The sequence below is a fragment of the Streptomyces sp. NBC_00523 genome, from assembly GCF_036346615.1.
In the GTDB taxonomy this organism is placed as follows: Bacteria; Actinomycetota; Actinomycetes; order Streptomycetales; family Streptomycetaceae; genus Streptomyces.
This window is the reverse complement of record NZ_CP107836.1, coordinates 3,132,286-3,244,670: the sequence shown is the minus strand read 5'-3', so window position 1 is coordinate 3,244,670 and position 112,385 is coordinate 3,132,286. Positions and strand designations below refer to the sequence as shown.

General features: G+C 71.0%; 106 protein-coding genes, 3 rRNA genes and 1 pseudogene (2 of these 110 only partly in view). 66 read left to right on the top strand and 44 right to left on the bottom strand.

Translation table 11 applies throughout. The features are described from left to right. From OHS17_RS14605 to OHS17_RS14550, 12 genes are all read left to right on the top strand, one after another. A protein-coding gene (locus tag OHS17_RS14605) for a GlxA family transcriptional regulator (RefSeq protein WP_330312538.1) crosses the window boundary here: on the top strand, window positions 1-443 show its 3' portion. The gene continues 580 nt to the left of window position 1, outside the view; the window shows 443 of its 1,023 coding nt (coding positions 581-1,023); its start codon lies off the left edge, out of view; the stop codon is at window positions 441-443. 641 nt (window positions 444-1,084) lie between these two features. Beyond that, window positions 1,085-2,610, top strand: a 16S ribosomal RNA gene (locus tag OHS17_RS14600). 301 nt (window positions 2,611-2,911) lie between these two features. After that, window positions 2,912-6,037 (top strand): 23S ribosomal RNA (locus OHS17_RS14595). Window positions 6,038-6,114: 77 nt separating this feature from the next. Beyond that, window positions 6,115-6,231: ribosomal RNA gene (rrf, locus tag OHS17_RS14590) — 5S ribosomal RNA — on the top strand. Together the 16S, 23S and 5S rRNA genes form the textbook arrangement of a ribosomal RNA operon. A gap of 71 nt (window positions 6,232-6,302) precedes the next feature. Then, on the top strand, window positions 6,303-6,947 hold the full coding sequence (locus OHS17_RS14585) for an HAD family hydrolase (RefSeq protein ID WP_018104380.1): 645 nt from the start codon (window positions 6,303-6,305) through the stop codon (window positions 6,945-6,947). 42 nt (window positions 6,948-6,989) lie between these two features. Beyond that, entirely contained in the window at window positions 6,990-8,189 is a 1,200-nt protein-coding gene (locus tag OHS17_RS14580; RefSeq protein WP_330312537.1) for an MFS transporter, read from the top strand. Further along, window positions 8,158-9,330: an acetoin utilization protein AcuC gene (locus OHS17_RS14575; protein ID WP_026171686.1), complete on the top strand. Its 1,173-nt coding sequence runs from the start codon at window positions 8,158-8,160 to the stop codon at window positions 9,328-9,330. The genes OHS17_RS14580 and OHS17_RS14575 overlap by 32 nt, the downstream gene beginning before the upstream one ends. A gap of 151 nt (window positions 9,331-9,481) precedes the next feature. Continuing rightward, window positions 9,482-10,297, top strand: coding sequence for a phosphatase (locus OHS17_RS14570; protein WP_330312536.1), 816 nt, complete (start codon window positions 9,482-9,484; stop codon window positions 10,295-10,297). Between the two features lie 127 nt (window positions 10,298-10,424). Next, window positions 10,425-10,637 (top strand): helix-turn-helix domain-containing protein, encoded by a 213-nt coding sequence (locus OHS17_RS14565; RefSeq protein ID WP_018104376.1) that lies wholly within the window; start codon window positions 10,425-10,427, stop codon window positions 10,635-10,637. 109 nt (window positions 10,638-10,746) lie between these two features. Then, window positions 10,747-10,845: a 30S ribosomal protein bS22 gene (locus OHS17_RS14560; protein WP_003948845.1), complete on the top strand. Its 99-nt coding sequence runs from the start codon at window positions 10,747-10,749 to the stop codon at window positions 10,843-10,845. 135 nt (window positions 10,846-10,980) lie between these two features. Next, window positions 10,981-12,072 carry an NAD-dependent epimerase/dehydratase family protein gene (locus tag OHS17_RS14555; RefSeq protein WP_330312535.1) on the top strand — a complete coding sequence of 364 codons (1,092 nt, stop codon included), beginning with the start codon at window positions 10,981-10,983 and terminating at the stop codon, window positions 12,070-12,072. Window positions 12,073-12,087: 15 nt separating this feature from the next. Then, window positions 12,088-13,113 carry a lysophospholipid acyltransferase family protein gene (locus OHS17_RS14550; protein ID WP_330312534.1) on the top strand — a complete coding sequence of 342 codons (1,026 nt, stop codon included), beginning with the start codon at window positions 12,088-12,090 and terminating at the stop codon, window positions 13,111-13,113. Between the two features lie 36 nt (window positions 13,114-13,149). Here the strand turns inward: OHS17_RS14550 and OHS17_RS14545 are convergent, their stop codons facing one another. From OHS17_RS14545 to OHS17_RS14535, 3 genes are all read right to left on the bottom strand, one after another. After that, complete coding sequence (locus tag OHS17_RS14545) at window positions 13,150-14,349, bottom strand: DUF5667 domain-containing protein (RefSeq protein WP_330312533.1); 1,200 nt, start codon at window positions 14,347-14,349, stop codon at window positions 13,150-13,152. A 225-nt stretch (window positions 14,350-14,574) separates the two neighbouring features. Beyond that, window positions 14,575-15,354, bottom strand: a complete 780-nt coding sequence (locus OHS17_RS14540) for an ECF subfamily RNA polymerase sigma factor, BldN family (RefSeq protein ID WP_026171685.1) — start codon at window positions 15,352-15,354, stop codon at window positions 14,575-14,577. 307 nt (window positions 15,355-15,661) lie between these two features. Continuing rightward, window positions 15,662-16,603, bottom strand: coding sequence for an HAD family hydrolase (locus OHS17_RS14535; RefSeq protein WP_330312532.1), 942 nt, complete (start codon window positions 16,601-16,603; stop codon window positions 15,662-15,664). A gap of 106 nt (window positions 16,604-16,709) precedes the next feature. On the opposite strand from OHS17_RS14535, the gene OHS17_RS14530 reads away from it, so the two are divergent. The 6 genes from OHS17_RS14530 (at window position 16,710) to hemB (ending at window position 23,157) form a co-directional block, all read left to right on the top strand. Next, a complete protein-coding gene (locus tag OHS17_RS14530) occupies window positions 16,710-16,985 on the top strand; it encodes a glutaredoxin family protein (RefSeq protein ID WP_073865037.1) in 276 nt (91 codons plus the stop codon). Window positions 16,986-17,257: 272 nt separating this feature from the next. Further along, window positions 17,258-18,025, top strand: a complete 768-nt coding sequence (locus OHS17_RS14525) for a redox-sensing transcriptional repressor Rex (RefSeq protein ID WP_330312531.1) — start codon at window positions 17,258-17,260, stop codon at window positions 18,023-18,025. Continuing rightward, entirely contained in the window at window positions 18,022-19,416 is a 1,395-nt protein-coding gene (locus OHS17_RS14520; RefSeq protein WP_330312530.1) for a glutamyl-tRNA reductase, read from the top strand. Before OHS17_RS14525 ends, OHS17_RS14520 begins: the two co-directional genes overlap by 4 nt. Then, window positions 19,413-20,375: a hydroxymethylbilane synthase gene (gene hemC / locus OHS17_RS14515; RefSeq protein ID WP_330312529.1), complete on the top strand. Its 963-nt coding sequence runs from the start codon at window positions 19,413-19,415 to the stop codon at window positions 20,373-20,375. The genes OHS17_RS14520 and hemC overlap by 4 nt, the downstream gene beginning before the upstream one ends. Continuing rightward, window positions 20,372-22,039 carry a uroporphyrinogen-III synthase gene (locus tag OHS17_RS14510; protein ID WP_161207719.1) on the top strand — a complete coding sequence of 556 codons (1,668 nt, stop codon included), beginning with the start codon at window positions 20,372-20,374 and terminating at the stop codon, window positions 22,037-22,039. Before hemC ends, OHS17_RS14510 begins: the two co-directional genes overlap by 4 nt. 122 nt (window positions 22,040-22,161) lie before the next feature. Then, on the top strand, window positions 22,162-23,157 hold the full coding sequence (gene hemB, locus OHS17_RS14505; protein ID WP_330312528.1) for a porphobilinogen synthase: 996 nt from the start codon (window positions 22,162-22,164) through the stop codon (window positions 23,155-23,157). Between the two features lie 11 nt (window positions 23,158-23,168). Here the strand turns inward: hemB and OHS17_RS14500 are convergent, their stop codons facing one another. Together OHS17_RS14500 and OHS17_RS14490 are read right to left on the bottom strand one after the other, a co-directional pair. Next, window positions 23,169-23,528 (bottom strand): DUF983 domain-containing protein, encoded by a 360-nt coding sequence (locus tag OHS17_RS14500; RefSeq protein ID WP_330312527.1) that lies wholly within the window; start codon window positions 23,526-23,528, stop codon window positions 23,169-23,171. Window positions 23,529-23,715: 187 nt separating this feature from the next. Continuing rightward, complete coding sequence (locus tag OHS17_RS14490) at window positions 23,716-24,432, bottom strand: DUF4232 domain-containing protein (RefSeq protein ID WP_330312526.1); 717 nt, start codon at window positions 24,430-24,432, stop codon at window positions 23,716-23,718. Between the two features lie 314 nt (window positions 24,433-24,746). On the opposite strand from OHS17_RS14490, the gene OHS17_RS14485 reads away from it, so the two are divergent. Further along, window positions 24,747-26,084, top strand: coding sequence for a helix-turn-helix domain-containing protein (locus tag OHS17_RS14485; protein ID WP_330312525.1), 1,338 nt, complete (start codon window positions 24,747-24,749; stop codon window positions 26,082-26,084). A 44-nt stretch (window positions 26,085-26,128) separates the two neighbouring features. Here OHS17_RS14485 and OHS17_RS14480 read toward each other — a convergent pair whose 3' ends face one another. The 3 genes from OHS17_RS14480 to OHS17_RS14470 form a co-directional block, all read right to left on the bottom strand. Next, a complete protein-coding gene (locus OHS17_RS14480; RefSeq protein ID WP_330312524.1) occupies window positions 26,129-27,388 on the bottom strand; it encodes a choice-of-anchor A family protein in 1,260 nt (419 codons plus the stop codon). Window positions 27,389-27,507: 119 nt separating this feature from the next. After that, window positions 27,508-27,747: a DUF397 domain-containing protein gene (locus tag OHS17_RS14475; protein WP_330312523.1), complete on the bottom strand. Its 240-nt coding sequence runs from the start codon at window positions 27,745-27,747 to the stop codon at window positions 27,508-27,510. Then, entirely contained in the window at window positions 27,744-28,529 is a 786-nt protein-coding gene (locus OHS17_RS14470) for a helix-turn-helix domain-containing protein (protein WP_330315258.1), read from the bottom strand. The genes OHS17_RS14475 and OHS17_RS14470 overlap by 4 nt, the downstream gene beginning before the upstream one ends. Window positions 28,530-28,728: 199 nt before the next feature. Here OHS17_RS14470 and OHS17_RS14465 point away from each other — a divergent pair, with 199 nt between their 5' ends. Further along, the gene (locus OHS17_RS14465) at window positions 28,729-29,949 is read left to right on the top strand and encodes a phospholipase D-like domain-containing protein (RefSeq protein WP_330312522.1); all 1,221 of its coding nucleotides are present in this window, start codon (window positions 28,729-28,731) and stop codon (window positions 29,947-29,949) included. 1 nt (window position 29,950) lies between these two features. On the opposite strand, the gene OHS17_RS14460 is transcribed toward OHS17_RS14465, so the two are convergent. Next, window positions 29,951-30,322: an ATP-binding protein gene (locus OHS17_RS14460; protein WP_330312521.1), complete on the bottom strand. Its 372-nt coding sequence runs from the start codon at window positions 30,320-30,322 to the stop codon at window positions 29,951-29,953. Between the two features lie 243 nt (window positions 30,323-30,565). On the opposite strand from OHS17_RS14460, the gene OHS17_RS14455 reads away from it, so the two are divergent. Further along, a complete protein-coding gene (locus OHS17_RS14455; protein ID WP_073865028.1) occupies window positions 30,566-30,991 on the top strand; it encodes a hypothetical protein in 426 nt (141 codons plus the stop codon). Between the two features lie 59 nt (window positions 30,992-31,050). Here the strand turns inward: OHS17_RS14455 and argS are convergent, their stop codons facing one another. Continuing rightward, complete coding sequence (gene argS, locus OHS17_RS14450) at window positions 31,051-32,820, bottom strand: arginine--tRNA ligase (protein ID WP_330312520.1); 1,770 nt, start codon at window positions 32,818-32,820, stop codon at window positions 31,051-31,053. Window positions 32,821-32,953: 133 nt separating this feature from the next. Between argS and lysS the strand changes: the two genes are divergently transcribed. Then, window positions 32,954-34,714 (top strand): lysine--tRNA ligase, encoded by a 1,761-nt coding sequence (gene lysS, locus OHS17_RS14445; RefSeq protein WP_330315257.1) that lies wholly within the window; start codon window positions 32,954-32,956, stop codon window positions 34,712-34,714. A 66-nt stretch (window positions 34,715-34,780) separates the two neighbouring features. On the opposite strand, the gene OHS17_RS14440 is transcribed toward lysS, so the two are convergent. The 3 genes from OHS17_RS14440 to OHS17_RS14430 all read right to left on the bottom strand — a co-directional run bounded on the left by OHS17_RS14440 (window position 34,781) and on the right by OHS17_RS14430 (window position 38,017). Further along, the gene (locus tag OHS17_RS14440) at window positions 34,781-36,088 is read right to left on the bottom strand and encodes a DUF2637 domain-containing protein (protein ID WP_330315256.1); all 1,308 of its coding nucleotides are present in this window, start codon (window positions 36,086-36,088) and stop codon (window positions 34,781-34,783) included. 138 nt (window positions 36,089-36,226) lie between these two features. Beyond that, a complete protein-coding gene (locus OHS17_RS14435) occupies window positions 36,227-37,042 on the bottom strand; it encodes a DUF3558 domain-containing protein (protein ID WP_330312519.1) in 816 nt (271 codons plus the stop codon). A 144-nt stretch (window positions 37,043-37,186) separates the two neighbouring features. After that, entirely contained in the window at window positions 37,187-38,017 is an 831-nt protein-coding gene (locus OHS17_RS14430) for a DUF3558 domain-containing protein (RefSeq protein WP_330312518.1), read from the bottom strand. 171 nt (window positions 38,018-38,188) lie between these two features. Between OHS17_RS14430 and OHS17_RS14425 the strand changes: the two genes are divergently transcribed. Continuing rightward, complete coding sequence (locus tag OHS17_RS14425; protein ID WP_330312517.1) at window positions 38,189-39,382, top strand: RtcB family protein; 1,194 nt, start codon at window positions 38,189-38,191, stop codon at window positions 39,380-39,382. Between the two features lie 33 nt (window positions 39,383-39,415). Here OHS17_RS14425 and OHS17_RS14420 read toward each other — a convergent pair whose 3' ends face one another. Together OHS17_RS14420 and OHS17_RS14415 are read right to left on the bottom strand one after the other, a co-directional pair. Next, window positions 39,416-40,174 (bottom strand): SDR family NAD(P)-dependent oxidoreductase, encoded by a 759-nt coding sequence (locus OHS17_RS14420; RefSeq protein WP_330312516.1) that lies wholly within the window; start codon window positions 40,172-40,174, stop codon window positions 39,416-39,418. A 69-nt stretch (window positions 40,175-40,243) separates the two neighbouring features. Continuing rightward, on the bottom strand, window positions 40,244-40,579 hold the full coding sequence (locus OHS17_RS14415; protein ID WP_164630738.1) for a YnfA family protein: 336 nt from the start codon (window positions 40,577-40,579) through the stop codon (window positions 40,244-40,246). 90 nt (window positions 40,580-40,669) lie between these two features. Between OHS17_RS14415 and OHS17_RS14410 the strand changes: the two genes are divergently transcribed. Together OHS17_RS14410 and OHS17_RS14405 are read left to right on the top strand one after the other, a co-directional pair. Further along, a complete protein-coding gene (locus OHS17_RS14410; RefSeq protein WP_330312515.1) occupies window positions 40,670-41,179 on the top strand; it encodes a hypothetical protein in 510 nt (169 codons plus the stop codon). A gap of 31 nt (window positions 41,180-41,210) precedes the next feature. Beyond that, window positions 41,211-41,693 carry a MarR family winged helix-turn-helix transcriptional regulator gene (locus OHS17_RS14405; protein WP_018104346.1) on the top strand — a complete coding sequence of 161 codons (483 nt, stop codon included), beginning with the start codon at window positions 41,211-41,213 and terminating at the stop codon, window positions 41,691-41,693. Between the two features lie 12 nt (window positions 41,694-41,705). On the opposite strand, the gene OHS17_RS14400 is transcribed toward OHS17_RS14405, so the two are convergent. The 6 genes from OHS17_RS14400 to OHS17_RS14375 all read right to left on the bottom strand — a co-directional run bounded on the left by OHS17_RS14400 (window position 41,706) and on the right by OHS17_RS14375 (window position 45,561). After that, entirely contained in the window at window positions 41,706-42,440 is a 735-nt protein-coding gene (locus OHS17_RS14400; protein WP_164630736.1) for a Mut7-C RNAse domain-containing protein, read from the bottom strand. 62 nt (window positions 42,441-42,502) lie between these two features. Next, on the bottom strand, window positions 42,503-43,342 hold the full coding sequence (locus OHS17_RS14395; protein WP_330312514.1) for an NAD(P)H-binding protein: 840 nt from the start codon (window positions 43,340-43,342) through the stop codon (window positions 42,503-42,505). Window positions 43,343-43,448: 106 nt separating this feature from the next. Continuing rightward, entirely contained in the window at window positions 43,449-43,988 is a 540-nt protein-coding gene (locus tag OHS17_RS14390) for a GNAT family N-acetyltransferase (RefSeq protein ID WP_330312513.1), read from the bottom strand. A 37-nt stretch (window positions 43,989-44,025) separates the two neighbouring features. Further along, window positions 44,026-44,865 (bottom strand): AraC family transcriptional regulator, encoded by an 840-nt coding sequence (locus tag OHS17_RS14385; protein WP_330312512.1) that lies wholly within the window; start codon window positions 44,863-44,865, stop codon window positions 44,026-44,028. Window positions 44,866-44,876: 11 nt separating this feature from the next. Then, on the bottom strand, window positions 44,877-45,035 hold the full coding sequence (locus tag OHS17_RS14380; protein WP_330312511.1) for a hypothetical protein: 159 nt from the start codon (window positions 45,033-45,035) through the stop codon (window positions 44,877-44,879). A gap of 151 nt (window positions 45,036-45,186) precedes the next feature. Then, window positions 45,187-45,561: a MerR family transcriptional regulator gene (locus tag OHS17_RS14375; protein ID WP_330312510.1), complete on the bottom strand. Its 375-nt coding sequence runs from the start codon at window positions 45,559-45,561 to the stop codon at window positions 45,187-45,189. 68 nt (window positions 45,562-45,629) lie between these two features. Between OHS17_RS14375 and OHS17_RS14370 the strand changes: the two genes are divergently transcribed. After that, window positions 45,630-46,841 carry an MFS transporter gene (locus OHS17_RS14370; protein WP_330312509.1) on the top strand — a complete coding sequence of 404 codons (1,212 nt, stop codon included), beginning with the start codon at window positions 45,630-45,632 and terminating at the stop codon, window positions 46,839-46,841. A gap of 15 nt (window positions 46,842-46,856) precedes the next feature. Here the strand turns inward: OHS17_RS14370 and OHS17_RS14365 are convergent, their stop codons facing one another. Both OHS17_RS14365 and OHS17_RS14360 read right to left on the bottom strand, forming a co-directional pair. After that, complete coding sequence (locus tag OHS17_RS14365; RefSeq protein ID WP_330312508.1) at window positions 46,857-48,287, bottom strand: threonine/serine ThrE exporter family protein; 1,431 nt, start codon at window positions 48,285-48,287, stop codon at window positions 46,857-46,859. Between the two features lie 62 nt (window positions 48,288-48,349). Next, the gene (locus OHS17_RS14360; RefSeq protein ID WP_330312507.1) at window positions 48,350-49,216 is read right to left on the bottom strand and encodes a LysR family transcriptional regulator; all 867 of its coding nucleotides are present in this window, start codon (window positions 49,214-49,216) and stop codon (window positions 48,350-48,352) included. A gap of 118 nt (window positions 49,217-49,334) precedes the next feature. On the opposite strand from OHS17_RS14360, the gene OHS17_RS14355 reads away from it, so the two are divergent. Next, window positions 49,335-49,934 (top strand): short chain dehydrogenase, encoded by a 600-nt coding sequence (locus tag OHS17_RS14355; protein ID WP_330312506.1) that lies wholly within the window; start codon window positions 49,335-49,337, stop codon window positions 49,932-49,934. Between the two features lie 19 nt (window positions 49,935-49,953). Here OHS17_RS14355 and OHS17_RS14350 read toward each other — a convergent pair whose 3' ends face one another. The 4 genes from OHS17_RS14350 to OHS17_RS14335 form a co-directional block, all read right to left on the bottom strand. Beyond that, window positions 49,954-50,610 (bottom strand): hypothetical protein, encoded by a 657-nt coding sequence (locus tag OHS17_RS14350; protein ID WP_330312505.1) that lies wholly within the window; start codon window positions 50,608-50,610, stop codon window positions 49,954-49,956. Next, window positions 50,610-50,945: a hypothetical protein gene (locus tag OHS17_RS14345; RefSeq protein ID WP_330312504.1), complete on the bottom strand. Its 336-nt coding sequence runs from the start codon at window positions 50,943-50,945 to the stop codon at window positions 50,610-50,612. The genes OHS17_RS14350 and OHS17_RS14345 overlap by 1 nt, the downstream gene beginning before the upstream one ends. After that, on the bottom strand, window positions 50,942-56,068 hold the full coding sequence (locus OHS17_RS14340; protein ID WP_330312503.1) for an HD domain-containing protein: 5,127 nt from the start codon (window positions 56,066-56,068) through the stop codon (window positions 50,942-50,944). Before OHS17_RS14340 ends, OHS17_RS14345 begins: the two co-directional genes overlap by 4 nt. A 92-nt stretch (window positions 56,069-56,160) precedes the next feature. Continuing rightward, window positions 56,161-56,757 (bottom strand): hypothetical protein, encoded by a 597-nt coding sequence (locus OHS17_RS14335; RefSeq protein WP_330312502.1) that lies wholly within the window; start codon window positions 56,755-56,757, stop codon window positions 56,161-56,163. A gap of 130 nt (window positions 56,758-56,887) precedes the next feature. On the opposite strand from OHS17_RS14335, the gene hemL reads away from it, so the two are divergent. From hemL to OHS17_RS14295, 8 genes are all read left to right on the top strand, one after another. Next, window positions 56,888-58,204, top strand: coding sequence for a glutamate-1-semialdehyde 2,1-aminomutase (gene hemL / locus OHS17_RS14330; protein ID WP_330315255.1), 1,317 nt, complete (start codon window positions 56,888-56,890; stop codon window positions 58,202-58,204). Further along, window positions 58,201-58,890: a histidine phosphatase family protein gene (locus tag OHS17_RS14325; RefSeq protein ID WP_161211123.1), complete on the top strand. Its 690-nt coding sequence runs from the start codon at window positions 58,201-58,203 to the stop codon at window positions 58,888-58,890. Before hemL ends, OHS17_RS14325 begins: the two co-directional genes overlap by 4 nt. Window positions 58,891-59,111: 221 nt before the next feature. Then, on the top strand, window positions 59,112-60,380 hold the full coding sequence (locus OHS17_RS14320; protein ID WP_330312501.1) for a hypothetical protein: 1,269 nt from the start codon (window positions 59,112-59,114) through the stop codon (window positions 60,378-60,380). A gap of 67 nt (window positions 60,381-60,447) precedes the next feature. Further along, on the top strand, window positions 60,448-61,056 hold the full coding sequence (locus OHS17_RS14315; protein ID WP_330312500.1) for a TlpA family protein disulfide reductase: 609 nt from the start codon (window positions 60,448-60,450) through the stop codon (window positions 61,054-61,056). A gap of 25 nt (window positions 61,057-61,081) precedes the next feature. Further along, window positions 61,082-61,822: a cytochrome c biogenesis CcdA family protein gene (locus OHS17_RS14310; protein WP_383167891.1), complete on the top strand. Its 741-nt coding sequence runs from the start codon at window positions 61,082-61,084 to the stop codon at window positions 61,820-61,822. Between the two features lie 6 nt (window positions 61,823-61,828). Continuing rightward, window positions 61,829-63,550 (top strand): cytochrome c biogenesis protein ResB, encoded by a 1,722-nt coding sequence (resB, locus tag OHS17_RS14305; protein ID WP_330312498.1) that lies wholly within the window; start codon window positions 61,829-61,831, stop codon window positions 63,548-63,550. Further along, on the top strand, window positions 63,547-64,629 hold the full coding sequence (ccsB, locus tag OHS17_RS14300; RefSeq protein ID WP_330312497.1) for a c-type cytochrome biogenesis protein CcsB: 1,083 nt from the start codon (window positions 63,547-63,549) through the stop codon (window positions 64,627-64,629). The genes resB and ccsB overlap by 4 nt, the downstream gene beginning before the upstream one ends. A gap of 80 nt (window positions 64,630-64,709) precedes the next feature. Next, window positions 64,710-65,612: a phosphotransferase gene (locus OHS17_RS14295; RefSeq protein ID WP_330312496.1), complete on the top strand. Its 903-nt coding sequence runs from the start codon at window positions 64,710-64,712 to the stop codon at window positions 65,610-65,612. Here OHS17_RS14295 and OHS17_RS14290 read toward each other — a convergent pair. Next, on the bottom strand, window positions 65,609-65,995 hold the full coding sequence (locus tag OHS17_RS14290) for a PLD nuclease N-terminal domain-containing protein (protein WP_018104328.1): 387 nt from the start codon (window positions 65,993-65,995) through the stop codon (window positions 65,609-65,611). The genes OHS17_RS14295 and OHS17_RS14290 overlap by 4 nt on opposite strands. An 89-nt stretch (window positions 65,996-66,084) precedes the next feature. Here OHS17_RS14290 and OHS17_RS14285 point away from each other — a divergent pair, with 89 nt between their 5' ends. Together OHS17_RS14285 and mqnP are read left to right on the top strand one after the other, a co-directional pair. Next, complete coding sequence (locus tag OHS17_RS14285; RefSeq protein WP_330312495.1) at window positions 66,085-67,542, top strand: menaquinone biosynthesis decarboxylase; 1,458 nt, start codon at window positions 66,085-66,087, stop codon at window positions 67,540-67,542. Continuing rightward, window positions 67,536-68,456, top strand: a complete 921-nt coding sequence (mqnP, locus tag OHS17_RS14280; RefSeq protein ID WP_330315254.1) for a menaquinone biosynthesis prenyltransferase MqnP — start codon at window positions 67,536-67,538, stop codon at window positions 68,454-68,456. Before OHS17_RS14285 ends, mqnP begins: the two co-directional genes overlap by 7 nt. Here mqnP and OHS17_RS14275 read toward each other — a convergent pair. Next, window positions 68,446-69,039: a rhomboid family intramembrane serine protease gene (locus OHS17_RS14275; RefSeq protein ID WP_330312494.1), complete on the bottom strand. Its 594-nt coding sequence runs from the start codon at window positions 69,037-69,039 to the stop codon at window positions 68,446-68,448. The genes mqnP and OHS17_RS14275 overlap by 11 nt on opposite strands. A gap of 102 nt (window positions 69,040-69,141) precedes the next feature. Between OHS17_RS14275 and OHS17_RS14270 the strand changes: the two genes are divergently transcribed. Beyond that, a complete protein-coding gene (locus tag OHS17_RS14270) occupies window positions 69,142-69,807 on the top strand; it encodes a UbiX family flavin prenyltransferase (protein WP_330312493.1) in 666 nt (221 codons plus the stop codon). A gap of 11 nt (window positions 69,808-69,818) precedes the next feature. Here the strand turns inward: OHS17_RS14270 and OHS17_RS14265 are convergent, their stop codons facing one another. Further along, complete coding sequence (locus tag OHS17_RS14265; protein WP_018104323.1) at window positions 69,819-69,956, bottom strand: hypothetical protein; 138 nt, start codon at window positions 69,954-69,956, stop codon at window positions 69,819-69,821. Between the two features lie 132 nt (window positions 69,957-70,088). Between OHS17_RS14265 and OHS17_RS14260 the strand changes: the two genes are divergently transcribed. The 6 genes from OHS17_RS14260 (at window position 70,089) to OHS17_RS14235 (ending at window position 75,324) form a co-directional block, all read left to right on the top strand. Then, window positions 70,089-70,544, top strand: a complete 456-nt coding sequence (locus OHS17_RS14260; protein ID WP_018104322.1) for an Lrp/AsnC family transcriptional regulator — start codon at window positions 70,089-70,091, stop codon at window positions 70,542-70,544. Between the two features lie 46 nt (window positions 70,545-70,590). Then, a complete protein-coding gene (gene mqnE, locus OHS17_RS14255; RefSeq protein ID WP_073968724.1) occupies window positions 70,591-71,754 on the top strand; it encodes an aminofutalosine synthase MqnE in 1,164 nt (387 codons plus the stop codon). A 123-nt stretch (window positions 71,755-71,877) separates the two neighbouring features. Further along, window positions 71,878-72,402: a GNAT family N-acetyltransferase gene (locus tag OHS17_RS14250; protein ID WP_330312492.1), complete on the top strand. Its 525-nt coding sequence runs from the start codon at window positions 71,878-71,880 to the stop codon at window positions 72,400-72,402. A 132-nt stretch (window positions 72,403-72,534) separates the two neighbouring features. Continuing rightward, window positions 72,535-72,789, top strand: coding sequence for a DUF4229 domain-containing protein (locus tag OHS17_RS14245; RefSeq protein ID WP_018104319.1), 255 nt, complete (start codon window positions 72,535-72,537; stop codon window positions 72,787-72,789). Between the two features lie 408 nt (window positions 72,790-73,197). Further along, a complete protein-coding gene (locus OHS17_RS14240) occupies window positions 73,198-74,544 on the top strand; it encodes a dicarboxylate/amino acid:cation symporter (RefSeq protein ID WP_330312491.1) in 1,347 nt (448 codons plus the stop codon). 159 nt (window positions 74,545-74,703) lie between these two features. After that, window positions 74,704-75,324, top strand: a complete 621-nt coding sequence (locus OHS17_RS14235; protein ID WP_330315253.1) for a TetR/AcrR family transcriptional regulator — start codon at window positions 74,704-74,706, stop codon at window positions 75,322-75,324. Here OHS17_RS14235 and OHS17_RS14230 read toward each other — a convergent pair. Together OHS17_RS14230 and OHS17_RS14225 are read right to left on the bottom strand one after the other, a co-directional pair. Beyond that, entirely contained in the window at window positions 75,314-76,126 is an 813-nt protein-coding gene (locus OHS17_RS14230; protein ID WP_330312490.1) for a MaoC family dehydratase, read from the bottom strand. The two genes, OHS17_RS14235 and OHS17_RS14230, sit on opposite strands and share 11 nt — an antisense overlap. A gap of 4 nt (window positions 76,127-76,130) precedes the next feature. Then, complete coding sequence (locus OHS17_RS14225) at window positions 76,131-77,450, bottom strand: 3-oxoacyl-ACP reductase (protein WP_330312489.1); 1,320 nt, start codon at window positions 77,448-77,450, stop codon at window positions 76,131-76,133. A gap of 76 nt (window positions 77,451-77,526) precedes the next feature. On the opposite strand from OHS17_RS14225, the gene OHS17_RS14220 reads away from it, so the two are divergent. Both OHS17_RS14220 and OHS17_RS14215 read left to right on the top strand, forming a co-directional pair. Continuing rightward, on the top strand, window positions 77,527-78,804 hold the full coding sequence (locus OHS17_RS14220; RefSeq protein ID WP_330312488.1) for an acetyl-CoA C-acetyltransferase: 1,278 nt from the start codon (window positions 77,527-77,529) through the stop codon (window positions 78,802-78,804). A 90-nt stretch (window positions 78,805-78,894) separates the two neighbouring features. Further along, window positions 78,895-80,808, top strand: coding sequence for an AMP-dependent synthetase/ligase (locus tag OHS17_RS14215; RefSeq protein WP_330312487.1), 1,914 nt, complete (start codon window positions 78,895-78,897; stop codon window positions 80,806-80,808). Window positions 80,809-80,815: 7 nt separating this feature from the next. On the opposite strand, the gene OHS17_RS14210 is transcribed toward OHS17_RS14215, so the two are convergent. After that, entirely contained in the window at window positions 80,816-81,538 is a 723-nt protein-coding gene (locus tag OHS17_RS14210; protein ID WP_330312486.1) for a helix-turn-helix domain-containing protein, read from the bottom strand. A 262-nt stretch (window positions 81,539-81,800) separates the two neighbouring features. On the opposite strand from OHS17_RS14210, the gene OHS17_RS14205 reads away from it, so the two are divergent. The 5 genes from OHS17_RS14205 (at window position 81,801) to OHS17_RS14185 (ending at window position 86,655) form a co-directional block, all read left to right on the top strand. Next, window positions 81,801-82,469 (top strand): DUF4097 family beta strand repeat-containing protein, encoded by a 669-nt coding sequence (locus tag OHS17_RS14205; protein ID WP_330312485.1) that lies wholly within the window; start codon window positions 81,801-81,803, stop codon window positions 82,467-82,469. A 41-nt stretch (window positions 82,470-82,510) separates the two neighbouring features. Next, window positions 82,511-83,503: an ATP-binding cassette domain-containing protein gene (locus OHS17_RS14200; RefSeq protein WP_330312484.1), complete on the top strand. Its 993-nt coding sequence runs from the start codon at window positions 82,511-82,513 to the stop codon at window positions 83,501-83,503. Then, a complete protein-coding gene (locus tag OHS17_RS14195) occupies window positions 83,500-84,276 on the top strand; it encodes an ABC transporter permease (protein ID WP_330312483.1) in 777 nt (258 codons plus the stop codon). The genes OHS17_RS14200 and OHS17_RS14195 overlap by 4 nt, the downstream gene beginning before the upstream one ends. A 198-nt stretch (window positions 84,277-84,474) precedes the next feature. Continuing rightward, window positions 84,475-85,707, top strand: coding sequence for an MFS transporter (locus OHS17_RS14190; protein ID WP_330312482.1), 1,233 nt, complete (start codon window positions 84,475-84,477; stop codon window positions 85,705-85,707). A 117-nt stretch (window positions 85,708-85,824) separates the two neighbouring features. Next, window positions 85,825-86,655, top strand: coding sequence for a hypothetical protein (locus OHS17_RS14185; RefSeq protein ID WP_330312481.1), 831 nt, complete (start codon window positions 85,825-85,827; stop codon window positions 86,653-86,655). A gap of 3 nt (window positions 86,656-86,658) precedes the next feature. On the opposite strand, the gene OHS17_RS14180 is transcribed toward OHS17_RS14185, so the two are convergent. Continuing rightward, entirely contained in the window at window positions 86,659-87,390 is a 732-nt protein-coding gene (locus OHS17_RS14180; protein WP_330312480.1) for a siderophore-interacting protein, read from the bottom strand. 141 nt (window positions 87,391-87,531) lie between these two features. On the opposite strand from OHS17_RS14180, the gene OHS17_RS14175 reads away from it, so the two are divergent. Then, entirely contained in the window at window positions 87,532-88,362 is an 831-nt protein-coding gene (locus tag OHS17_RS14175; protein WP_330312479.1) for an LLM class F420-dependent oxidoreductase, read from the top strand. A 44-nt stretch (window positions 88,363-88,406) separates the two neighbouring features. Next, entirely contained in the window at window positions 88,407-89,003 is a 597-nt protein-coding gene (locus OHS17_RS14170; RefSeq protein ID WP_330312478.1) for a hypothetical protein, read from the top strand. A 321-nt stretch (window positions 89,004-89,324) separates the two neighbouring features. Here the strand turns inward: OHS17_RS14170 and OHS17_RS14165 are convergent. Further along, window positions 89,325-89,900: pseudogene (locus OHS17_RS14165) on the bottom strand (class I SAM-dependent methyltransferase); the annotation flags it as partial. A gap of 120 nt (window positions 89,901-90,020) precedes the next feature. Here OHS17_RS14165 and OHS17_RS14160 point away from each other — a divergent pair. From OHS17_RS14160 to OHS17_RS14150, 3 genes are all read left to right on the top strand, one after another. Then, complete coding sequence (locus tag OHS17_RS14160) at window positions 90,021-90,476, top strand: hypothetical protein (RefSeq protein ID WP_330312477.1); 456 nt, start codon at window positions 90,021-90,023, stop codon at window positions 90,474-90,476. A 74-nt stretch (window positions 90,477-90,550) separates the two neighbouring features. Then, the gene (locus tag OHS17_RS14155) at window positions 90,551-90,673 is read left to right on the top strand and encodes a hypothetical protein (protein ID WP_330312476.1); all 123 of its coding nucleotides are present in this window, start codon (window positions 90,551-90,553) and stop codon (window positions 90,671-90,673) included. A gap of 77 nt (window positions 90,674-90,750) precedes the next feature. After that, complete coding sequence (locus OHS17_RS14150; RefSeq protein WP_330312475.1) at window positions 90,751-91,401, top strand: DUF4333 domain-containing protein; 651 nt, start codon at window positions 90,751-90,753, stop codon at window positions 91,399-91,401. Window positions 91,402-91,441: 40 nt separating this feature from the next. On the opposite strand, the gene OHS17_RS14145 is transcribed toward OHS17_RS14150, so the two are convergent. The 3 genes from OHS17_RS14145 to OHS17_RS14135 form a co-directional block, all read right to left on the bottom strand. Next, on the bottom strand, window positions 91,442-91,588 hold the full coding sequence (locus OHS17_RS14145; protein ID WP_330312474.1) for a prevent-host-death family protein: 147 nt from the start codon (window positions 91,586-91,588) through the stop codon (window positions 91,442-91,444). 70 nt (window positions 91,589-91,658) lie between these two features. Further along, the gene (locus tag OHS17_RS14140) at window positions 91,659-92,126 is read right to left on the bottom strand and encodes a Scr1 family TA system antitoxin-like transcriptional regulator (RefSeq protein ID WP_330312473.1); all 468 of its coding nucleotides are present in this window, start codon (window positions 92,124-92,126) and stop codon (window positions 91,659-91,661) included. Then, on the bottom strand, window positions 92,078-92,194 hold the full coding sequence (locus tag OHS17_RS14135; RefSeq protein WP_330315252.1) for a hypothetical protein: 117 nt from the start codon (window positions 92,192-92,194) through the stop codon (window positions 92,078-92,080). The genes OHS17_RS14140 and OHS17_RS14135 overlap by 49 nt, the downstream gene beginning before the upstream one ends. 247 nt (window positions 92,195-92,441) lie before the next feature. Here OHS17_RS14135 and OHS17_RS14130 point away from each other — a divergent pair, with 247 nt between their 5' ends. Continuing rightward, window positions 92,442-92,864, top strand: coding sequence for an ATP-binding protein (locus tag OHS17_RS14130; RefSeq protein WP_330312472.1), 423 nt, complete (start codon window positions 92,442-92,444; stop codon window positions 92,862-92,864). A gap of 5 nt (window positions 92,865-92,869) precedes the next feature. On the opposite strand, the gene OHS17_RS14125 is transcribed toward OHS17_RS14130, so the two are convergent. The 3 genes from OHS17_RS14125 to helR form a co-directional block, all read right to left on the bottom strand. Further along, window positions 92,870-94,633, bottom strand: coding sequence for a serine/threonine-protein kinase (locus OHS17_RS14125; protein WP_330312471.1), 1,764 nt, complete (start codon window positions 94,631-94,633; stop codon window positions 92,870-92,872). A 112-nt stretch (window positions 94,634-94,745) separates the two neighbouring features. Then, a complete protein-coding gene (locus tag OHS17_RS14120; RefSeq protein ID WP_330312470.1) occupies window positions 94,746-96,170 on the bottom strand; it encodes an ATP-binding protein in 1,425 nt (474 codons plus the stop codon). Between the two features lie 123 nt (window positions 96,171-96,293). Then, window positions 96,294-98,468: an RNA polymerase recycling motor ATPase HelR gene (helR, locus tag OHS17_RS14115; RefSeq protein WP_330312469.1), complete on the bottom strand. Its 2,175-nt coding sequence runs from the start codon at window positions 98,466-98,468 to the stop codon at window positions 96,294-96,296. A 263-nt stretch (window positions 98,469-98,731) separates the two neighbouring features. Here helR and OHS17_RS14110 point away from each other — a divergent pair, with 263 nt between their 5' ends. Together OHS17_RS14110 and OHS17_RS14105 are read left to right on the top strand one after the other, a co-directional pair. Continuing rightward, window positions 98,732-100,132, top strand: a complete 1,401-nt coding sequence (locus OHS17_RS14110; protein ID WP_330312468.1) for a serine/threonine-protein kinase — start codon at window positions 98,732-98,734, stop codon at window positions 100,130-100,132. A gap of 36 nt (window positions 100,133-100,168) precedes the next feature. Then, on the top strand, window positions 100,169-102,748 hold the full coding sequence (locus OHS17_RS14105; RefSeq protein ID WP_330312467.1) for a bifunctional FO biosynthesis protein CofGH: 2,580 nt from the start codon (window positions 100,169-100,171) through the stop codon (window positions 102,746-102,748). Between the two features lie 21 nt (window positions 102,749-102,769). Here OHS17_RS14105 and OHS17_RS14100 read toward each other — a convergent pair whose 3' ends face one another. Both OHS17_RS14100 and eccE read right to left on the bottom strand, forming a co-directional pair. Next, window positions 102,770-103,534 (bottom strand): hypothetical protein, encoded by a 765-nt coding sequence (locus OHS17_RS14100; RefSeq protein ID WP_330312466.1) that lies wholly within the window; start codon window positions 103,532-103,534, stop codon window positions 102,770-102,772. Continuing rightward, complete coding sequence (gene eccE / locus OHS17_RS14095; RefSeq protein WP_330312465.1) at window positions 103,531-104,712, bottom strand: type VII secretion protein EccE; 1,182 nt, start codon at window positions 104,710-104,712, stop codon at window positions 103,531-103,533. The genes OHS17_RS14100 and eccE overlap by 4 nt, the downstream gene beginning before the upstream one ends. A 203-nt stretch (window positions 104,713-104,915) precedes the next feature. On the opposite strand from eccE, the gene eccB reads away from it, so the two are divergent. The 7 genes from eccB to mycP (OHS17_RS14060) all read left to right on the top strand — a co-directional run bounded on the left by eccB (window position 104,916) and on the right by mycP (OHS17_RS14060) (window position 111,965). Further along, window positions 104,916-106,466: a type VII secretion protein EccB gene (gene eccB / locus OHS17_RS14090; protein ID WP_330312464.1), complete on the top strand. Its 1,551-nt coding sequence runs from the start codon at window positions 104,916-104,918 to the stop codon at window positions 106,464-106,466. 190 nt (window positions 106,467-106,656) lie between these two features. Then, complete coding sequence (gene mycP / locus OHS17_RS14085; RefSeq protein WP_330312463.1) at window positions 106,657-107,790, top strand: type VII secretion-associated serine protease mycosin; 1,134 nt, start codon at window positions 106,657-106,659, stop codon at window positions 107,788-107,790. Between the two features lie 156 nt (window positions 107,791-107,946). Then, a complete protein-coding gene (locus tag OHS17_RS14080) occupies window positions 107,947-108,303 on the top strand; it encodes a WXG100 family type VII secretion target (protein WP_330312462.1) in 357 nt (118 codons plus the stop codon). A gap of 51 nt (window positions 108,304-108,354) precedes the next feature. Continuing rightward, window positions 108,355-108,636 carry a WXG100 family type VII secretion target gene (locus tag OHS17_RS14075; RefSeq protein ID WP_330312461.1) on the top strand — a complete coding sequence of 94 codons (282 nt, stop codon included), beginning with the start codon at window positions 108,355-108,357 and terminating at the stop codon, window positions 108,634-108,636. Between the two features lie 85 nt (window positions 108,637-108,721). Further along, a complete protein-coding gene (locus OHS17_RS14070; protein ID WP_330312460.1) occupies window positions 108,722-109,186 on the top strand; it encodes a hypothetical protein in 465 nt (154 codons plus the stop codon). 32 nt (window positions 109,187-109,218) lie between these two features. After that, window positions 109,219-110,661 carry a WXG100 family type VII secretion target gene (locus OHS17_RS14065; RefSeq protein WP_330312459.1) on the top strand — a complete coding sequence of 481 codons (1,443 nt, stop codon included), beginning with the start codon at window positions 109,219-109,221 and terminating at the stop codon, window positions 110,659-110,661. A 17-nt stretch (window positions 110,662-110,678) separates the two neighbouring features. Continuing rightward, window positions 110,679-111,965: a type VII secretion-associated serine protease mycosin gene (gene mycP / locus OHS17_RS14060; RefSeq protein WP_330312458.1), complete on the top strand. Its 1,287-nt coding sequence runs from the start codon at window positions 110,679-110,681 to the stop codon at window positions 111,963-111,965. On the opposite strand, the gene eccCa is transcribed toward mycP (OHS17_RS14060), so the two are convergent. After that, window positions 111,962-112,385, bottom strand: the 3' end of a protein-coding gene (eccCa, locus tag OHS17_RS14055; protein ID WP_330312457.1) for a type VII secretion protein EccCa. The gene runs 3,542 nt beyond the window's last position; 424 of the gene's 3,966 nt are visible here — the last part of the coding sequence; its start codon lies beyond the right edge, outside the window — the gene reads right to left on this strand; the stop codon is at window positions 111,962-111,964. The two genes, mycP (OHS17_RS14060) and eccCa, sit on opposite strands and share 4 nt — an antisense overlap.

Below are 112,385 nucleotides of genomic sequence, written 5' to 3'. Positions count from 1 at the left end.
GTTCGATGGTGACCGCGCCCTTCCGTACCGGCACCCAGGCGCAGTTCATCGAGCACCCCACCCCGCAGACCGACCGCGACGCCGACACCCTCGCCGCCGTACGCGCCCACGCCCTGGCCCGTCTGGACCAGCCGCACACCGTCGCGGAGCTGGCCGCGCTGGCCGGCATGTCCCCGCGCTCCTTCGCCCGCCACTTCCAGGCGACGACCGGCACGACCCCGGTGCGCTGGCTGATCACCCAGCGCGTCGCCGCAGCTCAGAAGCTGCTGGAGCGCACGGACCTGGCCCTGCCCGAGATCGCCCGGCGCACGGGCTTCGGCAGCGAGGTCACCATGCGCCAGCACTTCGCGACCCACCTCGCCACCAGCCCGCGCGACTACCGCCTCGCCTTCCGCCGCAGTGCGCCGAGGCCGGAGGTTGACACGGCCTCCCGACATCCGTAGTGTGCTCCGAGTTGTCCGACGTGAGCGCCGACCCCGGTCGGTCCCCGGACAACCATTCCGCAAGAAACACAACGAGCGCGCGACAGCTGTCGCATGTCTCGGCGTGCGCTTATGCGAAATGAGGAATCCGCGTTCGAAAGAGCGCGACCCCGATTGGCGTCGGGGCCCAGGATTCCGCTAATGTCTCACTCGTCGGAACGGCCCAACGGCCGGGAAGACAAGCCCCGCTGACTGGGAATCAGGCCCGAAAGGATCTGATAGAGTCGGACTCGCCGGAAAGGGAAACGCGAAAGCGAAGAACTGGAAAGCGGAAATCGCTTGACCCGCTTCGACCGGGAATCGGACACGAAAGAGTCTGATAGAGTCGGAAACGCAAGACCGAAGGGAAGCGCCCGGAGGAAAGCCCGCAGGGGTGAGTACAAAGGAAGCGTCCGTTCCTTGAGAACTCAACAGCGTGCCAAAAGTCAACGCCAGATATGTTGATACCCCGGCCTGCTTCGGCAGGTTGGTGGTTCCTTTGAAAGTCCTGCCGAGTCATTGACTGGGTAGGCAAAACACAGCGAGGACGCAGTGGACGACGGGTCATATTCCGACCCTGTTCGTTCCGCTCTCGTGATGTGTCTCCCGATTACGGGAAAACATTCACGGAGAGTTTGATCCTGGCTCAGGACGAACGCTGGCGGCGTGCTTAACACATGCAAGTCGAACGATGAAGCCCTTCGGGGTGGATTAGTGGCGAACGGGTGAGTAACACGTGGGCAATCTGCCCTTCACTCTGGGACAAGCCCTGGAAACGGGGTCTAATACCGGATAATACTTTCTCCCTCCTGGGAGAAGGTTGAAAGCTCCGGCGGTGAAGGATGAGCCCGCGGCCTATCAGCTAGTTGGTGGGGTAATGGCCTACCAAGGCGACGACGGGTAGCCGGCCTGAGAGGGCGACCGGCCACACTGGGACTGAGACACGGCCCAGACTCCTACGGGAGGCAGCAGTGGGGAATATTGCACAATGGGCGAAAGCCTGATGCAGCGACGCCGCGTGAGGGATGACGGCCTTCGGGTTGTAAACCTCTTTCAGCAGGGAAGAAGCGAAAGTGACGGTACCTGCAGAAGAAGCGCCGGCTAACTACGTGCCAGCAGCCGCGGTAATACGTAGGGCGCAAGCGTTGTCCGGAATTATTGGGCGTAAAGAGCTCGTAGGCGGCTTGTCACGTCGGTTGTGAAAGCCCGGGGCTTAACCCCGGGTCTGCAGTCGATACGGGCAGGCTAGAGTGTGGTAGGGGAGATCGGAATTCCTGGTGTAGCGGTGAAATGCGCAGATATCAGGAGGAACACCGGTGGCGAAGGCGGATCTCTGGGCCATTACTGACGCTGAGGAGCGAAAGCGTGGGGAGCGAACAGGATTAGATACCCTGGTAGTCCACGCCGTAAACGTTGGGAACTAGGTGTTGGCGACATTCCACGTCGTCGGTGCCGCAGCTAACGCATTAAGTTCCCCGCCTGGGGAGTACGGCCGCAAGGCTAAAACTCAAAGGAATTGACGGGGGCCCGCACAAGCAGCGGAGCATGTGGCTTAATTCGACGCAACGCGAAGAACCTTACCAAGGCTTGACATACACCGGAAAGCATCAGAGATGGTGCCCCCCTTGTGGTCGGTGTACAGGTGGTGCATGGCTGTCGTCAGCTCGTGTCGTGAGATGTTGGGTTAAGTCCCGCAACGAGCGCAACCCTTGTTCTGTGTTGCCAGCATGCCCTTCGGGGTGATGGGGACTCACAGGAGACTGCCGGGGTCAACTCGGAGGAAGGTGGGGACGACGTCAAGTCATCATGCCCCTTATGTCTTGGGCTGCACACGTGCTACAATGGCCGGTACAATGAGCTGCGATGCCGCGAGGCGGAGCGAATCTCAAAAAGCCGGTCTCAGTTCGGATTGGGGTCTGCAACTCGACCCCATGAAGTCGGAGTTGCTAGTAATCGCAGATCAGCATTGCTGCGGTGAATACGTTCCCGGGCCTTGTACACACCGCCCGTCACGTCACGAAAGTCGGTAACACCCGAAGCCGGTGGCCCAACCCCTTGTGGGAGGGAGCTGTCGAAGGTGGGACTGGCGATTGGGACGAAGTCGTAACAAGGTAGCCGTACCGGAAGGTGCGGCTGGATCACCTCCTTTCTAAGGAGCACTTCTTACCAAGCCTTGCTTGGTCAGAGGCCAGAACACCGGCGAATGTCCGGTGCTGGTAGCTCATGGGTGGAACGTTGACTACTCGGCACGGCACATGGGTTTTCACTAGTACTGCTTCGGCGTGGAACGTGAAAGCGAATGGGTCGGGTCGGGCACGCTGTTGGGTATCTGAAGGTACGGCCGTGATGGTCGTCCTTCGGTTGCCGGCCCCAGTGAACTCGCCCGTGAGGGTGGGGTGGTGGGTGGCTGGTCGTTGTTTGAGAACTGCACAGTGGACGCGAGCATCTGTGGCCAAGTTTTTAAGGGCGCACGGTGGATGCCTTGGCACCAGGAACCGATGAAGGACGTGGGAGGCCACGATAGGCCCCGGGGAGCTGTCAACCGAGCTTTGATCCGGGGGTGTCCGAATGGGGAAACCCGGCAGTCGTCATGGGCTGTCACCCGCTGCTGAACACATAGGCAGTGTGGAGGGAACGAGGGGAAGTGAAACATCTCAGTACCCTCAGGAAGAGAAAACAACCGTGATTCCGGGAGTAGTGGCGAGCGAAACTGGATGAGGCCAAACCGTATGCGTGTGATACCCGGCAGGGGTTGCGCATGCGGGGTTGTGGGATCTCTCTTTCATAGTCTGCCGGCTGTGAGACGAGTCAGAAACCGTTGGTGTAGGCGAAGGACATGCGAAAGGTCCGGCGTAGAGGGTAAGACCCCCGTAGCTGAAACATCAACGGCTCGTTTGAGAGACACCCAAGTAGCACGGGGCCCGAGAAATCCCGTGTGAATCTGGCGGGACCACCCGTTAAGCCTAAATATTCCCTGGTGACCGATAGCGGATAGTACCGTGAGGGAATGGTGAAAAGTACCGCGGGAGCGGAGTGAAATAGTACCTGAAACCGTGTGCCTACAAGCCGTGGGAGCGTCGCGCATCGAGCTTGCTCGGTGCGTCGTGACTGCGTGCCTTTTGAAGAATGAGCCTGCGAGTTAGCGGTGTGTAGCGAGGTTAACCCGTGTGGGGAAGCCGTAGCGAAAGCGAGTCCGAATAGGGCGTTTGAGTTGCACGCTCTAGACCCGAAGCGGAGTGATCTAGCCATGGGCAGGTTGAAGCGGAGGTAAGACTTCGTGGAGGACCGAACCCACCAGGGTTGAAAACCTGGGGGATGACCTGTGGTTAGGGGTGAAAGGCCAATCAAACTCCGTGATAGCTGGTTCTCCCCGAAATGCATTTAGGTGCAGCGTCGTGTGTTTCTTGCCGGAGGTAGAGCACTGGATAGGCGATGGGCCCTACCGGGTTACTGACCTTAGCCAAACTCCGAATGCCGGTAAGTGAGAGCGCGGCAGTGAGACTGTGGGGGATAAGCTCCATGGTCGAGAGGGAAACAGCCCAGAGCATCGACTAAGGCCCCTAAGCGTACGCTAAGTGGGAAAGGATGTGGAGTCGCAGAGACAACCAGGAGGTTGGCTTAGAAGCAGCCACCCTTGAAAGAGTGCGTAATAGCTCACTGGTCAAGTGATTCCGCGCCGACAATGTAGCGGGGCTCAAGCGTACCGCCGAAGTCGTGTCATTCCAGCATAAAGGGCCAACGCCTGCTGGGATGGGTAGGGGAGCGTCGTGTGCCGGGTGAAGCAGCCGCGGAAGCGAGTTGTGGACGGTTCACGAGTGAGAATGCAGGCATGAGTAGCGATACACACGTGAGAAACGTGTGCGCCGATTGACTAAGGGTTCCTGGGTCAAGCTGATCTGCCCAGGGTAAGTCGGGACCTAAGGCGAGGCCGACAGGCGTAGTCGATGGACAACCGGTTGATATTCCGGTACCCGCTTTGAAACGCCCAGTACTGAATCAGGCGATGCTAAGTCCGTGAAGCCGGCCCGATCTCTTCGGAGTTGAGGGTAGTGGTGGAGCCGACGAACCAGACTTGTAGTAGGTAAGCGATGGGGTGACGCAGGAAGGTAGTCCAGCCCGGGCGGTGGTTGTCCCGGGGTAAGGGTGTAGGACGCACGGTAGGCAAATCCGTCGTGCATATAAGTCTGAGACCTGATGCCGAGCCGATTGTGGTGAAGTGGATGATCCTATGCTGTCGAGAAAAGCCTCTAGCGAGTTTCATGGCGGCCCGTACCCTAAACCGACTCAGGTGGTCAGGTAGAGAATACCGAGGCGTTCGGGTGAACTATGGTTAAGGAACTCGGCAAAATGCCCCCGTAACTTCGGGAGAAGGGGGGCCATCACTGGTGATCCGATTTACTCGGTGAGCTGGGGGTGGCCGCAGAGACCAGCGAGAAGCGACTGTTTACTAAAAACACAGGTCCGTGCGAAGCCGTAAGGCGATGTATACGGACTGACGCCTGCCCGGTGCTGGAACGTTAAGGGGACCGGTTAGCTGCTCTTCGGGGTGGCGAAGCTGAGAACTTAAGCGCCAGTAAACGGCGGTGGTAACTATAACCATCCTAAGGTAGCGAAATTCCTTGTCGGGTAAGTTCCGACCTGCACGAATGGCGTAACGACTTCTCGACTGTCTCAACCATAGGCCCGGTGAAATTGCACTACGAGTAAAGATGCTCGTTTCGCGCAGCAGGACGGAAAGACCCCGGGACCTTTACTATAGTTTGATATTGGTGTTCGGTTCGGCTTGTGTAGGATAGGTGGGAGACTTTGAAGCGGCCACGCCAGTGGTTGTGGAGTCGTCGTTGAAATACCACTCTGGTCGTGCTGGATGTCTAACCTGGGTCCGTGATCCGGATCAGGGACAGTGTCTGATGGGTAGTTTAACTGGGGCGGTTGCCTCCTAAAGAGTAACGGAGGCGCCCAAAGGTTCCCTCAGCCTGGTTGGCAATCAGGTGTTGAGTGTAAGTGCACAAGGGAGCTTGACTGTGAGACCGACGGGTCGAGCAGGGACGAAAGTCGGGACTAGTGATCCGGCAGTGGCTTGTGGAAGCGCTGTCGCTCAACGGATAAAAGGTACCCCGGGGATAACAGGCTGATCTTCCCCAAGAGTCCATATCGACGGGATGGTTTGGCACCTCGATGTCGGCTCGTCGCATCCTGGGGCTGGAGTCGGTCCCAAGGGTTGGGCTGTTCGCCCATTAAAGCGGTACGCGAGCTGGGTTTAGAACGTCGTGAGACAGTTCGGTCCCTATCCGCTGTGCGCGTAGGAATATTGAGAAGGGCTGTCCCTAGTACGAGAGGACCGGGACGGACGAACCTCTGGTGTGCCAGTTGTTCTGCCAAGGGCATGGCTGGTTGGCTACGTTCGGAAAGGATAACCGCTGAAAGCATCTAAGCGGGAAGCCTGCTTCGAGATGAGTATTCCCACCCTCTTGAAGGGTTAAGGCTCCCAGTAGACGACTGGGTTGATAGGCCAGATGTGGAAGCCCGGTAACGGGTGGAGCTGACTGGTACTAATAGGCCGAGGGCTTGTCCTCAGTTGCTCGCGTCCACTGTGTTAGTTCTGAAATAACGAACAGCCGTGTTGTTGCCCGGTGTTCAAATTTCATAGTGTTTCGGTGGTCATTGCGTTAGGGAAACGCCCGGTTACATTCCGAACCCGGAAGCTAAGCCTTTCAGCGCCGATGGTACTGCAGGGGGGACCCTGTGGGAGAGTAGGACGCCGCCGAACTCCTTTTAGGAAGAGCCCCGTGCCCTTGTGGCACGGGGCTTTTTCGCGTTCTGACCCTCTAAAGTCGTGCCATGCGCTACGAACTTGTCATCTTCGACAACGACGGTGTGCTCGTGGACAGCGAGCCGATCTCCAACACCATCCTGGCCGGCTACCTCACGGAGCTGGGCCACCCCACCTCGTACGAGGAATCCCTGCGGGACTACATGGGGTCCGCCGTGCACCGCGTCCACGACCTCGTCCAGGAGCGGACCGGGACCAAGCTCCCCGAGGACTTCGACGTCACCCTCCACTCGCGGATCTTCGCCGCGTTCGAGGAGGAGTTGGAGCCCGTCCCCGGCGTGGACGACCTGCTGGGCAAGCTGGTCGCCGACGGCGTCCCGTACTGCGTCGCCTCCTCCAGCAGCCACCAGCGCATCCGGGTCAGCCACCGGAAGACCGGGCTCGACCAGTGGTTCGAGGAGGAATGGATCTTCAGCGCCGAGGACGTCGGCCGGGGCAAGCCGGCGCCCGACCTCTTCCTTCTCGCCGCCGAGCGCATGGGCGTCGCGCCCGAGCGGTGCGTGGTCATCGAGGACAGCCCGCTCGGGGTCGAGGCGGCCCGGGCGGCCGGCATGGATGTCTACGGGTTCACCTCGATGATGCCCGCGGACCGGCTGACCGGTGTGACCGGGTATTTCTCCGACATGAGCCAGCTGCCGGAATTGCTTGCCTGACGCGTCTACCCACGGGTAGAAACTGGCTCTACGCTCGCCGCCATGACAGATGCACGGTTGTGGCACGGCAGGGCGTCCCTCGCGTTGAGCTTCTTCGTGCAGGGGGCCACCTTCGCCCTGCTGGTGACGCGGATCCCCGCGATCCAGGACCGGTACGGGATATCCGACGGCCTGCTGCCCGTGTTCCTCGCCGCCGTCCCGATCCTGGCCGGGGTGGGCAGTGTGCTCACCGAGAAGGTGGTCGCCCGGGTACGGCCCCGAGTGGTCCTCCGGTGGACGCAGCCCGTCGTCCTCCTCGCGCTCCTCGGCGTCGGCGCCGGCAGCGAGCTCTGGCAGGCCGCCCTCGCGCTCGGGGTGTTCGGCCTCGCCGTCGGCGCGCTGGACGCGTCCATGAACATGATGGGCGTCAGCCTCCAGCGGGCGTACGGGCGCTCCATCATGCTCGGGTTCCACGCCGCGTACAGCCTCGGCGGGATCGCGGGGGCCTCAATGGCCTGGGCCGGGGCGCACTGGGACCTGTCGTTGCTGGTCTCGTACCTTCCGGCAGTCGTGGTGCTGCTGCCCGCGGCGTTCATCGGGAGCCGGTGGTACGTGGAGGGCGGCGAGGAGACACCGGAGAAGGGGGCGGCCGGTGCGGCCGGGGCGGTCTCCTTCCGGCTGCTGCTTCCCCTGTGCCTGGTCATGGCGTTCGCGTACATCGGGGACTCGACGGTCTCCAACTGGAGCGCGAAGTACCTCCAGGACGTCCTGGGCAGTTCGGAGCAGCTGTCCACCGTCCCGTACAACGTCTACATGGTGACGACGCTGCTGGGGCGGGCCGTCGGGGACCTCGGGGTGCGGCGGTTCGGGGCGGTGGCCGTGGTGCGGGGCGGGACCGTGCTCGCGGCCGGCGGGTTCGGCGTGGTGGCCCTGGCCGGCGGGGCATGGACCGGGATGCTCGGGTTCACCCTGCTGGGGCTCGGGCTGTGCGTGATCGTGCCGCAGACCTTCGCGGCGGCCGGGCGGATGTTCCCCGGGGCGAGCGACACCGCGATCGCCCGGCTGAACATCTTCAACTACGTGGGCTTCCTCGTCGGCTCCCCGCTCGTCGGGGCGCTCGGGGACGCCTGGAGCTACCGGGGCGCCATGCTCGTCCCGATGGTGCTGGTGCTGGCCACGCTCCTGTACGCCAAGTCGTTCGGCGCGGAACCCGCCCGATACGGTGGCGGGCATGAGCGGCCGCGCACAGCTGATGTGGGATGACGCAGTAACGGGCTACGACTTCGGGGAGAGCCACCCGATGGACCCCGTCAGGCTCGCCCTGACGATGGGCCTGGTGCGGGCGTTCGGCCTGGACCGGGCGGTCGACGTCGTGGCGGCAAAGGCGGCCGGGGACTCCACGCTGCGGCTCGTGCACCGCCCCGACTACGTGGCGGCGGTGAAGGCCGCGTCGGCCGATCCCCGCTCGGCCGACCAGAAGTACGGCATCGGGACCATCGACGACCCCGCGTTCGCCGGGATGCACGAGGTGTCCGCGCTGATCGCCGGGCAGTCCGTGGCCGCCGCCGAGGCGGTCTGGCGCGGCGAGACCCGGCACGCGGTGAACTTCACCGGCGGGCTGCACCACGCGATGCCCGGCGGCGCGGCCGGGTTCTGCGTCTACAACGACCCGGCGCTCGCCATCGCCCGGCTCCTGGAGCTGGGCGCCGAGCGCGTCGCGTACGTCGACGTCGACGTGCACCACGGCGACGGCGTGCAGGCGGCCTTCTGGGAGGACCCCCGCGTCCTGACGATCTCCCTGCACGAGCACCCCCGCACCCTGTTCCCGCAGACCGGCTGGCCGGAGGAGACCGGGGCCGGGCCCGGCGAGGGCGGGGCGGTGAACGTGGCGCTGCCCGCCGGGACCGGGGACGCGGGGTGGCTGCGGGCGTTCCACGCGGTGGTGCCCGAGCTGCTGGCGGACTTCCGGCCGCAGGTGCTGGTGACCCAGCACGGGGCGGACACGCACTTCGAGGACCCCCTGGCGCACCTGGCGGTGTCGCTGGACGCGCAGCGCTCGGTGATGGCCGCGTGCCACGACCTGGCGCACACGTACGCCGACGACGGGCGCTGGGTGGCGCTCGGCGGCGGGGGGTACGCGGTGGTGGACGTGGTGCCCCGGTCCTGGACGCACCTGGTGGGCATCGCCGCGCACGCCCCGGTGGACCCGGAGTCGGTGATCCCGTCGTCGTGGCGGGACGAGGTGTACGCGCGGACGCGGCAGTTGGGCCCGGCGCGGATGACGGACGGGCGGACGCCGTCGTGGTCGGCCTGGGAGGACGGGTACGACCCGGCGGACCGGCTGGACCAGGCGGTGCTCGCGACGCGGCGGGCGGCGTTCCCGCTGCGGGGACTGCTGACCTGAGCCCGGCAAGAAGGGCCTGAGTGGGCCCGGAGGACCTGATCCGGGCACGGGATGCTCGCGGGGTTACGGGGTTGAGTACGGTTTACGCCGACTGTGGGGCGTAATCGGGCTTTTGGCCCCGGGGCGGGCCGGTTCGGGCAGCATCGGTGGGGTGTTGAGCACCGGAGCGCTGCGTGCGCATCTGCTGGCGGCCCGGCTGGCCGGGCCCGTGGCCACCTCGCGTGAGGTGAGCCTGCGGAGTTATCGGCTGTTCGCGGCCAGGGACCCCCGGGTGACCCTCGGCCTCCACCCCGAACGGGGCTGGGGCGAGCGCGAGTTGCTGGAGCTGATGGCGGACAGGTGCGGGGTCTCGGACGATCCCGCGCATGTGTCCGGGCCCGATGTCATCGATCCGGAGCGGACGGTGGCGGGGCTGGACGCGTTCGCCGTGCGGCTGGCGGAGGCGGCGGCCCGGCGGGTGCCGGTGCTCTTCGGGACCGGGCATCCGCATCGGCTGATCGGTTTCTATGCGGCGCTGGCAGACGCTTTGTCGTCGGCTGGTTGCCCCGTTCTCACCCCGGCGCAGGGGAGATGTATCGACATAACGACTCGGTTTGGCGTACGTACCTACCACCTCGACTACGTACAAGGCGTCGCGCTGGTGCGTGAACCCGGCGCGGGGGTGGCCGGTGGTGGCACCGGCGCACACTCCCATTCGCCGCTGCCCGTACGGGTCGCGCTGGAGGCCGCCGCGGCCGGGCGCGGGCCCGTTCCGGAGTTGGTCGTCGGGGACCACGGATGGGTCTGCGGGGCAGGTCAGCTGGGTATCGAGGCGATCGGGCTGGCCGATACGGACGATCCCGCGCTGTTCGTCGGGGAGGCCGAGGGGCGGGTGGCGGTGGCGGTTCCGCTGGACGACGCGGTGCGGTCCGCGTACTACCTGCCGCTCACGCGCTATGTACTCAATCGCGCCTGTCTGTCACAGTAGCGGCCGATCGTCTCTCCTCTTCCCCACTCGCACCACCCGCCCCTAACCTGGGGAGTGAGCGCACAACGACGAAGAGTCACCGGAGGGGAAGCCGGTGCGCGTCTCGTGCGGAAGGTACAGGTGAGTCATGGCTGCTGACAGCGAGAGTCCTCTGAGCGAGGTCAAGTTTCTGACCGTGGCGGAAGTCGCCTCGGTCATGAGGGTGTCGAAGATGACCGTGTACCGCCTGGTGCACAGCGGTCATCTGCCGGCGATCCGGGTGGGCAGGTCCTTCCGGGTGCCGGAGCAAGCGGTTCACGAGTATCTGCGCGAGTCCTTCGTGGGGGTGGCATCGGCCTGACATTCGCCTCGATTACGTCCCTCACGCGGTGGCGGGTAGGCTAGGCCGACGTAGGTCGTGTGGGCCCAGACGCCCCGCACCAGTGAAGAAGAAGTGAGCGAGGGTAGTCGTGGGCTCTGTTATCAAGAAGCGGCGTAAGCGGATGGCCAAGAAGAAGCACCGCAAGCTGCTCAAGCGCACGCGCGTTCAGCGTCGCAACAAGAAGTAAGCGAACGCAGTTCGTGAATCCGCAGCCCTCCCGCCGTTCCGGCGGGAGGGCTGCGGTGCTGTGTGCGGGGGTGTCCACCGGTTACGGTGACGTCCTGACCGACCGAATACGGGAGACCGACGGAAGGCGCTGATCTTGGGGAAGGTCGTGCTCGTCACGGGAGCGGCCCGGCAGCTGGGCGGCCGTTTCGTCCGGCGCGTCCAGCGTGATCCGGACGTGGAGCGGGTGATCGCCCTCGACGCGGTCGAGCCGGAACACGAGCTGGGCGACGCCGTCTTCGTACGGGCGGACATCCGGGGGCCGGCCGTCGCCCGAGTCCTCGCCGACCACGACGTGGACACCGTCGTGCACCTGGACGTCAGCGGATTCGCGCTCGGGTCCCAGGGGCGTACGGCGGTCAAGGAGACCAACGTCATCGGGACCATGCAGCTGCTCGGCGCCTGCCAGAAGGCCCCGGCGGTGCAGCGGCTCGTGGTGAAGTCCAGCACCGGTGTGTACGGCTCGGCGCCCCGCGATCCGGCGGTGTTCCACGAGAACACCCCGCCCAAGTCGCTGCCCGGCGGCGGCTTCGCGAAGGACGCGGCCGAGGTCGAGGGGTACGTACGGGGCTTCGCCCGGCGCCGGCCGGACGTGGCCGTGTGCGTGCTGCGGTTCGCCAACATCCTGGGGCCCGACGCGGACTCGCCGCTCGCCGACTACCTGTCGCTGCCGGTGCTGCCGACCGTCTTCGGGTACGACCCCCGGCTCCAGTTCGTCCACGAGGACGATGTGCTGGACGTCCTGTCCATCGCGGCGAGCGAGCCCCGGCGCGGGACGCTGAACAGCGGCACGTTCAACATCGCGGGCGACGGGGTGCTGCTGCTCTCCCAGTGCGCGCGGCGGCTGGGGCGGCCGACGGTGCCGATGCTGCTGCCCGCGGTCACCTGGGTCGGGCAGGCGCTGCGGACGGTCGGCATGACGGACTTCTCGCCGGAGCAGATCCGGCTGCTCACCCATGGCAGGGTGGTTTCCACGGTCCAGATGCGGGAGACGCTGGGCTTCGCGCCGAAGTACACGACGGGGGAGACGTTCGCGGCCTTCGCGCGCAGCCGGGCACCGGGCCTGCTGCCGCCCCGCACGGTGGGCAGAGCCGTGGACCGCGTGGCCGAGGCCGTGTCCCGGATCGCCGGGCCGGGCGGCTCGGGCGGCCCCGGAGGCGACACCCACCCGACCCCGAGCGCCAGGTAGAGGAGCGCAGCGACGATGGCGGATGCCAAGGTCATTCCGTTCGACGACGACCGTTCGCGGTCGGGGGGCGTGCCGCGCGCCGCTCGGCGGCGGTCTCCGGCACGCGGCACGGGGTCGGTGAGCGCCCTGCCGGGCCCCTCCGGCTCCCCGGACGCCCCGCAGGACCCGGAGGGGCCGCGCGAGGGCGCCGCGTCCGACCGTGGCGCCTGGGACCGCCGGATCGCGGGCGGGCTCGCCTTCCTGCGGCGGCGGGTCACCGGTGAGTACGACGTCGACGAGTTCGGCTACGACGAGGAGCTGACCGACCAGGTCCTGATGTCGCTGCTGCGGCCGGTGTACGAGAAGTACTTCCGGGTCGAGGCGAAGGGCGTCGAGAACATCCCGGCCGAGGGCGGGGCGCTCATCGTGTCCAACCACTCCGGGACGCTGCCGCTCGACGGGCTGATGCTCCAGGTCGCGGTGCACGACCACCACCCGGCGGACCGGCATCTGCGGCTGCTCGCGGCGGACCTGGTCTTCATGCTGCCCGTGGTCAACGAGCTGGCCCGGAAGGCCGGGCACACGCTGGCGTGCGCGGAGGACGCGGAACGGCTGCTACGGCAGGGCGAGGTCGTCGGCGTGATGCCGGAGGGCTTCAAGGGGATCGGGAAGCCGTTCGGCGAGCGGTACAAGCTCCAGCGCTTCGGACGGGGCGGCTTCGTGTCGACGGCGCTGCGGGCCGGGGTGCCGATCGTGCCGTGCTCGATCGTGGGCGCGGAGGAGATCTACCCGATGATCGGAAACGCGAAGACGCTGGCGCGGCTGCTGGGTTTCCCGTACTTCCCGATCACGCCGACGTTCCCGTGGCTGGGGCCGCTGGGGGCGGTGCCGCTGCCGACGAAGTGGACGATCCAGTTCGGTGAGCCGATCCCGACGGACGGCTATCCGCTGGAGGCGGCGGAGGACCCGATGCTGATGTTCAACCTGACGGATCAGGTGCGGGAGCAGATCCAGCACACGCTGTACAAGCTGCTGGTGCAGCGGCGGTCGGTCTTCTTCTGACGGCCGCCGCCGCACCGTTCCGCACGGGCCTGAGGTTCAGCCCTTCTCGTTCTCCGCGTCGATGCCGAGACCGCCGATGAGGCCCGGCAGCAGCGGCGGGATGGTGATGTCCGGCGACGGCGGCGTCGAGCTCGGCGCCTCCTTCGACGGGCTGGTCGCGTCCGGGGACGGCGGGTCGAAGAGCCCGTCCGTGCCCCCGCCGATCAGGCCGCCGGCCGGGCTGGAGCCGGCGTCCGAGGGGCGCGGCGAGGTGCTGGAGCCCGTATCGCCGTCCTCGTGGCGGGTGGAGGACGAGGGCGACGGGGTGCGCGCGTCGGTGGACGGGTCCGCGACGTTGCCCGTGGAGTCGGAGCGGCGGGACTCGGGGCCCTTCTCCGGGGCGCGCGGGAACAGCGACTGGAGCGGCGCGACCTCTTCGTCTATGGCGTCGAAGACCGAACTGACCTGGTTGCCCACGTCGGTCAGCTGGACGGGGAGGCGGTCGCGGAGGCTGCTCCAGGTGTCGCGGTGGGAGCGGGAGAAGGAGTCCAGGGTCTGGATCGGACCGAGGGCGCCGTCCCGTTCGTACGCGGCGTGGAGGAGGCGGTGGCCCTCGGTGGCGTCGTGCGACATGCCGTTGAGCGTGCGCCTGATCTCGGAGAGCTGCTCGTGGTCGAGGTCGCCCGCGCGGGCGCGCTCCATGAGGCGGCGGGCCTCGCCGAGGCGCGTGGACGCCTGGTCGAGGTAGATCTCGCCGCGGTCGGTGTCGTCGCGGGTGAGGCCGAGGTGGAGGTCCTCCATGCCGCGCTTCAGGCCGTAGAGCGAGTCACCGGGGAGGGCGTCGGAGCTGGCGGCGGCCACCCCGCCGAAGGCGCCTGCGGCCACCCCGACGGTGAGTCCGCCGGCGGCAAGACCCTTGGTCCAGCGGGATCTGGGGCGCAGTTTGCGGAGCGGGGACGCGCGGTGGCTGCCCCTGCTCCGTTGCGAGGGCACCGTAGGGTCCGCGGACGCGCCTCCCTCGGCGAACATGGCTTCCATGGCGGCGACGAGCTGGGCTCGCTGCACCACTTTGACCTCGGGGTCCAACTGCGGCTTCGGCAGCTCTCCGAGGCCGTTCGCCAGGGCCAACAGCGGTCCTCGGTCGGCCTGTTCGGCCGGGTCCTCGGGCTGTACGGCCGCCGCACCGCGGAGCGACTGCTCCTCCAGGGCCTGGGCGAAGGCGTTCGCCCGCCGGTGTGCCGAGACGTTTGCGATCACTGGCGGCACCTCCTCTCGTCATGACGGTCGACTCCCCTGGGGATCCGGAAGGTTGCACACCTTGAGCGCTTCCACACGAACGAGTGAGCGTCTGCGGACATGGTGTGACGACAGGGGGCCTGCAACCGGCACAACGAGTGGCTCGGCACTTGGGTTACGCACGAAAGATGATCGGACCAGTGCGTGATGCACGCAACGCCGGGAACGGCCCGGCGGGGGGAGCCGTCAGCGGGCATCGTCCGGGAGGAGCCGGGCGAGGGTGCGGACGGCACGGTACTGGAGGGTCTTGATCGCGCCCTCGTTCTTGCCCATGACACGGGCGGTCTCGGCGACCGAGAGCCCTTGCAGGAAGCGCAGGGTCACGCACTCCTGCTGCTGGGGGTTGAGGCGGCGCACGGCCTGGAGGAGCGCCTCGTTGGAGAGGGATTCCAGGACGGAGTCCTCGGGGCTGCGGGCGACCTCGTTGGCGTCGAGCATTTCGCCCGTGGTCACTTCCAGCCGGAAACGACTGGATTTGAAGTGGTCGGCGACCAGGTTGCGCGCGATCGTGACCAGCCAGGCGCCGAAGTCGCGGCCCTGCCAGGTGAAGGTGGAGATGCGGCGCAGGGCGCGCAGGAAGGTCTCGCTGGTGAGGTCCTCCGCCGTCGCCTTGCTGCCCACGCGGTAGTAGATGTACCGGTAGACGGTGTCGCTGTACTGGTCGTAGAGGCGTCCGAAGGCGTCGGCCTCACCGGCCTGGGCGCGCTCGACGAGCTCCATCATGCGCGCGCTGTCGCTGTCGGCGGCAGGCCGCCGCACCGGGGCGGCGGTGGTCGCCGCCGCGCGGGTGCCGCGTCTTCCCACCGCCGCGGCGCGTTCGGCCAGGGCGTAGCAGGGGCCGGCAGGTACAGGGGCGGCGAATGCGGGTACGGCGTACGCGGTGGGGACGAAGCCGCGCATGCGTTCGGCTACTGATGCGCGCAGCGTAGCCAGGCCCGAGGCGTCAACCCCGACGTGTGGGTACACGGGACTCCCAGAGGCAGAGCTTCCATCACGAGCAGTGCGAAACCATCACTCGTCGTAGTGAGTGGCGGGTCCGGAATGCGTCTGAGGAGAATAACGCTTCGTACAGGCCGCACTACGCCCAGTTGCACAAATCACCGGTTGCGTCGCTTCCGTGCCAACTTTTCGACGCAACAAGTCACAGATCGTGATCACTTGTTGATCGAATCGCTTCGGAATCTGTCTGCGGGGGCGACGGGTTGTGGCCGGTGAAAAGGGTGTGCCGTGTTGACGCACGCGGGCGCGGGGAGTCAGCGGATGCGGCGGGGAGTCAGCGGCGGCGGCGGTGCAGGGCGACGGCCGCGGCCGTGCCGCCCGCGAGGGCGCCGACCCCGGCGGCGGCCGGGATGCCGACCTTGGCCGCCTTGCGGCCGGTGCGGTAGTCGCGCAGCCGCCAGTCGCGGGCCCGGGCGTGCTTGCGGAGCTTGGTGTCCGGGTTGATCGCGTACGGGTGGCCCACCAGCGACAGCATCGGGATGTCGTTGTGCGAGTCGCTGTACGCCGCGCAGCGCGCCAGGTCCAGGCCCTCCGCCGCCGCCAGGGCGCGGACCGCCTCGGCCTTCGCGGGGCCGTGCAGGGGTTCGCCGACCAGGCGGCCGGTGTAGACCCCGTCGACCGATTCGGCGACCGTGCCGAGCGCCCCGGTCAGGCCGAGCCGGCGGGCGATGATCGTGGCGGTCTCCACCGGGGCGGCGGTGACGAGCCAGACCCGCTGGCCGGCGTCCAGGTGGGCCTGGGCCAGGGCGCGGGTGCCGGGCCAGATGCGGTCGGCCATGTACTCGTCGTAGATCTCCTCGCCGATGGACATCAGCTCGGAGACGCGGTGGCCCTTCACGATGGACAGCGCGCTGTCGCGGGCGTCCTGCATGTGTTCCGGATCCTCGACACCGGCCAGCCGGAACCACGCCTGCTGCCAGGCGAACCGGGTGAGCTCGCGGCGCTCGAAGAACTTCCGCTTGTACAGGCCGCGGCCGAAGTGGAAGAGCGCGGCGCCCTGCATCACGGTGTTGTCGAGATCGAAGAAGGCGGCGGCCCGTTCGTCGCCGACGACGGGGAACTCCGGCTCCTCCGGCTCGGCCGCGGCGGCGGAGTCGGCGGCGGATTCGGCTTCGAGCGAGGACTTCCGCGCGGCCTCCGCCGCCGCCTCGCCCGCCAGCACGCTGCGAGCCGTGGCGGAACGCCTGCGGGGGGTGAGCCATCCAAGAGCGGCCATGCGGTCGAGCATAGCCAGTCGGCCCGGCCGTTCCGGTTCCACCGTGGTGCGGTGGTGTGAACTCCTGGTGTCCGGGGGCTCCCGGACGGGGCCGAGAATGAGAGGTATGAGTGCCTTGCTGCGTCGTAGGAAGAAGAGTCCCGCCGAGCGGGTGGTGACCCTGGTGGGAAAGCCCGGCTGTCACCTCTGTGACGACGCCCGCGCGGTGGTCCGGGCGGTCTGCGAGGAGACCGGTGCCTCCTGGGAGGAGAAGGACATCACCCAGGACGAGGAGCTGTACCGGGAGTACTGGGAGCAGATCCCCGTCGTACTCGTGGATAACGAACAGCACACGTTCTGGCGGGTCGACCCGGCGAGACTGCGCAGCGCGCTGCTTTCCTGACGGAAACCCGGTTACCATCGTGGGCGTTTTGAGTGGTCTCGGGGGCGTAGCTGTGAGGAGTGTGTGCTGCTTTGCCCCCTTCGGGCCTGCAACGGGCTGATGCGGTCCATGGTTCCTGGATCGCGCGACGGATGTGCGTGACCCCGGTCACTTTGACCGGACAAACCGGACACAATCTTTGTGCACGCGTTCACAAAGACATAGCCTGCATTCGACGGGGCGGTCTTGGGACATACGGCCGCCTAAAGCCCCGCTCATCCCGCAGGAGCACCGTGGCAACTGGCCGAAATCACCGACCGGCGACCCGTAGCCGAGGAATTCCCGAGGCCACCGTCGCCCGACTTCCGCTGTATCTCCGTGCGCTGACCGCGCTCTCCGAGCGCTCGGTCCCCACGGTCTCCTCCGAGGAGCTCGCCGCGGCGGCGGGGGTCAACTCCGCGAAGCTGCGCAAGGACTTCAGCTATCTCGGCTCGTACGGGACGCGCGGCGTCGGCTACGACGTCGAGTATCTCGTCTACCAGATCTCGCGCGAGCTCGGCCTCACCCAGGACTGGCCGGTCGCCATCGTCGGCATCGGTAACCTCGGCGCGGCCCTCGCCAACTACGGCGGCTTCGCCTCCCGGGGCTTCCGGGTCGCCGCGCTCATCGACGCCGACCCGGCCATGGCCGGTACGCCCGTCGCGGGCATCCCCGTCCAGCACGCCGACGACCTCGACCGCATCATCAGCGAGAACGGCGTCTCCATCGGCGTGATCACCACGCCGCCCGGCGCCGCCCAGCAGGTGTGCGACCGGCTCGTCGCCGCCGGTGTCACCTCGATCCTGAACTTCGCGCCGACCGTCCTCTCCGTGCCCGAGGGCGTCGACGTGCGCAAGGTGGACCTCTCCATCGAGCTCCAGATCCTCGCCTTCCACGAGCAGCGCAAGGCCGGTGAGGAGAGCGTCGACAACGCGCCCGACCCGGCCGCACCGCCCGTGCGCGCCACCACCACCGGCCGGAAGGGACCCGACGGGGACATGCCCGCCGTGATGCCGGCATGAGCCTGCTCCTCGTGGGTCTGAGCCACCGCAGCGCCCCCGTCTCCGTACTGGAACGCGCCTCGCTGGCCGCCGACACCCGGGCCAAGCTGCTCCAGGACACCCTGGCGGCCGAGCCCGCCGCCGAGGCCACCGTCCTCGCCACCTGCAACCGCATCGAGCTGTACGCCGACGTGGACAAGTTCCACGCGGGCGTCGCCGAGCTGTCCACGCTCCTCGCCCAGCACAGCGGCGTCGGCCTGGACGAGCTCACTCCGTATCTCTACGTGCACTACGAGGACCGGGCCGTCCACCACCTGTTCTCGGTGGCCTGCGGGCTCGACTCGATGGTCGTCGGCGAGGGCCAGATCCTCGGCCAGATCAAGGACGCGCTCGCCCTCGGCCAGGAGCTGCACACCGCGGGCCGGCTGCTCAACGACCTCTTCCAGCAGGCCCTGCGCGTCGGCAAGCGCGCCCACAGCGAGACCGGGATCGACCGGGCCGGGCAGTCGCTCGTCACCTTCGGCCTGGAACAGCTCGCCGACGGCCCCGACACCGCCGCCTGGGCCAGGGGCAAGCGCGCCCTCGTCATCGGCGCCGGCTCCATGTCCTCGCTGGCCGCCGCGACGCTGGCCCGCTCCGGCGTCGCCGAGATCGCCGTCGCCAACCGCACCCGGGCCCGCGCCGACCGCCTGGTCGAGATCCTGAACCAGCCAGGCGGTACGGGGGTGCGCGCCCGGGCCGTCGAGATGGCCGAGGTCACCGGCGAACTGACACGTGCCGACATCGCCGTCTCGTGCACCGGCGCCACCGGACTCGTGCTCACCGCCGAGACCGTCGCCGGGGCGATCGGCCAGGACCACGTGCCCGATCCGGCGAGCGGCCTGATCCCGGCGCAGTCCACCGGACCCGAGCGCCTGGCGCTGCTGGACCTCGCCATGCCGCGCGACATCGACGTGGCGGCCGGCCGCCTCGACGGTGTGCGCCTCGTCGACATCGAGTCGCTCGCGGAGGCGTCGGCCGACGCCCCGATGGCCGCCGATGTGGACCAGGTGCGCACCATCGTCGCCGACGAGGTCGCCGCCTTCGGGGCCGCCCAGCGCGCCGCCCACATCACCCCGACCGTCGTCGCCCTGCGCACGATGGCCGCCGGCGTGGTGGCGGACGAGATCGCCCGGCTGGACGGACGCCTCCCCGACCTGGACGAGAAGCAGCGCGCCGAGATCACGCAGACCGTGCGCCGCGTGGTGGACAAGCTCCTGCACGCGCCCACCGTGCGGGTCAAACAGCTCGCCAGCGAGCCCGGCGGCGCCGGGTACGCGGACGCGCTGCGCGAACTCTTCGACCTCGACCCGCAGACGGTCGCCGCCGTCTCCCGGGCAGACCTGAACGACCCGAATCGAGGGCGGTCATGACCGACAACTCACCCCTGCGACTGGGGACCAGGCGATCCAAGCTCGCCATGGCCCAGTCCGGCCACGTAGCCGATGCGGTCAGCGAGGTGACCGGGCGCGCCGTCGAACTCGTGGAGATCACCACGTACGGGGACACCTCCCGGGAGCACCTGGCGCAGATCGGCGGGACCGGAGTCTTCGTCGCCGCGCTGCGCGAGGCGCTGCTGCGCGGCGAGGTGGACTTCGCCGTCCACTCGCTGAAGGACCTGCCGACCGCGCAGCCCGAGGGCCTGGCGCTGGCCGCGGTGCCGGTGCGCGAGGACCCGCGCGACGCGCTGATCGCCCGGGACGGGCTGACCTTCGCGGAGCTGCCGCCCGGCGCCCGCGTCGGCACCGGCTCCCCGCGCCGCATGGCCCAGCTCAACGCGTACGCCCGAAGCCACGGCCTCGACATCGAGACCGTTCCGATCCGCGGCAACGTCGACACCCGGATCGGGTTCGTACGCGGCGGCGAGCTGGACGCGGTGGTTCTCGCCGCGGCCGGGCTCAGCCGTCTGGGCCGCAGCGGTGAGGTGACCGACTTCCTGCCGGTCGACACCGTGCTGCCCGCTCCCGGCCAGGGAGCACTGGCGATCGAGTGCGCTGCGAGCAGCGCCGACCTCGCCGCCGCGCTCGCCGAGCTCGACGACCCGTACACCCGGGTCGCCGTGACCGCCGAGCGTGCCCTGCTCGCCGCCCTGGAGGCCGGCTGCTCCGCACCCGTGGGTGCGCTGGCCGACCTCCTGGCCGACGGTCAGGCTGTCAACGAACTGCGCCTGCGCGGTGTCGTCGGTTCCACCGACGGTGCCTCGCTGGTGCAGATGTCCACCACCGGTCCCGTTCCCACGTCGCACGACGACGCGGCGGCGATCGGTCGCGAACTCGCGGCCGACATGCTTGCCAAGGGTGCGGCCGGTCTTATGGGGGAGCGAGCACTTTGAGCCCCACCGGCCCCGCCGCATCCGATTTCCCGGTCCACTCCGCAGGGCACGTCACCTTCCTCGGCGCCGGTCCCGGCGACCCGGGACTGCTGACCCTGCGCGCCGTCGAGGCGCTCGCGAGCGCGGACGTCCTGGTCGCCGAACCGGATGTTCTCGGCGTCGTCCGCTGCCATGCGCGGGCAGGGGTAAGCACCCCTGAACTGGCGGTTGTTGACGCGCAGTCAACAGCTGCCGGAGTGCCCGTTCTCAGGGATGCGGCCAATCTTGTCATGGAGGCCGCGAAGGGCGGCAGGCGGGTCGTCCGTGCCGTGGCCGGAGACCCCGGCCTCGACGGGAACGCCGCCGCCGAGATGCTGGCCTGCGCCTCCGCCGGCATCCCCTTCGAGGTCGTCCCGGGCGTCGCGAACGCCGTCGGGGTGCCCGCGTACGCCGGGGTGCCGCTGCGGGACGCGCAGGGCGCGGACGTACGGTTCGTCGACGCCCGTACGGCCACCGACCGCTGCTGGAGCGAGGTCGGCGCGAGCGACGGCACGTGCGTCATCTCGACGTCGCTCGACGCGGTGGCCGCCGCCGCCGGTGAGCTGGTCGCGGCGGGCCGCAAGCCCGACACCCCGCTGACCGTGACGGCGGGCGGCACGACGACGCGCCAGCGCACCTGGACGGCGACCCTCGGGACGATCGCCCAGGTCTTCAAGCAGGGCAAGGTGCTCCCGTCTCCGGAGGGGCACCAGCCGGTCATAGCCGTGGTCGGGGAGCGCAGCTCCGCCGCCCAGCGCGACCAGCTCGCGTGGTTCGAGTCCAAGCCGATGTTCGGCTGGAAGGTCCTCGTGCCGCGTACGAAGGAGCAGGCGGCCTCGCTCTCCGACCAGCTGCGGTCCTACGGCGCCGTGCCGCACGAGGTGCCGACGATCGCCGTCGAGCCGCCGCGTACGCCCCAGCAGATGGAGCGGGCGGTCAAGGGCCTGGTCACCGGCCGGTACGAGTGGATCGCCTTCACCAGCGTCAACGCCGTGAAGGCCGTCCGGGAGAAGTTCGAGGAGTACGGGCTCGACGCCCGGGCCTTCGCGGGGATCAAGGTCGCCGCGGTCGGCGAGCAGACCGCCGCCGCGCTGATCGACTTCGGTGTGAAGCCGGACCTGGTGCCGTCGGGCGAGCAGTCCGCCGCCGGGCTGCTTGAGGACTGGCCGCCGTACGACCCGGTCTTCGACCCGATCGACCGCGTCTTCCTGCCGCGCGCCGACATCGCCACCGAGACCCTGGTGGCCGGGCTGATCGAGCTCGGCTGGGAGGTGGACGACGTCACCGCGTACCGCACGGTCCGCGCCTCGCCGCCGCCCGCCGAGACCCGCGAGGCGATCAAGGGCGGCGGCTTCGACGCGGTGCTCTTCACCTCGTCCTCGACCGTGCGCAACCTGGTCGGCATCGCGGGCAAGCCGCACAACGTGACGGTCATCGCCTGTATCGGCCCCGCCACGGCGAAGACCGCCGAGGAGCACGGGCTGCGCGTGGACGTGCTGTCGCCGGAGCCCTCGGTGCACAAGCTGGCCGAGGCGCTGGCGGAGTTCGGCGCGCGGCGCCGGGACGCGGCGCGGGAGGCCGGTGACCCGGTGACCCGGCCGAGCGAGCGGCGTCCGGGTGCGCGCAGACGGCGTACGACGACCTGAGCGGTGCGTTGTGCGGGGCCCGTCCGTCTCTCTGTGAGGCGGGCGGGCCCCGCTGCTTTCCGGGCTCTTTCCCGGCACCGGTGTCGGTAAGAGCGCGGGGCGCGCGGGTCTACGCTCGAAGGATGACTGTGTACGGAAACTTCCCCGGCTCGCGGCCCCGTCGGCTGCGGACGACCCCCGCGATGCGGCGGATGGTCGCCGAGACACGGCTCGATCCGGCCAACCTGATCCTGCCCGCGTTCGTCCGCGAGGGCATCGACGCCCCGGTCGCGATCTCGGCCATGCCCGGCGTGCAGCAGCACACCCTGGACACCCTGCGGAAGGCGGCCGTCGACGCGGTCTCGGCCGGGGTCTCGGGGATCATGCTGTTCGGCGTCCCGCTGGACGAGAAGAAGGACGGCCGGGGCACGGCGGGCACCGACCCGGACGGCATCCTCCAGGTCGCGCTGCGCGCGGTCCGCGAGGAGGTCGGCGACGATCTCATCGTCATGTCGGACCTGTGCCTGGACGAGTTCACCGACCACGGCCACTGCGGCGTGCTGACCGCGGACGGCCGCGTCGACAACGACGCCACCCTGGAGCGGTACGCGGAGATGGCCCAGGTCCAGGCCGACGCGGGCGCCCATGTGGTCGGTCCCAGCGGGATGATGGACGGGCAGGTCGGTGTCATCCGCGACGCGCTCGACCAGACGGGCCACGAGGACGTCTCGATCCTCGCGTACACCGTGAAGTACTCCTCGGCGTTCTACGGCCCGTTCCGCGAGGCCGTCGGCTCCTCGCTCCAGGGCGACCGCAAGACGTACCAGCAGGACCCGGCCAACATCCGTGAGGCGCTGCGCGAGCTGGCGCTCGACCTCGAAGAGGGCGCGGACATGGTCATGGTCAAGCCCGCCGGTCCCTACCTGGACATCCTGGCGAAGGTCGCGGAGGTGTCGGACGTGCCGGTGGCCGCGTACCAGATCAGCGGCGAGTACTCCATGATCGAGGCCGCCGCCGAGAAGGGCTGGATCGACCGCGACGCGGCGATCATGGAGAGCCTGACGGGCATCCGCCGCGCGGGCGCCCAGCAGATCCTGACGTACTGGGCGACGGAGGTCGCTCAGCGCCTGCGGGGCTGAGCGGGCACGCCCTACGGCGTGTCCACCAGGCCCATGAAGAGCATCGCGGTGAACAGGACGCTGATGGGGGCGGCCACGGCGAGGAGGACCGAGGCCGCCGGCCTCTTGCGCATGCACACCCAGCTCGCGAGCAGTACGCCGAGGCTCAGGACGAGACCGCAGCAGGAGACCACGAAGGCCGGACCGAAGCTCGCGTCGAAGCGGTGGGCCTCCTCTTCCGTGCACGAGTCGCAGGCCATCGGCATCAGCATGCTGATGAGGAGCGCGTAGAACGCGGCCGGGAGCGTGATGACCGTCGAGGCCAGCGGGGCGATCCAGGGGTTCCGGGGGAACTCGTCCTGCTCGTCGTCCTGAGCATCGGTCTGTGACATGGGCACGATTCCACCAGGTGTGCGACGGCCGTACATGAGTTGTTGTACCTAGACCCTCGACTGTCGCTGAAGTCCGAGCCCGAGGTGGTCACGGGACCGCCGCCCTCGCCGGGATCGGCGGGGGCGGCGGGCTCGCCGTCGACGAGGACGGCACGCATCGGATCCGGTTCGACTTCGAGCTCAGCGGTCAGTAGACGAGCGCGTCGGACATCTCGCTCTGCCAGTAGGTGACGAAGCCGTTGTCGTCCCAGTAGGTGCCGGCGGGCAGCGTCAGTTCGGTCGACGCGGAGTTGATGGGCCCGTCGTTGCGGTCGGCGAAGGTGACGCCGAGGTGCTTGCTCGGGTACGGCTTCTGGCCGTTGGGCTCGCCCGTCAGGCCGATCCCGGCGTACGCGGACTCGCCCGGGTCGAGCGTCACCACGGCCTGCGGCTTGCTGTCCTGGAGCACCCGGAACACCGCCTGCGCGCCGTCGAAGCGGAGCATCGGCGCGTGGTACGCGTAGCAGGGGCGGTCGCCCGTGTTGGTGACCGTGAGGAGCAGGTGGTTGACCGGGCGGGTCACCTTGGTGACGGTGACCTTCGTGTTCGCGCCGGTGCAGGTGACCGGGGACTTGGGCTTCGGCTGCGGCTTGGACGCGGGCTTTCCGGCGGACTCCGCGGGCTTCCCGGCCGGCCGGGTGGCGGGCTTCTCGGCGGGCTTGGTGGTGTCGGAGGCCGGTTCGGCGTCCGTGGGGGCCGTCGAGTCCTTGTCCGGCGCGGCCGTCGACGCGTCGTCGGTGGCCTGGACGGACGCCGCGGGCTTCTTCGCGTCGGTGCCGTCGGCCCCGCCGCACGCCGTGAGCGAGAGCGCGGCGAGAACGGCGGTCGCCGCGAGAACGGTGGTGCGGATGCGGTTGCTGCGCATGGTGGTACTCCCCGTGAGTGTGTCCGGTCGTGCCGGTGTGGTCAGTTCTGGCAGATCAGGAGCAGGACGATCGCGGTCGTCACGATCAGCACCGCGATCGCCAGCGCATCGGTCAGTTCGATGCGGAAGAGGGTTCGCACTGGTCGGCCCCTGTGTTCGCTGTGGTCTGGTCCGAGCTTGTGGCACGACGGATTCCGGCCGCAACGCCCGCCGCACCATTGGGGATGCTGGAATGCCTGCGCGTACTGTGACCTGGGCAGATTCCACGTCCCTGGAACGGTGATCCGGGACGGACCAGGAGGGGGAACGCCGCAGTGGCGACGCCGGAGGCCGAGGAACTAGCGGGCCTGCTGAAGAAACTGAAGGACCGTTCGGGGCGCAGTTACGGGGTGCTCGCGGGCCGCTTGCACGTCAGTACGTCGACGCTCCACCGGTACTGCAACGGGGACGCGGTGCCGGGCGAGTTCGCGCCCGTGGAGCGGTTCGCGCGCCTCTGCGGGGCGACCGCCGACGAGTTGGTGGAGGTCCACCGCCGGTGGATCCTGGCGGACGCTGCGCGGGGGCGGGGGAAGGCGGAAGCGGCTGTTCCGGCGGCGGTCGTGGAGCCGGTGCCGGTGGAGCCGGTGCCCGTCGAGCCGGAGGCCGTGGCACCCGAGCCCGTCGAGCCGGAGGCCGTGAAGCCTGCGTCCGTGGACCACGAGCCCGTACGCGAAGACCCCGCCCCCTCCCGCTGGCGGCGGGCCTCCGCCCGTACGCGGGTGCTCCTCGCCGCCGCGGCCGTCGTCGCGCTCACCGTGCCCACCGCCGTGGTCATCGGCCAGCTCAAGCAGACCGGTTCCGACGCGGCCGGGGGCGCCCCGGCCGTGCGCGGCACGACGCCCGGGGACGACTTCGTCTCCGCGTCCCCGGACAGCCCCTCGCCCTCGGTCAGCGCATCGAAGCGGCCCAGCGCCTCCGCGACCGCCGGTTCGGCCAGTCCCTCCGTACGGACGTCGCCGTCCGCCCCGCGCACCACCGGCGCGCCCGGGGGCGGGCCGGGGAAGCCGCCCACGGTGACGATCAGCTCGTACAACTGGGAGGAGCCCTGCGGGCAGTACTACCTGCTGAGCCAGGACCCGGCGACCGTGCCGCCCCCGCCGCCGCCCAACAGCACCCGGGGCTGGGCGCGGGCGCTCGGCGGGGTGGACGGGGGCTCCATGAAGCTGGAGCTGACCGTGCAGGGCACCTCCGCGCAGGCCGTCGTCCTGACCGGGCTCCGGGTGAAGGTGCTGAGCCAGCGGGCGCCCGTGCAGCAGACGGCGTTCTCGATGGGCGAGGGGTGCGGCAGCGGCATCGAGCCCCAGTCCTTCGACGTGGACCTGGACGACAGCCGCCCGGCGCTCAGACCGGTCGCCGGGCAGCAGGGCGACGAGACCGTGCCCGCGAAGAACTTCCCGTTCCGGGTGTCGTCCAGCGATGTGGAGGTCTTCGACCTCGACGCGCACGTGGAGGGCCACGACGTCAGCTGGTACCTGGAGCTGGACTGGTCCAGCGGCGGCCGTACGGGCACGCTGCGCGTGGACGAGGGCGGCAAGCCGTTCCGTACGAGCAGCATCGCGGGGCGCCCGGAGTACTACTACCGCTACGACACCTCGGTCTGGGAAAAGCGCTGAGCGGCACGCGGCCCGGGGAGGGCCGCGTGCCGCTCAGGGGCGGGTCAGGCGCGCTTGCGGCGGCGGGCCATGACCACGAGGCCCGCACCGGCGGCGACGACCACGGCGCCTCCGACGGTGATCGGGATCATGTTGCCGCTACCGGTCGTCGCCAGGTCGCCCTCGGGCTGCGAGGGGCTGGGCGACGGGACCGGGGCGCCCGGGGTCGTCGTGCCCGACGGGGTGGCGGACGGGGTCGCGTCGCCGGACGGCGGCACCGAGGCCGACGGGGTGGCCGTCGCCGGGGGCGTCGTGGAGGGCGTGCCGCTCGGGGTCGTGCTCGGCTCCGGGGTGCCGGGCACCTCGGGCAGGCAGCCGGTGAACGGGAAGTGGTGCGTCTCCGCGCCGCCCGAACCGTGCAGCGAGGCCACCCACACCGAGCCGTTGACCGGGGCGGCCGTGCCCAGCTCCAGGTGCGCGTACGGGGCGAGCACGCTGCCCGGCCAGGCGGCCTGGCTGTTCTTGACGACCTTCGTGGCGTTCGGGAAGTTCCACAGCAGCTTGGCGCGGACCGCGCCGTCCTCTGCGCTCTGGAGCTTGTCGTCCAGGACGAAGTCCTGACCGCCCGAGAGGAAGAAGCCGGTCGTTCCGGCCGTCTGCATGTCGTACGTCTGGCCGGTGACGTTGACGATCGTCGTCGCGCCCGCCGGGACCTTGACGAAGACCTCCTTGGCCTTCTCCAGCTGCGACGCCTCGACCGAGAACACGTTCCGGCCGGTGTCCGTGCCGGTCAGCGTCAGCCGGTTGCCGTCGAGGCTCGCCTTGGCGCCGGACGTCTCCGACTCCTTGGCCAGCGCGTCCGAGTACGACCGGAGCTTCGCGAACTCGCCGTCGAAGTCGATCAGATCGGCCTTCTTGCTGAAGGTGCCGTTGTGCAGCTCGACCGCGCGGTCCTTGACCTCGCCGCCGACGACGGCGTTGCCCTTCATGACGACGGTGGCCGAACCGCCGTTGACCAGGTCGCCGCGCACGACGAGCGACGCCCGGCCGGGCAGCGCGTCGACCTGGGCGGCCGTCAGCTCGTTGGCGACACTGAACCCGCCCTTGAAGTCGGCGTTGCCGCCGACCGCCACGGCGCCTTCGGCGTCGGGGGAGTGGACGTCGTCCCCGAGGACGAACTCGCCGTACTTCCCGGCGATTCCGAAGGCGTCGGTCGTGCAGTCTGACGAGGAGGCGGGGGCGGCCTGGACGGCCGGAGCGACGGTGAGCCCGAGAACGAGGGCACCGCCGAGCGCCGCGAGGGCGGCGGAGGTCGGTATGCGCATGGTGCGTGGGTCTCCTGCGGAGCAGTTATGAAGTTTCTGTGGCGACTCCGGCCATGATTCTCATACTCCAGGAAATTGGTCAAGACCAATGAGGGCATCGGCCCCCATTGGTTACGAGTTCAGCGCCCCACGTGCCCGGTGAAAGCCGCCCAGCTGGTGGGCGCGACGGTGAGCATGGGGCCGTCCAGGTTCTTGGAGTCGCGCACGTGCACGGCGGCGGTGTGCGTGGCGACCTCGACGCACGCGCCACCCTCGTCGCTGCTGTAGCTCGACTTCACCCAGTCGTAAGAGACTTCGAGGCAGGCGCCGCCTTCGCTGCCGCTGTAGCTGGACTTGAACCACGTACGTGCAGTGCTCATTGCTCTCCCAGCAAGCTCTTCAGCAGGCGCAAAGTTTCCTCGGGCGTGAGCGCCTGGGCTCGCAGCATCGCATATTTCTGGGAGAGGATGCTGATCTCGTCGGGATCGGACACCAGCAGGCTGCCGCGCTGTGTTTCGGAGTACGCGACGCGCTGGTAGTCGGGTGTCTCCAGGAGGATGAACGGGCCGTCGAGCCCCGCGTGCGCCCGGCGGTCCAGGGGCAGGACCTGGATGCAGACACCCGGGAGTTGGGCGACGCGAACCAGATGCCGCAGCTGCTCCCGGTGCTCCTCGTCGCTGGTCAGCCGCATCCTGAGGACCGGCTCCCAGATGACAAAGCTGATGGTCGGCGGCGCCTTGCGGTGGAGGATCTCCTGGCGCTCGATCCGGCTGGCCGTCTGCTCCTCGATGTGCTCCTCGCTGAAGGCCGGAATGCGGTTGCGGAAGACCGCGCGGGCGTACGCCTCGGTCTGGAGCAGGCCCGGCAGGACCTGGTTGTCGTACCAGGACAGCGCCAGGGCGTGCTTCTCCAGATCCATGTACGCCTCGGCCCAGACCGGGGTGAGGTCCATCTCGGGCAGGTTGTCCAACGCCGTCAGCAGTGCCCCCTTCGTGTCCATGACCCCGTCCAGCGTCCGGGCCAGGGCCGGGACCAGGCTGCGGCGGCCCTGCTCGATCGACGCGATCGTCTCCGGCTGAACATGGGCCGCGTCCGCCAGTTGAAATTGCGTCAGCCCGCCCATGCGGCGGAAATGGGCGACGAGCGCGCCCATCATCTTCATGATCGACGCGTCCTTGCGCCGACGGCTCTTGCTTTGCATACGGTGCCCACTCCCCACCCGGGCCCCCGCTTCACGCCTGCCCGACCCGTACAAGCTATGTGTACGGGCGCTCACTGTGCGCGATGTACGCCATATCGCCCCGGTCGCGGGGAAGGTGGTCTCTGGCCCGGGCCACCTACCCTCTTCAAGGAGCGACGACATGACCAGCGGCACCGACGACAGACCGGAACTGCGGACAGCGGCACCCGTCGCCGACACCGCCCTCGTGGAGCGCGCGCAGCGCCTCAGGCGGCGGCTGGAACGGCTCATCGGCATCGCCGCCACCGAGGGGAACGAGCTGGTCCCGCTGCGGAACGGGGACGCGATCTTCGCCGCGATGCTGGACAGCATCCGCCGCGCCGAGCACACCGTGGACATGATGACGTTCGTCTACTGGCGCGGCGACATCGCGCGGGAGTTCGCCGCCACCCTGGCGGACCGCGCCCGCGCCGGGGTCCGCGTACGGCTGCTGCTCGACGGGTTCGGGAGCAGGCTCATAGAGAAGGACCAGCTGCGCGCCATGGAGGACGCGGGCGTCCAGGTCGCGTGGTTCCGCAAGCCGCTCTACCTCTCGCCGCTCAAGCAGAACCACCGCTGCCACCGCAAGGTTCTGGTGGTGGACGAGGAGACCGCGTACACCGGCGGCGTGGGGATCGCCGAGGAGTGGTGCGGCGACGCGCGGAACGAGACCGAGTGGCGTGACACCCACGTCCGCGTACGGGGCCCGGCCGTCGACGGACTCGCCGCGGCCTTCGCGCAGAACTGGGCGGAGTGCCACGACGAACTCTTCGACGCACGCGACCGGTTCCGGAACATCCCGCCCCGGGGCGACGCCGTGGTGCAGGTGGTGCGGGGCTCGGCCAGCGTGGGCTGGCAGGACATGCAGACCCTGCTCCGGGTCGTCCTGGAGACCGCCGAGGAACGCGTCAGGATCGCCACGGCCTACTTCGCCCCGGACGCCTTCTTCGTGGAGCTGATGTGCGCGGCGGCACGGCGCGGGGTCGAGGTCGAGATCCTGCTGCCGGGTCCGTACACCGACAAGCGGGTCTGCCAGCTCGCCGGGCAGCTGTACTACGAGCAGCTGACGGCGTGCGGCGTGAAGATCCACCACTACCAGCCGACGATGATGCACGCCAAGATCATCACCGTCGACCGGGTCGCCGCGCTGATCGGGTCCACGAACATCAACCGCCGCTCCCTGGACCACGACGAGGAGGTCATGCTCGCGGTCCTGGACCGGGAACTCACCGCCACGCTCGACGCCCACTTCACGGAGGACCTGAAGGCGAGCGAGCGCATCGATGGCCGGAGGTGGCGGCGCAGGTCCGTCGCGCAGCGGCTCCGCGAGGCGTCGGTACGGCCGCTGCGCCGCTTCCTGTGAGTCAGCGCGCCATCGCGACGAGGATGACCTTGCCCCGTTGTGGGTGATCGCGGATGTCGGTCTTCTTGGACAGCCGCAGCACCAGGGGCCAGCCGAAGCCTCCCGTCCCCCCGCTGAGGTCGGGGATCCGCTGCTGCGGTCGGTCGGAACTCGGGTCGGTGACCTGCACGTACAGCGTTTCGGCGTCCGCCCCGAAGGCCAGTCCGGTCAGCGCGCCCGCGTGCCGGAGGGCGTTCGTCACCAGTTCGGACACCAGGAGCAGCAGATCCTGAATGGTCGTCGTCGCCGGTCGTGGGTTCAGTGTCGCCACGAATGCCTTGGCGGCCGCCCGGGCCTCGGCCGCCTTGGTGGGCGGGGGGTCGGTCGGTGTCATCGTGTGCGGCGTCATCGTGTGCGGCGCGGGAGACACCGCCGCGGAATCGAGGTCAGTCATTTTCGCCCCCGGAGAAATGATCGTCGAACGGTCTGAATTCTTCTTATTCCCTCAGGTCCCAGGCGTATCCAGCCTTTTTCTCTCTGCGGGGCAGCGGTTGAGCGCGCTCATTCGGGGCATACGGGGCAAGGAAATTCCGGCCCATCAGGGCGCCGGAGAGGCTGCGGCCGAAGGGAACAGCACATGACCGACCCCGCCGACCCTGTCCGGGACGCACTCCTGATCACCCAGCCGGTGCCCGACCTCCAGCTCCAGCTGCTGATCCAGCTCCTGGACCGGGAGACCCGGTCCGGCCTGCCGCTGACGCTCGCCGTCCCCGCCGGGGTGCTGCACGGCGACGTGATCGGCCATGAAGCGTGGAAGGCGGAGTGGGCCCGCAGCCTGCGCCAGGTCGAGGGCGAAGGGGCGAACCTCCTCGCGGCGTTCCCCGAGACCGTGGACCAGGGCCTCAAGGAGTTGGGGGCCGAGGAGGACGCGCCGTTCCTGCCCCGGTGGATCCACCTGCGGGACGCGACCCTCGTCTGCGGCGGAGTGGCCCCGCTGCGGCTGCCGTTGTGGCGGGGCAGGCTGTCCGACGTATCGGGATGGACGCTGGGGCGGCCGGAGTAGCGGAGAGGGGCGGGGCCGCGACGGCCCCGCCCCGTAAAAGCCCGCCCCCTTCCGGCGCCTCAGAGGCGCTCGGGCGTCCGGATGCCGAGCAGCGCCATGCCCCGGTGCAGGGTCCGGGCGGTGAGGTCGCAGAGGAACAGCCGGTTCTCGACCACCTCGGCCGGGTTCTCCTCGCTCAGCACGTGGCACTGGTCGTAGAACGTCGTGTAGAGCGACGCGAGCTGGTAGAGGTACGCGGCCAGCTTGTGCGGCTCGTAACCGGCGGCCACCTCGGCCAGCACCTCGCCGAACTGGTCCAGGTGCAGGCCCAGCGCCCGCTCCGCCGGGGCCAGCTCCAGTTCCGGGTGCGCGACCGGCTTCGCGTCGCCCGCCTTGCGCAGGATCGACTGGATACGCGCGTACGCGTACTGGAGGTACACCGAGGTGTCACCGCTCAGCGACACCATCTGGTCCAGGTCGAACTTGTAGTCCCGCACGGCGGAGGTCGACAGGTCCGCGTACTTCACGGCGCCCACGCCGACGTACCGGCCGTTCTCCACGATCTCCTGCTCGGACAGGCCGACCTTCCCGGCCTTCTCCCGGACCACCGCGGTCGCCCGCTCGACGGCCTCGTCCAGCAGGTCCTCCAGCCGGACCGTGACGCCCTCACGGGTCTTGAACGGCTTGCCGTCTTTGCCGAGCACCGTGCCGAACGCCAGCTGGTGCGCCTTCACGTCGTCGTTCAGCCAGCCCGCCCGGCGGGCCGTCTCGAAGACCATCTTGAAGTGCAGGGACTGCCGGACGTCCACCACGTACAGCAGGGCGTCCGCCTTGAGGTTCTGCACCCGGTCCCGGATCGCGGAGAGGTCGGTCGCCGCGTAGCCGTAGCCGCCGTTCGTCTTCTTGACGATCAGCGGGACCTTGTTGCCGTCGGGGCCCAGCACGTCGTCGAAGAAGACGCACAGCGCACCCTCGGAGCGGACCGCGACGCCCGTCTCCTCCAGGGTGCGGCAGGTCTCCTCCAGCATGTCGTTGTAGCCGGACTCGCCGACGATGTCGGGGTCGCTGATCTCCATGTCCAGCTTGTCGAAGACCGAGTAGAAGTAGATCTTCGACTCGTCCACGAACCGCTGCCACATGGCCAGCGTCTCCGCGTCGCCCGCCTGGAGCGCGACCACCCGGTCCCGGGACCGGGCCTTGAACTCCTCGTCCGAGTCGAACAGGGCCCGCGACGCCTTGTAGAGCCGGTTCAGCGAGGACATCGCGGCCTCGCCGTCCTCCTTGCCGCCCTCGTGGTCCAGCTCGTGCGGGTGCTCCACGAGGTACTGGATGAGCATGCCGAACTGCGTGCCCCAGTCGCCGATGTGGTGGCGCCGGACCACGGACTCGCCGGTGAACTCCAGGATCCGCACCATCGCGTCACCGATCACCGCGGACCGCAGGTGGCCGACGTGCATCTCCTTGGCCACGTTGGGCTGGGCGTAGTCGACGACGGTGGTGCCCGCCGCCTCGTTCGCCGGGACGCCGAGCCGGTCGCCGTCGGCGGCGCGCGCGGCCAGGGTCTCGGTGATCGCCCGGTCGGTCAGCGTGACGTTCAGGAAGCCGGGGCCGGAGACCTCGATGTCCTTGATCAGGTCCGAGGCCGGCAGCGCGTCGGTGACCTGGGTGGCCAGCTCGCGCGGATTGCCCTTGAGCTTCTTGGCGAGCGCCAGGATGCCGTTGGCCTGGAAATCGGCCCGGTCGCTTCGGCGCAGCAGCGGATCGGCGGTGCCCGCATCCGGCAGTGCTGCCGTCAGGGCGTCCGCCAGCTGCTGCTGGAGCGTGGAAGCGAGGGAAGTGACCGAGGCCATGAGTCTGGCTGCCGTTTCCGTAGAGGACTGAGGATCGGTCCAGTATCCCACGGGGCGTAAAGCCGTTTTCGTGCTGCGGCCCGCACCTGGGAGAATGGGCGGCGCCCCTATGAGTCCTACACGAGAGAAGGACGTGCCGACCGTGGCTCAGAGTCAGAGCAGCACCGAGACCGACTGGGTCTCCCGCTTCGCGGACGAGGTCATCGCCGAATCGGAGCGTCGTGCGCCTGGCAAACCGGTCGTCGTCGCCTCCGGCCTCTCCCCGTCGGGCCCGATCCACCTGGGCAACCTCCGCGAGGTCATGACCCCGCACCTGGTCGCCGACGAGATCCGCCGCCGCGGCCACACCGTGCGCCACCTGATCTCCTGGGACGACTACGACCGCTACCGCAAGGTGCCGAACGGCGTCCCCGGCGTCGACGCGTCCTGGGCCGAGCACATCGGCAAGCCGCTGACCTCGGTGCCCGCCCCGGCCGGGTCCGCGTACCCGAACTGGGCCGAGCACTTCAAGGCCGCCATGACCGCGTCCCTGGACGAGCTGGGCGTCGAGTACGACCCGATCAGCCAGACGGAGCAGTACCTCGCGGGCACCTACCGCGAGCAGATCCTGCACGCCATGCGCCACCGCGCGGACATCGACGCCGTCCTCGACCGCTACCGCACCAAGAAGGACCCGGCGGCCGCGGGCAAGGGCGGCAAGAAGCCGCAGCAGAAGAAGGTGGACGAGGCCGAGCTGGAGGCCGAGGCCGGCTCCGGCGCGGCCAGCGAGGACGACGGCAGCGGCGGCTCCGGCGGCTACTTCCCGTACAAGCCGTACTGCGGCAACTGCGAGAAGGACCTCACCACCGTCACCTCGTACGACGACGACACCACCGAGCTGAACTACACCTGCACCGCCTGCGGCTTCGCCGAGACGGTCCGGCTCAGCGAGTTCAACCGGGGCAAGCTGGTCTGGAAGGTCGACTGGCCCATGCGCTGGGCCTACGAGGGCGTGATCTTCGAGCCCAGCGGCGTCGACCACTCCTCGCCCGGCTCCTCGTTCGTCGTCGGCGGCCAGATCGTCCGCGAGATCTTCGACGGCGTCCAGCCGATCGGGCCCATGTACGCCTTCGTCGGGATCTCCGGCATGGCCAAGATGTCCTCCTCCAAGGGCGGCGTGCCCACCCCGGCCGACGCCCTGAAGATCATGGAGGCCCCGCTGCTGCGCTGGCTCTACGCCCGCCGCAGGCCCAACCAGTCCTTCAAGATCGCCTTCGACCAGGAGATCCAGCGGCTCTACGACGAGTGGGACTCGCTGGCCCGCAAGGTCGCCGACGGCACGGTCCTCCCGGCCGACGCCGCCGCGTACGCCCGCGCGATCGGCACCGCCGCCGGTGAGCTCCCGAGCACGCCGCGCCCGCTGCCGTACCGCACGCTCGCCTCGGTCGCCGACATCACCGCGGGCGCCGAGGACCAGACGCTGCGCATCCTCAGCGAGCTGGACCCGGCGAACCCGCTCACCTCGCTGGACGAGGCCCGCCCGCGCCTCGACCGCGCGGAGAGCTGGATCACCACCCAGGTCCCGGCCGAGGCCCGCACCGTCGTGCGCGACGAGCCGGACAAGGAGCTGCTCGGCTCGCTGGACGAGCAGGGCCGCGAGTCGCTGCGGCTGCTCCTGGAGGGCCTGGACACGCACTGGTCCCTGGACGGCCTGACCACGCTCGTCTACGGCGTGCCGAAGGTCCTCGCGGGCCTGGAGCCCGACGCCAAGCCGACGCCCGAGCTGAAGACCGCCCAGCGGTCCTTCTTCGCCCTGCTCTACCGGCTGCTCGTCAGCCGCGACACGGGCCCGCGCCTGCCCACGCTGCTGCTCGCGGTGGGGGCGGACCGGGTGCGCCGCCTGCTGGGCGCGTAGGTACGGACACGCACGAGGGGCCGTCTCCCGGGTGGGAGGCGGCCCCTCGTGCGTTGCGTTGCGGGGTTACGCGATGTGGTCGGCTTCCAGCTCCGCGTGGAAGCGCCGCTTGAACTCCGGCATCAGCTGCCGGAGCAGCGCCTCGCCGCGCGGGTGGCGGACGTTGTGCCCGTCCGAGAGGTGTATGTCGAGCACCGCGACGCTCGGGTAGTCGTTGTTCTCCGCGATGAACGCCGAGAACACCTCGTACGCGATCTCGGCGAACTCCTCGTCCTGCTGCGTCCACTGCTGCGCGGGCTCCGGCAGGGGTTCCGGCAGGGGTTCCGGCAGGGGTTCCGCTACGGGGATCTGCTCGGGCCGCTCGCCGGGGACGGTGCTGCCGACCGTGCCCACGTTGCCCAGTGGGCGGGTGCGGCCGTTCGGGCCCGAGGGGACCTGGTGCGGGACCGGGCCCTCGACCTCGAAGTCCGGGTCGTAGGTGCCCTCGTACACCTTGGCGGTCGCCTGCTTCGGGAACCAGGGGTTGTCGTTCTCGTCGGCGGCGGGGTGCCCGGGGGCCTGCTGCGGCTCCTCCGGGGTCGCCGTCTGCGGCAGTTCCGGGTGCTGCTGGGCCGTCTCCACGGCGGGGGCGGGCGGTGCCTGCGGGGCCACCGGCTGCGGGGCCACCGGCTCCGGGGCCGGGGGCAGGAGTGCGGGTTCGATGCCCGCGGCGGCCAGACCCGCGGGGCCGGTCTCGGCGAGCGGGACGCCGTACTTCGCGAGGCGCAGCGGCATCAGGGACTCGACGGGGGCGCGTCGGCGCCAGGCGCGGCCGTAGCGGGCCTGGAGGCGGGCCTGGTAGATCAGGCGGTCCTGCTCCAGCTTGATGACCTGCTCGTAGCTGCGGAGCTCCCACAGCTTCATCCGGCGCCAGAGCCGGAAGGTGGGGACCGGCGAGAGCAGCCACCGGGTGAGGCGGACGCCCTCCATGTGCTTGTCGGCCGTGATGTCCGCGATCCGGCCCACCGCGTGGCGGGCGGCCTCGACGGAGACGACGAAGAGGACGGGGATGACCGCGTGCATGCCGACGCCGAGCGGGTCGGGCCAGGCGGCGGCGCCGTTGAACGCGATCGTCGCGGCCGTCAGCAGCCAGGCCGTCTGGCGCAGCAGCGGGAACGGGATGCGCAGCCAGGTGAGCAGCAGGTCCAGGGCCAGCAGGACGCAGATGCCCGCGTCGATGCCGATCGGGAAGACCAGCGAGAAGTCCCCGAACCCCTTGCTCAGGGCCAGTTCGCGCACCGCGGCGTACGAACCGGCGAAGCCGATCGCGGCGATCAGCACCGCACCGGCCACGACCAGACCGATCAGCACCCGATGCGTGCGCGTCAGCTGCATCGCAGCCACCCCCCATCCCCTCCCTGTTCCCTTGTCCCTCGCCTGTTCCTGTCGCCGGTGGCTTGTTTCCGGCGGGCACAGCCTGGCACATGTGTGCGAGAGGTGTCGCGGGGGGAGGGGCCGGGGCGGCCTCCTGCGTCAGTCCGAGGACTTCGACTTGGCCGATGAACTGGGCTTCTCGGACGGCTTCTTGGCGGAGTCGTCGGACGCCTTGTCAGTCGCCTTCGGGGACGCGTCGGTCTTGGCGTTCGCCTCGGCGACGGCCACGACCGCGTCCTTGGCGGCCATCGTGGCGCCCTTCAGGATGGTCTCGGCGTCCGGCGTCTTCGAACCGGCGTAACCCGCGCCGTTGTAGTTGACGACCACGACGACGTTCCCGGTGCGGGCGACGATCGTCGCGAACCGGAAGTCCTCGTCCGTCTTGGACTGGTCGTACGTGATCTTCGTCGCCTGGTCGCCGATGCCGCTGACGGACCCGGTGGCGATGTTCTTCACGCCGTCGGCCGCCTCGGTCTTCTTGACCTGCTTGTCGAACTCGTCGCCCGCGCGGGCGGCCCCGCTGCCCAGGGTCTGGTCCGAGGCGAAGCGGGTGAAGCCGACATCCAGCCAGCGGTACTGGGAGCCCTTGACGCCCTTGTCGGCCAGCCCGTTCCAGGAGCAGCCGCCGCGGACGGACGCGTCGCTGGACTTGCTGCGGGTGCCGTTCTTGCTCTTGGCGGAGGGGACCAGGGACTTGACGGTCTTCGCCTCGACCGCCTGGCAGGGATCGGGCAGCTCGGCGAACTTCGCTGCCTCGACGGCCGGTTCCGACTTCGTCGCGTCCGGCGTGGCGGAGGCGGAGGAGTCCGTCTCCTTCTTGTCGCCGGAGTCCGACGAGCAGCCGGCGACGACGAGCATCACCGGGACGGCGGCGCAGGCGAGTATGCGGGTGAGTCGCGGGGCTGATCGGTGCATGGTTCCTTCACTCGGATGGCGCGGCGGTCGGGGGACGGTGGTGGCTCCGGAGGGCCACGGTACGACGGACGGCGGCCGGATGCCGCCTTCACCGGCGGGCGCGGGGAGCGGCGCGCGGGCGGCCGGGGCGGGGCGCCGGCGGCGTCAGCCGTTGAACGAATCGACCAGCTGACGGGCCAGTGCCTGGGCCTTCTCCTGGAGTTCCTGGCTGTCGGGGACCTCGGTGGGCATGGTCGGCTGGGCGGTGTACTCGACGGTCACGATGACGTTGGATGTGCGGAACACCACGCTCACGGTGCGGTGGCGGGCGGGGGCGCCGGCCCGGCTGAGCGCGTCGTCCAGGAACGCGCTGTCGCCCAGCTTGTCGAGCAGCCGGGGCTGGAGGCTGCCTGCGGGGCTGCCGGAGGTGGTGTCGCCGGTCGCGCCCTTGCCGTCCGAGCCCTCGGCGCCGTCCGTGTCCTCGGAGCCGTCGGCGCTCTCCGTGCCCGCGTCCGGGGTGCCGGAGCCGGACGAGGAGGCGTCGGGGGTCTCCGGCGGCAGTGCGGTGTCGGGCAGGTCGGCGGCGGTCTCCTTCTTCGCGTACACCTCGCGGGCGCGGTCGTCGTCGCTCACGGAGGTGTCGTAGGAGACGACGCGCTCGAAGTCCAGGTGGATGCTGCGGGTGCCCTCGGGGACGTCGGTCTTCCAGCGGCAGCCGATCCGCCGGTCGGTGTCGTACGTGACCGTGGGGGTGCCCTCGAACACCTTGTCCTGCTGGGCCTCCGGCATGTCGGCGGTGCCGGGCAGGAGGTCCTTGAGGGTGGCCTGCGGGATGGCCCGGCAGGCGTCGGGAAGGGTGCGGTACTTGCCCGGGGGCGCGGCGGAGACGGTCGGGGTGCCCGGCTTGCTGTCGGGGGCGGGTTCGCCGCTTCCGGTGTCGCTGGTGCAGCCGGCGGCGAGCGCCGCGATGAGCACGGCGCCGGTCGCGTACGCCATTCGTCGCACGGTCCTGGGCTCCCTTCGTGCGAAAAACGGTTGCCGCCCGATGGCGGCCGGTGGACACAATGTGTATCGCACGCGCCGCTGTGAACGCCGGTCGGCCGACTCATTTGCCGATCTTGGCGCCGGTTTTGCGCTTTCAGACTTTTTCGGGGGGATCGAGGAGCTATGTCGTATGTAGAGGTACCGGGTGCGCAGGTTCCCATCCGGATGTGGACCGACCCGGCGTCGGTCGAGGACGTGGCGATGCAGCAGCTGCGCAACGTCGCCACACTGCCGTGGATCAAGGGCCTGGCCGTCATGCCCGACGTCCACTTCGGCAAGGGCGCCACGGTCGGCTCGGTGATCGCGATGCACGGCGCGGTCTGCCCGGCGGCGGTCGGCGTGGACATCGGCTGCGGCATGTCCGCGGTGAAGACGTCGCTGACCGCGAACGACCTCCCCGGCGACCTGTCCGGACTCCGCTCGAAGATCGAGCAGGCGATCCCGGTCGGCCGGGGCATGCACGACGACCCGGTCGACCCGTCCGGCCTGTACGGCCTGGCGGCCGGCGGCTGGGACGACTTCTGGTCGCGGTTCGACGGGGTGGCCGAAGCGGTCAAGTTCCGTCAGGAACGCGCCACGAAGCAGATGGGAACGCTCGGAAGTGGCAACCACTTCATCGAGTTCTGTCTCGATGAGGCGGGTTCCGTCTGGCTGATGCTGCACTCCGGCTCGCGGAACATCGGCAAGGAACTGGCCGACTTCCACATCGGCCGGGCGCAGGGCCTTGCGCACAACCAGGGCCTGGTCGACCGTGACCTCGCGGTCTTCCTGGCGGACACCGAGCCGATGCGCGAGTACCGCAACGACCTGTTCTGGGCGCAGGAGTACGCGAAGCACAACCGCGCGGTCATGATGGCGCTGTTCCAGAACGTCGTCCGCAAGGAGTTCAAGAAGGCCAAGGTCACCTTCGAACCGGTCATCTCCTGTCACCACAACTACGTGGCGGAGGAGCGGTACGACGGGATGGACCTGCTCGTCACCCGCAAGGGCGCGATCCGGGCCGGCACCGGCGACTACGGGATCATCCCGGGCTCCATGGGTACCGGCTCGTACATCGTGAAGGGCCTCGGCAACGAGAAGTCCTTCAACTCGGCCTCGCACGGCGCCGGCCGCAAGATGAGCCGGAACGCGGCGAAGAAGCGGTTCTCCACGAAGGACCTGGAGGACCAGACGCGGGGTGTCGAGTGCCGCAAGGACTCCGGGGTCGTGGACGAGATCCCGGGCGCCTACAAGCCGATCGAGAAGGTCATCGACCAGCAGCGCGACTTGGTCGAGGTCGTCGCCAAGCTGAAGCAGGTCATCTGCGTGAAGGGCTGAGGCCGGGGCCGGGGTGTCCCGGCCCCGCTGTCCTCACGCCGTGCGGTGCACCTTCGAGTTGCTGGCCTGGGCGCGGGGGCGGACCACCAGGAGGTCGATGTTGACGTGGCTGGGGCGGGTGACCGCCCAGTTGATCGTGTCGGCCACGTCGTCGGCGGTGAGGGGGGCCTCGACGCCCGCGTAGACCTTGGCGGCCTTGTCCGCGTCGCCGCGGAAGCGGGTGGTCGCGAACTCCTCGGTCTTGACCATGCCCGGGGCGATCTCGATGACGCGGACCGGGGTGCCGACGATCTCCAGGCGCAGGGTCTCGGCCAGGACGTGTTCGCCGTGCTTGGCGGCCACGTAACCGCCGCCGCCCTCGTAGGTGGAGAGGCCGGCCGTCGAGGAGAGGATGACCACCGTGCCGTCGCCGCTCGCGGTGAGCGCGGGGAGCAGGGCCTGGGTGACGTTGAGCGTGCCGATGACGTTCGTCTCGTACATCTGCCGCCAGTCCTGCGGGTCACCCGTGGCGACCGGGTCGGCCCCGAGCGCGCCGCCCGCGTTGTTGACCAGGACGGCCAGGCTGCGGAACGCGGTGGCGAACTCGTCCACCGCCGCGCGGTCGGTGACGTCCAGCGCGTAGGCCGTCGCCTGGTGGCCGGCCTCGGTGAGCTCGGCGGCCAGGGCCTCGATGCGGTCCTTGCGGCGGGCGGTGAGCACGACGCGGTAGCCGGAGGCCGCCAGCTGCCGGGCGGTCGCGGCGCCGATGCCGCTGCTCGCTCCGGTGACGACGGCGATGGGGGTTGCGGCCATGGTCGGGCTCTCCTCGGACGGCTGAACGGTACGGTCGAACGGGGCCAGGATAGGCAGGTCGGACCGGCGTCAGTGGTTGCGGGGGGCGTACATGATCACGGCCATCCCGGCCAGGCAGATCAGCGCGCCGGTCACGTCCCAGCGGTCCGGCCGGTAGCCGTCGGCGACCATCCCCCAGGCGATCGAGCCCGCCACGAAGACCCCGCCGTACGCCGCGAGCACCCGTCCGAACTCGCCGTCCGGCTGAAGCGTCGCCACGAAGCCGTACGCGCCCAGCGCGATGATCCCCGCGCCGATCCAGGCCCACCCCCGGTGCTCCCGCACGCCCTGCCAGACGAGCCAGGCGCCCCCGATCTCGAAGAGCGCGGCGAGGACGAACAGGGCGAGGGAGCGGAGCACGGACATGGGAGCAGGGTGTCATGGGCGGCGCGCCGCGAGACGCGCCGAACCGGTCGGTAAATATGTTCAATTCGGGGTGATCGGTATCTTCAGGGCATGTTTCTGACGCGCAGGGCTCTGCTGGGGGTGTCCGCTGCGGCGGCGATGGTGGCGGCCGCGGTGCCGCTCGCGGGGGGAACGGCCTCGGCGCACGGCGCGCCCGTGGTCCGGAGCACCGGGCCGGAGGCGGACGTGTCGCACCACGGGCACGTCGTGCTCTGGGGCGACACGCTCACGATCCGGCTGCACAGCCAGAACCGGGGGCCGTCGGACGTGACCGACGCGACCGTGCGGCTCCGGGTCTCCGTGCCGCTGGCCGGCCGGCAGGAGCTGCCCGGGGACTGCCTCCAGGAGGACCCGCAGACCGTCCTGTGCCGGACGGGCCCGCTGCGCGCCGACGGCCGTCAGCAACACCGGATCGCGCTCGGGCTCCGGCTGGCCGGGCTGCCCGACGAGGTGGTCGTCCGGGTCGGCACCGCGTACAACGGCGGGACGGCGGACCGGGATGCCGGCAACAACGAGCACGAGGTGCTGGCCCTGGCCACGGGGGACCCGTACGTGTTCTGAGCAGCGACCCCGGCCTTCGTACACTCTCCGCATGCCGCCGAAGCCGTCCCCCCGCCGCAGCACCCTGCTGGCCGAGATGTCCGTCGTGTCGCGGCGCTACATGGCCGCGTACGCGCTGTTCAACCAGGCCGTCGCCGACCGGCTGGGGCTGCACCCGACCGACCTCCAGTGCCTGAACCTGCTCAGCCTGGAGGCGGCGCCCGTCACCACGGGCCGCGTCGCCGAGCTGACCGGGCTCACCACCGGCTCGGCGACCCGGCTGGTGGACCGCCTGGTGCGGGCGGGTTACGTGACCCGGGCGCGGGACACCGCGGACCGGCGGCGGGTGCTCGTGGCGACGGTGCCCGAGCGCATGGCGGAGTTCGGCGCGGTGTGGAAGCGGCTGAACGGCGGCTGGGACGCGCTGTTCGACGCGTACGACGACGATCAGGTGGCCCTGCTGCTCGGCCACATGCGGCGGACGGTGGAGCTGAGCACGACGCAGATCGCGCGGCTGCGGGAGGGCGACGCCTGACGGGTCCCGGCCTCAGCCCGCGACCGGGCCGAAGTCGCGGACCGCTTCCGCGACGATCGCCTCCAGGCGGGCGTGGTGCGCGCCCCGCCAGTAGACCCGCCCGCACTCCACGCACTGCGCGAACACGTCGTACGTACGGCGCGTCCCGTGCTCCAGGTGCGGGCCGACCGTGTCCTTGTCGGCCGCCGCCAGCGGGCCGTTGCACGCGGTGCACCGGGTCCACGGGGCGAGCGCCGGGGCGAACCGCTCCAGGACGTCCCGCAGCTGCTCCTCGGGCCGGTCGCTGTAGACGTACGCCCCCGCCCAGATCTCCCGGCGGTGCAGCAGCCCCCGGTCCCGGGAGAGCAGCACGCGCCGCTCCTTCGCGGAGAGCGCGGCCAGGGCCGGGTCGCCGATGTCCTCGCTCTCGTACGCGGCGTCGACGCCGAGCAGCCGCAGCCGCCGGGCGAGGGTCCCGAGGTGGACGTCGAGCAGGAAGCGCAGGGGCGCCCCCGGCACGTGCTGCGGCCGGGGCACGGGGCGGACCTCGACCAGCTCCCCGGCGGCCGGGATGTGCGAGGCGGGGACGGGGCGGCCGTCCACGAGGAGTTCGCCGGCCTCGGTGAGAGGGATGCCCAGGGACTCGACGACATGGCCGAGCGTGGACGAGCCGTCGGTGGTCACCGGCGTCCGCCCCTGCCGGCGCCCGTGGGCCACGAAGAGCCTGAGCGCGGGGGCGACTTCGAGGTGGATCTCCGGTCCGTTCACCCGGTCAGGATGCCATCGGGGGCGGGCCCGCCGCCTGCGGATTTCAGGGGCGGAGGCGGCTTTCAGGGCCGGAAGGCGGCGGCGTGCTCGGCGGCCCAGGTGGCGAAGGGGCGGGCCGGGCGGCCGGTCAGCTTCTCCACCCCGTCGGCCACCTCGGCGGGGATGCCGTCGGTGGCCGCCCAGTAGGCGAGCAGCCCGTCGGCGACCTCGGCGGGCATGTAGGACGCCATGGACTCCTTCCAGGCGGCCGGGCTCACCTCGTGGACGGCGGCCGGGGTGCCGGAGGCGTCGGCCAGGACGCGGACCTGCTCGGCGGCGCTGAGGGACGCGGGGCCGGTGAGGTGGTATGCGGCGCCCTGGAGGGCCGGGTCGGTGAGCGCGGCGAGGGCGGCCTCGGCGAGGTCGGCCTCGTGGACCGGGCTGCCCTCGCTGCGGGGGAACGGCAGGTCGACGGGGCGCCCGGAGCGGAAGGCCTCCGACCACCCGTAGGCGTTGGTGGCGAAGGCGCCGGGGCGCAGCAGGGTCGCGGTGAGCGGGGAGGCCAGCAGCGCCTGCTCCACCGCGTGGTGCGCGGCGGCGATCGGGTTGGCCGCCGGATCGGGGACCAGGACCGAGCTGGAGGACAGCAGCACGATGTGGCGTACTCCGGCGGCCCGGGCGGCGGTCAGGAAGGCGTCGATGTGCGCGGGCTCCGCGTACAGGAAGACGGAGTCGACGCCCTCCAGGGCGGCGGGGAACGTGCCGGGGTCGCCGAGGTCGCAGGTCACGGCGGGGACGCCGGGCGGCGGGGTCAGCTCGGCGGCCTTGCGCGAGGCGGCGCGGACGGGGTGGCCGCCCTGGTGGAGCAGGGCGGTGAGCGCGGCGCCGACGCGGCCGCGGCATCCGGTGACGAGCGTGGGCATGGGTCTCCTCGGGGCATGGTTGAGTGCGCCGCGCATAGGTTGCGCGACGCAGGTAAATATCCAGGAGGCGGCAGCACCCGTCAAACCCATAAATCCGCCCCCGGCGTCAGGCGTCCGGGTGCAGGTCCAGCCGCCAGTCGTGGGTGAGGAGCGGGTGGCCGGGCGGGTACTCGATCTCGCACTCGCCGAGCAGCGTGAAGCCGGCCTTGCGGCAGACGCCGTTCGAGGGGCCGTTCTCCACGGACGGGTAGGCGTGCAGATAGCGGTGCTTGTGCTCGGCGCGCGCCGCGTCGGCCACCGCGCGGGTCGCGGCCGAGGCGATGCCCCGGCCCTGGAACTCCGGCAGGACCGTCCAGCCCGTCTCGTACACCTCCTGGTCCCGCCAGGGCCGCTCCCAGAACCCGATGGTGCCCGCGGCCTCCGCCTCGCCGGCCAGGGCGACGCGGAACATCCGGCCCCGGCCCGTCCGGTCGGCGCTGAGCGCGACGTAACGGGCATGGCGCGCTATCAGCTGCTCCTCCGTCTCGGGCCCGCCCAGATGGTCCATCAGCTCCGGTGCGTTGGCGCGGCGGAGGAGGTCCAGGTCGTCGTCCGACCAGGGTTCGAGCCGTACGGATGAGGGTGTGGTGCGCTTCACATCGGCCATGACCGCACTGTAGGACGCGGCACTGACAACGGGGGTCTCAGCGGGCGCCCAGCGCGGTGGGCGGGACGCCGAGCGTGGCCGTGAAGTCCCGGACCAGGTGCGCCTGGTCGCTGTAGCCGAGGTCGGCGGCGAGGCCCGCCCAGTCCACGTCCGGTCCTGCCCCGGCGCGTTCCAGCGCCTCGTGGATGCGGTAGCGCAGGATGACCCACTTGGGGCCGACCCCGACGTACGCGGCGAACAGCCGTTGCAGCGAGCGCGCCGACACCCCCTCGGCGCGGGCGAGTCCGTCCACGCGCAGGACCGTGCGGTCGGTGCGGATCAGGTCCACCAGGGCCATCGCCCGGTCGGCGCGCGGGTCGGGCTCGGGGGCGAGCGCCAGCAGATACGCGTCGAGCGCGGCGACCCGGTCGTCCTCGTCCGCCGGGTCCAGCACGGCGGCGGGCGGCGTGAGCGGCGCGGGCGGCGCTGGTGGCGCGAACACGTCGGCCGCCGGGAGCCGCCGGCCGGTCCACCGCGAGACCGGCACCCCGGGCGCGAACGGCCGGAAGCCGCCCGGCCGGAACTGCACCCCGCAGACCCGCCCGCGCCCCTCCAGCTTCTGCGTGAACAGCTCCAGGCCGATGCCCGAGACCTCGGCGTATCCCGCGTCCTCGTCGCCGCAGCCCGCGTACCGCTCGAAGACGAGGTTGACGCTCGGGTGCGGGACGAGGTGCGAGGCGTACGGCTGGGAGAGGTCCCAGTCGATCAGCCAGTAGTGCTCCAGATAGCGCCGCAGCCCGGGCGCGGGCTCGCGGCGCCGGAACTGTACGTGCGCGAACAGCTCGGGCGCGTCGACGATGCCCCGGGTGTCGCGCCGGGGCCCTTCGTGACCGGCCACGACGCGAGATCCTAGGTGCGCTCCCGGCTCTCGGCCAGCCGGGCGGCCTGCTGGGTGTACGGGGACGGCGGCGCGGGATGCCTGCGCCGCCACCAGGTGCTGGCGGCCGTGTGGAGGCCGCTGGCGAGGAGCAGCGCGGGGATGGACAGGATCAGGAGTGTGTCGCCCATGGCAGCCTCCTTCGGGAGGGCGGTGCCTCCTGCATCGGCAGGGCGGGCGGGCCGACTGAAGATCACTCTTCGGCCATTGAATGGCCGGATCCGGCTGGCCTACAGGTGTCCTTCGAGCACATGACCGCAGGTGGGCGCGTTGTTGACGGTCCTAAGTCGTCGGCGCGCGGCACTGGGCGACCTCCGCCAGGTACTCGCTCATCGCGTCGCGGTTGCGGACGAGGACGTCGATCCGTTCGCTGAGCCGGTCCCGTTCGGTGGTCAGCAGGGCCAGCATCTCCGGTGTGGCGTCCGGGAAGTGGATCGAGCGGGGCTTGTCCAGGCACGGGAGTATCTGCTTGATGATGCGCGTCGGAAGCCCCGCGTCCAGCAGGCCGCGGATCTGGTTGACCCGGTCCACGTAACGCTCGTCGTACTCGCGGTAACCGTTCGGCCCCCGGTCCGGGACGATCAGCCGCTGCTCCTCGTAGTAGCGCAGCAGACGGCGGGACGTGCCCGTGCGGCGTGACAGTTCACCGATCCTCATCCCGCCGAAGCTACTGGGGACCTGACGGCTTGACCATCACACCGATGTGAACGTTTCAGGATGCCGCCATGACCACCACGCCCTCCGAGGCGGAGCGTCGTACAGGGCAGGGCGGCCTGCCCTGGCCTGCGCTCCTCGCCCTGTCGACCGCCGTTTTCATCACCAGCCTGACCGAGACCCTGCCCGCCGGTGTGCTGCCCGGGATGGCGGACTCCCTGGACGTCGGCCCGGGCGCCGCCGGCCAGTCCGTCACCGTCTACGCGGCCGGTACGGCCCTGACCGCGATCCCGCTCGCCCGGACGACGGCGCCCGTGCCGCGCAAGCCCCTGCTGCTCGGCGCCATGGCCGTCTTCCTGGTGGCCAACACGCTGACCGCCCTCGCGCCGGGGTACGCCGTCCTGCTCGCGGCCCGGTTCCTCGCGGGGGTGGCCGCCGGTCTGGCGTGGGCGATCCTCGCCGGGTACGCCCGCCGCATCGCGCCCGCCGGATCGGAGGGGCGCGCCATCGCCGTCGCGATGACCGGCATCCCCGTGGCGCTGTCCCTGGGCGTCCCCGCCGGCACCCTGATCGGCGAACAGGTGGGCTGGCGGGCCGCGTTCGGCGCCGTCTCGCTGGCCACCCTCGCCGTCCTCGGCTGGATCGGCGCGTCCGTCCCGGCGGTGGGGCGGCCCGCCGCCGAGGGGGCGGGCGGGGACCGGCCCGGCCTGCGCCGGACCCTGGCGGTGCCCGGGGTCGCGGCGGTCATGGTGACGGTGGCGCTCTTCGTCCTCGGGCACACGGTCGTCTACGCGTACGTCGCCCCCTACCTGCGGCACGCGGGGCTCGGGCAGCGGACCGACGCGGTGCTCCTGGTCTTCGGGGCCGCGTCCCTGCTGAGCATCTGGGGCGTCGGGCGCCATGTCGACCGCCGGCCGCGCGCCCTGATGGTGGCGGGTGCGGCGCTGTTCACCCTCGCCACCGCGGCCCTCGCCGTCACCGGGGCGCACCCGGTCGTCTGGGCCGCCGCCGTCCTGTGGGGCCTGGGGTGGGGCGGCGCGCCGACCCTGCTGCAGACCGCGGCCGGGCGGGCCGCCGGCCGGCACGGCGCGGCCGCCGCCGACACCGCGCAGGCCGTCCTGGTCACCCTGTGGAACGCGGCGATGGCCCTCGGGGGCGTCGTCGGCGGCCTCCTGCTCGACCACGCGGGGGCGGACGCGGTCGCCGCCGCGGCTGCCGTGCTCGGGGCGGCCGCGCTGGCCGTTGTCGCCAAGGGCCGGCGGCACGCGTTCCCGCGCACATGAACCCCGGCGGGACGCTCAGTGCGCGGGCGCCGGATGCAGACGGCGGCGCCACTGGCGTTCGCCGCCCGCGCCGAGGACCGTGCCCAGGACGGCGCCGACGCCGATGGCCGCCGTGGACGCGAGGGTGAGCGCCAGGTAGGTGCCCGCGCCCGGGGTGTGCAGGAGGAGCTGGAGGAGGCTGCGGTAGAGGTCGGGGCCGGGGAGGACGGCGCCCGCGATGCCGGGGATGAGGATCGCGCGTGCGGGGGCGCCGGCGCGCGGTGCGAGGGCTCCGGCGGCCAGGCCCATCGCGGCGGTGGCGACCCCGATGGCCAGCGGCGCCGTCCAGTCCAGTTGCGTCGTCCCGAGCAGCTTCACGCACGCCCCGGTGACCGCAGCCGCGACCGCCCACGGCACCAGGCGGGGCCCGCCGCCCATGAAGACCGCGTTGCCGAGCGCGCCGATGCCGCTGGTGACGAGGGTCAGCCAGACCGGGAGCGCGGTGAGCGTCGTCGTACGGGCACTGGCGTCGAGCCCCGGCACCAGGAAGGCCACGGTCAGCACCCCGCACGCGGCCGCCGTGAGGAACGCCACCAGGCTCACCGTCCGGGCGGCGGCCATCGGCCGGAAACCGTCGATCGCGTCCTCGGTCAGCGACACCACGGTCAGGATCGGCAGGAGCAGGATCATGTTGGCGGCGAGCAGACTCGCCCCCTCCCGCCCGCTGAGCACCCCGGGGTGGATCAGCGCCATCGTGCCCGCCATCAGCAGCGCGATCTGCACGGCCGTGACGAAGAACGACGCCAGACCGGTACGGGTGAGTGCCCAGGCGATCCGGTTGCTGACCAGGAAGAGCAGCGGCGCGAACAGCGCGGCCCGGACCGTGCCCGAGGCCAGCACGCACAGCATCGACGCCAGCACCGCCCCGCCGCCCACCGTGAACCACCACGGCCACCTGGCCGGCGCCGACACGATCCGGTCCAGCGCACCGGCCGCCTCACCGTGCGGCAGCCGGGTCGCGGCGATCCGGGCGGTGAGCCCCTGCAAGGCGGTCAGCCGGGACAGGTCGCGCGAGTCCTCCGAGGACAGGACGGCCTGCATCACGACCGGCGGGCGGCCCGGCGGGGCGTACTGGAGGTGCAGGGCGCAGCCGGAGATGACGATCTCCAGGTTCTGCATGCCCCAGGCCGCGGTGACCGCCACCACGGCGGTCTGGATGTCCCGCGTCGACGCCCCGGCGCCGAACAGCTCGCGCCCCAGCCGCAGCGAGAACCGCAGCACCTCGGCCGCCGCGTCCTCCTCGTACTCCCGCACCGGCGGGAAGACCACGTTCTCGTACGGGGTCGCGTGCAGCCGGTCCAGCAGCGTCGCGTCGTCCCGCCGCAGCCGGTCCAGCCGCGCCTGCCGCGCGTGCGCCCGAACCCGCCACCGCACCACGCCCCGCTCCTCCGCCCACTTGCCGGACACCTGGGCACCAGCGTCGCGCGGCGGAGCGCTCCGGGCCCGGCGGGTTACGCCTGTTGGCCGGGTCAGCCGCTCACCACGTCCCGGACCGCCGTCGCGAAGTCCTCCGTACGCGGATGCGTGGGATGAACGGGGCGCGCGAGGTACACGGTGGCGGCGGGCGCGTCGGCCACCGGGACGAACCGGACGCCCGGGTGGCCGTGGCTCTCGGCCGTCCCCGCCGCGCCCAGGCCGAACGCGCCCCCGGCGGCGATCAGGTTCAGCCACTCGTCCACATTGCCGACCTCGACCGTGCGGTCCGGGCGGCGCTCCGGCGGCCACAGGTCGGGCGACGCGGTGCCGGTGTCCGGCCACAGGGCGAGGGGGAGTTCGGGGTGGGCGGTCAGCTCGTCCATCAGGACCCGGTCCCGGCCGGCGAGCGGATGGTCGTCGGGCAGGGCGGCGACCCGGTCCTCCGTGTACAGCGCCTCGGTGCGGATGCGGGGGTCGGCGGGGACGGTCCGGAGCACGGCGACATCGGTGTCCCCGGTGGCCAGCCCCGCCGTGCTGTTGTCCTGGCGGACCACGTCGAGCGGGATGTGCGGGTGCGCCCGGCGCCAGGAGCGCAGCAGCGGTACGGTCTGCCGGCCGAGGACCGCGCACGTGTAACCGATGCGCAGGGGGCGGGAGACGGTACGGGTGTCGGCGAGGGCCGCGTCGAGATGGGCCAGGATCGCCCGACCGTGCCCGAGCAGGGTCTGCCCGGCCGAGGTGAGCGTCAGATGCCGGGGCGAACGGTCGACCAGCCGGACGCCGACCCGGGACTCCAGCTGGGCCAGCGTGCGCGAGAGGGCGGGCTGCGTCATGTGCAGCCGGACCGCCGCCGCGGTGATGGTGCCCGCCTCGGCCACCGCGTCCAGCGCCCTGAGGTGGCGCAGCTCCACATCATCCATGCCTGAGGAGCATAGTCCCTGTGCAGAAGGCATTTCCGCCGCGCTCGCGGGATCCGTAGCGTCGAAGGCGCCGGGGCCTCCCGGCCTCCCTGAACACACGATGGACGGACGGTGCGACATGCGGATTCTCCTGGTCGGCGCGGCGGGCACGCTGGGCGGTGCGGTACGGAAGGCGCTGACGGATCGCGGTCACGCGGTGATCGGGGTCGGCCGCTCGGGCGGCGACCTGGTGGCCGATGTGACCCGGCCCGACGAGGTCGCCCGCCTCTACGCGGAAGCCGGTCCGCTGGACGCGGTCGCGGTCACCGCGGGCGACGCGGTGTTCCGCCCGCTCGCCGAGCTGACCGCCGACGACTTCGCGGCCACGTTCCGCGGCAAGGCCCTGAGCCAGCTCGACCTGGTCCGCCAGGGCGCGGCCCACCTGCCCCCGCACGGCTCGTTCACCCTGGTCAGCGGCATCCTGACCGAGGAGCCCATCGCGGCCGGCGCAGCCGCCTCCGCGGCGAATGGGGCGGTGGAGGCGTTCGTCCGGGCCGCCGCGATCGAGCTCCCGCCCCAGCGCGTCAACGCGGTCAGCCCGACGGTGGTCGAGGAGTCCCTCCCTGCCTACGGCCCCTTCTTCCCCGGCATCGAACCGGTCCCGGCGGCCCGCGTGGCCACGGCCTACGTCCGCTCGATCGAGGGCGCGCAGACGGGGCGGGTCTACCGGGTGTGGTAGCCGGGTCCTGACCGCGCCCTCAGCAGCCGGAGGCGGGCGCGGCGCTCAGGGCCTGGGTGCCCCATGCGAGGGTGCGCAGGGAGTCCTTGGGGCCGCCGCCGTCCGACGCGGTAGCAGTCGCCTTGATGCGGACGGTGACGCCGGAGGGGCCGAGAGACACCAGTTCACCGCAGACCGTTCCTTCGCGGGTGTGGACGGTGACCGTCGCGGCGTCCTTCTCGTTCGCGGGTGCCACCCAGGTCGCCAGTACCCCGGCCGCCGTGGCCAGCACCCCGGCGACGGCGAGCCAGCGGGCGAGGTTGACGTACCGGGCGGTACGCGCGAGTTCCTTCTTCTCCCACTTGATGAGCTGGATCTCGTCCGCGTGTTCCAACGCGTCCTTCGGCCGCCCGTGCGCGGCCGAGGCCGCGGTGAAGGCCGACGACAGCAGAGTCAGCAGGCCCACCGCGATGGCGGCCACGACGCTCCACCGGTAGGCGGGTGTGAGCTCGGCGACGTTCTCGCGCCCCTTCAGCACCAGGACCGCCGCCAGCAGCGCGGTCGCGGTGGCGAGGAAGTTGCGCCAGCCCTCGGCCTGGTGGCGGGCCATGGCGAGCTGGGACTGGAGCATGTCGTACAGGCGCTGGCGGGCCTGGAGGCGGATCGCCCGTGCGGACAGGCGGGGAAGTCCGGCCATCAGGTGCCCTGTGCCGTGGCGGACCCCGGAACCACCGGCCACCACGCGCCGCAGCCCAACTCCTCCAGAGGATCGTCGGGGTGCGTCACCGGGCATTCGCAGTACATCGGGCGCGGCTCGGCGGCCGGAGCGGCGGAACCGCCGTCCCGCTTCCAGGGCCAGCCCTTGGGCACGGCACCGGGAGAGACCGCGGGAAGCGCGGACACGTTCGCGCCGTGGCAGACCGGACAGGTGCCCGTGAACTCGATGGCGCCGACCTCGCTCATGCGTTCCCGCAGATCGGCGGGCGGCGCGACCTGCTGCTCGCGGTACGGCACGTCCTGATGGGCGGTCACGTGGGCTCCTTCTCTGTGCCGGCGGTACGGGGCGCCTCTTCGGCGGGGACGCGGAGGCCGAACCACGGCGCGTAGTGCGCCAGGCGTCGACGGACCTCGGGGACGTCCAGCTCGGTCTCCTCGGCGGCGAGTTGGATGTGCTCGTGCGTCACGTCTCCGGCGAGGGCCGGTTCGCTGCCGGTGAGGTGCCGGGTGAGGAGGATGACGTCCCGGTGGTCGGGGGCGTGGTCGTCGTCCGGGGCGGGATTGTCGGGTGCGATGCGGTCCGCGAACAACCCGAGCTCCGGGTACGCGGCGAGGGCCTGGTGGGTCGCGTTGAGGCCGAGGCCCAGGCGTACGGCGGTGATGGTGAGGGTGAGGGGGGTGACGGTGCCTTGTACCAGGGGGTGGAACTGGAACAGCTCCTCCAGTTTGGCCCGGACGGCCGGGTCCGGCTCCTGGCCGGATGCCGTGCCATCCGGCGGTGCCTGGGCGGCTGGGACCGCCGGGGCGCCGAGGGCTTCGTAGGCGCGGAGTTCGGATACCGCCGTTGGCAGGTCGACGCCACAGTCGCGGGCGTAGGTGACGATCTCCCGGCGGGTGAGCTCGGTCCTCCACGCCTCCACCAGGGGCGTGCAGAGAGTCTCGATCGTCGCCATGTGCGGACGAAGGGCCCAGGCTTCTTCGGGCACGACAGCGACATCGATGCCGTAGGGCTCGGCCTCCCGGCGGACGAGCTCGGCTGCCTCACCGATTGTGACGCGCCGGTCAGCTGCCAGGGTCATGAGGAACTGGCCATCAACACATGGGGAGGTGGGATCGACGGAGACTGTGAACTGCCAGCGACCGGTGTCGAGGAAGCGAACCGACCGGGTCCCGTCGGTCAAGGCTTCCGGGCGTTCTGCGGCCGGTGTCCGCCACCACGTGCGCACTGCTTCCACGGCATCGGCACGCACAACGCCTGCGGCTGCCAAAGCCTCGACCGCTTCGATGTCCTGCTCCACTGATGCGGGTTTCGAGCTGCCCCGCAGCGCCCGCAGCACGGCCCAGGCGCTCAATGGCCCGTCGCCCGGCTTGCTTTCCGCCATGAGGCCGGCCCACCACGAGGGAGCCTTGACGGAGGCGAGAGGGCTGCCAGCAAGATCGTCCATCGCCAGGCGCAGCCGCTCCGCGATCTGCCGGATGGACCGATCCGTGACTTCCACCGTCGGGTCACCATGCCGTGCCGACAATTCGACCAGCTTCGGCAAGGTGATGTACGGGTGGGCCAGGAACGCTTGCGCCGATGAGTGATACCCAAGACCCAATGCCGCTTCGTCGCCGTCCTGCATGCGGGCGGCGCCCACCTCCTCGGTGACCTGGAAGCCGAACCGCGCGTACCGGCGAGCCACTGCTACGACATCGGCGGGTTCGATGCGGAGATGCCTGGCGAAGTAGGCGGCGACGAGGGGCGTGACCACTGCTGGGAGCCCGAAAATCTCCGGAACCTGTTCGGCACGGAGGACAGCGAGTTCCTGTCGGTCCGGAATGTGCCGGGCGAGCTCATCGAGTTCCGGTGGTTCCGGGAATCCGGGGTCCAGCGTACGAAGACGGCCGGCCAGCTCCGCGATCTCCTGGAGTGTCTTGCCGGCGACACCCGCGACGAGCAGGAGTGCCAGCCGGGCCGGTGGCTGCAGCGCCTCCCTGTCCGAGGCGTATTGGGGGCGCGTGGCGTACGTCCCGTACGTGTCGGCCAGCAGCTGGCTGATTCTCAGCTTGGAGAGGCTTCGGATGTCGGCCACCTCGGGAATCGGAACTCCGGCAACGGCATAGCGTCGGAGAGCGCGAGTCACGACATCCAGGCCATGCCCGCTGCCATCTGCCGCGCTGAGCGCGGCTGCCATGGAGCTCCAGCGGGTGTTGGGCATTTCACGGAACAACAGCCCGTCCAGGGCCGTGACGGCAGGGAATCCGGAGGGGTAGCCGATGCGGGCACGAGGTGTTCTCAGTCGCTGCCACCCTCCGGTGTCAGCGAGTTGGTAGCGCCACCAGCGGAAGAAGGAGATGGGCGAGGCCATCTCTTCCTCGTCGACGGTCGTGTGTCGGACCTGATCGGTCCCGTCGGCGGGGAGGCAGCCGAGGGACGCCAGGAACATGATGTTGCCGGGCGCACTCACGATGCTGCCGTGCCAGTCGTTGCATGTGACTCGGACGTCGTCGCCGGACAACAGGCGCCGCACCACCATCTCCCCGACCCGAGGGTCGTCCTTGATGAGCTCCCACAGCCAGTCGAGCGGAAGCGGCTCCCAGAGCTTCAAGGTGTCAACGACCTCAGCCAACTCCTTCCGGACCAGGTCCGCCGCGAATCGCTGGAGCCGGTTACGGTCGACGCTGAGCTCCGGGTCGTGCCGGCGGCGCAGGTTGACGACGTAGCCGTGGGGTCTCTCGTCGCCCCCCACGAAGATCCCGTCCACCAGACGGGCACCCTTGTCCCGGACCCACCACGGGCCCTCTGACGACGCAGGGGAAACAACAGGAGTGATCGACTTCAGGACCCCTGGCTCCCAGACGTCCGGTTCTGACGGTGCGGTGAGACTGTCCTCCACGGACAGCCGCACCGGCGTGTGCCAGACCTGCTCCCGCATGATCCTGACGACCGAGGGCGGCGACTCGGCGAACTCGGGCCGCAGATAGAGGCGTACGCGGGTGCCGGGCCCCTCCATGGACCAGTCGCGGGACGAGCGCATCAGCCCGGAGTCCGACGTCACGTGCACGTGGTGCCCCGTTTCGCCACTGCCGAAGCCGCTCCCGTTGGCGGGCAGGGTGGTCACCTCGATCGTCTCCGCCAGCATGAAGTAGCTGAAGACGCCGATCCCGAACCGGCTGTTCAGCTCCGGCCGCACCCCCTGGCGGCGCCAGCGCCGCAGCTCGCGTACGTGCTGCGGCGACTGCTCGAAGCGGCGGCCGGCTCGCGAGAAGAGCTTGTCGAGCTCGTCCTCGGTCATGCCGATGCCGTTGTCCGTGCAGTCCAGATAGACCCGCCCGTCCTCGCTACGACCGAGGACGAACGTGATCTCGTACGTGGACAGCTCCCTGACGGGAGTGCCGGCGCGCAGGCCGCTCTCCTGCGGGACGGCGACGGCGTAGCTCTGGCGGGCATGACGGCGCCGACAGGCGTCCAGCGCGTTCTGGTACAGCTCACGGAGGGCGAGCATGTGGTCGCCGTAGAGCTGTGTGCCCATGATGAGCGGCTTGACGCCGTCCTCGGAGAGCTGGAAGCGGGGTGGCGGGGACTTGTAGCTCTCGTCCCGGGGCTCCATGCCGCCGGTGCCGACGTGGCGGGGGAGCCGGGCGTAGAGCGGATGCCTGCGATCGCCGTCGCGGAGTTCCTGCGCGGCCGCGGCCGCGGACTGCGCCTGGCGGTCCAGCGCCACGTGCAGCGCAGGTCCGGGGCACTCGAAGACCAGCCCCCAGTCGTGGTCGCCGGAGGGGGCGAAGCCACCGTCGTCCAGGCCGGCGAGGAGCGTCGCCGGGTCGGTCACATCGTCGCCGAGGTGGTCGACGACGATCCCGTCCAACATCCGGGGGTCGATGGCCAGCAGCTCGGCCACGTGCAGCAGACCGGCCAGCTGGGCGGGGCGCCAGGTCGTGGTGTCTGCGAGTGCCAGGCTCTCGGCCAGCTTCTTCTGCCAGTCCTTGCCGTCCGGGGCCTTCGTCCCGGGACGGGTGTGCATCTGGGAGACCACCTGGAGGAGCGCGTCGCTCAGCCGGTCGCGCCGGGTGGGCTTCGACGTGATCTCCAGGAACGCGGCGTACTCGGCGACGTCCGTCATGAGCCGGAGGACGTCCGCCATGCTCTTCAGGGCGCCGATCCTCTTGTCCCCGTCCTGCCACTGGCACCAGAGCTGGTCCCAGTCGGCCGGGAGCCGGTGCCTCAGCCACTGTTCGGCGGCGACCGCCGCGGTGTCCGGCCCGGCGGACCGCAGCCTGAGGCGCTTGGCGTCGATCTGCCGGTAGGCCCGGCGGACGTCGTTCACGTCGTCGGCGAGGTGGTCCCGGTACGGGTCGCCGGAGTCGGGCCGTCCGTGCTTCTCCTCGTCCTCGCCGGGCCCCGTCGGCGGGTACAGCTCCGCCAGGGCCCGGCGGCTGCACGCCACGGCCGCCTCGCGGGCGAACGGGGCGGCCAGCAGGACGACCACCTCGAGGGGGCTCAGCCGCCCGTCCGGGCCGTCCGGGACGAGCCGGTCGAGCTGGACGAGCACGCGCTCGGGGAACTGGAGGTCCTCCCAGAGGTCCGGGCCCGCCTTGCGCACCCGGTCGGCGTCGTACTTGATCCGCAGGACCCGGTCGATCAGGAGGCTGAGACGGTCCTTCAGCCGGCCGGTCACCACCTCGTCGCTGGTCACCCGGGTCCACAGCGGCGAGTCGTGCATGGCCGCGGTCCAGCCGCCGGAGCCACGTCCGGACGCGCAGACTTCCCGCCGGGAGGACTCGGCCGGAGGATCACCGAGGGGACTGCCCAGCCATGTCACGTCCACCGGGTGCCGGCTCCCGTTGTCCCGGGCGATCTCCTCGGTCCGGTGCTTCACATGGGCGAGCACCTCGGAGACCGTGCGCCACGGGGTGTCCGGGGACAGCGCCTCGGCCAGCGCCCGGCTCATGAAGCTGCCTTCCTCGGTGCCCATGGCCCGCTCGCCCGCCACGCATGCCTGCACCAGCACGACGTTGCGGCGCTCGTGCGACGCCTCCGGCGAGGGCGGGGTCCCGATGTCCGGATCGGCCTCGTCCCGGCAGGCGTCGAGGCAGAGCATCACGGTGGCCGCGGAACGCAACTTGTCCAGCAGCTCGTTGGGCGCCACCTTGATCAGGCTGCGCAGCAGCTCCGGGTCCCCGTCGACGGGCACCAAGTAGTCCGCGTCCGCCCGGCGCACTCCGTGGCCGGTGAAGTAGACGAGGCCGAAGTCCTCGTCCCCGCACTCGGCCAGAAATGCGTTGAGCGCCAGGGCGATGCCGTACCCGGTCGCCTGCCCCGTGTCCAGCACGGTGACCGCCGAGTCCGGGTAACCGGACTCGATCAAGGCGTCCCGGATGAGGGTCAGGTCCTGGTGGACGAATTCCAGGCCTGGCTGAGGGGCCGCGATCAGCAAAGCCCGTGATACGCCCATGACGGAGCGGTCCCCTCCCCCTGGGCCAAGGGGCACAGGCCCCCTGGCGCCGCACTGTCGTCAGCGCAACAGTACGGCCCGAACCCCCTCCGTCACGGCCACACCAGGCAATACGCCTGATGCCCCGCGTCGTGCAGCCGGTGGCTGAAGTCCTGCCACTCGTGGAGCAGCTGGTAGACGTTGAACGCGTCGCGCGGGCCGCCGCGGTCCGGGACCGTGGACCAGATGAAGGCGGCGGCGCCCACCGACTCCTCGCCGACGCCGCGCAGCGGGTCGACCACGGTCATGGGGAGCTTGACCACCGCGTAGTCGGGGTGCAGGACGACCAGTTCCAGCGGGGGGACCTTGTGCAGAGGTATGCCCTGTATGCCGGTGAGGACCATCGCGGCCACGGTCTCCGGCTTGATCTTGGTGAACATGCCGCCCATGCCGAGCTCGTCGCCGCCGAGTTCCTCGGGGCGCATGGAGATGGGCACGCGTGCCGCGGTCGCTCCGTCGGGAGCACCGAAATATTTGTAGGTCACCCCCACCCGGCCACCACTCCCGATCCCGGCTCCGCCGCCTGTCCGCGCCTCACCGGCCTGTATGCCCTGCGTGTGCTCGGCCTCGCGCCGCCGGTGCCGGCCACGCCGGGCAGGCTCGGGCCCCGGGCCGTCCGTCCCTTCGCCCACTCCGCCACCGCGATGCATATCTCATCCACCCGACTACTCACTAGGAGGCACAGCCCCCGCCGTGCAACCCGATCATCGTGTCAGTGACCTCCCCCACGGGCGTGCGGTGAAACACCTGTCCGCAAAGACCGTCCGTGGCTCTGACACCATGGCATGTGTGAGCTTTCCCTATGACGCCCCAGTTTCGCAGACGCTTTTCGACCGCGCGTCCCTCGTGACGCCCGGCGGCGTGAACTCTCCTGTCCGTGCCTTCCGGGCCGTGGGCGGTACACCCCGGTTCATGGTGTCCGGTACCGGTCCGTACCTGACCGACGCCGACGGACGGGAGTACGTCGACCTCGTGTGCTCGTGGGGGCCGATGATCCTCGGCCACTCCCACCCCGAGGTGATCGCCGCAGTCCAGGAGGCCGTCGCCCGCGGCACCTCGTTCGGTACGCCCGGCGAGGGCGAGGTCGCGCTCGCCGAGGAGATCGTCGCGCGCGTCGAGCCGGTCGAGCAGGTGCGGCTGGTGTCGTCGGGGACCGAGGCGACCATGTCCGCGATCCGCCTCGCCCGCGGCTTCACCGGCCGGGCCAAGGTCGTGAAGTTCGCCGGCTGCTACCACGGCCATGTGGACGCCCTGCTCGCCGCGGCCGGGTCCGGCGTCGCGACCTTCGGCCTTCCGGACACCCCGGGGGTCACCGGCGCACAGGCGGGCGACACGATCGTGCTGCCGTACAACGACCTGGACGCCGTGCGCGCCGCGTTCGCCGCGCAGCCCGGCGAGATCGCGTGCGTGATCACCGAGGCCTCGCCCGGCAACATGGGCGTCGTTCCGCCGCTGGACGGGTTCAACGCGGGGCTCAAGGAGCTCTGCGCCGCCAACGGAGCGCTGTACATCTCCGACGAGGTGATGACCGGATTCCGTACGTCGAAGGCCGGCTGGTACGGCGTCGACGGGGTCCGCCCGGACCTGATGACCTTCGGCAAGGTCATGGGCGGCGGCTTCCCGGCCGCGGCCTTCGGCGGGCGCGCCGACGTGATGGCGCACCTGGCCCCGGCCGGCCCGGTCTACCAGGCGGGCACGCTGTCCGGGAACCCGGTCGCCACCGCCGCCGGGCTCGCGCAGCTGCGACTCCTTGACGACGCCGCGTACGCGAAGGTGGACGCGGTCTCCGCCGAGATCCGGGGTCTGGTGAGCGCCGCCCTGGACAAGGAGGGCGTCGCGCACACCGTCCAGGCCGCCAGCAACATGTTCTCCGTGTTCTTCACGGACGGACCCGTCCGCGACTACGAGGACGCCAAGCGGCAGGAAGCCTTCCGCTTCACCCCGTTCTTCCACTCGATGCTGGCGCAGGGCATCTACCTCCCGCCGTCCGCGTTCGAGTCGTGGTTCGTGTCCACCGCCCACGACACGCAGGCCGTCGAGCGCATCGCCGCCGCCCTGCCCGCCGCCGCCCGCGCCGCCTCGGAGGCCACCGCATGAGCGAGAAGAATCCCGACGACATCACCGTGGTCCACCTGATGCGCCACGGCGAGGTGCACAACCCGGAAGGCGTGCTCTACGGCCGCCGGCCCGGGTACCACCTCTCCGAGCTGGGCCGGCAGATGGCCGACCGGGTCGCCGAGCACCTGGAGAAGCGCGACATCACGTACGCCGTCGCCTCCCCGCTGGAGCGCGCCCAGGAGACCGCGACCCCGATCGCCAAGGCGCACGGCCTGGACCTCGCCACGGACGAACGGCTCATCGAGGCCGCCAACGTCTTCGAGGGCAAGACCTTCGGCGTCGGCGACGGCGCGCTGCGCAAGCCGGACAACTGGAAGCACCTGACGAACCCGTTCCGCCCGTCCTGGGGCGAGCCGTACATCGAGCAGGTCGTCCGCATGATGGGCGCGCTCGACGCGGCGCGGGACGCGGCCCGGGGGCACGAGGCGGTCTGCGTCAGCCACCAGCTGCCGATCTGGATCGTCCGCAGCTTCGTGGAGCGGCGGCGGCTGTGGCACGACCCGCGCAAGCGGCAGTGCACCCTCGCCTCGCTGACGAGCTTCACGTACCGGGGCGACAAGATCGTCTCCGTCGGCTACTCGGAGCCGGCCCGCGATCTGGTCCCCGCGCACCTGCGGGCCGGTGCGAAGCCGGTCAAGGGCGCGTCGAAGGGGTTCGGCGCGTAGCGGCCCTGCGGGCCGGAGTCCCCGCCCGGGTCGACCTCGGCGGGCGTTTTGTCCTCAATCGCCGGACGGGCTGGAGCTAGTACCTCTGTTCGGTCAATGTCCGGGGCTGGTTTCGTAAAGAATTTTGTGCTATCCGGGGGAACCTCCGTGTGGCTCCTCCCATCTAAGCGATTGCCAGTTTGTATGGACTTAAGGCAAAACGACCGCAGATGGGAAGCCGCATGCGTGAGATCAGCCGAAGGGGATTGCTCGGAGCCGGTCTCGGTGCCGCGGCCGCCGCCGGAATGGCGGGGTGCGGCACCGCCGGCTCCTCCGGCCCCGGCGCTGGAGACGGAAGCCCGAGCCCCGACAAGGGCGCCGCGGGCCAGAAGGCCGGCGGCACCTCGAAGGGCGCCGGGAACAAGAAGGACGTCCGCGCCATCGGCGACGGTTCCACCGCCTACACCGGAAAGCAGCCGAAGCAGCCGCAGGCCCCCGTGCCGCTGGAACCCGGGCAGAAGCCGCCGCAGTTCGTGATCTTTTCCTGGGACGGGGCCGGCGAGGTCGGCAACGGGCTCTTCCCGCGCTTTCTCGAACTCGCCCGGGAACACGAGGCGTCGATGACGTTCTTCCTCTCCGGCCTCTATCTCCTGCCGGAATCGAAGAAAACGCTCTACCGCCCGCCGAACAACCCCGTCGGCGCCTCCGACATCGGCTATCTCACCGATGCCCACCTCAAGGAGACGCTGAAGAACGTCCGGCAGGCCTGGTTCGACGGCCACGAGATCGGCACCCACTTCAACGGGCATTTCTGCGCCGGATCCGGATCGGTCGGCAACTGGACCCCCGCCCAGTGGCAGAGCGAAATCGACCAGGCGATCTCCTTCGTCACCCAATGGCGCACCAACACCGGCTGGGACAACGAGGAATCGCTCCCCTTCGATTACCGCAAGGAACTCGTCGGCGGCCGCACCCCCTGCCTCCTCGGCCAGGACAACCTGCTGCCCACCGCCAAGAAGCTCGGCTGGCGCTACGACGCCAGCTCGCCCGGCGGCACCCAGGTCTGGCCCGTCAAACGCCAGGGCGTCTGGGACCTGCCGCTCCAGGGCATCCCCTTCCCCGGGCACACCTTCGAAGTCCTCTCCATGGACTACAACATCCTCGCCAACCAGTCGCAGAACTCGACCAAGGGAATGCCCTCCCGCTATCCCGGCTGGCGCGAACAGGCCACGCAGTCCTACCTCAGCGGATTCAAGCGCGCCTACGAGACGAACCGCGCGCCCTTCTACATCGGAAACCACTTCGAGGAGTGGAACGGCGGCATCTATATGGACGCCGTCGAGGAAGCGCTCAAGCAGATCGCCGGAAAGCCGGATGTGCGCCTCGTCTCCTTCCGGCAGTTCGTGGACTGGCTCGACGTCCAGGACCCGGCGGTCCTCGACAAGCTCCGTACACTCCAGGTCGGCGAAGCACCCGCGGGCGGCTGGAACACCTTCTTTAAACGAGCCTGACAACGGGCTTTACGGGCACCGAGGGGGGTGCCCAAGATCCCCGGAACGGCCATGCGAAACTTTTCACATGAGCCATGGCCGCGCACCCCGACGCCGCTTCACGCTGCTCGCCGCCCCCCTGGCGGCCGCCGCCCTCGCCGTCACGCTGACCGCGTGCGACTCCGGCACCAAGACCAGCGGCGGCGGCGACACCAACTTCGTCACGGGCAGCGGTGGCATCGCCACCGCACCCAAGAGCGAGCGCGCCGACGCACCGGAGCTCGACGGCGAGACCGTGGACGGCAAACAGCTCGATCTCGCCGACTACAAGGGCAAGATCATCGTCCTCAACGCCTGGGGCTCCTGGTGCGCCCCCTGCCGGCTCGAAGCGAAGTACTTCAAGCAGGTCGCCGAGGACACGAAGGACAAGGGCGTGCAGTTCGTGGGCATCAACACCCGCGACAACTCCAAGAGCAACGCCGTGCAGTTCGAAGAGAGCCACGGGACCCCGTACCCCAGCTTCTACGACCGGACCGGCAAGCTCCTGCTGCGCTTCCCCAAGGGCACCTTCAGGCTCCAGTCCATCCCGTCGACCGTCGTGATCGACCGGGACGGCAAGCTCGCCGCCCGCTTCGTGGGCCCGATGGACGACACCGACCTGCACAAGATGCTCGACCCGCTGATCGCGGAGAAGTGATCAGGTGAGCACCCTCGCCGCCGCCATGCAGAACAACACCGTCCTCAACGGTGCCCTGCTGGTCGCCCTGCCCATCGCCCTGCTCGGCGGGCTCGTCTCCTTCTTCTCGCCCTGCGTCCTGCCGCTCGTCCCCGGCTACCTCAGCTACGTCACCGGGGTCAGCGGCGCCGACCTCGCCGAGGCCCGGCGCGGCCGGATGGTCGCGGGCGCCTCGCTCTTCGTCGCCGGCTTCACCGCCGTCTTCGTATCCGGCGGCGCCCTCTTCGGCTTCTTCGGCGACACCCTCCAGGCCAACAGCGGGCCCCTCACCAAGGTGCTGGGCGTGCTGATGATCCTCATGGGCGTCTTCTTCATGGGCCTCATGCCGTGGATGACGCAGCGCGAGTTCCGTATCCACCGGAAGCCGGTGACCGGGCTGGTCGGCGCCCCGCTGCTCGGCGCCCTCTTCGGCATCGGCTGGACCCCGTGCCTCGGGCCCACGCTCAGCTCGGTGTCCATCCTCGCGATGAACCAGGGCACCGCCGGACGCGGCGCCATACTGACCGTGGCCTACTGCCTGGGCCTGGGCATCCCCTTCGTGCTCGCCGCCGTCGCCTTCCGCAAGGCGCTCGGCGCGTTCGGCTGGGTCAAGCGCCACTACGCCTGGGTCATGCGCATCGGCGGCGGAATGATGATCGTGACCGGGCTGCTCCTGCTCACAGGCGCGTGGGGCAGCATGATGCAGGAACTACAGGGCTGGTCGGACGGCTTCCAGGTGGGGATCTGAGTACCAATGAGCAACACCACCTCCAACCGCTCCCAGGAGCGGGACCAGGAGAACGCAGCTGAGCTCGGCGCCGCCGGCTCCCAGCTCTCCACCGCCCCCCGCGAGGAGACCCTGGCGAACCTCCCCGCCATGGGCGTCATCGGCTGGATCCGCTGGTTCTGGCGCCAGCTGACCTCCATGCGGGTCGCGCTGATCCTGCTCTTCCTGCTCTCGCTCGGCGCCATCCCCGGCTCGCTGATCCCGCAGAACAGCGTGGACGAGCTGAAGGTGCAGACGTTCAAGGACGCGCACACCTTCGTCACGCCGATCTACGAGAAGCTCCAGTTCTTCGACGTCTACAGCTCGGTGTGGTTCTCCGCGATCTACATCCTGCTGTTCGTCTCGCTCATCGGCTGCATCGTCCCGCGCACCGCCACCTTCGTCGGCCAGCTCCGCAGCCGCCCGCCGGGCGCCCCCAAACGCCTCACCCGGCTGCCCGCGTACACCACCTGGCGCACCGAGGCCGAGCCCGAGAAGGTCCACGAGGCCGCGCTCGCGATCGTCCGCAAGCGCCGCTACCGGGCCCACCTCGCCGGGGACGCCGTCGCCGCCGAGAAGGGCTACCTGCGCGAGGCCGGCAACCTGATCTTCCACGTCGCGCTCATCGTGATGCTCGTCGCCTTCGCCTGGGGCCAGCTCTTCAAGTACGAGGGCGCCAAGCTGGTCGTCGAGGGCGACGGCTTCTCCAACACGATCACCCAGTACGACAACTTCAAGTCCGGCTCGCTGTACGACGACGAGTCGCTGACCCCGTTCAGCTTTACCCTGGACGACTTCGTCGGCACGTACGAGCGCAAGGGGCCGCAGATCGGCACCCCGCGTACGTACGAGGCGCGCGTGACCTTCTCCGACGGCGCGTACGGAAAGCCGGAGAAGAAGGTCATCAAGGTCAACGAACCCCTCGTCGTCAACGGCACCAAGGTCTACCTCAACGCCCACGGCTACGCGCCCGTCGTCTCCGTCAAGGACGGCCGGGGCAAGGAGGTCTACAAGGCCGCCGTCCCGCTGCTGCCCATCGACAACAACGTCACGTCGAGCGGCGCCATCAAGGTGCTCGACGGCTACCGGAACAAGAACGGCAAGATCGAGCAGCTGGGCTTCCAGGCGTTCTTCGTGCCGACCTTCGCGGGCAACGGCAAGGGCACGATGTTCTCGCAGTTCCCCGCCGCCGACTTCCCCGTCCTCGCGCTCAACGGCTTCCACGGTTCCATCGGCGTCGACTCCGGCATCGCGCAGAACGTGTACCAGCTGGACACGAGCAAGATGAAGGAGTTCAAGGACGCCAAGGGCAAGCAGCTCAAGCAGCGCCTCCTCGTCGGCGAGACGATGAAGCTGCCCGACGGGGCCGGCTCCATCACCTTCGAGGGCCTCCAGGAGTGGGCGAGCTTCCAGATCTCCGAGCAGCCCGCCAGCGGCTGGGCGCTCACCGGTGCCGTCGCCGCCATCGCCGGACTCGCCGGCTCCCTTTTCATCCAGCGCCGACGCGTCTGGATCCGGGCCGTGCGCGGCGCCGACGGCGTCACCGTGGTCGAGATGGCCGGGCTAGGCCGCAGCGAGTCCGCGAAGCTTCCCGAGGAGCTGGCCGACCTCGCGGTCACGCTCAACGCCGAGGCGCCCACCGCGCCCGGCACCGACAGCGACGTCGCCGAGGCGTCCTCCGTAAAACCCGCCGAAGGGGCTGAGAAGTGAATCTCGCCGCCGCAACCAACGAGAATCTGGCACACACCAGCAATGTGCTGATCTATTCGTCCATGGCCGTCTACACCCTGGCTTTCTTCGCGCACATCGCGGAGTGGGTGTTCGGCAGCCGCAGCAAGGTCGGCCGCACCGCCGCCGAGCTGACCGCCGAGCAGGGCGCCGCCGCTACGGTGAAGGTCCAGGTCGCGACCCAGGGCGGTGGCACCGCCGTCCTGGAGAAGCCCAAGGTCATCACCCGGTCCGCCACCGGCTCGCGGGACGTCCCGGACGGGCCCGGCGCCGCGGGCGGCACCTTCAAGGGCGACCTCTACGGGCGGATGGCGGTCTCGCTGACCGTCCTCGCCTTCCTGGTCGAGGCCGGCGGCGTCGTCGCCCGCGCGCTCTCCGTGCAGCGCGCGCCCTGGGGCAACATGTACGAGTTCTCCATCACCTTCTCCACGGTGGCGGTCGGCGCGTACCTGATCCTGCTCGCGCTGAAGAAGAACGTCCGCTGGATGGGCCTGATCCTGGTCACGGCCATCCTCCTCGACCTCGGTCTCGCGACCACGGTGCTCTACACCTCCAGCGACCAGCTGGTGCCCGCGCTCCACTCGTACTGGCTGTGGATCCACGTCTCCACCGCCATCGTCTGCGGCGCGGTCTTCTTCATCGGCGGCATCGGCACGCTCATCTACCTCTTCCGCGACAGCTACGAGAGCAAGCTCGCGAACGGCGAGGAGCCGGGCTCCTTCGCCCGTTCCGTGCTCTCCCGGATGCCGTCCGCGTCGTCCCTCGACAAGTTCTCGTACCGGATCAACGCGGCCGTCTTCCCGCTGTGGACGTTCACGATCATCGCGGGCGCGATCTGGGCGGGCGACGCCTGGGGCCGCTACTGGGGCTGGGACCCCAAGGAGGTCTGGTCCTTCATCACCTGGGTCGCGTACGCCGCCTACCTGCACGCCCGCGCCACCGCCGGCTGGAAGGGCCGCAAGGCCGCCTACCTGGCCCTGATCGCCTTCGGCTGCTGGATCTTCAACTACTACGGCGTCAACATCTTCGTCACCGGCAAGCACTCGTACGCCGGCGTCTGACGCGCACCACGACGACACCGCCTGCCCGCCACCGGTCCGCCGGGGCGGGCAGCGGTCTTTCCCCGGGGGAGGGGCAGCGCATGACCATGCACGACGACCAGGTGGACGTGACCACCCAGACCGTCGCGGCGCTGATCCGCGACCAGTTCCCGCAGTGGGCCGGTGAGGCCGTCCGCCCCCTGGCCTCCACCGGCACGATGAACACCATCTTCCGCATCGGCGACGGCCTCTCCGCACGCTTCCCGCTGCACCGGGCCGACCCCGCCGAGGCCCTGGCCGCCCTCGAACAGGAGGCCAGGGCGGCCGCGGAGCTGGCACGCGCCTCCCACTTCCCCGCCCCGGAACCGGTCGCCCTGGGCGCGCCCGGAGCCGGCTACCCCATGCCCTGGGCCGTCCAGACCTGGCTCCCGGGGACCAACGCCTTCGAAGCCGACCCGGCGGCCTCCGACGCCTTCGCCCAGGACCTCGCGGACTTCGTCGCCGGCCTCCGCGACGCCCCCACGCACGGGCGGACCTTCGGCGGCGGGGGGCGCGGCGGGGTGATCGCCGACCACGACGGCTGGATGGACACGTGCTTCGCGGGGAGCGAGGGCCTGCTCGACGTGGCCCCGCTGCGCGCGCTCTGGACCGGCTTCCGGGAGCTGCCGCGTACGGCCCCCGACGTGATGAACCACGGCGACCTGATCCCCGGCAACGTCCTGGTCCTGGACGGCCGCCTCGGCGGCGTGCTCGACACCGGGGGCTTCGGCCCGGCGGACCCGGCGCTGGACCTGGTGGCCGCCTGGCACCTGCTGGGCCCGGCCCCGCGCGAGGTGTTCCGCCGGGCGCTGGGCTGCGACGACCTGGAGTGGGAGCGCGGCCGGGCCTGGGCGTTCGAGCAGGCGATGGGCCTGGTCTGGTACTACGCGGAGAGCAATCCGCCGATGAGCACCCTGGGCCGCCGCACGCTGGCCCGGATCCTGGACCCGGCGGGCGCCGCCTAGGAGGCTTCCTCCGTACCGTTCTCGCGGCGCTTCAGCTCCTCCTCGCGGCGGCGGAGGTCCGCCTCCCAGTCCTTGAGCAGGGCCTCGTCGTTCTTGTTTTCTTCCTTCAGCGACTTCAGGAAGTCCGGGTTGTCGTCCGGGGCCACCCACTGCTGACGGTGGTTGCGGTGCCACTCGGAGGGCGTACGGCCTCCGGCGGGGGCCTGGCGGACCTTGCCCGCGGCGAGCCAGACGATCGGGCCGACGATCCAGAACAGCAGGATGATGAACACCCAGGCGATCTTCGGCAGGTGCTTGGCCTCGTCCTCCGGGGTGTTCAGGCAGTCGATGAACGCGAAGATCGTCAGCGCCAGCGGCAGAAGGTAGATCAGGGCCCGCAGCATGGTGGAAAGATCCCCCCGAGGAGAGTTGGCGGGGCTTTGCCCCGCCCCGGTGACGGGCCCAGAGTAGCCGGTGGCCGATACTGGTCTGCATGGCTTACGACGATCTTCGATCCCTCCTCCGGGCTCTGGAGCGCGAGGGCGAGCTCAAGCGCATCAAGGCCGAGGTCGACCCCTATCTGGAGGTCGGTGAGATCGTCGACCGGGTGAACAAGGCCGGCGGGCCCGCGCTGCTCTTCGAGAACGTCAAGGGGTCCTCGATGCCCCTGGCCATGAACGTCTTCGGGACAGACAAGCGGCTGCTCAAGGCGCTCGGGCTGAAGTCCTACGGTGAGATCAGCGAGAAGATCGGCGGGCTGCTCAGGCCCGAGCTGCCGCACGGGTTCGTCGGGGTGCGGGAGGCCTTCGGGAAGCTCGGCTCGATGGTGCACGTGCCGCCGAAGAAGGTGAAGGGCGAGAACGCGCCGGTCCAGGAGGTCGTCCTCACCGGGGACGACGTGGACCTGGACCAGCTGCCCGCGCTGTTCACCTGGCCCAAGGACGGCGGCTCCTTCTTCAACCTGGGGCTCACCCACACCAAGCATCCCGAGACCGGCATCCGCAACCTCGGGCTCTACCGGCTCCAGCGGCACGACCGGCGCACCATCGGGATGCACTGGCAGATCCACAAGGACAGCCGCAACCACTACCAGGTCGCCGCCCGGCGCGGGGAGCGGCTGCCCGTCGCCATCGCGTTCGGGGCGCCGCCCGCCGTCACGTACGCCTCCACCGCGCCGCTGCCCGAGGACATCGACGAGTACATGTTCGCCGGGTTCCTCCAGGGCAAGCGGATCGAGATGGTCGACTGCAAGACCGTGCCGCTCCAGGTCCCGGCCAACGCCGAGGTCGTCATCGAGGGCTGGCTGGAGCCGGGCAAGACGCTGCCCGAGGGGCCGTTCGGCGACCACACCGGGTTCTACACCCCGCAGGAACCGTTCCCCGCACTGACGATCGACTGCGTCACCATGCGCAAGCGGCCGCTGCTCCAGTCCATCGTGGTCGGCCGGCCGCCGACCGAGGACGGGCCGCTCGGGCGGGCCACGGAGCGGTTCTTCCTGCCGCTGCTCAAGATCATCGTTCCGGACATCGTGGACTACCACCTGCCGGAGTCCGGCGGCTTCCACAACTGCGCGATCGTCTCGATCGACAAGAAGTACCCGAAGCACGCGCAGAAGGTGATGAGCGCGATCTGGGGCGCGCACATGATGTCGCTGACGAAGCTGATCGTCGTCGTGGACTCCGACTGCGACGTCCACGATCTGCACGAGGTGTCCTGGCGGGCCCTCGGCAACACGGACTACGCCCGCGACCTGGTGGTCACCGAGGGCCCCGTCGACCACCTCGACCACGCCTCGTACCAGCAGTTCTGGGGCGGCAAGGCGGGCATCGACGCGACGCGGAAGTGGCCCGAGGAGGGGTACACGCGAGACGGGGGCTGGCCCGACATGGTCGAGTCGGACCCGGAGACGGCGGCGATGGTCGACCGCCGGTGGAAGGAATACGGATTGTGAGCGCCGCCGAAGCAACCCTGGGGTCAGGGCCCGCGCAACCGAGCAGCAAGGTGAAGGCCTTCCTGCGGCTCGTGATGATCGAGCACTCGGTCTTCGCGCTGCCCTTCGCGTACATCGCCGCCCTGACCGCGATGTTCCTGGCGGACGGGAGCGTCCACTGGGGCACGCTGCTGCTGGTGACGGTCGCGATGGTCGGGCTGCGGACGTTCGCGATGGCCGCGAACCGGATCATCGACCGCGAGATCGACGCCCGCAATCCGCGCACCGCGGGCCGTGAGCTGGTGACCGGCGCGGTGTCGGTGAAGTCGGCGTGGACGGGGGCGCTCGTCGCCGTCGTCGTGTTCCTCGGGGCCGCCGCCCTGCTGAACCCGCTCTGCCTGGCGCTGGCGCCGGTCGCGGTGATCCCGATGGTGGTCTACCCGTACGGCAAGCGGTTCACGAACTTCCCGCACGCCATCCTGGGGCTCGCCCAGGCGATGGGCCCGGTCGGGGCCTGGCTCGCGGTGACCGGCAGCTGGTCGTGGGACCCGGTCATCCTGGGGCTCGCCGTCGGCATCTGGATCGGCGGCTTCGACCTGATCTTCGCCTGCCAGGACGTGCAGGCCGACCGGGCGCACGGGGTGCTGTCCTTCCCGGCGCGCTTCGGCATCCCGGCCGCTCTGTGGGGCGCGCGGGTGTGCCACGTGGTGACGACGGGCCTGCTGGTCTGGTTCGGCCTCGCCACGGACGCGGAGGTCTTCTACTGGATCGGCATGGTGATCGTGTCGGTCGCCTTCGTGTACGAGCACCGGGTGGTGCGGCCGCATGACCTGTCGCGGCTGAACCGGGCGTTCTTCTCGGTCAACGGCTTCATCGGGATCGCGCTCTTCGTGTGCGCGCTGCTGGACCTGGTGGTGCGCGGGCTCACGGTGTGAGCGCGCGCGGGGCGGTGGGGCGGCGCAGCGCGAAGGCCGCCACCACCCCGCCCATGAGCCCGAAGAGGTGGCCCTGCCAGCTGACGCCGGGGTCCGTGGGCAGGACGCCCAGGAGCAGCGAGCCGTAGACCGCGGCGACGGCCAGGCCGACGACCACGTCGAGCGGGCGGCGGTCCACGAAGCCGCGGACCAGCAGGTAGCCGAAGAGGCCGAAGACCACGCCCGACGCGCCGAGCGTGACGGTGTTCTCCGGGGCGATGAGCCAGACACCGAGGCCGCTGATCAGGATCACGACGAGCACGGCACCGGCGAAGCGGCGCAGCCCGCCGAGGGCGGCTATGAAGCCCAGGACCAGCAGCGGGACGCTGTTGGAGGCGACATGGCCCCAGCCGTCGTGGAGGAACGCGGCGGGCACGATGTCGAGCAGTTCGCCGGGCTCGCGGGGGGAGATGCCGTGGTCGTCCAGGCCGTGGCCGGTGGCGAGGTCGACGGCCTCCAGGATCCAGAGCAGTGCGATCCAGCCGAGCATGAGCGCCCCGGCCGCGAGGGCCCGGTCGCCGGTTCTCATCCGTACGTCGTCCATGGCAGGACACCCCCCTTCACCCAACGGAACGCGCCAAGGGCCTCGGACAGTTCCGGGTACCGCGCGCCGGATAGGCTCGGGGGTGTGGATTCCCGGTCTTCAGTGAGTCAGCAGCAGCGAATGCCTTGGATTGTCGGGGTTTCCGGCGCTTCGGGCACGCCTTTCGCCGCCGCGGTGCTGCGCGGGCTGCTGGAGGCGGGGGAGAGCGTGGACCTGGTCGTGAGCCGGGCCTCGCGGCTGACGCTCCTGGACGAGACGGGGATCTCCTACCGCGACGCGCACTGGCGCGAGGACCTGGCGGCCTGGCTGGCGCGGGGTGCGGACGGCAAGCCGGAGACCTTCGAGGTGGACCTGTCGGGTGTACGTCACTGGGCGGCCGGTGATCTGGCCGCGGGGCCGTCCTCGGGGTCGTATCCGGCGAAGGGGATGCTGATCGTCCCGGCCTCGACGGCGTGCGTGGCGGGGGTGGCGCTCGGGCTGTCGAAGGACCTGTTGCAGCGGGCGGCGAGCGTGACGCTCAAGGAGCGGCGGAAGCTGGTGGTCGCGGTCCGGGAGACGCCGTTGAGCGGGCAGACGCTGAAGCAGCTGGTGGCCCTGGACGAGGCGGGCGCGGTCGTGCTGCCCGCCTCGCCGGGCTTCTACGCGGGGGCGACGCACATCCAGGATCTGGTGGACTTCGTCGCGGGGCGGGTGCTGGACGCGGCAGGTGTGCCGCACCGGCTGTACCGCCGTTGGGAGGGGGAGCTCGGTGGTGCCTCCCCGGGCTGACGGTGGTGGGGTCAGCGCTTCTTGGGCGCGCGCCGGGGACTGCGGGTGCGGTCGACCCGGAGGGCGGCGGCGGGGTGGTGGGCACGCGAGCGGTTGGCCAGATCCTGAAGCTCGCGCATCCGGGCGTAGGCCATCTCGATCGTGTACACGGTGTCGTCACTCCTGAAGATTCGTAAGCGATTTTTGATTGTGCGAGAAGATTTGCAGGCGTCGATGCCTGCACGCCTTAGATTCTACACGTAGACTTGCGGTACTGCTGAACAATGGAAGGTTTCAGTCATATGGACGCGGTGGACAGGCAGCTCATCCAGGCCCTCCGGGAGAACGGCAGGGCCTCGTACGCCGAGCTCGGACGGCTCGTCGGGCTCTCCGGGCCCAGCGTCACCGACCGCATCAACCGGCTGGAATCCGCCGGTGTCATCACGGGCTACCGCGCCACCGTCGACGCGGCCTCGCTCGGTCTCGGTGTCACGGCCCTCATCGGCATCTCGCTCTCCGACGCCGCCGACCACGAGGACGTGGCGCACCGGCTGAAGGACCTCGCGGAGATCGAGGACGCCTGGTTCATCGCGGGCGACGACTCGTACATGCTCAAGGTCCGGGTGGGCGACGTGGACGGCCTGGAGAAGACGATCCGCCGCCTCAGCGGCACCAAGGGCGTCTCCCGCACCCGTACCACCATCGTGCTCTCCACCAAGTGGGAGAACCGGGTCGGAGACCTCCCCGAGGAACGCTAGGCGTACGGTGGCAAGGTTCGGTACGGCGAGGAATTGAGGAGCACTGGTGGACGCGGGACTCAAGCGCGAACTGGAGCAGAAGGTCGAAGCCGGTGAGCGGCTGAGCCGTGAGGACGGGATCGCGCTCTACGAGTCCGACGACCTGGCCTGGCTCGGCGGGCTGGCCCACCAGGTGCGCACGCGCAAGAACGGCGACGTCGTCCACTTCAACGTCAACCGTCACCTCAACATGACCAACGTGTGCACGGCCTCGTGCGCGTACTGCTCCTTCCAGCGCAAGCCGGGGGAGAAGGACGCGTACACCATGCGCATCGAGGAGGCGGTGAAGCTCGCCAAGGCGATGGAGGGCGAGAACCTCACCGAGCTGCACATCGTCAACGGGCTGCACCCCTCCCTGCCGTGGCGCTACTACCCGCGCTCGCTCAGCGCGCTCAAGGAGGCGCTGCCGCAGGTCTCCCTGAAGGCGTTCACCGCCACCGAGATCCACCACTTCGAGACCATCTCCAAGCTCTCCGCCTCGGAGATCCTGGACGAGCTGATCGAGGCCGGTCTCGAATCGCTGACCGGCGGCGGCGCGGAGATCTTCGACTGGGAGGTCCGCCGGCACATCGTGGACCACAACACCCACTGGGAGGACTGGTCGCGCATCCACCGGCTCGCCCACGAGAAGGGGCTGAAGACGCCGGCGACCATGCTGTACGGGCACATCGAGGAGCCCCGGCACCGCGTCGACCACGTGCTGCGGCTGCGTGAGCTCCAGGACGAGACCGGCGGCTTCCAGGTCTTCATCCCGCTGCGCTACCAGCACGACTTCGTGGACATGAAGGACGGCAAGGTCCGCAACAAGCTCCAGGCGCGGACCACGATGGCGACCGGCGCCGAGGCGCTGAAGACCTTCGCCGTCTCCCGGCTGCTGTTCGACAACGTGCCGCACGTCAAGGTGTTCTGGGTGATGCACGGCGTGCAGACCGCGCAGCTCGCGCTCCAGCACGGCGCGGACGACATGGACGGCTCGGTCGTCGAGTACAAGATCACGCACGACGCGGACAACTACGGCACGCCGAACAAGCTGACCCGCGAGGACCTGCTCGACCTGATCAGGGACGCGGGCTTCCGGCCCGTCGAGCGCAACACGCGGTACGAGATCATCCGCGAGTACCCGGGCCCGGACGCGGAGCGGCGCGAGTCGCCGCAGCCGATGCGGGTCTGACCCGGCGCGCGCCGCGCGCGCGACGCTGCACGTACGAAAGCTCCGGCCACCGTCCCCGGCCGGAGCTTTCTCGCGTTCCGGATGATGGTTGAACCTACAGGCTGTAATAGTTAATCTGCCCCTATGGCTCTTACGTTCGAGGTGGACCCGACCTACGACCGGTCCGTGCGGGACGGCATCGTCGCGCTCTGGACCGATGTCTCCAACGCGGGCGGCGCGGTGGGTTTTGTACCGCCGGTGTCGGAGGAGGACGTCCGGCCGGAGCTGCTCAAGCACCAGGTCGCCCTGACCGAGGGGCGGACCCGGCTGATCGTCGGCCGCGACGAGGAGGGCCGCGTCGCCGCCACCGCGTTCCTGACGTTCAACACGCACCGGCTGATGCGGCACTGGCTGTGGGCGTACACCGTGATGGTCCACCCCCGCCACCAGGGCAAGGGGTACGGCCGCGACCTGATGGCGGCGGTCGCGGACACGGCGCGCGCGATCGAGGGCATCGAGGCCATCCGGCTGACCTGCCGGGGCGGCACGGGCGCCGACCGCTTCTACGCCGCCTGCGGCTACAAGGAGGTCGGCCGCGTGCCCGACGCGATCCGGGTGGCCGAGGGCGACGACCGGGACGACATCTTCATGCTGCTGCCGCTGGGCTGAGCGCCCGGGACGCGGCCCAGCGAATCGATCGATTGCGGGGCATGCTTCACTGGTCGGGCAGGACTGTCGTACGTAGAGAGAAGGCCAGCTGTGTCCGCTGCCAAGCCGAGCGCAACGATCCGGTACACCGCGATGCGTCTCAGCATCTTCGTCGGCTGCTTCGTCGTCGCCGCCATCGCCGTCAACCTCGGAGTGGTGCCGTCCGGGGTCGGGGGGTCCAACATCGTCTGGGTCATCCTGCTCGCCCTGGTGCTGTCCGCGCCGCTCAGCTTCGTCCTGCTGCGCAAGCAGCGCGACGAGATGTCCGAGCAGATCGTCTCCTCGGTCGACCGCGCCAAGGCTCGCCTGGAGGCCAACCGCACGCGCGAGGACGGTGTCACGCAGTAAGAGGGACGTAAGCTTCCTCACACCGCTCGCTTTTTTCCGTCGAACCCCAGCGCGGGAGCAGTCGCTCCTGTACTGGGGTTTTTCGTGTGTCCAGGCGGAGTTGGGGATTCCGGGCGGTCGGGGGCGGGTGCGGAGCGCTCTCTCGTACCAAAGAAGACCTTTGAGGTTCTCAAAGTTCAAGTGTTAACGTGTTCGACATGAAGACTGATGTGCGCCTGCGATCTGCCACGAGCGTCCCGCTCGTGGAGCGCCTTCATGTCGATCTCTGCCGCTGTATGTCCGCGGTCTGTTGCCGCAACGTCTGATACCGGCACCATGCAGCGGCGCCGCCCCTGACGCGGGCGCCGCACCCCCGTCCCCCGCACACCGTCCCCGTGCGTCCCGATGCGTCACATCTGGAGTGTGTCCGTGTCCGCGAACCCCGCGTCCACCGCCGAGAAGCCCGCGGGCTCCGGCTTCCGTATACCCAAGGTCCCGTTCTGGGCCCAGATCGTCGCCGGTCTGGTCCTCGGCGTCCTGCTCGGCTGGCTCGCCCGCAGCCAGGACATCGACTGGCTGTACACCACGCTCGACAAGGTCGGCCACATCTTCGTCCAGCTGCTGAAGCTGGCCGTGGCGCCCCTCGTCTTCTTCGCGATCCTGGTGTCGATCACCAACCTGCGCAAGGTCAACAACGCCGCCCGGCTGGCGACCCGCACCCTGCTCTGGTTCATGATCACCTCGCTGATCGCCGTGGCCATCGGCCTCGCGATCGGTCTGATCACCAACCCGGGCTCCGGCACCGGCCTCACCCCGAAGGACGGCAAGCTCCCCGAGCACGCCGGCTCCTGGCTCGACTTCCTGACCGGCATCATCCCGGACAACGTCATCACGCCGTTCGCCGAGCTGAACGTCCTCCAGATCGTCTTCATGGCCGCCGTCGCCGGCATCGCCGCCCTCAAGCTCGGTGAGAAGGCGCAGCCGATCCTCACCCTCAGCGAAGCCGTCCTGGAGCTCCTCCAGAAGGCCCTGTGGTGGGTCATCCGCCTCGCCCCGATCGGCACCATCGGCCTCATCGGCTACGCCATCGCGGACTACGGCTGGGACCTGATCGGCAAGTACGCGACGTTCACCGCCGACGTCTACATCGGCTGCGCGCTGGTGCTGTTCGGCGTCTACCCGCTGCTGCTCGCCACCGTCGCCAAGGTCAGCCCGCTCCAGTTCTTCAAGGGCGCCTGGCCCGCGATCCAGCTGGCGTTCGTCTCGCGCTCCTCGGTCGGCACCATGCCGGTCACCCAGAAGGTCACCGAGCGCCTGGGCGTCCCGAAGGAGTACGCCTCCTTCTCCGTCCCGTTCGGCGCCACCACCAAGATGGACGGCTGCGCCGCGATCTACCCGGCGCTCGCCGCGATCTTCATCGCGCAGATCTTCGACGTGCAGCTGGGTGTCGGTGACTACGTCCTGATCGCGTTCGTCTCGGTCATCGGTTCGGCGGCCACCGCCGGTCTGACCGGTGCGACGGTCATGCTGACGCTGACCCTGTCGACCCTGGGTCTCCCGCTGGAGGGCGTCGGCCTGCTGATGGCCATCGACCCGATCCTGGACATGATGCGCACCGCCACCAACGTGGCCGGCCAGGCGCTCGTCCCGGTGATCGTCGCGGCCCGCGAGAAGATCCTGGACCACGACGCCTACAACTCGGCCTCCGCCTCCCCGGTGGACGAGAACGAGGAGATCCGCGACACCGAGCCGGAGCGCGTCCCGGTCGCCGCCTGATCGCTTCACCCGCTTCACCCGAGGGCCCCTTCTCCTGCGCGGAGGAGGGGCCCTCGGCATGGCGGCGTACGACGGGGTCCGCGCGCGCCCCGTACGCTTACCGAGGAGTAGTGCGCGGGGGCGGGAGGAGTCGACGTGGGTGCTGTGCGGAACAAGCGGATGCCGCGCGCCGTGCGCGAGCAGCAGATGATGGACGCCGCGGTGCAGACGTTCGGGCAGCGGGGGTACCGGGCCGCCTCGATGGACGAGATCGCCGAGCTGGCCGGGGTGTCGAAGCCCCTGGTCTACCTGTACCTGAATTCAAAGGACGAGCTGTTCACCGCGTGCATCCGGCGCGAGGCGAAGGCGCTGCTGGCCGCCGTGCAGGGGGGCGTGGAACCGGGTCTCCCGGCCGACCGGCAACTCTGGGAGGGGCTGCGGGCGTTCTTCACGCACACCGCGGAGAACCCGGACGGCTGGGCGGTGCTCTACCGGCAGGCGCGGACCCACGGGGAGCCGTTCGCCAACGAGGTCAACGCGATGCGCGAGGAGATCGTCGCCTTCGTGACCGGGCTGATCGGCGCCGCCGCCCGCGAGGCGCACCACGACCCGGCGCTCCCGGACCGGGACGTGGCGGGCCTCGCCCAGGCCCTGGTGGGCGCCGCGGAGGCGCTGGCCGGCTGGGCCAACGAGACCCCGGGCGTCTCGGCCCGGGAGGCGGCGGCCACGATGATGAACTTCTCCTGGGCGGGCCTGGAGAACCTGATGAACGGCCGCCCGTGGCAGGCGCCTACCCCGTAGTGCCGGTGAGGTGCAGCCGTTCGCCGTCCTTGCCGCCGCGCAGCTGGAACGCGTGGCCGTCGGAGGCGTACGTGACCGTGCCGGGCAGCAGGACCGGGGCGCGGAAGTCCGCCCGTACGGTGCGGAGCGTGGCCGGGTCGGGGGTTTCGGCCAGGCAGCGGGCGACGGTCCACATGCCGTGGGCGATGGCCCGGGGGAAGCCGAAGAGCCGGGCGGTCAGCGGGTGGAGGTGGATCGGGTTGCGGTCGCCGGAGGCCGCCGCGTACCGCCGTCCGAGGTCGCCGGGCAGCCGCCACTCGGCGAGGGCCGGGAGCGGCGCGGCGGGTTCTTCCTTGGGGGCCGCCTCCGTACGCGTCGCGTGCCGGGACAGATAGCCGCTGCGGGACTCCCACACCAGCGCGTCCGCGAGGCGTGCCTCGGTCACCACGGTGACCTCGGTGCCGCGCCGATGCGGGCTCAACTCCTCCGCGTACACCGTGAGTTCGAGCGAGTCCTCCGGCCGGAGGGTGCGGTGGGCGGTGATCTCGATCCAGGTGTGGACGAGGCCGGTGACCGGGAGCGGGAAGTCGCGGCGGGTCATCAGCCGCATGGCCAGGGGGAACGCCAGGACGTGCGGGTACGTCACGGGCAGCGGCCCGGTCGCCGGGAAGCCGCAGATCGTGCGGTACGCGGCCAGGCGCGCGGGTACGGGGGGCGCGGCGGGCAGGCGGAGGCGGCCGGCCGGGAGGGTGGCGCCGGGTCGTCCGGCGCGCTTGAAGGGCGAGGTGACGGCGCCCCGGGCCAGCGAGAGGGTGAGGCTCATCGGGTCACGCCCCCAGCAGGCTCTGGCCGCAGACCCGGACGACCTGGCCGTTGACGGCGGCGGACGCGGGCTGGGCGAACCAGGCGGTGGTCTCGGCGACGTCGACCGGGAGGCCGCCCTGTGCGAGGGAGTTCATCCGGCGGCCCGCCTCGCGGATGAACAGTGGGACGGCCGCGGTCATCTTCGTCTCGATGAAGCCGGGGGCGACCGCGTTGACCGTGACGCCGTGGTCGGCGGCGGCGCGCGGGGCCAGGGAGCGGACGAGGCCGATGATGCCGGCCTTGCTGGCCGCGTAGTTGGTCTGGCCGTTGTTCCCGGCGATGCCCGCGATGGAGGCGGTGGCGACGATCCGGCCGCCCCGGTTGACCGTGCCCGCCTTCAGCAGCGCGTCGGTGGTGCGCAGGACGCTGTCCAGGTTGACGTCGATGACCGAGGCCCAGCGGTCGGCGGCCATGTTGGCGAGCCGCCGGTCGCGGGTGATGCCGGCGTTGTGGACGAGGATGTCGAGCCCGTCCGGGGCGGCGGCCGCGATGCGTTCGGCGGCGTCCTCGGCCGTGATGTCGAGGGGGAGCGCGGTGGCGCCGAGGCGGTCGGCGGTGCGCACCAGGTCCTCCTGGGCCTGGGGGACGTCCAGGCAGATCACCCGGGCGCCGTCGCGGGCCAGGACCGAGGCGACGGAGGCGCCGATGCCCCGGGCGGCGCCGGTGACCAGGGCGGTCCGCCCGGCCAGCGGGGCGGCCCAGTCGCGGACCGGGTCGGGGGCGGCGTCGGTGACCTCGATGACCTGGCCGCTGACGTACGCGGACCGGGGCGAGAGCAGGAAGCGCAGGGTGGACTCGGCGGAGGCGACGGCGGCCGGGGCGATGCGGACCAGCTGCACGGTGGCGCCCTTGCCGATCTCCTTGCCGAGCGAGCGCGTGAAGCCCTCCAGGGCCTGCTGGGCGGCGGCCTGGTGGTGGTCCTCCGGTGAGGGCCGCACCCCGAGGACGACGACCCGGCCGCCGGGGGCGAGCGAGCGGACGACCGGGTGGAGGGCGGCGTGCACGGCGGCGAGTCCGGCCGCGGTGTCCACGGCGGTCGCGTCGAGGACGAGCGCGGCGGGCCGGTCCGCGCGGGCGACGACCTCCAGGCCGGTGGCGGTGAGGACCGCGGCCAGCTCCTCGGTGACGGCGGAATCCCCCGCGGTGAGGTGGAGGACGGGGCCGGTGAGCGTCGGCGTCTCCAGGGTCCAGCGGCGCAGCCGGGCGGGCTGCGGGAGACCGAGTTTCCGGGTGAGGAACTTGCCGGGTGCCGTGCCGGTCAGGTGCAGATAGCGGTCGGCCATTGTCCAGACTCCCTGCTCGGTCGTAGATTTACTCCGGAGTAAGGTTACTCAAGAGTCAGGAGCTGGTCGAGATGAGTTGGTCGAGTTGATTCCCCTCGCACTCCCGCAGCCCCGCCGGGTCGCGGTCATCGGCGGCAGCCGTATCCCGTTTGCCCGGTCCGACGGGCCCTACGCGCAGGTCTCCAACCAGCAGATGCTGACCGCCGCGCTCGACGGCCTGGTCGAGCGCTTCGGGCTCCAGGGCGAGCGCGTCGGCGAGTTCGCGGCGGGCGCGGTCCTCAAGCACAGCCGCGACTTCAACCTGGCCCGCGAGACGGTGCTCGGCTCGCGGCTCGACCCGCGCACCCCGGCGTACGACGTCCAGCAGGCGTGCGGCACGGGCCTCCAGGCGGTGATCGCAGCCGCCAACAAGATCATGCTCGGGGCGATCGACTCGGCCGTCGCGGGCGGCACGGACACCACCAGCGACGCCCCGCTCGGCGTCAACGACGAACTGCGCCGGCTGCTGCTCTCCGTCCGGCGCGCGAAGTCGGCGGGGGCCCGCGCGAAGGCCCTCACGGGCGTACGGCCCCGGCACCTCGTCCCGGACATCCCGCGCAACGCCGAACCCCGCACCGGCCTTTCGATGGGCGAGCACGCGGCGCTCACCGCCCGGCAGTGGGACATCGGCCGCGCCGAGCAGGACCTGCTGGCCGCCACCAGCCACCAGCGGCTCGCCGCCGCGTACGAACGGGGCTTCCTGGACGACCTCGTCGTCCCGTACCAGGGCCTGGAACGCGACCAGAACCTGCGCCCCGGCTCCACGGTGGAGAAACTCGCCACGCTGAAGCCGGTGTTCGGCACGGACCACCCCGACGCGACGATGACCGCGGGCAATTCGACGCCGCTCACGGACGGCGCCGCGACCGTCCTCCTGGCGAGCGAGGAGTGGGCCGAGGCGCACGGCCTCGAACCGCAGGCGTACCTCTCGCTGTACGAGACCGCCGCGGTGGACTACGTGAAGGGCGAGGACGGGCTGCTGATGGCGCCCGCGTACGCGGTGCCCCGGCTGCTGGAGCGGGCCGGGCTCGGCATCGAGGACTTCGACCTCTTCGAGATCCACGAGGCGTTCGCCTCCCAGGTGCTGGCCACCCTGGCCGCCTGGGAGAAACAAGGGCTCGCGCCCGTTGACCGGGACCGGCTGAACGTCGCGGGCTCCTCGCTCGCCACCGGCCACCCCTTCGCCGCGACGGGCGCCCGCATCGTCGCCACCCTGGCCAAGCTGCTCGCGGAGCGGGACGCCCCGGGCCGCGGGCTGATCTCGATCTGCGCGGCGGGCGGCCAGGGGGTCACGGCGATCCTCGAACGCGTGTGAGCAGGGCGGTGCGCGGGCGCGGCGGGACCGCGCCCGCGCACCGCCGTACGACAGCAGTGAACCCCCGTCCCCCTTGCCGAGGAGCCGCACGTGTCCACGCCACCCGCACCTTCCCCCGCACCCGCCGTCCCCGCCCTGGTCGAGCCGACGCTTGAGCGGGACGCTCACGGGGCCGTCCGGCAGGTCTCCGTACCGGCGTTCGCGCCGCCCGTCCGGCGGGGGTCGCTCGCCGAGATCCCGTTCGACAACGCGCGCGAGGCGCCCGCCGACGCCGTGCTCAGCCGGAAGCAGCCGGACGGGAGCTGGCAGGACGTGTCGGCCGCCGAGTTCGCCGCCGAGGTGCTGGCCGTCGCCAAGGGGCTGATCGCGGAGGGGCTGCGGGCCGGTGACCGGATCGCGATCATGGCCCGTACGACGTACGAGTGGACGCTGCTCGACTTCGCGGCCTGGGCGGCCGGTCTGGTCACCGTGCCGATCTACCCGACCTCGTCCGCCTTCCAGGCCCGCTGGATCCTCCAGGACTCCGGGTCCGTGGCCTGCGCGGTCGAGACGGCGGACCAGGGCCGGATCATCAGCCAGGAACGCAAGCAGCTCCCCGGGCTCGCGCACCTCTGGCAGTTCGACACGGGCGCGCTCGGCCGGCTGAAGAAGCTCGGGCAGCACCTCCCGGACGACGCCGTCGCCGAGCGCCGCGCGACCCTGGAGCCGGAGACCCCGGCGACCCTGATCTACACCTCCGGGACCACGGGCCGCCCGAAGGGGTGCGTGCTGACCCACGGCAACTTCTTCGCCGAGGTCGACAACGCGATCGAGCTGCTGCACCCGGTCTTCAAGTCGGTGAGCAAGTACCCCGCCTCGACCCTGCTGTTCCTGCCGCTGTCCCACGTCTTCGGCCGGATGGTCGCGATCGGCTGCCTGCGCGCCCGGGTCCGGCTCGGCCACGCGCCGTCGATCCAGACCGAGGACCTGCTGGCCGACCTGGCCGGTTTCAAGCCGTCGTTCCTGCTGGCGATCCCGTACGTCCTGGAGAAGGTCTACAACACGGGCCGGGCCACCGCCGAGAAGATGGGCCGCGCCTCCTCCTTCGACCGGGCCGCCCGGATCGCCCAGCGCTACGGCCAGGCCGTCGAGGCCGCCGAACACGGCACGGGCCCCGGCCCCGGTCTCGGGCTGCGCGCCGCCCGGGCGCTGTACGACCCGCTGGTCTACCGCCGCATCCGGGCGGCGCTCGGCGGGCACGTCCGGTACGCGATCTGCGGCGGCTCCCCGCTGGGGCGGCGGCTCGCGGCGTTCTACGCGGGCGCCGGCATCGAGATCTTCGAGGGCTACGGCCTGACCGAGACGACCGCCGCCGCCACGGTGACCCCGCCGCTCAAGCCCCGGCTGGGCACGGTCGGCTGGCCGATGCCCGGCACCGCCGTACGCATAGCCGGGGACGGGGAGGTGCTGCTCAGCGGAGGGCAGGTGTTCCAGGGGTACTGGGACGCGGAGCGCGGGGCGTCAGTGCCCGTGCTGGACGGCGGCTGGTTCGCCACCGGTGACCTGGGCGCGCTCGACCAGGAGGGCTACCTCACGATCACCGGCCGCAAGAAGGACATCATCATCACGTCGGGCGGCAAGAACGTCACCCCGGCCCCGCTGGAGGACTGGCTGCGCGCCCATCCGCTGGTCAGCCAGTGCATGGTCGTCGGCGACAACCGCTCCTTCATCACGGCCCTGATCACGCTGGAGGCGGACGGGCTGGCGCACTGGTGCCGGATGCGCAAGAAGCAGGACGTCCCGATGCGCGAACTCGTCCACGACGAGGAGCTGCGCACCGCGCTCCAGCGCGCGGTGGACGAGGCCAACCGCCTGGTCTCCCGCGCGGAGTCGATTCGCAAGTTCACGGTGCTGCCGGTGGACTTCACGGAGGAGAAGGGCCACCTCACGCCGTCCCTGAAGCTGAAGCGGGACGCGATCGCGCGGGACTTCGCGGAGGAGATCGAGGCGCTGTACCGGAAGTGATGCTCCGTCAGGGCCCCGGGTCAGGGGCCTTGGTGTGCAGGATGGCCCGGGCCTGTTCGGCGGCTCGGGCTATCGATTCGGAGACGAAGTCCAGGTAGCGGGCCATGTTCTCCAGTCGGGTGCCCGCCGCCGTGTCCGCGCCCAGGACGGGGACGCCCTTGCGGGCGGTCTCGGCGAGCTGGGCGGTGGAGTGGGCGCTCGCCATCATCGACTCGTGCATGAGCTCGTCGTCGACGACATAGCGTTCCCGGCGGCCCTCGCGCTCGCGGCGGACCATGCTCTGGGTCTCCAGGAACGCGACCGCCTTGGACACGGAGGCCGGGCTGACCTTCAGGTGCGCGGCGAGCTCGCCGGCGGTCAGGCTGCCGGTGTCGCTGAGGGTCAGGGCCGCGAGGACCCTCGACATCATCTGGGGGGCGCCCGAGGCCGTCATGGCCGTCGTGAACATCTCCTCGTACGCGTGCACCGCCTCGGCGTCCCGGCCGTGGGGCTGCGGGTCCGGGCGCGCGTCGCGGGGCGCGGGGTTCTTCCGGCGGTGGGCGCGCTGCTCGGCGGTGCGGTGGGCGACGTCGGCGCGGTAGCCGGCGGGGCCGCCGTTGCGCGTCACCTCGCGGGTGATGGTCGAGGTGGGACGGTCCAGCTGCCGGGCGATCTCGGCGTAGGCCAGTCCGTCGGCCAGGCCCCGGCCGATCTGGCGGCGTTCCTGCTGGCTGAGCCTGCCTCCCGGCATCGCGTACTCCTTCGTGGCGCGGGCCCGGCCGTGCGGTGACCGGTGGGCCGACTATAGCGTTCGCTGACAGCCCATTGCAACGAGTTGCGAGGCGGTCGTTGCGTTATCTCAGAGCTCATTGCTCCAACTTCTCTGTTTTGACGTGCGGTTACGCGCATCTGATGCAACAAGTGTGTTGCCGGACTCATGAACGCAACGTAGCGTTTCTCTCATCGGAAAGCGCGAACCACTCCGGTTCGCGTCACCCCAGAAGGAGCGCACCATGCCGAAGTTCGAAACCCCCGCCGCCGTCACCGCCCGCGTCGACATCGCCGCCGGTCTCATCCGGTTCATCGCCGCCGACCGCGCCGACACCGTGGTCGAGGTCCTGCCCGCCGACCCCTCCAAGAGCCGCGACGCGAAGGCCGCCGAGCGCGTCGAGGTCGCGTACACCGACGGCGTCCTCGACATCCGGGCCGCCAAGGAGGGGCGCAACCGGCTCCTCGGTGACTCCGGGGCCGTCGAGATCACCGTCCAGCTGCCCGCCGGGTCGCACGTCGAGGCGAAGGCCGGCGCCGCCGAGTTCCGGGGCGTCGGACGCCTCGGCGACATCGTCTTCGAGGGCGGCTACCGCTCCGTCAAGGTGGACGAGGCCGCCGGCGCCCGGATCTCCGCGCACGACGGCGCCGTGATCATCCGCCGCCTCACCGGGCCCGGCGACCTCAGCACCCAGCGCGGCGACGTGACCGTCGAGGAGGCCACCCGCGGTGAGCTCACCCTCAGCACCCAGCTGGGCGACATCACCGTCGGCGCGGCGCGCGGCGTCCCGGCCGTGCTCGACGCGGGCACCGTCCTCGGCCGCATCGACAACGCCCTGATGAACGACGGCGCACCCGTCCTGACCATCCGGGCGACCACCACCAAGGGCGACATCACCGCCCGCAGCCTCTGACACCTCCCCCCCCACCTCGTACCAGCAGAAGGAGCCCCACCATGACGAACCCGGCCATCGCGGCGAACGGACTGCGCAAGGCGTACGGCGAGAAGACCGTGCTCGACGGGATCGACCTCAGCATCCCGGCCGGAACGGTGTTCGCGCTGCTCGGCCCGAACGGCGCGGGCAAGACGACCGCCGTCAAGATCCTCTCCACGCTCATCCCACCCGGCCAAGGGTCCGGCGCGATCAGCGTCGGGGGCCACGACCTGGCCACCGACGCGCAGGCGGTACGCGCCGCCATCGGCGTCACCGGGCAGTTCTCCGCCGTCGACGGGCTGATCACCGGCGAGGAGAACCTGCTCCTGATGGCGGACCTGCACCACCTGCCGAAGGCCGAGGGGCGGCGCGTCACCGCGGAGCTCCTTGAGCGCTTCGACCTCACGGAGGCGGCGAAGAAGCCCGCCTCCACCTACTCCGGCGGCATGAAGCGCCGCCTCGACATCGCGATGACCCTCGTCGGGAACCCGCGCATCATCTTCCTGGACGAGCCGACCACCGGGCTCGACCCGCGCAGCCGGCACGGCATGTGGCAGATGATCCGCGGCCTGGTCGGCGACGGGGTGACCGTCTTCCTCACCACCCAGTACCTGGAAGAGGCCGACGAACTCGCCGACCGCATCGCCGTCCTGCACAACGGGAAGCTGGTGGCCGAGGGCAGCGCCGAGGAGCTGAAGCGGATCGTCCCCGGCGGGCACGTCCGGCTGCGGTTCAGCGACCCGGCCGCCTACCGGGAGGCGGCGGCCCACCTCGGCGGCGACGCCGTCCGCGACGATGCCGCGCTGGCCCTGCAACTCCCCAGCGACGGTACCCAGAGCATCCTGCGCTCCATCCTCGACCGGCTGGACGCCGCCGGGATCGAGGCGGACGAACTCACCGTGCACACCCCCGACCTGGACGACGTCTTCTTCGCCCTGACCGAAGCCGGCACCGAGACCGAATCCGGCACCGACGCCGTCATCCCCGCCCCGACCAAGGAGTCCGTCCGATGAGTACCCTCTCCCTCGCCGTGCGCGACTCGGCCACGATGCTCCGCCGCGACCTCCTGCACGCCAGGCGCTACCCCTCGCTCACCCTCAACCTGCTGCTCACCCCGGTGATGCTGCTCCTGCTGTTCGTCTACATCTTCGGCGACACCATGAGCGGCGGCGCGGGCCGCGACGCGTACATCGCGTACATCGTGCCCGGCATCCTGCTCATGACGATCGGCTCGACCACCGTCGGCACCGCCGTCTCGGTCTCCATGGACATGAGCGAGGGCATCATCGCCCGCTTCCGCACCATGGCGATCCACCGGGGCTCGATCCTCTTCGGGCACGTCGCGGGCAGCGTGCTGCGGACGCTGATGAGCGTGGTCCTCGTCGGCGCGGTCGGGGTGGCCATGGGCTTCCGGTCCACCGACGCCACCGTCCTGGAATGGCTCGGCGCGCTCGGACTGCTCGCCCTGTTCACCCTGGCCTTCACCTGGATCGCCGTGGGCATGGGCCTGGGCAGCCCCAACGCGGAGGCCGCCAGCAACAACGCCACGCCGCTGATCCTGCTGCCGCTCATCTCCAGCGCGTTCGTCCCGCTGGGCTCGATGCCCGGCTGGTTCCGGCCGATCGCCGAGTACCAGCCCTTCACCCCGGCGATCGAGACCCTGCGCGGACTGCTGCTCGGTACGGAGATCGGCCACAACGGGTGGATCGCGGTGGCCTGGTGCGTCGGTCTGACCGTCCTCGGCTACTTCTGGTCCAGGGCGCAGTTCGAACGCGAACCGAAGTAGCGATGCGGCACCAAGGCCGGCCGGGGGCATTGCCCCGGCCGGCCTTGGCGTACGCATGTCCGGTATCTCGGAATCAAGCTTCTTGACATCAAGAGAATATCCGGGCAGGCTTCCGCGGGTCGGTAGGTCTCTTGATGTCGAGATACTTGGGGGTACGGGGTGGGGCGCGTCCGGGAACAGGCGGGATTGCTGGCCCAGTTGCGCAACCCACCGGGCGGCCGCGACGCCCGGATCATGCTGCGCGCCCTGGCCGTGGACCGCACCGGAACCGGTCTGTGGGCCGCCTCCTCGGTCCTCTACCTCACCTTCGTCACCCATCTCAGCGCCCAGCAGATCGGCGTCCTCCTCGGCACGGCGGGCGTCGCGGGCATCGCGGGCTCACCCCTCGCCGGACGACTCGCGAGCCGCTTCCCGGTGCGCCCGCTGCTGATCGGCTGCCATCTGCTGCGCCTCGTGACGCTCACGCTGGTGCTGCTCTGTACGCGGTTCGAGGCGCTGCTCGTCGTGGTCGCCGTGACGTACCTGGGGGACAGGGCGGCCAAGACCCTGGAGATGCTGTTCGCCACCCGCGCGGCGGGCGAACGACGCGTCGCCTACCAGGCGTTGTCCCGCAGCGCCGCCAACGCGGGCTACGGGCTGGGCGCCGGGCTCGCCGCGATCGGCCTGGCGGCCGGGACGGCGGACGCGTACCGCGCGCTGATCCTCGGCAACGCGCTCTCCTTCCTCGTCGCCGCCGCGCTGGTGTGGCGTACGGGGGAGCCGGGCGGGGTGGTCGGGCCGACGCACCGCGAGGTACCCCGTCCGGGCACTAAGGGCCCCTGGCGGGACCGGGGTTACCTCCGCTTCGTGCTCCTCGACATCCCGATGAACCTGGACGACTCGGTGCTCGGCGTCGGCCTCCCGCTCTGGCTCGTGAGCCGCACCTCCGCCCCGCACGCCCTCGTCCCGGCCTTCCTGGTCATCAACACCGTGCTGGTCGTCGTGCTCCAACTCAGCGTGTCCCGAAGGGCGGAGGGCCCGCGCAAGGCGGCCCGCGCGGTGGTGCTGTACGGCGTGCTGCTCTTCGTCACCTGCGCCCTGCTGGCGGCGTCCACCGGCTGCGGCACCTGGACGGCGGCCGGGGTCCTGCTCGCGGCGGCGGTCCTGGTCACGATGGCGGAGCTGATGCGCTCGGTCAGCTCCTGGGAACTGGCCGTCCTGCTGGCCCCACCGGACGAGCGCGCCGCCTATCTGGGCGTGGCCGGCATGTCCCAGTCCATCCAGAAGTCGGCGGGCCCGCCCCTGCTCACGGGCGTGGTGATGGCCGCGGGCCCGGCGGGGTGGCTGGCGCTGGGGGTTGCGGTGGCGGGACTCGCGGTGTGGCAACGGCGGGGCTGTGAGCAGCGGTTGGGTGCGATGGGGGCGGCCGAGCCGGTGGCCGCGGCGGGCTGAGCGCGGGCGGTCGCCCCGTCGCGGGACCCTCCGCCGGACGGCCCGCGCCCCGGCTCTACGCTGTGCCGACGCGGCAGCCCCGAGAGCCGGGGCGGGTCCGCGATGAGGAGGGGACAGATGCGAAGACACGTGCTGTGGAGCACGGTGGCCGCCGTGGCGGCCATGACCGTGCTCGGCACGACGGCGGCCAACGCCGAGGGGCGGGGCGACATCCGGGTCACCAAGGGGGTGACCAACAACGGCAAGAGCGTGGTCGTGGGCGTCAGCAAGACGGTGACGTTCCCGGTCAAGGTGACGGTCAAGGACGACTCGGGGGTCGAGGGCCTGAGCCGGATCGACGTCGGCAACGCGACTTCCACCGCGAACGCGCCGGTGGAGACGGACAGCACGACGTGCAGGAAGCTGAGCGCCACCACGTCGGAGTGCACGGCGATGATGCGACTTGTGCCGGAGTACTTCCCCGACTACAGCGACAGGAACGCGAACGACGCGGCCGGCGGCTGGTGCGCGTACGGCATCGCGAACGCGCATGACGACGACTACTGGATCTTCGACTGCGTCGCCCCGTTCAACCTCAAGCGCGCCGCGACCCTGACCACCGCCGCGACCGGCCCGAGCCCGCTCTCCGGCGGCAAGCAGGTCAAGGTCACCGGCACGCTGAGCCGGGCCGACTGGGAGGCGCTGAAGTACCGGGGGTACGCCGGTCAGAGCGTCCGGCTTCAGTTCCGGAAGGCGGGCGCGAGCGCGTACAAGACCGTGAAGACGGTCAGGACGAACAGCTCGGGCCGTCTCTCCGCGACCGTGACCGCGAGCGGTTCGGGCAGCTGGCGCTGGTTCTACCCCGGCACCTCCACCACCGCGCAGATCGCCTCGGCCGGTGCCACGGTGACGCTGGGACCGGCGACGATGCGCGCCCCGTACGTCATGCACGCGGCCACTCGGGGCTGACGCTCAGCCCGCGCGCCAGTAACCCAGGGCGTGCACCCGCTCCTTGGGAACGGCCAGGTCCCTGCGTACGTACGCCGACAGGGCCCTGGTCGTCGCCGTGTCGCAGGCGATCCAGACGTACGCGCCCGAGGCGTCCTCGCCGAGCACCCCCGGCAGCCCGGACTTCACCGTGTCGATGAGCGCCGCGCCCCGGTCGTGGCGGGGCACCCGGTGGAGCGTGTGGCGGTCGGGGTCGAGGCGCAGCGGCGGGGTGTCGGCCGTGCCGGGCGCCTCCTCGTACCAGAGGGTCGCGGGGGTGCCCGGCAGCGCGTCCAGCAGGGAGTTGACCGCGGGCAGGGACGCGGGGTCGCCGATCACGACGAGCCGGGTGGGGGCCGGTTCGGGAAGCGAGAAGCCGGTGCCCTGGAGGGTGGCGTCGATCGTGTCGCCGGGCCGGGCGGCGAGCGCCCAGTCCGTTGCCGGACCCTCGTGCAGCGCGAACTCCAGCGTGAACGTACCGGCTTCCGGGTCGGGGTCGACCAGGGTGTACGCGCGCTGATGCGGTTTGCCGGACCGGTCGAACCAGAGCCTGACCCACATCGTGGGGTGCGCCCCGTCGGTCGCCGCGAGCAGCCCGCCGTCGGTGACCGCGATGCGCCGGAAGCCGTCGGCGGGCTCCTCGGTCGCGGTGACGGTGAAGGTGAAGTCGCGTCCCCGCATGAGCTTGAGGACGACGCCCTCCCAGCCGTGCCCCATGGTCCTGCTCCCTGCCCTCGTGAGATAATTTAGGCGAGCCTAACCTAAGTTGGTGACGTTTGGGGAGGCCGGAGGCGTCCCTTCGCGCCCCCGACCGCATACGTTGGGAGCGTCACGGGACAACGACGGAGGTGCCTTCGTATGCGGATCGCCACCACGATCTTCCTCACCGACGAGACGATCACCCCGGTGCGGCTGGCGCACCAGCTCGAACAGCGCGGGTTCGCCGGGCTGTACCTGCCCGAGCACACCCACATCCCGGTGAGCAGGGACACCCCCTACCCGGCGGGCGGCGAGCTCCCCCGCGAGTACGGACGCACCCTGGATCCCTTCGTCGCGCTCGCCCAGGCCGCGGCGGTGACCGAGCGGCTGGCCCTGGGCACGGGCATCACCCTGATCGCCCAGCACGACCCGATCGACCTGGCCAAGCAGATCGCCACCCTGGACCACCTCTCCGCCGGCCGCTTCACCCTCGGCATCGGCTACGGCTGGAACGTCGAGGAGGCCGCCGACCACGGCGTCGAGTGGTCCACCCGCCGCCGCCTGGGCCGCGAACGGCTGGCGCTGATGCGGGCGCTGTGGGCTGCGGAACCCACGGCGTACGAGGGGGAGTTCGGCTCCGTGCGCGCCAGCGAGGCCCACCCGAAGCCGTACCGCCCGCAAGGCCCGCGCGTTCTGATCGGCGGCGCGGCGGGCCCCAAGCTGTTCGCCCACATCGCGGAGTCGGCCGACGGCTGGCTCCCCATCGGGGGCGGCGGCCTCACGGAGTCCGTCCCCCACCTCCGCACCGCGTGGGAGGCCGCCGGGCGCGACCCGAAGGACCTCCACATCGTCCCGTACGCGGTCCTCCCGTCCCCCGGCAAGCTGGCCCGCTTCGCGGACCTGGGCATCGAGGAGATCGTCCTCCAGCTGCCCCCGGCCGCGGAGCCGGAGGTCCTGCGGACGCTGGACGCGTACGCGGCGTACCTGTAGGACCCCGTTGCTCCTTCGACCCCTTCGACCCCCGAGAGGGACCCGTGAACACCACCTACGACGAGCGGCTCGCCGCGTTCTCCCGTGAGCGGCTGGACGGGCTGCCGGTGCCGGACGACCTGCGCGTGCTGCTCACCGCCCACTGGGAGGGGCGGGACGACTTCGCCCACCTGCTGGGCCTTGAGTTCTTCGAGGAGGGCGAGCTCCACCCGTTCCTGGACACCGGCTACCTGAGCGAGCAGGAGCTGGCCGACCCGGAGATGCAGGCCGTCAACGCGGGGGTCGCGCGGATGACGGAATACGTGAAGCTCGTCGCCAAGGGCGGTAAGGGATGGGTCGGTTACTGGGTCCATCCGGACGAGCCGGTGCGGCGGCCGATCGAGCTGGACACGGAGTTCACCCTCTGGCCGATGACCGGCTCCACCCTGACGGAGGCCGTCGCCTTCGAGCAGTCCGCGTATCAGGACGAGCCGGACGAGCGCGTGGCGTTCGGGCAGCTGGCCGCCGAACTGGACGCGTTGGGGCTGCCGTTGGGCACGGTGGACTACGACGCGTTGGACGACAGCGAGTACGTGGTGGACCCGGAGAAGCTGATGGAGACCCTGACCGAGGCGGAGCGCGTCGCGCGCGGGCTGGGGTGAGGGGGCCTACCTGGGGGCAGCGCGTCCAGCTCCGCCTTGCGCCGGGCCGCCTCATTGGCGGCGGCCTGGCCCGGGCTCTCGCCGCGGCAGTGCCACACGGTCCCGCCCTTGACGGAGACGGAGTCGCAGTCGATGGCCCCGAACGTCTCGGTCTCCACCCCGAACGCCCCTGTCCCGACGGCGATGATCCCCGCACCCACCGCCCCGACGACCAGCCCGCCCACGATCAGCTCGAGCCCGGTGACACTCCCGCGATCCCACCGCATGCCGCTTCCCCCGCCCCGTTGGTGAGCTCATCGGACGGACGGCTCCGCGCCCGCCTTACGGTCTGCGCGCCACGAACACGTACTCCCGCCCGGGCCGGTCGGGCGCTTCGCGGAGGTCCTCCAGGGCGTATCCCTGCGCGTCCAGGTCCGCCTGGATCTCCTCCCGTTCCCGGAAGCGCAGCGTCGAGTCGGAGGTGAGCGTCCGACCGTCGGCCGCGAACCGGTAGGTCCAGCGGAACGAGACGTGCGGCCCGGTCGCCTCGGTGACCTGCACCCAGGTCTCGACAGCGCCGATCCCGTGGACGTCGGTCACGCTGTGGGACTGCTCCCGCGTCCACTCCTCCCAGGCCCGCCGCCCCGGCACCCGCGTCTCGAACACCAGCCGCCCGCCGGGCCGCAGCGCCTCGCGGGCGCCCCGCAGCGTGGCTTGCCAGTCCCCGGGGTCCGCGATGGCCTGGGCCACGTTCGCGGTCATCGTCGCGAGGTCGACGCGCAACGGCGGCAGCCGCGTGGCGTCGCCGCAGATCCAGCGCACCCGCTCGGCGCCCGGCTTGGCCCGGGCGACATCGACTGACGCCCGCGCGGGATCGACGCCGACGACCTCCTTCCCGCGCTCCGCCAGAACGGGTTTCGGCGTGTGGCCGCCGAATGTCCGGTGATCACGATCTGATCACTCTCCCTCCGCAACTTCCCCACATCTCGTTCGCGGTAATACGGTCACCCCACTCGACGAGACGTATGGGGGGACTCCATGCCCAAGGTGCTGAGCCGGCGCGCGCGGATATGGGTCGGTGGGATGGCCCTGATCGCCCTGGGGGCGGTCGGCTGTTCGGAGTCCGGGAAGGGGGACGCGGCCGCGAGCGCCAAGCCGGTGCCCGCGGTCACCGTGACCGTCACGGCCACCGCGACCGAGACCGCCACCCCCGCCCCGGCGCCCACGGTGACCGAGACGAAGACCGTGAAGGTGCCCGGGCCGACCGTCACGACAACGGTCACCAAGGCCGCCTCCACCCGGTCCGGCGGCGGGTCCTCCGGCGGCGGCACCAAGACCACGAGCACCTGCTCCATCCGCTCCAACGCCGGGAACTGCTACAGCGCAGGGCAGTTCTGCCGGAACAGCGACCACGGGGCCGTGACGACGAACGCCTCGGGAGCCCGGATCAGGTGCAGTTCCAGCGGGAACGCGTGGCGCTGGACGTACGCCTGACAGGCGGTGCCACGCCCCGCGCGAAAGTCCGTGGGGGCGTGGATGCGGCCGGTGGTGGAATGGGGCGATGCGTGATGAGGCTTCGGTCGATCGTGGGGCGTACCCGGATGTGGTCGGCGGAGAGCCTGTACGACTGGGAGGCCGCCCACCGCGCCCGTATCGACAAGATCCTCGCCGACCAGGGGTACGCGGGCTGACCCGGCCGGGGGCCCAGACCCCGGTGATAGCTTGGCAGGCCAGTCGTTGGCGTGTACATCGAGGCTAGGGGGACCCCATGAGGCAGCAGTCCGTAGGGAGTCGGATAGTGGCCGGAGCGGCGGCCGGGACGCTGGCCCTGTTCTTCGTCTCGGGCTGCTCGTTCAGCTTCGGCGGCGACCTGGTCGTCAAGAAGGAGGAGGTCGCCAAGCAGGCCTCCGCCGGTCTGGAGAAGCAGGTCGGGCGCGCTCCCGAGGACGTGACCTGCGAGGACGACCTCAAGGGGAAGGTCGGTGAGTCGGTGCGCTGCACGATCACCGACAGCGGCAAGAAGCTCGGTATGACGGCGACCGTGAAGTCCGTCGACGGCAAGAAGGTGAACATGGACTTCAAGGTGGACGACAACGCCGGTGCGGGCGACGGGGCCTCCCCCGACCCCCAGCCCAGCGATTCGGCCCAGCCGTCCGACTCCGCGGGCGCGGACAGCGCCTCCGGCTCCGTGGACAAGGCCGAGGTCGCCCGCCAGGGCAAGGCCGCCCTCGCCGCCCAAGTGGGCAAGCAGCCCGACGCCTTCTCCTGCCCGGAGAACCTGCCCGCCAAGGCCGGCGCCACGATCCGCTGCCAACTGGCCGACAGCGGTAAGCAGTACGGAGTGACGGTCACCGCGAAGTCGGTTGTCGGCGGCAAGGTGAACATGGACTTCAAGGTGGACGAGACGCCGGGCGGCTGAGGGGCCGGGCGTGCCCGGCGCGGGCCCGGTGACCGGTGCGTCAGCGCCGCTCCAGGCCGAGCCGGGCGCGTACCTCGTCGTGCGGAACCGGTTCGGTGAGGTCGGCCGCGGAGGCCCTGCGGGCCCGGTAGTCGGCTAGAGCCCGGGCTTCCTCCGGATCGATGTGTTCCCGCTGGTCGTGGCTCATGCGCGAAGTGTGCCAGCCCGAGGCGCCGGGCGGACGGCGAGCGCCCGGGTGGGGCTCGCCGTCCGGCTTTTCAGCCCTGGCGCGCGTACGTGACGAACGCGGACCAGGCCGTGGGCGCCACGTCGAAGTCGGGGGCCGGGGATGTTCTTCGAGTCGCGGACGTGGACGGTGGTCGCGCGGCCTCCTCAAGTAGGAAGCTGAGCGTCGGGGCAGGCCAGCGCTCGAAAAGCTGCTGGCGTGCCATGCGGTCCGCCACGCGCTTCTCGATTGTCTGCTCGTCCAGCAGTGGTCGCCGCTGGGTGAACACCGCCCGCGCGTACTCCTCGGTCTGGAGCAGACCGGGGATCACCTGATTGTTGTACTCGTGCACGGCGACCGCCTCCGCCTCCGTCCGCGTATAGTCCCGGAACCATCCCGGATGCCGCAGGCGCGTCCGCTTCAGCGCCTCCCGTACGTCGTCCGCCGCTGCCGACAGCAGGCCCCCCGTGTTCAGAGCCCGGTCCGCGAGGAGCAAGAACTCCACCTGCGGGGTCCGCACCCCCGTTCCATCGCGGAGATCAGGTCCTCGCCGCAATGCGTCGCAGACGCCGGCTCCCGCTGGTTCATCCCCGCGCGTTCGCGCAGGAACTTCAGCCGGCGGCCCAGCGCCCTGAACAGGTGCGCGGTACCGTCCGATTCGGCCGGGCGCTCCGGCCGTTCCTCACGTTGCGTGTTCGTCATCTGCCCCGTACCGCCTTCGCTCGTGCGGTCACGGCCGACGCCCCGTACAGCCGGTCGGGCAGGCCCGTACAGCTTGTTGGAGTCGTGTGGTCACTCCTGGTCAGCGCAGAAGGAGACGGACACGCTGGGTCACATGAACGCCGAAATCACCCTTGTGGGTACCGACTTCGTCCAGCGCTTCAGCGCCACCCGCCGAGGCGCCCGTCTCGCCCGTCGACTCGCCGTGCAGCAACTCGACGCCTGGGGCGTGGCGTACGGGAGCCGGCTGTCCGACGACGTGGCGGTGGTCGTGGCCGAGCCGGCCGCCAACGCCGTGCTGCACGGCCACGTCACCGGCCGGGACTTCGAGCTGCGCGTAACCCCCGAGACGGATGGATTCCGGATCGAGGTCTCGGACGCACGGGGCGAGCGGCGCCCAGAGCTGTGCGAGGGCGGCCCCGGGGCCGAGAGCGGGAACGGGCTGCGCCTGGTCGAGGCGTTGGCGGCGGAATGGGGCGTCGCGGAGCGCATCGTCGGCAAGACGGTGTGGGCGCGGGTGGCCCCGGGCACCCCGTAGCGGGGTCAGCGCGCGTTGACCCGCCGGAGGATCGTGCCGTCGAACGAGGCGGTGAGCATGGCCGAGGTCTTGTAGTCGCCGTTGATGTAGAACCGCATGGCCTGCTTGCCGTTCTCCCAGTCGAAGATCACGTAGGTCTGCGTGGGGTCCGCGTTCCGTACGCCCATTTCCTTGTAGCCGACGCGTAGGAGGCGGGGGAAGGTATCCCAGTTGACCTTGCTGAGGTCCATCAGGGGCTGATCGTCGAGTATGGCCTTGTTGTTGTCGAGCTTGCCCGAGCCCTCGTCGTACGAGAAGCCGTCGAAGATCTGGTCGTTCGGCATCTTCTCGTCCTTCACGAGCACGTTGCCCGAGGCATGGCTCTGGTGGATGGAGAACCAGGAGACCACCTTCGTTCCGCCCGTCACCGCCTTGAGCTCCTTGACGACCCTCCGGCCGCCCGCCGCGCTGACGAGATCCGTGTCCTTGGTCGGTGTGGGTGTGGGGGTGGGCGTCGGGGTCGGCGTCGGGCTCGGGGTGGGGGAGTGGGAGTGGGTCGCGGACGGCGTGGGCCTGGCGTCCGCGGACGCGTTGTCGTCGTTGCCGAGGCCGGGTATGTATCCCTTGGCCAGCAGCCCGGCCGCCACGACGGTCAGCAGGACCCCGGGGATCAGGACCCGGCGCACGGCCCGGTTGCTCCCGGCACCCCGCACGGGCGTCCGGCCCGTCGTCGCCGAGGGCTCGCCCCGGCCCGCGGTGTCCCCGCCCGGACGGGCGTCGGCCGGTTCCGGCTGCGGCGGGGACGCCGGAGCGCCCGGCCGCGGCGGTGCCGGGGTCCCGGGCTCCGTCGGGGTGTAACCGGCCGTCGGCGCCGGGGTGCCGGGCTCCGTCGGGGTGTACGCGGCCGAGGGGGCCGATGCCGGTCGCGCGTCCTCGGCGGCCGTCGCGGGGCGCTCGTCCGCCGCCTGGGCGAGCAGCCGGTCCAGCTGCTCCGCGTCCGGCCGCGCGGCGACGTCCTTGACCAGGACGGACCGCAGTACGGGGCCGAGGGCGCCGGCCTGCCGGGGTGGCGGGACGTCCTCCTCCAGGATCGCGGCCAGCGTCGCGAGGGTGGACGAGCGGCGCATCGGATGGTGGCCCTCCACCGCGACGTACAGCATCATCGCCAGCGACCACAGGTCCGACGACGGCTCGTCGTCGTGCCCGCGCAGCCGCTCAGGGGCCATGTAGTCGGGGGAGCCCACCAGCTCACCGGTGTTGGTGAGGCTGGTCGCCTCGCGCACGGCGGCGATCCCGAAGTCCGTGAGCAGCGGCGTGCCGTCCGTACGCAGCAGCACGTTGCCCGGCTTCACGTCGCGGTGCAGGATGCCCGCCTCGTGCGCGGCCCGCAGCCCGGCCAGCACGCCCCGGCCCAGCCGCGCCGCCTCGGCCGGCGTACACAGGCCGCGCTCCAGCCGGTCCTGGAGCGAGCCGCCCGAGACCAGCTCCATCACCAGCCAGGGGTGCTCCACCTCCGGCGAACTCACGATGTGGTGGATGGTCACCACGTTCGGGTGGGTGATCCGGGCCAGCGACACGGCCTCGCGCAGCACCCGCTTCCGCAGCATCTCCGGCGCGTCCGGACGCAGCCGCAGCAGCTCAGGATCGGGCGGCCGTACCTCCTTCAGCGCCACTTCCCGGTGCAGGACGATGTCACGCGCCCGCCAGACCAGCCCCATGCCTCCGCCACCGAGCCGCTCCAGCAGTTCGAAGCGCCCGTCGATCACGCGTCCCTCGAAACCCGCAGTCATGGGCGGAACGGTACGCGAGGGGCCCGACCGCGCACCCGGGGCCGTCGGAGGCGCCGAGGTTGGGGCCCGAGCCGGGGGACGTACGGGGCCCGGGCGCCCTCCGGGCCCGCCGTCAGGCCCAGGCGTCATGGAGGTCCTGGGGTGTGAGAGTGGGGACATCGGCTGTGCAGCCGCTGCGGGTGACGGCGAGCAAGGGGGTGGTGTCGTCGGCGCCTGGAAGCTGGGAGCGGTGGGTGACGAGGCGGGTGAGGTCGCGGTTGTCGAAGGGCTTCTTCTCCAGCCACTTGACCGAACCCACGAGGGTGATCTTCTTGGCGATGGGGGCGCGATCGGCGCCGACGATGTCGATCTCGGGGTCGTTGGTGCGGGTCCAGTAGCCACCGATCGCATCGGTGCCCGCGGGCAGTTGCCCGTCGTCGGAGCCGAGCCGCCACAGGGCTTCGCGGATGACGGGCTCGATGGCCCTGCCCCGCCAGGACTTCCAATGGGTGCGGATGGTGTCGAGAACGCGGTCGCCCCGGCCGCGTTCGATCGCGGGGATGCCTGGGCCGATGAAGGCGAGCCAGAAGCGCAGGTAGGGGTCATCGACGCGATAGCGGGTCTCCCGGCTGGGCTTGGTGGAGAGCGGGAGCTCTGCGGCAACCATGCCGCGAGAGGAGAGAAGATCCAGCGAGCGGGACACCGAGCTGGGGTTGAGGCCCCCGGCGGCTCTGCCGATCAGGGTGAAGGTGCGCTCGCCGTGACCGATGGCACCCAGGACGGTGCGCGCCTGTGCCTCGACGGGGAACTCGGCAGCCAAAGACCGTTCGCCGCTGACCAGCAGCGCGGACGTCGGTCTGCGCAGGGCCAGTTCGAGGTACTCCCACAGCCCGGCACCCTGTGGCCACTCCTCCAGGATGAGTGGGAGGCCACCGGACACCAGATAGGCGTCGAAGGCCTCGGCGGGCGGCAGATCGAGCATCGAGGCGACCTCGGCGGGATTCAACGGCGGTACGACCATTTCGGTCCCCCGCTGATAGAAGGGCCGCCCGTAGGTGTTGAGCTGTTCCATCATCGCGATGTCGGAGCCGATGAGGACGAGTAGAACAGGCAGTCTCGACAGCGTCCGGTCGAATGCCTTCTGGAGCGCCCCCTCGAAGCTCGGGTCCTCGCGCACGAGGTAGGGCATCTCGTCGAGGACCACCACGCTGGGCGAGTCGGTGGGCAGCGCGGAGGCGAGCATGGTCAGCGCGGCGTCCCAGGTGAGGGGGGCGGCGAAATCGCTGAACCGTGCCACGTCAGGAAGCGGGGAAGCGGCCACCTCGGCGGCAAAACCTGCCAGGTCCTCCTCGCGGGAGCCGCCGACGGCAGTGAAGAACACATGTGGCAGACCCTCCTGCTCCAGGAACTCCTCCACCAAGCGCGACTTCCCCACCCGGCGGCGCCCGCGGATCAGAACGGCCCGCCCAGGACGCCCGCTGCGCCCGCCGTCCTTGACGGGACGCAGCAGGCCCTCCAGAAGACTGAGTTCGGCGCGGCGTCCGATGAATCCGTTCACGGCACTCCACCTCCATGGCCCTGATACTTCCATTCAAGATACTCTCATTAATGGAAGTAACACTCGGGCACATAAAGTCATCAGACCTGCTGGGAGAACAGCGAGGCGCCGAAGCGCGCCCCCTCACACCCCCGCCAGCACCACCAGCTCCCGCGTGGCCCGGGTCATCGCCACGTACCGGTCCACCGCCCCGCCGACCCCCGAACCGAAGCGCTCCGGATCGACCAGGACCACGAGGTCGAACTCCAGGCCCTTCGACAGGGTCGGGGTCAGGGCGCGGACCCGGGGCGACGGCGGGCGGAAGGACGCAGGCGCGCCGATCACGCACGCCGTGCCCTCGGGGTGGGTCGTCAGCCAGGTGTCCAGGACCCTGGGGAGGTCCGTGAGCGGGCCGTGCGCGACGGGGATACCGCTGCGCCTGATGGACACCGGGACGTTCGCATTCGGCAGGGCGGCCCGGATCACCGGTTCCGCAGCGGCCATGATCTCCTCCGGCGTGCGGTAGTTGACGGTCAGCGCCGACAGGCTGATCCGGTCCAGGCCGACCCGCTCCAGCCGCTCCCGCCACGACTCCGTGAAGCCGCGCCGGGCCTGTGCGCGGTCCCCGACGATCGTGAAGCTGCGCGAGGGACACCGCTGGATCAGCATCTGCCACTCCGCGTCGGTCAGTTCCTGCGCCTCGTCCACCACCACATGGGCGAACGGGCCCGCCAGCTCGTCCGGTTCGGCGGTGGACAGGGCGTCCGGGTCGAGCAGTGTGTCCTGGAGGTCCCGGCCGCGCAGCATCCCCACCGCGCCCTGGCTCTCGTCGATCTCCGCGTTCTCCAGGAGGCTGTCGATCGCCTCGGCCCTGCGCGCCCGCTCGGCGGCGGCCGTCGCCTCGTTGCGGCGTCGGCGGCGGGCCGCGTCCGGGTCGCCGAGCCGCTGTCGGGCCGCGTCCAGGACCGGCAGGTCGGAGACCGTCCACGCCTGGGGCTCGGAGCGCTGGAGCGCGGCCACCTCATGGCGGGTGAGCCAGGGCGCGCACGTCCGCAGATACGCCGGGACGGACCACAGGTCGCCGACCAGGTCCGCCGCGTCCAGCAGGGGCCACGCCCGGTCGAAGGCCGTCATCAGCTCGCGGTCGCGCAGCAGAGCCTGGCGGACCAGGTGCTCCGGGACCTCTTCGTCCTGCCGGTCCGCGTGCTTGTCGGCCAGGATCGTCAGGATCTCCTCCAGCACCGCGTCGCGCGCCTCGTTGTGCGGGACGCCCGGCGCGGACTCGAAGGCCACGGCCCACTCGGCGGCGGTCAGCCGGACGTCCGCCCAGGGCGTCGTCACGGTCAGGCCCTGGGCGGGCGGCTCCTCGTAGAACGCGGCGGCCGCCTCGACCGCCCGCACCAGCTCCGCCGACGCCTTCAGCCGGGCCACCTCCGGATCGGCCTCGGGCACGGCCGCCGCGCCCTCCGGGACGAGGTCGCGCAGCGTGCACGTACGCACCCCGTCCTCACCGAGGCTCGGCAGCACATCGGCGACGTACCCCAGATACGGCTGGTGCGGGCCGACGAAGAGGACGCCGCCGCGCCGCTGACCGAGGCGCGGGTCCGCGTACAGGAGGTACGCGGCGCGGTGCAGGGCGACGACGGTCTTGCCGGTGCCCGGGCCGCCGTCCACGACGAGCGCGCCGCGCGAACCGGCGCGGACGATCGCGTCCTGGTCCGCCTGGATCGTGCCCAGCACGTCCCGCATCCGGGCCGACCGGTTGGTGCCCAGGCTCGCGATGAACGCCGACTGGTCGTCCAGCGCGGCGTGCCCGGCGAAGGCGTCCGGGGCGAACACCTCGTCCCAGTAGTCGCTGACCCGGCCACCCGACCACCGGTAGCGGCGGCGGCTCGCCAGGCCCATCGGATTGCCGTGCGTCGCCCCGAAGAACGGCTCGGCGGCCGGGGAGCGCCAGTCCGTCAGCAGCCGGCGGCCCTCGCTGTCGGTGAGGCCGAGCCGTCCCACGTACACCGGCTCGGAGCCGTCCGCCCCGGCCATGTGGCCGAGGCACAGGTCCAGGCCGAACCGGCGCAGCGTGCGCAGCCGGGCGGTCAGCCGGTGGATCTCGGCATCCCGGTCCAGCCCCTGCCTGCCCAGGCCGCCCGGGGCGCGGCGGGCGGCGTCGAGGGCGGCGGTCAGTTCGGCGACCGTCTCCTCCAGGCAGCGCGCGATGGCCGCGAAGTGGCGCTCGTCCCCGGCGATCAGGGCGGGGTCCGCCTTGGCCTCGGCGCGGTCGCCGGTCAGCGCGAAGGCGCTCGTGGTGACAGTGGTGTGCATCGGTTCGGGCACTACGTAAAACTCCCAAAGGCCGCAGGTGGCTGGCTCGGATCAGCGATTGTGCGGGACAAGGGGGGCCTTGCGGCAAGGCCCCCCTTGCGCTATACGTTGAGAGTGGCCGGAGGTGGCAGTCCTTTCCCGGCCGGCCGGTGAACACCCCCGGCACCCCTTCAGCGCTCGCCCGACCCCCCGCCCGCCTTGCCCCGCATTGGCAGGCACACGGCATACTGGGCCGCCGGATCACCGGGGGGAGCGCCGCGCACATGGCGTACGGAACGGACGGGGCGGACCTGCCCGAGAAGGTCGGCGGATACGCCGTGGAACGGCAGCTCGGCGCCGGTGGCATGGGCGTCGTCTATCTGGCGCGGTCCCGGGGCGGGCGCGCGGTCGCCGTGAAGGTGGCGCGGTCCGAACTCGCCACCGATCCGCACTTCCGCGAGCGGTTCCGGGCCGAGGTCGAGGCTGCCCGGAGCGTGGGCGGCTTCCACACGGCACCGGTGGTCGACGCGGACCCCGACGCGCCCGCGCCCTGGCTGGCGACGGCCTACATCCCCGGGCCCACGCTCTCCGCGCTCGTGGAGGCCGAGGGCCCGATGGACGAGGCGCGGCTGCGGCAGCTGGGCGCCGCCCTCGCCGAGGCGCTGGCCGCCATCCACCGCTGCGGGCTCGTCCACCGCGACCTGAAGCCCGGCAACATCATCATGGCGGCGGACGGGCCGCGCGTCCTGGGCTTCGGCATCGCCCGGGCCCTGGAATCGACCCGGCTCACCGCGACCGGGATGGCCTTCGGGACGCCCGGGTTCCTCGCCCCCGAGCAGGCCCAGGGCCTCGAAGTCGGCGCCCCCGCCGATGTGTTCGCCTTGGGCGCCGTGCTCGTCGCGGCGGCGGGCGGCAGCGCGTTCGGGGCCGGGACGCCCATGGGGATGATGTACCGGTCGGTGCACGAGGCGCCGGAGCTGGGCGCGGTGCCGGAAGGGGTGCGGGGCGTCGTGGCGGCCTGCCTGGCGAAGGAGCCGGGGGAGCGGCCCGCTCCGGAGGCGCTGCTGGACCTGTTCGCGCCCGGGGGGCCGGTGTACGTCCCGACCCTGCCCGTACCGGCGCAGCAGCCCGGCCACCCGGCCGACGCGACGCCGCCTAGCCTCGCCAAGGCCCCGGCCGACGCGACCCCGTCGCCGCAGCACCCCCTCCCGCCCGTCGGCGCGGCCCCCGCGCCGCCCGCCTACCCGCCGAACTCCGGGACCCCGTCCCCGTACCCGCCGATGGCGGCCTCGCCCTACGGCCCGTCCCCGTACACCCCCTCGCCCTATCCGCCGGCCGCCGCGATCCCCAACAACCCCTACGCGGCTCCGGCCGCGGGCGGCCCGTGGCAGCAGGGGCCCGCCGAGCCCGTCACCGACATCGGGTTCGTCGGTGTCGGCACGGGCAGTTCGCTGGTGATCGACGCGCTGGGGATCGAGTTCCAGGCGGACAACGGGCCTGAGGTGCAGATCGCCTGGGCCGAGATCGGCCGGATCGAATACGCGGTGCGCGGGCCCAAACTCCTCGTGGTCACCGTCCGTCTGCGCGCGGGGGCCGTGCACACCTGGACGCTGGCCGCCCGCAACCGCTCCCGCCTGCGGGAATGGACCCAGGACCTGCCGCTGATCCTGGAGTACTACGCGTGATCCGGGCTCCGGCCACCCGCTCGTATGCTCGGGGACATGACCGATGCCCAGAGCGGACCCACCACCAACTCGACGCGGCGCGCGCTCAAGCGCGCGCGTGACGGAGTCGCACTCGACCGGGCCGAGGCCGCCGTGCTGCTCCAGGCGCGCGGCGACGACCTGACGGATCTCGCGGCCTCCGCCGCCCGGGTGCGCGACGCGGGCCTTGAGGCCGCCGGGCGGCCGGGGGTCATCACGTACTCCCGCAAGGTCTTCATCCCGCTGACCCGGCTCTGCCGCGACAAGTGCCACTACTGCACCTTCGTCACCGTGCCCGGCAAGCTCCGCCGGGCCGGGCACGGCATGTTCCTGTCGCCCGACGAGGTGCTGGCCATCGCCCGCGAGGGGGCCGCGATGGGCTGCAAGGAGGCCCTGTTCACGCTCGGCGACCGGCCGGAGGACCGCTGGCCGGAGGCGCGCGAGTGGCTGGAGGCGGAGGGGTACGACGACACCCTCGCGTACGTACGCGCCATGGCGATCCGGGTCCTTGAGGAGACGGGGCTGCTGCCGCACCTCAACCCGGGGGTCATGAGCTGGACGGACCTCCAGCGGCTGAAGCCCGTCGCGCCCTCCATGGGCATGATGCTGGAGACGACCGCGACCCGCCTGTGGTCCGAGCCCGGCGGCCCGCACCACGGCTCCCCGGACAAGGAACCGGCCGTGCGGCTGAGGGTCCTTGAGGACGCGGGCCGGTCCAACGTGCCGTTCACCACGGGCATCCTGATCGGCATCGGCGAGTCGTACGAGGAGCGCGCGGACTCCCTCTTCGAGCTGCGCCGGACCGCCCGGGCCTACCACGGCATCCAGGAGGTCATCGTCCAGAACTTCCGGGCCAAGCCGGACACCGCGATGCGCGGGATGCCGGACGCGGAGCTGGAGGAGCTGGCCGCCGCGATCGCCGTCGCCCGGCACCTCCTCGGCCCGTCCGCCCGCATCCAGGCCCCGCCGAACCTGGTGGACGCGGAGTACGCGCTGCTCATCGGCGCGGGCATCGACGACTGGGGCGGGGTGTCGCCGCTGACCCCCGACCATGTGAACCCCGAGCGCCCCTGGCCGCACATCGACGAACTCGCCGCCCGCACGGCCGAGTCCGGCTTCACGCTGCGCGAACGCCTCACGATCTACCCGGAGTTCATCCAGCGCGGCGAACCCTGGCTGGACCCGCGCCTGCTGCCGCACGTACGGGCGCTCGCCGACCCGGAGACCGGGCTCGCCCGCGAGGGCGCGATGCCCGAGGGGCTGCCCTGGCAGGAGCCGGACGAGGGGTTCAACGCCTCCGGCCGCACCGACCTGCACCGCACCATCGACACGGAGGGCCGCACCGGCGACCGCCGCGACGACTTCGACGTCGTCTACGGGGACTGGGAGGCGCTGCGCGAGGCGGCGGCCCCCGGGATGGTGCCCTCCCGGATCGACGGGGACGTGCGCGCGGCGCTGAGCCAGGCGGCGGACGACCCGACGAGGCTCACCGACGACCAGGCGCTCACGCTGCTGCACGCGGACGGCCCGGCCCTGGACGAGCTGTGCCGGATCGCGGACGCGCTGCGGCGGGACGTGGTCGGCGACGACGTCACGTACATCGTCACGCGGAACATCAACTTCACCAACGTCTGCTACACCGGGTGCCGCTTCTGCGCCTTCGCCCAGCGCCGCACCGACGCCGACGCGTACACCCTCTCGCTCGACCAGGTCGCGGACCGGGCCGCGCAGGCGTGGGACGTGGGCGCGGTCGAGGTCTGCATGCAGGGCGGCATCCACCCGGACCTGCCCGGCACGGCGTACTTCGACATCGCGAAGGCCGTGAAGGAGCGGGTGCCCGGCATCCACGTCCACGCGTTCTCGCCGATGGAGGTCGTCAACGGGGCCACCCGCACCGGCATGTCGATCCGCGACTGGCTGACCGCAGCGAAGGAGGCCGGGCTCGGCTCGATCCCGGGCACGGCGGCGGAGATCCTGGACGACGAAGTCCGCTGGGTCCTCACCAAGGGCAAACTGCCCACCGCGACCTGGCTGGAGGTCATCAAGACCGCCCACGAGGTGGGCCTGCGCTCCTCCTCGACCATGATGTACGGCCACGTCGACCAGCCCCGCCACTGGCTGGGCCACCTGCGCACCCTGGCCGCGCTCCAGCAGGAGACCGGCGGCTTCACGGAGTTCGTGACCCTGCCCTTCATCCACACCAACGCCCCGGTCTACCTCGCCGGAATCGCCCGCCCCGGCCCCACCGACCGCGACAACAGGGCCGTCACCGCGATGGCCCGCCTCCTCCTGCACCCCCACATCACCAACATCCAGACCAGCTGGGTCAAGCTCGGCACGGAGGGCGCCGCCGAGATGCTTCGCTCCGGCGCGAACGACCTCGGCGGCACGCTGATGGAGGAGACCATCTCCCGCATGGCCGGTTCGAGTTACGGCTCCTACCGCTCGGTCCGCGACCTGGAGGCCATCGCCGAACTCGCCGGCCGCCCGGCGAAGCCGCGTACGACGCTGTACGGAGAGGTGCCGCCGGAACGCGTGGCGGCGGCGGGCGCATCGGACGGGCATCTGCCGGAGCTGTTGCCGGTGCTGGGGGACTGAGGGGGGAGATCCGGGGCGCGGTCAGTCCAGGCGGCGGGGGCCGCCGAGGAGGGTGGCCTCGATCTCGGTCGGGGCCAACTTGACCAGCTTGTGGTGCTCCTGCGTGCACCACAGGACCATGTCGTCGCCGAGCTGGGACAGCGCCTCCGCGTTCTGCCGGGGCAGGCGCATGACGCGGCCCAGGACCGCCGCCTCCTCCGGGGAGACCCGCTGGATGCCGACGAGCCCCGCGTCCTGCACCAGCCTCGGCGCCGCCGGGCCCAGGAACGGCAGCAGGGTCAGCACCGACTGCCAGGGGCCCGGCGCCAGACGGCTGCGCGGGGGCCGCACCCCGCAGTCCCGGACCACCAGGACCGGTCCGGCGACCGACGCGCCCTGCGGGCCCACCTGCCGCACGTCGTGCACCGTCATGCACTGCTGGCCGCCGCCCGCGTCCCGCGCGAGCCCCGCCCATGCCTGCGGCCGGCCCGTCTCGACGGCGACGCGCGCCCCGGTCCCGGCCGTGCGCAGCGCCAGGACCTGCGCGGTCCAGACACCGCCGATGAGCACGACGTCCAGCGGGGCGGGCCGGAAGAGGCCGAGCACCGCGGGCCGCCCCTGCGCGTCGCTGCCCGCGACGACTCCGTCGTCCCCGAGCGGCAGCTCCAGGGCGGCGAGCTGCTCCACGGGCAGGGCGTGCCGGTCCCGGCGCGGCCCGAGCAGCCCTCGCCCGGTGCGGGCCCGGCGAGTCGGAGTCGGAGCGGGAGCGGGAGCGGGGGCCGCGGGGACCGTACGGTGCGTGCTCAACGGGTACCTCCGAGGGGCAGGGTGGCCAGCACACCGGGCAGCTGCTCGCGGTCCAGCCGCACCAGGCCGACCCGCACCGCTCGGGCGGCCTCCTCCAACTGCCGCCTCAGCGCCATGAGTTCGTCGTGTCCGCGCGCGGTGATCCGGACGTGCCCGGTGACGGCGGACGTGCCGCCCCCACCGCGCGACACCGTCAGGCTGAACGTGCTGACCGAGGCTCGCGTCGACGTCAGCGCCGCGACCACCCGCGCCGACGCCTCCGCCCCCGCGCCCAGGTGCGGCCAGCGCCCCACCCAGTACGTGGTGTGCCAGCGGTCGTCGCAGCGCCAGGCCCGGCCGGTCTCCTCGGTGCGCCGCGCGGAGGCGCCCGGCCGGACCGCGGGCGCGCCGGTCTGCGCGGTCGCCCCGGCGGACGTGGCGAGGGCGGACGTGACCTCGGCCTCACTCAGGATGCGGGCGCCGACGCCGTCCGCCGTCAGCCTGCTCGCCAGCTGGTCCGCGGCCCTCAGCAGCGCACGCTGCGCCCCGCCCAGCCCGCCGCCGCGCGCCTGCACGGCCTCCGGGCACAGCTTCGGGTCCAGCTTCAGGGCGATCCACGTCAGCCGGACCGCCGGGGTGCCGGTCTGCGCCAGCGGTCCGTACGAGCGCGCGGCGACGGCGTGCTCCGGCAGATGCGGGCCCGGCGCGGGCTGGGTGTGCTGCACGACCTGTACGGACTCCAGCCGGATGCCGTCCGCGTCCAGGGCGTCGCGCAGCATGCCCAGATTCAGCGGACGTGTGTCCCGGCCCGCCCGCAGCGGGGTGTCGCGCGGCTGCACGAGGAGCACCGCCGTCAGAAACGTACCGTCGCCCACCATGCCGACGCCGCGTCCGCGCTGCCGGTCGGTGTAGGTGTACGTGCGCAGCGCGTCCTCGCACTCCAGGACCGGTGCGAGCGCGGGGTCGGCGCCCTCGTCCGCGACCGGCAGGGGCTGCCGTGCCGCCCGCAGCCGCGCCCGCAGCGCCAGCGACGCCGTGATCCGGTCCAGTGCCGGACGCCCGCGCCACCGCAGGGCCGCCGACAGCACCAGCACCGCCGCGACCAGGCCCGCGGGCACCAGCAGGACCCGGTCCGTCGCCCACGCGGTCAGCACCAGCGCACCGGCGATCTCCACCAGCACCAGCTGGTGCAGCCGCACCCCGCCGATCCTTCCGGGCCGTGGCCGCAACCTCGCCACTGCGGTCGTCGTGCTGCTCATCCCCCGGTAAGTCCCCTCGTGTCACGGCACTTGGTGTGTGGAACCCGGGCCAACGCTATCGCCCCCGAGCCCCGCGCCCGGGCGGCGGCGGGCATAGTGGGGGCGGTTCGCGGAGCATTTGACCACGGGGAGAAGCAGGGCAGATGGCATCACGGCGGGACGAACTCAACGCCTATACCTTCGCGAAGAAGAGACTGGTCGCCGCCTTTCTGCAACCCTCGGCGGCCGGAACCGACGAGTCCGCCCCGCGCCCGCTGCGGGCCGTGGTGCCGGGAGTGGTGATCGGCGCCCTGCTGCTGGCCGGGTTCGGCGCCTGGGGCATCTTCAAGCCCAAGGTCCCCGGCGGCTGGGCCACCCCGGGCGCGCACGTCATCGTCGGCGGCGATTCGACCACCCGTTACGTGGTGTTGGAGACCAAGGGCGTCAAACGCCTGCACCCGGTACTGAACTTCGCCTCGGCGAAACTGCTTCTGGACCCCGACAAGTCCTCCGTGATGCAGGTCCCGGAGTCCGAGCTCGACAGCGGCAAGCTGCAACGGGGTCCGATGCTCGGCATACCGTACGCGCCCGACCGGCTGCCCGACGCGGCCGAGGCGGGCCGCAGCAAGCTGTGGGCGGTCTGCGAGCAGCCGGGCGCCGGCTCCGGGGACACCGTGCAGAAGGCGGTGTTCCTGCTCGCCGACCGGGAGGCCGGCAAGGTCGGCGGCAAGCGGCGCCTGCACGACGGGCAGGCCCTGTACGTCGAGGCGGCCGGCGGCGACGGCACCCGGTATCTGGTGGATGCCGACGGCACCCGGCACGCGATCGGCACCTCCGGGGGCGGCAAGACCTCGGCCCGTGACGAGGTGCTGCGGCGCGCGCTGTTCAGCGAGGGCGCCCGGCCCCAGAAGGTCACGAAGGACTGGCTCGGCACCCTGCACCCCGGCTCGGCCGTCGACTTCCCGAAGCTCCCCGGCAAGGTCGGCGACCCGGCGGGCATCGACGGCCTGGACCCCGGCCTGAACCGGGTGGGCATGGTCCTCAAGGCCGTCGCCGGCACCGGCATGCAGCACTACGTCGTCCTGCCGGGCGCGGTGTCCCCGGTCTCCGGCCTCGTCGCCCGGCTGCTCCTGACGAGCCCGGAGGCGGAGGTACTGGGCCAGAAGGCGCGGCCCGCCGAGGTCGCCCCGCAGTCCTTCACCTCCTCGCCCGACGAGTTCTATGCGGAGAAGGGCTGGCCCGGGAGCGTCCCCGCCCAGGCCAACGACACCGACGCCCGCAAGGGGACCGTCTGCAACGTGCTGCACGGCGTCGACGCCAAGGGGGAGCCCGAACTCACCACCTGGGCCGGTCCCGGCTATCCGGTGAGCTTCCTGGACGGCGCCACCAGTGCGTACGTCACCCCGGGCAGCGGCATGCTGTACCGGCAGTTCAGCGGGGCGTCGCCCGGCACCGGGTCGGTCTTCCTGGTGACGGACACGGGGCTGCGGTACGCCGTGCAGAGCAACAACGACAGCAGCGCGGGCCCCTCGGATATCGGTGCGACCGCGAGCCCCGGGACGCCCGAGGAGCAGGCCGCCGAGGCCAACCAGGCCCAGATCAGGCTCGGGTACCAGGACGTGAAGCCACTTCCGGTGCCGGAGCACTGGTCGAACCTGCTGCCCAAGGGGCCGCGTCTCGACACGAACAGCGCCAAGCAGCCGCAGAGTTCCTGAGCCGTAAGGAGAGGGGCGCGAAATGATCACCCGTCACGCATTCCGTTCCACGGCTGTCTTCCCGGCTGCCTTTCTGCTTCTGACTTGTGCGGCGGGAATCGGCCTTCCGGTGTTCCCGGCGGTGCCCGCGGAAGCGGCGGATTCCGTTCCGCAAACGGGCGCCGAGGGCAGCGGCGAGTGCGCTTTTCCGATGCCGCGGCAGATCAGGGGCCGCCCCTGGTCGCTCCAGCGGCTCGTCTTCGACCAGCTCTGGCAGGACACGAGAGGCAAGGGCGTCCGGGTCGCGGTGATCGACACTGGGGTGGACGCCACCAACCCGCAGTTGACGACCGCCGTGGACCGGGGCGCCGGGACCGACCTGCTCCCGGTACGGAATCCGGACGGCTCGGTGGCCAAGGGCAAGGGCAAGGGCAAGCCGAGCGGAGGGGACGGCACGACGGACCCGGTCGGCCACGGCACCAAGGTCGCGGGCATCATCGCCGCCCGCCCGCACGCGGGCACCGGGTTCGTCGGCCTGGCCCCGGAGGCGACGATCATCCCCATCCGGCAGAACGACGACCAGGGCACCGGCACCGCCGAGACGATGGCCGCGGCCATCCGCCACGCCATCAAGCAGCACGCCCGGGTCATCAACATCTCCCAGGACACCCTGCGGCCCCTGCGCGCCGACTCGGACCTGGCGCGGGCGGTCCGCGAGGCGCTGAAGAGCGACATCGTCGTGGTGGCCTCGGCGGGCAACGACGGGCTCGCCGCGCAGGTCAAGGCCACCTATCCGGCGGCGTACCCGGGTGTCCTGGCGGTGGCCGCGTCGGACCGCAACGACGAGCGGGCGCCGTTCTCGCAGACCGGTGACTTCATCGGCGTCGCGGCACCGGGCGTCGACATGGTGTCCACCGTCCCCAGGGGCGGCCAGTGCGTGGACAACGGCACCAGCTTCTCGGCGCCGTACGTCGCCGGGGTGGCCGCGCTGATCAGGGCCAAGCACCCGGACTGGAAGCAGGCCCGGGTGGTGGCCCAGATCGAGCAGACCGCGGGGCGCGCGGTGAACGGGCGGGACGACTTCGTCGGGTGGGGGGTGGTGGACCCGGTGCGCGCGCTCAACGACGACGAGCACCCGGTCGACGCTCCCACCCCGGACCGCGCGGTCGCGGACGGGCCGGTGGGGCCGGAGCCGGTGGCGCTCCAGCTGGGGGAGACCCGGCAGGAGCGGATGACCAGGATCTCCACGTACGCCCTGGCCGCGACGGGACTCCTTGCCGCGGTGATCGCGGGCGTCGCGGTGCTGGTGCGGGACCGGGACCGACGGAGTGCGGCGCGCCGGTGAATAGGTGAATATCCAACAACTCCGTTTGTCTCAAAGCGTGTTGGCATCGTTTGCCTTTGCAGCTAAGGTGACAAACGCAAAAATGCGGTTTGATCCAGACGCTGTAGCCGGTGGTCCGGAAGCCCGCACCATTCCTTGCAGGGGGGAAGACGCGTCATGGGAGACAAAGACAAGTTCAAGATCTCAGCCGAAGAGATCGACCGGCTCGTCCTCGAACTCGACTACATGCACGACACGCTCCAGGGCAGGATCACCGCTCTCAACGGGGTCATCGACTCGGTCGAGGGCCACTGGAAGGGCATCGCCGCCAACGCGTACAACGGCCTCCAGACGCAGGTCAACCTGGACGTGCGCAACCTGAAGGAACTCCTGGACTTCACGCGCGAGGCCGTCCGCATGAGCCGCGACGGCTTCGACGCCGAGGAGGTCGAGCGGCTCAACAGCTTCAAGGGCATCGGCGGCGTCGACCACCTGGGCAGCAACGGCATCCTGGACCGGTTCCAGGTCTCGTAGCCCCGCCCGCGTATTCCGTTCGCCTTCCGCATCCCGCTCAGGAGACCGCTCATGGAGATCACGTACGCAGGCGTCGTCGAGGCGTCCAACCAGGTCAGGTCCGCCGCCGACAGCATCAAGACCCAGCTCGAAACGCTCGACGGCAAGGTCAAGGCCGTCGTCGCGACCTGGGACGGTGAGACCCAGCGGGCGTTCCACGACCGCCACAACGGCTGGGACCTCAGGGTCAACCACATGCACGAGACGCTGATGACGATCGCGAACAAGCTCCTGGAAGCGACCGAGGGCTACCACGCGAACGACCTCGCCCAGTCCCGGCGCTTCCACGGCTGACCGGCGGCCCGTGAGTGCGGGGCGGGGGGGTCCGTCTCCCGCACCCACGGGCTGCGGCACCACGGCACTTTAGGGGGGTGCTGGCATGGGATCTCATCTTCCGGACGATCCACCGCTGTACGAACCGGGCGCGCCCGACCTGGATGCGCCGGGCGAGTCGCTGAAGAGCTTCAAGTCCCGTGTGGACCGGCTGCTCATGACGCTCGACGGGTCACCGGCCGCGCACGGCCGCATCATCGATCAGAAGGTGACCGCAGCCGCGTACGGGGCCGCGGGATTCACGGAGGCCATTCTCCTGCACGCCACCTACGCGATGGTGCATCTGCGTCTGACGCAGCTCTCCATGATGCTCGGCGAGCAACTGGAGGCGATGGGCATCACCGTCGACCTGGCGGACCGGGGGTACGAGGGCGTCGATCACGAATACGCCGCGCGCCTGAATCTCATCCGGAAGCGCGTCGAGGCCGTCTGCCGGCCGCCGAACGCCGACGCGGAGACGGACGGGACGTCCGGCGGCCGGGCTGTGCCCAGCGAGCATGCCGGCTACTAGCCACGTGAACGGAACGGGGAGGGGGGACGACCATGGGGGATCACGGCAAGCTGCCGCCGCCCAACGGCAGTATGCGCATCACCGACTTCGAGAACATGTCGTTCGAGGACATGCTGAACATGATCCGCGGGGTGGACCCCATGGCGCTCATGGGCCGCGGTAACGCGCTGATCGACGCGCATGCCGAGATCGAGAAGATCGGTAACGAGCTCAAGGAGCACGTCAGCCGCACCAAGTGGAAGGGCAACGGCGGCGACGCCTTCCGCGAGTGGGGCGACGACTTCGCCAAGCAGACGCTCAAGCTCGCCGACTACGCCGGCGCCGCGGGCGCCTCGCTGCGAACGGCCGGGCAGGCGTTGATCGAGGTCAGCACGGTGTTGAACAGCCACCCCCAGGCCACGTCGGAACCCATCCCGAACGCGGCGGCGGAGATGATCCGGCTGAGAGCTGTGGAGGAGGCGCGGAACGAGGCGATTCCGCAGATGAACAAGCTTGCCTCGTACTACATGACCGCGCAGCAGATGATCGCCACGCAGGAGGAGCCGCTGTTCAAACCGCTGCCTGCTTCGACGTTGCCGGAGGTGCCGGTCGATGCCTGGAAGGACAGATACGGCTCCGAGGAGGGCTCCGATACGCCCCCGATCTCCGGTGCGCCGAGCACCAGCGGCCCCGGGCACCAGCCGGTCACCGCGCAGCCCGTCGACGGTGCCACGTCGCCCGTCACCAGCGTCTCCGACCGGACTCCGCACACGGTGACCACTCCGCAAGCGGTCGGCGCGACGCCCGGAACCACGCCCGGCGCCCCGGACACCACGGGGACGGGCATCGACACGGTGACGCTGCCGCAGGCCCCGCCGACCATGGCCTCGCCGCCCAACGGCGGGCCCCCGCCACAGCCCCCGGTGAGTGGAGGAGGTGGCCCGACCGCGATTCCGCCCGTGGCGCTGCCCCCGCAGGCGGGCGGGGTCCGGCGTATCGCCCCCGTCGCGCCCGCGCCCGTGGGCAGGGGCGGCGTCGAGGGCGTCCGGCCTCCGGCAGCCCCCCGGGCCGATCCGGCCATCCACGGCGGGATGCCCGCGCGGTCCGTCACCGGCCCGGTCGCGGGAGGCCCGCGCGGCACGGTCATCGGCGGCGAAGGCCCGGTCACGGGCCGCGGAATGATGGGTGGTCACGGGGCCGGACCGGTCGGTTCACCCATGGGGCGGGGCGTCGGCGCCGGTGCCTCGCGCCGCCTGGTCACCGAGCCCGGCGGTATGGTCGGGTCGCCTCGCGGCGCGGGGGCGGCACGGGAGTTCACACCGGGCGGCTCCGGTCTCGTACGTGGGGCGGGCATGGGTGCGATGGGCCCGATGGGCGGCACGCAGAATGCGCGTCGGCGCCCCGGGCGGCGGGACGGCGAATCCCCGGACTACCTCACCGAGGACGAGGAAACCTGGGACACGGGGGACGGTGTGGTCCCGCCCGTGATCGACTAGGAACACGAGTGGGTGGCATGAGGTCAACGGTCAGGCGGCGGCGTGGGCAGGCGTCGGCGGTCGTGTCGGCGCTGGGGGCCCTGCTCCTCCTCGGCGGCGCCGTCGCCCCGGCCGCGACGGCGGACACCATGCGCGACCGCGAGTGGTACCTGGACCGCATGCGGGCCCCGGAGATGTGGAAGGTCACCACCGGCAAGGGGATCACCGTCGCCCTGCTCGACACCGGGGTGATCCCCACCGTCCCGGAACTGACGGGGAAGGTGCTCAAGGGCAAGAACTTCATGGAGCCCGAGCGTGGCGCCCACAAGGACAAGAACGGGCACGGAACCGCGATGGCGATGCTGATCGCGGGCAACGGGGTGAACGGCCAGGGCGTGAAGGGTCTCGCGCCCGACGCGCGCATCCTTCCGCTGACCGTCTTCGGCTCGTCCAAGGAGTCCGGTACCAACAGCGTCCCGGCGCTTGTCGAAGCCATCCGGTATGCCGCCGACAGCGATGCGAAGATCATCAACATGTCCCTGGCCTTCGACACCTACATGGTCGATGACCGGGAGGAGGAATCGATCCAGCAGGCCGTGGACTACGCCATCGGGCGCGGGAAGCTGCTTCTGGCGGGCACCGGCAACACGGGCGCGGAGGGGAACGACCTCGCGTACCCCGCGGCCACTCTCGGTGTCGCGGGTATCGGGGCCCTGGACAAGACGGCAACGGTCACCAAGTACTCGGTCTCCGGCCCTCAGGTGGCGCTTGCCGCTCCAGGCGAGAACATCCCGATTCTCTGCGGAGGCGGGGAACCCGGGTACTGCGACAGCGGCGGCACCAGCCAAGCCACCGCCATCGCCTCCGCATCCGCAGCTCTCATATGGTCCCTGCACCCCGACTGGACCGGCAACCAGGTCCTGCGGGTCCTCATGAACACCGCGAGCAAGCCCACCACGGGCACCGTCCCCAGCCGCTACCTCGGCTACGGCACGGTCCGCCCCCGCGTCGCCATCCTCGAAGACCCCGGCGACCCGGGCCCCGCCGACGTGAACCCCCTCGTGGCGGCCCGCGAGGCTGCCTCCCCGTCCCCCTCCGCACCCAGCCCGTCCGCGAGTCCGTCGAGGCAGCCGCTGCCGGATGCCACCCCGGTGCCGACGGGCGAGGCAGGCGGGGGCGACGGGAGCACGACCGTCTGGATCGTCACCGGGGCGGTCGCGGCGGCGGTGGTGGCCGCGGGCGCGGTCCTCCTGGTCCGCCGCCGCAGAGCCGGGCACCCGGCCCAGGTCATCGCGTACGGCGTCAACCACCCCCGTGAGCCCTAGTCCGTCTCCGGCGCCAGCCACCCCGTCTGGATCAGGGCCGACGCGCCCCGGCGGGTGACGAACAAGCCGCGGCCGGGCGGCAGCGGGCGGGCCTTCACATTGCCGAGGAGTTCACCCTCGCCGGGGTGGCCGGACAGGACGACGCCCTGTGCGCCCAGCTCCTTGAAGCGCTGGATGAACGGCTCGTACGAGGAGCGGCCGGCGCCCGCGCTGCTGCGGGCGATGATGACGTTCACACCGGTGTCCCGGGCGAACGGCAGGTTGTCCACCAGCTGGGCCAGCGGGTTGCCGGAGGACGTGGCGACCAGGTCGTAGTCGTCCACCACGATGAAGGCCCGGGGCCCGCGCCACCAGCTGCGGGTGCGCAGCTGCTGCGGGGTCACGTCCGGCCCGGGGGTGCGGCTGGTGATCAGGGTGTTC

Coding starts and splice junctions, on each gene's coding strand:
- OHS17_RS14585 (WP_018104380.1), top strand. CDS start 6,303: ATGCGCTACGAACTTGTCATCTTCGACAACGACGGTGTGCTCGTGGAC.
- OHS17_RS14465 (WP_330312522.1), top strand. CDS start 28,729: ATGACCAGCGGCACCGACGACAGACCGGAACTGCGGACAGCGGCACCC.
- OHS17_RS14405 (WP_018104346.1), top strand. CDS start 41,211: ATGCCGCCGAAGCCGTCCCCCCGCCGCAGCACCCTGCTGGCCGAGATG.
- OHS17_RS14295 (WP_330312496.1), top strand. CDS start 64,710: ATGACCATGCACGACGACCAGGTGGACGTGACCACCCAGACCGTCGCG.
- OHS17_RS14080 (WP_330312462.1), top strand. CDS start 107,947: ATGGGAGACAAAGACAAGTTCAAGATCTCAGCCGAAGAGATCGACCGG.
- OHS17_RS14395 (WP_330312514.1), bottom strand. CDS start 43,342: ATGCCCACGCTCGTCACCGGATGCCGCGGCCGCGTCGGCGCCGCGCTC.
- OHS17_RS14455 (WP_073865028.1), top strand. CDS start 30,566: ATGACCGACCCCGCCGACCCTGTCCGGGACGCACTCCTGATCACCCAG.
- OHS17_RS14275 (WP_330312494.1), bottom strand. CDS start 69,039: ATGGACGACGTACGGATGAGAACCGGCGACCGGGCCCTCGCGGCCGGG.
- OHS17_RS14335 (WP_330312502.1), bottom strand. CDS start 56,757: ATGCATCGCGGTGGCGGAGTGGGCGAAGGGACGGACGGCCCGGGGCCC.
- OHS17_RS14420 (WP_330312516.1), bottom strand. CDS start 40,174: ATGGCCGCAACCCCCATCGCCGTCGTCACCGGAGCGAGCAGCGGCATC.
- helR (WP_330312469.1), bottom strand. CDS start 98,468: ATGCACACCACTGTCACCACGAGCGCCTTCGCGCTGACCGGCGACCGC.
- OHS17_RS14145 (WP_330312474.1), bottom strand. CDS start 91,588: ATGAGCCACGACCAGCGGGAACACATCGATCCGGAGGAAGCCCGGGCT.
- OHS17_RS14350 (WP_330312505.1), bottom strand. CDS start 50,610: ATGGCCGGACTTCCCCGCCTGTCCGCACGGGCGATCCGCCTCCAGGCC.
- OHS17_RS14370 (WP_330312509.1), top strand. CDS start 45,630: ATGACCACCACGCCCTCCGAGGCGGAGCGTCGTACAGGGCAGGGCGGC.
- OHS17_RS14070 (WP_330312460.1), top strand. CDS start 108,722: ATGGGATCTCATCTTCCGGACGATCCACCGCTGTACGAACCGGGCGCG.
- OHS17_RS14325 (WP_161211123.1), top strand. CDS start 58,201: ATGAGCGAGAAGAATCCCGACGACATCACCGTGGTCCACCTGATGCGC.
- OHS17_RS14310 (WP_383167891.1), top strand. CDS start 61,082: ATGCAGAACAACACCGTCCTCAACGGTGCCCTGCTGGTCGCCCTGCCC.
- hemL (WP_330315255.1), top strand. CDS start 56,888: ATGGCATGTGTGAGCTTTCCCTATGACGCCCCAGTTTCGCAGACGCTT.
- OHS17_RS14225 (WP_330312489.1), bottom strand. CDS start 77,450: ATGGCCGACCGCTATCTGCACCTGACCGGCACGGCACCCGGCAAGTTC.
- OHS17_RS14520 (WP_330312530.1), top strand. CDS start 18,022: ATGAGCCTGCTCCTCGTGGGTCTGAGCCACCGCAGCGCCCCCGTCTCC.
- OHS17_RS14315 (WP_330312500.1), top strand. CDS start 60,448: ATGAGCCATGGCCGCGCACCCCGACGCCGCTTCACGCTGCTCGCCGCC.
- OHS17_RS14460 (WP_330312521.1), bottom strand. CDS start 30,322: ATGACACCGACCGACCCCCCGCCCACCAAGGCGGCCGAGGCCCGGGCG.
- OHS17_RS14135 (WP_330315252.1), bottom strand. CDS start 92,194: ATGAACCAGCGGGAGCCGGCGTCTGCGACGCATTGCGGCGAGGACCTG.
- OHS17_RS14470 (WP_330315258.1), bottom strand. CDS start 28,529: ATGAAGATGATGGGCGCGCTCGTCGCCCATTTCCGCCGCATGGGCGGG.
- OHS17_RS14430 (WP_330312518.1), bottom strand. CDS start 38,017: ATGGCGTACGCGACCGGCGCCGTGCTCATCGCGGCGCTCGCCGCCGGC.
- OHS17_RS14185 (WP_330312481.1), top strand. CDS start 85,825: ATGCGAAGACACGTGCTGTGGAGCACGGTGGCCGCCGTGGCGGCCATG.
- OHS17_RS14480 (WP_330312524.1), bottom strand. CDS start 27,388: ATGCGCATACCGACCTCCGCCGCCCTCGCGGCGCTCGGCGGTGCCCTC.
- argS (WP_330312520.1), bottom strand. CDS start 32,820: ATGGCCTCGGTCACTTCCCTCGCTTCCACGCTCCAGCAGCAGCTGGCG.
- OHS17_RS14110 (WP_330312468.1), top strand. CDS start 98,732: ATGGCGTACGGAACGGACGGGGCGGACCTGCCCGAGAAGGTCGGCGGA.
- OHS17_RS14565 (WP_018104376.1), top strand. CDS start 10,425: ATGGCTGCTGACAGCGAGAGTCCTCTGAGCGAGGTCAAGTTTCTGACC.
- OHS17_RS14390 (WP_330312513.1), bottom strand. CDS start 43,988: ATGGCCGATGTGAAGCGCACCACACCCTCATCCGTACGGCTCGAACCC.
- OHS17_RS14535 (WP_330312532.1), bottom strand. CDS start 16,603: ATGGCCGCTCTTGGATGGCTCACCCCCCGCAGGCGTTCCGCCACGGCT.
- OHS17_RS14475 (WP_330312523.1), bottom strand. CDS start 27,747: ATGAGCACTGCACGTACGTGGTTCAAGTCCAGCTACAGCGGCAGCGAA.
- hemC (WP_330312529.1), top strand. CDS start 19,413: ATGACCGACAACTCACCCCTGCGACTGGGGACCAGGCGATCCAAGCTC.
- OHS17_RS14320 (WP_330312501.1), top strand. CDS start 59,112: ATGCGTGAGATCAGCCGAAGGGGATTGCTCGGAGCCGGTCTCGGTGCC.
- OHS17_RS14235 (WP_330315253.1), top strand. CDS start 74,704: ATGCCGCGCGCCGTGCGCGAGCAGCAGATGATGGACGCCGCGGTGCAG.
- OHS17_RS14580 (WP_330312537.1), top strand. CDS start 6,990: ATGACAGATGCACGGTTGTGGCACGGCAGGGCGTCCCTCGCGTTGAGC.
- OHS17_RS14410 (WP_330312515.1), top strand. CDS start 40,670: ATGTTTCTGACGCGCAGGGCTCTGCTGGGGGTGTCCGCTGCGGCGGCG.
- OHS17_RS14285 (WP_330312495.1), top strand. CDS start 66,085: ATGGCTTACGACGATCTTCGATCCCTCCTCCGGGCTCTGGAGCGCGAG.
- OHS17_RS14360 (WP_330312507.1), bottom strand. CDS start 49,216: ATGGATGATGTGGAGCTGCGCCACCTCAGGGCGCTGGACGCGGTGGCC.
- OHS17_RS14150 (WP_330312475.1), top strand. CDS start 90,751: ATGAGGCAGCAGTCCGTAGGGAGTCGGATAGTGGCCGGAGCGGCGGCC.
- OHS17_RS14250 (WP_330312492.1), top strand. CDS start 71,878: ATGGCTCTTACGTTCGAGGTGGACCCGACCTACGACCGGTCCGTGCGG.
- OHS17_RS14245 (WP_018104319.1), top strand. CDS start 72,535: ATGCGTCTCAGCATCTTCGTCGGCTGCTTCGTCGTCGCCGCCATCGCC.
- mycP (WP_330312463.1), top strand. CDS start 106,657: ATGCCGCGGCAGATCAGGGGCCGCCCCTGGTCGCTCCAGCGGCTCGTC.
- eccB (WP_330312464.1), top strand. CDS start 104,916: ATGGCATCACGGCGGGACGAACTCAACGCCTATACCTTCGCGAAGAAG.
- mycP (WP_330312458.1), top strand. CDS start 110,679: ATGAGGTCAACGGTCAGGCGGCGGCGTGGGCAGGCGTCGGCGGTCGTG.
- OHS17_RS14230 (WP_330312490.1), bottom strand. CDS start 76,126: ATGAGCCTCACCCTCTCGCTGGCCCGGGGCGCCGTCACCTCGCCCTTC.
- OHS17_RS14180 (WP_330312480.1), bottom strand. CDS start 87,390: ATGGGGCACGGCTGGGAGGGCGTCGTCCTCAAGCTCATGCGGGGACGC.
- OHS17_RS14290 (WP_018104328.1), bottom strand. CDS start 65,995: ATGCTGCGGGCCCTGATCTACCTTCTGCCGCTGGCGCTGACGATCTTC.
- OHS17_RS14425 (WP_330312517.1), top strand. CDS start 38,189: ATGTCGTATGTAGAGGTACCGGGTGCGCAGGTTCCCATCCGGATGTGG.
- OHS17_RS14355 (WP_330312506.1), top strand. CDS start 49,335: ATGCGGATTCTCCTGGTCGGCGCGGCGGGCACGCTGGGCGGTGCGGTA.
- OHS17_RS14380 (WP_330312511.1), bottom strand. CDS start 45,035: ATGGGCGACACACTCCTGATCCTGTCCATCCCCGCGCTGCTCCTCGCC.
- resB (WP_330312498.1), top strand. CDS start 61,829: ATGAGCAACACCACCTCCAACCGCTCCCAGGAGCGGGACCAGGAGAAC.
- OHS17_RS14490 (WP_330312526.1), bottom strand. CDS start 24,432: ATGCGCAGCAACCGCATCCGCACCACCGTTCTCGCGGCGACCGCCGTT.
- OHS17_RS14575 (WP_026171686.1), top strand. CDS start 8,158: ATGAGCGGCCGCGCACAGCTGATGTGGGATGACGCAGTAACGGGCTAC.
- OHS17_RS14130 (WP_330312472.1), top strand. CDS start 92,442: ATGAACGCCGAAATCACCCTTGTGGGTACCGACTTCGTCCAGCGCTTC.
- OHS17_RS14160 (WP_330312477.1), top strand. CDS start 90,021: ATGCCCAAGGTGCTGAGCCGGCGCGCGCGGATATGGGTCGGTGGGATG.
- OHS17_RS14200 (WP_330312484.1), top strand. CDS start 82,511: ATGACGAACCCGGCCATCGCGGCGAACGGACTGCGCAAGGCGTACGGC.
- OHS17_RS14175 (WP_330312479.1), top strand. CDS start 87,532: ATGCGGATCGCCACCACGATCTTCCTCACCGACGAGACGATCACCCCG.
- OHS17_RS14340 (WP_330312503.1), bottom strand. CDS start 56,068: ATGGGCGTATCACGGGCTTTGCTGATCGCGGCCCCTCAGCCAGGCCTG.
- OHS17_RS14125 (WP_330312471.1), bottom strand. CDS start 94,633: ATGACTGCGGGTTTCGAGGGACGCGTGATCGACGGGCGCTTCGAACTG.
- OHS17_RS14210 (WP_330312486.1), bottom strand. CDS start 81,538: ATGCCGGGAGGCAGGCTCAGCCAGCAGGAACGCCGCCAGATCGGCCGG.
- OHS17_RS14530 (WP_073865037.1), top strand. CDS start 16,710: ATGAGTGCCTTGCTGCGTCGTAGGAAGAAGAGTCCCGCCGAGCGGGTG.
- OHS17_RS14065 (WP_330312459.1), top strand. CDS start 109,219: ATGGGGGATCACGGCAAGCTGCCGCCGCCCAACGGCAGTATGCGCATC.
- OHS17_RS14075 (WP_330312461.1), top strand. CDS start 108,355: ATGGAGATCACGTACGCAGGCGTCGTCGAGGCGTCCAACCAGGTCAGG.
- OHS17_RS14440 (WP_330315256.1), bottom strand. CDS start 36,088: ATGCAGCTGACGCGCACGCATCGGGTGCTGATCGGTCTGGTCGTGGCC.
- OHS17_RS14550 (WP_330312534.1), top strand. CDS start 12,088: ATGGCGGATGCCAAGGTCATTCCGTTCGACGACGACCGTTCGCGGTCG.
- OHS17_RS14375 (WP_330312510.1), bottom strand. CDS start 45,561: ATGAGGATCGGTGAACTGTCACGCCGCACGGGCACGTCCCGCCGTCTG.
- OHS17_RS14415 (WP_164630738.1), bottom strand. CDS start 40,579: ATGTCCGTGCTCCGCTCCCTCGCCCTGTTCGTCCTCGCCGCGCTCTTC.
- OHS17_RS14205 (WP_330312485.1), top strand. CDS start 81,801: ATGCCGAAGTTCGAAACCCCCGCCGCCGTCACCGCCCGCGTCGACATC.
- OHS17_RS14155 (WP_330312476.1), top strand. CDS start 90,551: ATGAGGCTTCGGTCGATCGTGGGGCGTACCCGGATGTGGTCGGCGGAG.
- OHS17_RS14260 (WP_018104322.1), top strand. CDS start 70,089: ATGGACGCGGTGGACAGGCAGCTCATCCAGGCCCTCCGGGAGAACGGC.
- hemB (WP_330312528.1), top strand. CDS start 22,162: ATGACTGTGTACGGAAACTTCCCCGGCTCGCGGCCCCGTCGGCTGCGG.
- OHS17_RS14105 (WP_330312467.1), top strand. CDS start 100,169: ATGACCGATGCCCAGAGCGGACCCACCACCAACTCGACGCGGCGCGCG.
- OHS17_RS14500 (WP_330312527.1), bottom strand. CDS start 23,528: ATGTCACAGACCGATGCTCAGGACGACGAGCAGGACGAGTTCCCCCGG.
- OHS17_RS14435 (WP_330312519.1), bottom strand. CDS start 37,042: ATGCACCGATCAGCCCCGCGACTCACCCGCATACTCGCCTGCGCCGCC.
- OHS17_RS14195 (WP_330312483.1), top strand. CDS start 83,500: ATGAGTACCCTCTCCCTCGCCGTGCGCGACTCGGCCACGATGCTCCGC.